Source organism: Enterobacter cloacae complex sp. P29RS, from assembly GCF_014893445.1.
GTDB lineage: Bacteria > Pseudomonadota > Gammaproteobacteria > Enterobacterales > Enterobacteriaceae > Enterobacter > Enterobacter intestinihominis.
Window position 1 is genome coordinate 1 of the sequence record NZ_JADBPZ010000011.1, and the last position, 114,727, is coordinate 114,727.

110 protein-coding genes and 5 tRNA genes (1 of these 115 cut by a window edge) are annotated in these 114,727 nt (G+C 55.4%); 71 read left to right on the forward strand and 44 right to left on the reverse strand.

The window, feature by feature from the left end; all coding sequences use genetic code 11:
• Positions 1–216 precede the first annotated feature (216 nt).
• Complete coding sequence (bcp, locus tag IM282_RS10015; protein WP_022648972.1) at positions 217–687, reverse strand: thioredoxin-dependent thiol peroxidase; 471 nt, start codon at positions 685–687, stop codon at positions 217–219.
• A complete protein-coding gene (locus IM282_RS10020; protein WP_000213743.1) occupies positions 687–1,256 on the reverse strand; it encodes a glycine cleavage system transcriptional repressor in 570 nt (189 codons plus the stop codon). Before IM282_RS10020 ends, bcp begins: the two co-directional genes overlap by 1 nt.
• Before the next feature lie 145 nt (positions 1,257–1,401).
• Here IM282_RS10020 and dapA point away from each other — a divergent pair, with 145 nt between their 5' ends.
• From dapA to ypfH, 6 genes are all read left to right on the forward strand, one after another.
• Positions 1,402–2,280: a 4-hydroxy-tetrahydrodipicolinate synthase gene (dapA, locus tag IM282_RS10025; RefSeq protein ID WP_003860542.1), complete on the forward strand. Its 879-nt coding sequence runs from the start codon at positions 1,402–1,404 to the stop codon at positions 2,278–2,280.
• 16 nt (positions 2,281–2,296) lie between these two features.
• On the forward strand, positions 2,297–3,331 hold the full coding sequence (gene bamC / locus IM282_RS10030) for an outer membrane protein assembly factor BamC (RefSeq protein ID WP_022648971.1): 1,035 nt from the start codon (positions 2,297–2,299) through the stop codon (positions 3,329–3,331).
• A gap of 109 nt (positions 3,332–3,440) precedes the next feature.
• Positions 3,441–4,154 (forward strand): phosphoribosylaminoimidazolesuccinocarboxamide synthase, encoded by a 714-nt coding sequence (gene purC / locus IM282_RS10035; protein ID WP_001171626.1) that lies wholly within the window; start codon positions 3,441–3,443, stop codon positions 4,152–4,154.
• A 120-nt stretch (positions 4,155–4,274) separates the two neighbouring features.
• Positions 4,275–5,144 carry a neutral zinc metallopeptidase gene (locus tag IM282_RS10040; RefSeq protein WP_022648970.1) on the forward strand — a complete coding sequence of 290 codons (870 nt, stop codon included), beginning with the start codon at positions 4,275–4,277 and terminating at the stop codon, positions 5,142–5,144.
• Entirely contained in the window at positions 5,144–7,090 is a 1,947-nt protein-coding gene (locus IM282_RS10045; protein ID WP_192970368.1) for a tRNA(Met) cytidine acetyltransferase TmcA, read from the forward strand. The genes IM282_RS10040 and IM282_RS10045 overlap by 1 nt, the downstream gene beginning before the upstream one ends.
• Positions 7,091–7,163: 73 nt before the next feature.
• Positions 7,164–7,859: an esterase gene (gene ypfH / locus IM282_RS10050; protein ID WP_038416485.1), complete on the forward strand. Its 696-nt coding sequence runs from the start codon at positions 7,164–7,166 to the stop codon at positions 7,857–7,859.
• Positions 7,860–7,897: 38 nt separating this feature from the next.
• Here the strand turns inward: ypfH and IM282_RS10055 are convergent, their stop codons facing one another.
• From IM282_RS10055 to IM282_RS10065, 3 genes are read right to left on the reverse strand one after another with little or no spacing between them, the layout of a single operon-like run.
• Positions 7,898–8,095: a YpfN family protein gene (locus tag IM282_RS10055; RefSeq protein WP_000383991.1), complete on the reverse strand. Its 198-nt coding sequence runs from the start codon at positions 8,093–8,095 to the stop codon at positions 7,898–7,900.
• A 24-nt stretch (positions 8,096–8,119) separates the two neighbouring features.
• Positions 8,120–9,247, reverse strand: a complete 1,128-nt coding sequence (dapE, locus tag IM282_RS10060; RefSeq protein WP_017383496.1) for a succinyl-diaminopimelate desuccinylase — start codon at positions 9,245–9,247, stop codon at positions 8,120–8,122.
• A 3-nt stretch (positions 9,248–9,250) separates the two neighbouring features.
• Entirely contained in the window at positions 9,251–9,607 is a 357-nt protein-coding gene (locus IM282_RS10065) for an ArsC family reductase (RefSeq protein ID WP_045309148.1), read from the reverse strand.
• A gap of 387 nt (positions 9,608–9,994) precedes the next feature.
• Here IM282_RS10065 and ypfM point away from each other — a divergent pair, with 387 nt between their 5' ends.
• Positions 9,995–10,054: a protein YpfM gene (gene ypfM, locus IM282_RS10070; RefSeq protein ID WP_100181659.1), complete on the forward strand. Its 60-nt coding sequence runs from the start codon at positions 9,995–9,997 to the stop codon at positions 10,052–10,054.
• A 110-nt stretch (positions 10,055–10,164) separates the two neighbouring features.
• Here the strand turns inward: ypfM and acrD are convergent, their stop codons facing one another.
• Entirely contained in the window at positions 10,165–13,278 is a 3,114-nt protein-coding gene (acrD, locus tag IM282_RS10075) for a multidrug efflux RND transporter permease AcrD (protein ID WP_045621185.1), read from the reverse strand.
• Between the two features lie 141 nt (positions 13,279–13,419).
• Entirely contained in the window at positions 13,420–15,114 is a 1,695-nt protein-coding gene (gene narQ / locus IM282_RS10080; protein ID WP_192970369.1) for a nitrate/nitrite two-component system sensor histidine kinase NarQ, read from the reverse strand.
• A gap of 152 nt (positions 15,115–15,266) precedes the next feature.
• Between narQ and aegA the strand changes: the two genes are divergently transcribed.
• The 3 genes from aegA (at position 15,267) to IM282_RS10095 (ending at position 19,054) form a co-directional block, all read left to right on the forward strand.
• Positions 15,267–17,243: a formate-dependent uric acid utilization protein AegA gene (gene aegA / locus IM282_RS10085; RefSeq protein ID WP_192970370.1), complete on the forward strand. Its 1,977-nt coding sequence runs from the start codon at positions 15,267–15,269 to the stop codon at positions 17,241–17,243.
• 67 nt (positions 17,244–17,310) lie between these two features.
• Entirely contained in the window at positions 17,311–17,901 is a 591-nt protein-coding gene (gene nudK / locus IM282_RS10090) for a GDP-mannose pyrophosphatase NudK (protein ID WP_048965538.1), read from the forward strand.
• A 109-nt stretch (positions 17,902–18,010) separates the two neighbouring features.
• Positions 18,011–19,054, forward strand: coding sequence for a DUF1176 domain-containing protein (locus tag IM282_RS10095; RefSeq protein ID WP_022648961.1), 1,044 nt, complete (start codon positions 18,011–18,013; stop codon positions 19,052–19,054).
• Positions 19,055–19,135: 81 nt separating this feature from the next.
• Here the strand turns inward: IM282_RS10095 and tkt are convergent, their stop codons facing one another.
• Together tkt and tal are read right to left on the reverse strand one after the other, a co-directional pair.
• Positions 19,136–21,124: a transketolase gene (tkt, locus tag IM282_RS10100; protein WP_022648960.1), complete on the reverse strand. Its 1,989-nt coding sequence runs from the start codon at positions 21,122–21,124 to the stop codon at positions 19,136–19,138.
• A gap of 19 nt (positions 21,125–21,143) precedes the next feature.
• Positions 21,144–22,094 carry a transaldolase gene (tal, locus tag IM282_RS10105; RefSeq protein WP_022648959.1) on the reverse strand — a complete coding sequence of 317 codons (951 nt, stop codon included), beginning with the start codon at positions 22,092–22,094 and terminating at the stop codon, positions 21,144–21,146.
• A gap of 286 nt (positions 22,095–22,380) precedes the next feature.
• Here tal and maeB point away from each other — a divergent pair, with 286 nt between their 5' ends.
• Positions 22,381–24,660 (forward strand): NADP-dependent oxaloacetate-decarboxylating malate dehydrogenase, encoded by a 2,280-nt coding sequence (maeB, locus tag IM282_RS10110; protein WP_022648958.1) that lies wholly within the window; start codon positions 22,381–22,383, stop codon positions 24,658–24,660.
• 64 nt (positions 24,661–24,724) lie between these two features.
• Here the strand turns inward: maeB and hemF are convergent, their stop codons facing one another.
• Positions 24,725–25,624 (reverse strand): oxygen-dependent coproporphyrinogen oxidase, encoded by a 900-nt coding sequence (gene hemF, locus IM282_RS10115; protein WP_045309156.1) that lies wholly within the window; start codon positions 25,622–25,624, stop codon positions 24,725–24,727.
• A complete protein-coding gene (gene amiA / locus IM282_RS10120) occupies positions 25,624–26,499 on the reverse strand; it encodes an N-acetylmuramoyl-L-alanine amidase AmiA (RefSeq protein WP_192970371.1) in 876 nt (291 codons plus the stop codon). Before amiA ends, hemF begins: the two co-directional genes overlap by 1 nt.
• A gap of 212 nt (positions 26,500–26,711) precedes the next feature.
• Between amiA and IM282_RS10125 the strand changes: the two genes are divergently transcribed.
• The 10 genes from IM282_RS10125 to pdxK all read left to right on the forward strand — a co-directional run bounded on the left by IM282_RS10125 (position 26,712) and on the right by pdxK (position 35,007).
• Complete coding sequence (locus IM282_RS10125; protein ID WP_003861292.1) at positions 26,712–27,137, forward strand: GNAT family acetyltransferase; 426 nt, start codon at positions 26,712–26,714, stop codon at positions 27,135–27,137.
• Positions 27,124–27,573, forward strand: coding sequence for a DUF2919 domain-containing protein (locus IM282_RS10130; RefSeq protein WP_192970372.1), 450 nt, complete (start codon positions 27,124–27,126; stop codon positions 27,571–27,573). Before IM282_RS10125 ends, IM282_RS10130 begins: the two co-directional genes overlap by 14 nt.
• Before the next feature lie 63 nt (positions 27,574–27,636).
• Positions 27,637–28,212, forward strand: coding sequence for an RpoE-regulated lipoprotein (locus IM282_RS10135; protein WP_032623819.1), 576 nt, complete (start codon positions 27,637–27,639; stop codon positions 28,210–28,212).
• Positions 28,213–28,304: 92 nt separating this feature from the next.
• The gene (locus IM282_RS10140; protein WP_032676148.1) at positions 28,305–29,204 is read left to right on the forward strand and encodes a Dyp-type peroxidase; all 900 of its coding nucleotides are present in this window, start codon (positions 28,305–28,307) and stop codon (positions 29,202–29,204) included.
• A gap of 176 nt (positions 29,205–29,380) precedes the next feature.
• Positions 29,381–30,394 carry a sulfate ABC transporter substrate-binding protein gene (locus tag IM282_RS10145; RefSeq protein ID WP_192970373.1) on the forward strand — a complete coding sequence of 338 codons (1,014 nt, stop codon included), beginning with the start codon at positions 29,381–29,383 and terminating at the stop codon, positions 30,392–30,394.
• Positions 30,394–31,227, forward strand: coding sequence for a sulfate/thiosulfate ABC transporter permease CysT (gene cysT, locus IM282_RS10150; protein ID WP_022648951.1), 834 nt, complete (start codon positions 30,394–30,396; stop codon positions 31,225–31,227). Before IM282_RS10145 ends, cysT begins: the two co-directional genes overlap by 1 nt.
• Positions 31,227–32,102 (forward strand): sulfate/thiosulfate ABC transporter permease CysW, encoded by an 876-nt coding sequence (gene cysW / locus IM282_RS10155; RefSeq protein WP_003861305.1) that lies wholly within the window; start codon positions 31,227–31,229, stop codon positions 32,100–32,102. Before cysT ends, cysW begins: the two co-directional genes overlap by 1 nt.
• On the forward strand, positions 32,092–33,186 hold the full coding sequence (gene cysA / locus IM282_RS10160) for a sulfate/thiosulfate ABC transporter ATP-binding protein CysA (protein ID WP_022648949.1): 1,095 nt from the start codon (positions 32,092–32,094) through the stop codon (positions 33,184–33,186). Before cysW ends, cysA begins: the two co-directional genes overlap by 11 nt.
• 67 nt (positions 33,187–33,253) lie before the next feature.
• Entirely contained in the window at positions 33,254–34,165 is a 912-nt protein-coding gene (gene cysM / locus IM282_RS10165; protein ID WP_022648948.1) for a cysteine synthase CysM, read from the forward strand.
• A 5-nt stretch (positions 34,166–34,170) separates the two neighbouring features.
• A complete protein-coding gene (gene pdxK, locus IM282_RS10170; RefSeq protein WP_126490288.1) occupies positions 34,171–35,007 on the forward strand; it encodes a pyridoxine/pyridoxal/pyridoxamine kinase in 837 nt (278 codons plus the stop codon).
• A gap of 44 nt (positions 35,008–35,051) precedes the next feature.
• Here the strand turns inward: pdxK and crr are convergent, their stop codons facing one another.
• The 5 genes from crr to cysZ form a co-directional block, all read right to left on the reverse strand.
• Positions 35,052–35,555 carry a PTS glucose transporter subunit IIA gene (gene crr / locus IM282_RS10175; RefSeq protein ID WP_022648946.1) on the reverse strand — a complete coding sequence of 168 codons (504 nt, stop codon included), beginning with the start codon at positions 35,553–35,555 and terminating at the stop codon, positions 35,052–35,054.
• A 43-nt stretch (positions 35,556–35,598) separates the two neighbouring features.
• Complete coding sequence (gene ptsI / locus IM282_RS10180) at positions 35,599–37,326, reverse strand: phosphoenolpyruvate-protein phosphotransferase PtsI (RefSeq protein ID WP_022648945.1); 1,728 nt, start codon at positions 37,324–37,326, stop codon at positions 35,599–35,601.
• A gap of 45 nt (positions 37,327–37,371) precedes the next feature.
• The gene (gene ptsH / locus IM282_RS10185; protein WP_000487600.1) at positions 37,372–37,629 is read right to left on the reverse strand and encodes a phosphocarrier protein Hpr; all 258 of its coding nucleotides are present in this window, start codon (positions 37,627–37,629) and stop codon (positions 37,372–37,374) included.
• A 317-nt stretch (positions 37,630–37,946) separates the two neighbouring features.
• Entirely contained in the window at positions 37,947–38,918 is a 972-nt protein-coding gene (gene cysK / locus IM282_RS10190) for a cysteine synthase A (RefSeq protein WP_006811453.1), read from the reverse strand.
• Between the two features lie 163 nt (positions 38,919–39,081).
• Positions 39,082–39,843 carry a sulfate transporter CysZ gene (gene cysZ, locus IM282_RS10195; RefSeq protein ID WP_022648944.1) on the reverse strand — a complete coding sequence of 254 codons (762 nt, stop codon included), beginning with the start codon at positions 39,841–39,843 and terminating at the stop codon, positions 39,082–39,084.
• A gap of 229 nt (positions 39,844–40,072) precedes the next feature.
• On the opposite strand from cysZ, the gene zipA reads away from it, so the two are divergent.
• The 3 genes from zipA (at position 40,073) to IM282_RS10210 (ending at position 43,369) form a co-directional block, all read left to right on the forward strand.
• Positions 40,073–41,068 (forward strand): cell division protein ZipA, encoded by a 996-nt coding sequence (zipA, locus tag IM282_RS10200; protein WP_022648943.1) that lies wholly within the window; start codon positions 40,073–40,075, stop codon positions 41,066–41,068.
• A 68-nt stretch (positions 41,069–41,136) separates the two neighbouring features.
• Positions 41,137–43,152: an NAD-dependent DNA ligase LigA gene (ligA, locus tag IM282_RS10205; protein ID WP_032623825.1), complete on the forward strand. Its 2,016-nt coding sequence runs from the start codon at positions 41,137–41,139 to the stop codon at positions 43,150–43,152.
• 1 nt (position 43,153) lies between these two features.
• A complete protein-coding gene (locus IM282_RS10210) occupies positions 43,154–43,369 on the forward strand; it encodes a DUF3820 family protein (RefSeq protein ID WP_003861328.1) in 216 nt (71 codons plus the stop codon).
• On the opposite strand, the gene IM282_RS10215 is transcribed toward IM282_RS10210, so the two are convergent.
• Positions 43,366–44,361, reverse strand: a complete 996-nt coding sequence (locus IM282_RS10215) for a bile acid:sodium symporter family protein (RefSeq protein ID WP_022648941.1) — start codon at positions 44,359–44,361, stop codon at positions 43,366–43,368. The genes IM282_RS10210 and IM282_RS10215 overlap by 4 nt on opposite strands.
• Positions 44,362–44,450: 89 nt before the next feature.
• Here IM282_RS10215 and IM282_RS10220 point away from each other — a divergent pair, with 89 nt between their 5' ends.
• On the forward strand, positions 44,451–45,392 hold the full coding sequence (locus IM282_RS10220) for a LysR family transcriptional regulator (protein WP_032676151.1): 942 nt from the start codon (positions 44,451–44,453) through the stop codon (positions 45,390–45,392).
• Here IM282_RS10220 and IM282_RS10225 read toward each other — a convergent pair.
• The 4 genes from IM282_RS10225 to IM282_RS10240 form a co-directional block, all read right to left on the reverse strand.
• Complete coding sequence (locus IM282_RS10225; protein ID WP_022648939.1) at positions 45,383–45,724, reverse strand: FlxA-like family protein; 342 nt, start codon at positions 45,722–45,724, stop codon at positions 45,383–45,385. The two genes, IM282_RS10220 and IM282_RS10225, sit on opposite strands and share 10 nt — an antisense overlap.
• A gap of 137 nt (positions 45,725–45,861) precedes the next feature.
• A tRNA-Lys gene (locus tag IM282_RS10230) sits at positions 45,862–45,937 on the reverse strand.
• A 4-nt stretch (positions 45,938–45,941) separates the two neighbouring features.
• Positions 45,942–46,017: transfer RNA gene (locus IM282_RS10235), tRNA-Val, on the reverse strand.
• Between the two features lie 41 nt (positions 46,018–46,058).
• Positions 46,059–46,134 (reverse strand) — tRNA-Val (locus IM282_RS10240).
• Positions 46,135–46,392: 258 nt separating this feature from the next.
• Here IM282_RS10240 and gltX point away from each other — a divergent pair.
• Positions 46,393–47,808 (forward strand): glutamate--tRNA ligase, encoded by a 1,416-nt coding sequence (gene gltX / locus IM282_RS10245; RefSeq protein WP_022648938.1) that lies wholly within the window; start codon positions 46,393–46,395, stop codon positions 47,806–47,808.
• 51 nt (positions 47,809–47,859) lie between these two features.
• Here the strand turns inward: gltX and IM282_RS10250 are convergent, their stop codons facing one another.
• Entirely contained in the window at positions 47,860–48,246 is a 387-nt protein-coding gene (locus tag IM282_RS10250) for a YfeC-like transcriptional regulator (RefSeq protein WP_032622330.1), read from the reverse strand.
• Between the two features lies 1 nt (position 48,247).
• Complete coding sequence (locus IM282_RS10255; RefSeq protein ID WP_022648936.1) at positions 48,248–48,610, reverse strand: YfeC-like transcriptional regulator; 363 nt, start codon at positions 48,608–48,610, stop codon at positions 48,248–48,250.
• A 217-nt stretch (positions 48,611–48,827) separates the two neighbouring features.
• On the opposite strand from IM282_RS10255, the gene IM282_RS10260 reads away from it, so the two are divergent.
• Together IM282_RS10260 and IM282_RS10265 are read left to right on the forward strand one after the other, a co-directional pair.
• Positions 48,828–48,903 (forward strand) — tRNA-Ala (locus IM282_RS10260).
• Between the two features lie 210 nt (positions 48,904–49,113).
• Positions 49,114–51,303 carry an EAL domain-containing protein gene (locus tag IM282_RS10265; protein WP_063138120.1) on the forward strand — a complete coding sequence of 730 codons (2,190 nt, stop codon included), beginning with the start codon at positions 49,114–49,116 and terminating at the stop codon, positions 51,301–51,303.
• 45 nt (positions 51,304–51,348) lie between these two features.
• Here IM282_RS10265 and nupC read toward each other — a convergent pair whose 3' ends face one another.
• Positions 51,349–52,536: a nucleoside permease NupC gene (gene nupC / locus IM282_RS10270; protein ID WP_022648934.1), complete on the reverse strand. Its 1,188-nt coding sequence runs from the start codon at positions 52,534–52,536 to the stop codon at positions 51,349–51,351.
• A gap of 345 nt (positions 52,537–52,881) precedes the next feature.
• On the opposite strand from nupC, the gene IM282_RS10275 reads away from it, so the two are divergent.
• Positions 52,882–54,120, forward strand: a complete 1,239-nt coding sequence (locus IM282_RS10275; protein ID WP_023300656.1) for an Nramp family divalent metal transporter — start codon at positions 52,882–52,884, stop codon at positions 54,118–54,120.
• A 33-nt stretch (positions 54,121–54,153) separates the two neighbouring features.
• Here the strand turns inward: IM282_RS10275 and ypeC are convergent, their stop codons facing one another.
• Both ypeC and mgrA read right to left on the reverse strand, forming a co-directional pair.
• Positions 54,154–54,501 carry a DUF2502 domain-containing protein YpeC gene (gene ypeC, locus IM282_RS10280; protein ID WP_022648932.1) on the reverse strand — a complete coding sequence of 116 codons (348 nt, stop codon included), beginning with the start codon at positions 54,499–54,501 and terminating at the stop codon, positions 54,154–54,156.
• Positions 54,502–54,628: 127 nt separating this feature from the next.
• Positions 54,629–55,627: an L-glyceraldehyde 3-phosphate reductase gene (mgrA, locus tag IM282_RS10285; protein WP_045308677.1), complete on the reverse strand. Its 999-nt coding sequence runs from the start codon at positions 55,625–55,627 to the stop codon at positions 54,629–54,631.
• Positions 55,628–55,813: 186 nt separating this feature from the next.
• On the opposite strand from mgrA, the gene ipdC reads away from it, so the two are divergent.
• Positions 55,814–57,472 carry an indolepyruvate decarboxylase gene (gene ipdC, locus IM282_RS10290; protein ID WP_038416470.1) on the forward strand — a complete coding sequence of 553 codons (1,659 nt, stop codon included), beginning with the start codon at positions 55,814–55,816 and terminating at the stop codon, positions 57,470–57,472.
• On the opposite strand, the gene IM282_RS10295 is transcribed toward ipdC, so the two are convergent.
• Positions 57,473–58,708: an ion channel protein gene (locus IM282_RS10295; RefSeq protein WP_038416469.1), complete on the reverse strand. Its 1,236-nt coding sequence runs from the start codon at positions 58,706–58,708 to the stop codon at positions 57,473–57,475.
• Between the two features lie 205 nt (positions 58,709–58,913).
• Here IM282_RS10295 and glk point away from each other — a divergent pair, with 205 nt between their 5' ends.
• A complete protein-coding gene (gene glk, locus IM282_RS10300; RefSeq protein WP_022648928.1) occupies positions 58,914–59,879 on the forward strand; it encodes a glucokinase in 966 nt (321 codons plus the stop codon).
• A gap of 35 nt (positions 59,880–59,914) precedes the next feature.
• Here glk and IM282_RS10305 read toward each other — a convergent pair whose 3' ends face one another.
• Positions 59,915–60,646 carry a LytTR family DNA-binding domain-containing protein gene (locus IM282_RS10305; protein WP_032622329.1) on the reverse strand — a complete coding sequence of 244 codons (732 nt, stop codon included), beginning with the start codon at positions 60,644–60,646 and terminating at the stop codon, positions 59,915–59,917.
• A 13-nt stretch (positions 60,647–60,659) separates the two neighbouring features.
• The gene (locus IM282_RS10310; RefSeq protein ID WP_192970374.1) at positions 60,660–62,357 is read right to left on the reverse strand and encodes a sensor histidine kinase; all 1,698 of its coding nucleotides are present in this window, start codon (positions 62,355–62,357) and stop codon (positions 60,660–60,662) included.
• A gap of 386 nt (positions 62,358–62,743) precedes the next feature.
• On the opposite strand from IM282_RS10310, the gene alaC reads away from it, so the two are divergent.
• Entirely contained in the window at positions 62,744–63,979 is a 1,236-nt protein-coding gene (alaC, locus tag IM282_RS10315) for an alanine transaminase (protein ID WP_023300650.1), read from the forward strand.
• A 57-nt stretch (positions 63,980–64,036) separates the two neighbouring features.
• On the opposite strand, the gene ypdK is transcribed toward alaC, so the two are convergent.
• From ypdK to IM282_RS10335, 4 genes are all read right to left on the reverse strand, one after another.
• Positions 64,037–64,108 (reverse strand): membrane protein YpdK, encoded by a 72-nt coding sequence (gene ypdK, locus IM282_RS22015; protein WP_099458937.1) that lies wholly within the window; start codon positions 64,106–64,108, stop codon positions 64,037–64,039.
• Between the two features lie 359 nt (positions 64,109–64,467).
• Positions 64,468–65,388, reverse strand: a complete 921-nt coding sequence (gene lpxP, locus IM282_RS10325; RefSeq protein WP_168713920.1) for a kdo(2)-lipid IV(A) palmitoleoyltransferase — start codon at positions 65,386–65,388, stop codon at positions 64,468–64,470.
• Positions 65,389–65,636: 248 nt separating this feature from the next.
• Positions 65,637–65,708 (reverse strand) — tRNA-Arg (locus IM282_RS10330).
• 75 nt (positions 65,709–65,783) lie between these two features.
• Positions 65,784–66,713: a formate/nitrite transporter family protein gene (locus IM282_RS10335; protein WP_022648872.1), complete on the reverse strand. Its 930-nt coding sequence runs from the start codon at positions 66,711–66,713 to the stop codon at positions 65,784–65,786.
• Positions 66,714–67,027: 314 nt separating this feature from the next.
• Here IM282_RS10335 and mlaA point away from each other — a divergent pair, with 314 nt between their 5' ends.
• Positions 67,028–67,780 (forward strand): phospholipid-binding lipoprotein MlaA, encoded by a 753-nt coding sequence (gene mlaA, locus IM282_RS10340; protein WP_022648871.1) that lies wholly within the window; start codon positions 67,028–67,030, stop codon positions 67,778–67,780.
• A 44-nt stretch (positions 67,781–67,824) separates the two neighbouring features.
• On the opposite strand, the gene fadL is transcribed toward mlaA, so the two are convergent.
• On the reverse strand, positions 67,825–69,108 hold the full coding sequence (gene fadL, locus IM282_RS10345) for a long-chain fatty acid transporter FadL (protein WP_022648870.1): 1,284 nt from the start codon (positions 69,106–69,108) through the stop codon (positions 67,825–67,827).
• A gap of 372 nt (positions 69,109–69,480) precedes the next feature.
• Here fadL and IM282_RS10350 point away from each other — a divergent pair, with 372 nt between their 5' ends.
• The 4 genes from IM282_RS10350 (at position 69,481) to sixA (ending at position 74,155) form a co-directional block, all read left to right on the forward strand.
• A complete protein-coding gene (locus IM282_RS10350; protein ID WP_022648869.1) occupies positions 69,481–69,765 on the forward strand; it encodes a YfcZ/YiiS family protein in 285 nt (94 codons plus the stop codon).
• 237 nt (positions 69,766–70,002) lie between these two features.
• Positions 70,003–71,313: an acetyl-CoA C-acyltransferase FadI gene (fadI, locus tag IM282_RS10355; RefSeq protein WP_022648868.1), complete on the forward strand. Its 1,311-nt coding sequence runs from the start codon at positions 70,003–70,005 to the stop codon at positions 71,311–71,313.
• On the forward strand, positions 71,313–73,460 hold the full coding sequence (gene fadJ, locus IM282_RS10360) for a fatty acid oxidation complex subunit alpha FadJ (RefSeq protein WP_192970375.1): 2,148 nt from the start codon (positions 71,313–71,315) through the stop codon (positions 73,458–73,460). Before fadI ends, fadJ begins: the two co-directional genes overlap by 1 nt.
• 209 nt (positions 73,461–73,669) lie before the next feature.
• Positions 73,670–74,155, forward strand: a complete 486-nt coding sequence (sixA, locus tag IM282_RS10365; protein ID WP_003861375.1) for a phosphohistidine phosphatase SixA — start codon at positions 73,670–73,672, stop codon at positions 74,153–74,155.
• A gap of 46 nt (positions 74,156–74,201) precedes the next feature.
• On the opposite strand, the gene smrB is transcribed toward sixA, so the two are convergent.
• Positions 74,202–74,753, reverse strand: coding sequence for an endonuclease SmrB (gene smrB / locus IM282_RS10370; protein ID WP_022648866.1), 552 nt, complete (start codon positions 74,751–74,753; stop codon positions 74,202–74,204).
• A gap of 145 nt (positions 74,754–74,898) precedes the next feature.
• On the opposite strand from smrB, the gene prmB reads away from it, so the two are divergent.
• From prmB to IM282_RS10400, 6 genes are read left to right on the forward strand one after another with little or no spacing between them, the layout of a single operon-like run.
• Positions 74,899–75,831 (forward strand): 50S ribosomal protein L3 N(5)-glutamine methyltransferase, encoded by a 933-nt coding sequence (gene prmB, locus IM282_RS10375; protein WP_022648865.1) that lies wholly within the window; start codon positions 74,899–74,901, stop codon positions 75,829–75,831.
• 60 nt (positions 75,832–75,891) lie between these two features.
• Positions 75,892–76,977 (forward strand): chorismate synthase, encoded by a 1,086-nt coding sequence (aroC, locus tag IM282_RS10380; RefSeq protein ID WP_022648864.1) that lies wholly within the window; start codon positions 75,892–75,894, stop codon positions 76,975–76,977.
• A gap of 2 nt (positions 76,978–76,979) precedes the next feature.
• Positions 76,980–77,804: a penicillin-insensitive murein endopeptidase gene (gene mepA, locus IM282_RS10385; RefSeq protein WP_063147680.1), complete on the forward strand. Its 825-nt coding sequence runs from the start codon at positions 76,980–76,982 to the stop codon at positions 77,802–77,804.
• Positions 77,804–78,613 (forward strand): sulfite exporter TauE/SafE family protein, encoded by an 810-nt coding sequence (locus IM282_RS10390; protein WP_022648863.1) that lies wholly within the window; start codon positions 77,804–77,806, stop codon positions 78,611–78,613. The genes mepA and IM282_RS10390 overlap by 1 nt, the downstream gene beginning before the upstream one ends.
• Positions 78,613–79,158 carry an elongation factor P hydroxylase gene (locus IM282_RS10395; RefSeq protein WP_023300646.1) on the forward strand — a complete coding sequence of 182 codons (546 nt, stop codon included), beginning with the start codon at positions 78,613–78,615 and terminating at the stop codon, positions 79,156–79,158. The genes IM282_RS10390 and IM282_RS10395 overlap by 1 nt, the downstream gene beginning before the upstream one ends.
• Positions 79,159–79,171: 13 nt before the next feature.
• Positions 79,172–79,447, forward strand: a complete 276-nt coding sequence (locus IM282_RS10400) for a YfcL family protein (RefSeq protein ID WP_022648861.1) — start codon at positions 79,172–79,174, stop codon at positions 79,445–79,447.
• Positions 79,448–79,512: 65 nt separating this feature from the next.
• Here the strand turns inward: IM282_RS10400 and mnmC are convergent, their stop codons facing one another.
• Complete coding sequence (mnmC, locus tag IM282_RS10405; protein ID WP_192970376.1) at positions 79,513–81,510, reverse strand: bifunctional tRNA (5-methylaminomethyl-2-thiouridine)(34)-methyltransferase MnmD/FAD-dependent 5-carboxymethylaminomethyl-2-thiouridine(34) oxidoreductase MnmC; 1,998 nt, start codon at positions 81,508–81,510, stop codon at positions 79,513–79,515.
• Positions 81,511–81,668: 158 nt separating this feature from the next.
• On the opposite strand from mnmC, the gene fabB reads away from it, so the two are divergent.
• Positions 81,669–82,886, forward strand: coding sequence for a beta-ketoacyl-ACP synthase I (gene fabB / locus IM282_RS10410; protein WP_022648859.1), 1,218 nt, complete (start codon positions 81,669–81,671; stop codon positions 82,884–82,886).
• Positions 82,887–82,954: 68 nt separating this feature from the next.
• Positions 82,955–84,133, forward strand: a complete 1,179-nt coding sequence (locus tag IM282_RS10415; protein WP_192970377.1) for an MFS transporter — start codon at positions 82,955–82,957, stop codon at positions 84,131–84,133.
• An 87-nt stretch (positions 84,134–84,220) separates the two neighbouring features.
• Here the strand turns inward: IM282_RS10415 and flk are convergent, their stop codons facing one another.
• A complete protein-coding gene (gene flk, locus IM282_RS10420) occupies positions 84,221–85,225 on the reverse strand; it encodes a flagella biosynthesis regulator Flk (RefSeq protein ID WP_192970378.1) in 1,005 nt (334 codons plus the stop codon).
• Positions 85,226–85,336: 111 nt separating this feature from the next.
• Here flk and pdxB point away from each other — a divergent pair, with 111 nt between their 5' ends.
• The 15 genes from pdxB to hisP all read left to right on the forward strand — a co-directional run bounded on the left by pdxB (position 85,337) and on the right by hisP (position 99,438).
• The gene (gene pdxB, locus IM282_RS10425) at positions 85,337–86,473 is read left to right on the forward strand and encodes a 4-phosphoerythronate dehydrogenase PdxB (RefSeq protein ID WP_023306650.1); all 1,137 of its coding nucleotides are present in this window, start codon (positions 85,337–85,339) and stop codon (positions 86,471–86,473) included.
• Positions 86,474–86,540: 67 nt separating this feature from the next.
• Positions 86,541–87,554: an aspartate-semialdehyde dehydrogenase gene (locus IM282_RS10430; RefSeq protein WP_023306649.1), complete on the forward strand. Its 1,014-nt coding sequence runs from the start codon at positions 86,541–86,543 to the stop codon at positions 87,552–87,554.
• Positions 87,554–88,366 carry a tRNA pseudouridine(38-40) synthase TruA gene (truA, locus tag IM282_RS10435; RefSeq protein ID WP_001286071.1) on the forward strand — a complete coding sequence of 271 codons (813 nt, stop codon included), beginning with the start codon at positions 87,554–87,556 and terminating at the stop codon, positions 88,364–88,366. Before IM282_RS10430 ends, truA begins: the two co-directional genes overlap by 1 nt.
• Before the next feature lie 28 nt (positions 88,367–88,394).
• The gene (locus IM282_RS10440; protein WP_063138124.1) at positions 88,395–89,054 is read left to right on the forward strand and encodes a DedA family protein; all 660 of its coding nucleotides are present in this window, start codon (positions 88,395–88,397) and stop codon (positions 89,052–89,054) included.
• Between the two features lie 154 nt (positions 89,055–89,208).
• Positions 89,209–90,114 carry an acetyl-CoA carboxylase, carboxyltransferase subunit beta gene (gene accD / locus IM282_RS10445; protein ID WP_022648854.1) on the forward strand — a complete coding sequence of 302 codons (906 nt, stop codon included), beginning with the start codon at positions 89,209–89,211 and terminating at the stop codon, positions 90,112–90,114.
• Between the two features lie 70 nt (positions 90,115–90,184).
• Complete coding sequence (folC, locus tag IM282_RS10450) at positions 90,185–91,453, forward strand: bifunctional tetrahydrofolate synthase/dihydrofolate synthase (protein ID WP_192970379.1); 1,269 nt, start codon at positions 90,185–90,187, stop codon at positions 91,451–91,453.
• A complete protein-coding gene (gene dedD / locus IM282_RS10455; RefSeq protein ID WP_017383444.1) occupies positions 91,443–92,138 on the forward strand; it encodes a cell division protein DedD in 696 nt (231 codons plus the stop codon). Before folC ends, dedD begins: the two co-directional genes overlap by 11 nt.
• A gap of 253 nt (positions 92,139–92,391) precedes the next feature.
• The gene (gene cvpA / locus IM282_RS10460) at positions 92,392–92,880 is read left to right on the forward strand and encodes a colicin V production protein (protein ID WP_000262116.1); all 489 of its coding nucleotides are present in this window, start codon (positions 92,392–92,394) and stop codon (positions 92,878–92,880) included.
• A 33-nt stretch (positions 92,881–92,913) separates the two neighbouring features.
• Positions 92,914–94,431, forward strand: coding sequence for an amidophosphoribosyltransferase (gene purF, locus IM282_RS10465; protein WP_008502595.1), 1,518 nt, complete (start codon positions 92,914–92,916; stop codon positions 94,429–94,431).
• A gap of 89 nt (positions 94,432–94,520) precedes the next feature.
• Positions 94,521–95,090, forward strand: a complete 570-nt coding sequence (locus IM282_RS10470) for a UbiX family flavin prenyltransferase (RefSeq protein ID WP_015572254.1) — start codon at positions 94,521–94,523, stop codon at positions 95,088–95,090.
• A gap of 290 nt (positions 95,091–95,380) precedes the next feature.
• On the forward strand, positions 95,381–96,163 hold the full coding sequence (gene argT, locus IM282_RS10475; RefSeq protein WP_015572255.1) for a lysine/arginine/ornithine ABC transporter substrate-binding protein ArgT: 783 nt from the start codon (positions 95,381–95,383) through the stop codon (positions 96,161–96,163).
• Positions 96,164–96,387: 224 nt separating this feature from the next.
• Positions 96,388–97,170: a histidine ABC transporter substrate-binding protein HisJ gene (gene hisJ, locus IM282_RS10480; protein WP_003861421.1), complete on the forward strand. Its 783-nt coding sequence runs from the start codon at positions 96,388–96,390 to the stop codon at positions 97,168–97,170.
• A gap of 88 nt (positions 97,171–97,258) precedes the next feature.
• Positions 97,259–97,945, forward strand: coding sequence for a histidine ABC transporter permease HisQ (locus tag IM282_RS10485; RefSeq protein WP_006811404.1), 687 nt, complete (start codon positions 97,259–97,261; stop codon positions 97,943–97,945).
• Positions 97,942–98,655 (forward strand): ABC transporter permease, encoded by a 714-nt coding sequence (locus IM282_RS10490; protein WP_003861424.1) that lies wholly within the window; start codon positions 97,942–97,944, stop codon positions 98,653–98,655. Before IM282_RS10485 ends, IM282_RS10490 begins: the two co-directional genes overlap by 4 nt.
• A 9-nt stretch (positions 98,656–98,664) precedes the next feature.
• The gene (hisP, locus tag IM282_RS10495; RefSeq protein WP_003861426.1) at positions 98,665–99,438 is read left to right on the forward strand and encodes a histidine ABC transporter ATP-binding protein HisP; all 774 of its coding nucleotides are present in this window, start codon (positions 98,665–98,667) and stop codon (positions 99,436–99,438) included.
• 139 nt (positions 99,439–99,577) lie between these two features.
• On the opposite strand, the gene IM282_RS10500 is transcribed toward hisP, so the two are convergent.
• From IM282_RS10500 to yfcG, 4 genes are all read right to left on the reverse strand, one after another.
• Complete coding sequence (locus IM282_RS10500; protein WP_038416458.1) at positions 99,578–100,087, reverse strand: GNAT family N-acetyltransferase; 510 nt, start codon at positions 100,085–100,087, stop codon at positions 99,578–99,580.
• A gap of 44 nt (positions 100,088–100,131) precedes the next feature.
• Positions 100,132–101,025 (reverse strand): TIGR01777 family oxidoreductase, encoded by an 894-nt coding sequence (locus tag IM282_RS10505; RefSeq protein ID WP_023300635.1) that lies wholly within the window; start codon positions 101,023–101,025, stop codon positions 100,132–100,134.
• Between the two features lie 13 nt (positions 101,026–101,038).
• Positions 101,039–101,407: a dihydroneopterin triphosphate 2'-epimerase gene (folX, locus tag IM282_RS10510; protein ID WP_192970380.1), complete on the reverse strand. Its 369-nt coding sequence runs from the start codon at positions 101,405–101,407 to the stop codon at positions 101,039–101,041.
• A gap of 75 nt (positions 101,408–101,482) precedes the next feature.
• Complete coding sequence (gene yfcG / locus IM282_RS10515; RefSeq protein ID WP_022648841.1) at positions 101,483–102,112, reverse strand: GSH-dependent disulfide bond oxidoreductase; 630 nt, start codon at positions 102,110–102,112, stop codon at positions 101,483–101,485.
• Positions 102,113–102,252: 140 nt separating this feature from the next.
• Between yfcG and yfcF the strand changes: the two genes are divergently transcribed.
• Genes yfcF through yfcD form a run of 3 tightly spaced genes read left to right on the forward strand, consistent with a single transcriptional unit; the run spans position 102,253 to position 104,127 of the window.
• Positions 102,253–102,897 carry a glutathione transferase gene (gene yfcF / locus IM282_RS10520; RefSeq protein WP_038416453.1) on the forward strand — a complete coding sequence of 215 codons (645 nt, stop codon included), beginning with the start codon at positions 102,253–102,255 and terminating at the stop codon, positions 102,895–102,897.
• Between the two features lie 56 nt (positions 102,898–102,953).
• Positions 102,954–103,505, forward strand: coding sequence for a phosphodiesterase (gene yfcE / locus IM282_RS10525; protein WP_023300633.1), 552 nt, complete (start codon positions 102,954–102,956; stop codon positions 103,503–103,505).
• 55 nt (positions 103,506–103,560) lie between these two features.
• Positions 103,561–104,127: an NUDIX hydrolase YfcD gene (yfcD, locus tag IM282_RS10530; protein ID WP_006811396.1), complete on the forward strand. Its 567-nt coding sequence runs from the start codon at positions 103,561–103,563 to the stop codon at positions 104,125–104,127.
• A 3-nt stretch (positions 104,128–104,130) separates the two neighbouring features.
• On the opposite strand, the gene IM282_RS10535 is transcribed toward yfcD, so the two are convergent.
• On the reverse strand, positions 104,131–105,150 hold the full coding sequence (locus tag IM282_RS10535; RefSeq protein WP_003861441.1) for a LacI family DNA-binding transcriptional regulator: 1,020 nt from the start codon (positions 105,148–105,150) through the stop codon (positions 104,131–104,133).
• Between the two features lie 236 nt (positions 105,151–105,386).
• On the opposite strand from IM282_RS10535, the gene IM282_RS10540 reads away from it, so the two are divergent.
• The 5 genes from IM282_RS10540 (at position 105,387) to IM282_RS10560 (ending at position 109,368) form a co-directional block, all read left to right on the forward strand.
• Positions 105,387–105,830, forward strand: a complete 444-nt coding sequence (locus IM282_RS10540) for a PTS sugar transporter subunit IIA (protein ID WP_058677685.1) — start codon at positions 105,387–105,389, stop codon at positions 105,828–105,830.
• Between the two features lie 79 nt (positions 105,831–105,909).
• Entirely contained in the window at positions 105,910–106,182 is a 273-nt protein-coding gene (locus IM282_RS10545) for a PTS sugar transporter subunit IIB (RefSeq protein WP_003861447.1), read from the forward strand.
• Positions 106,183–106,203: 21 nt separating this feature from the next.
• On the forward strand, positions 106,204–107,595 hold the full coding sequence (locus IM282_RS10550; protein ID WP_017383437.1) for a PTS ascorbate transporter subunit IIC: 1,392 nt from the start codon (positions 106,204–106,206) through the stop codon (positions 107,593–107,595).
• Positions 107,592–108,422, forward strand: a complete 831-nt coding sequence (locus IM282_RS10555) for a transketolase (protein WP_192970381.1) — start codon at positions 107,592–107,594, stop codon at positions 108,420–108,422. The genes IM282_RS10550 and IM282_RS10555 overlap by 4 nt, the downstream gene beginning before the upstream one ends.
• Entirely contained in the window at positions 108,415–109,368 is a 954-nt protein-coding gene (locus tag IM282_RS10560) for a transketolase family protein (protein ID WP_023306640.1), read from the forward strand. The genes IM282_RS10555 and IM282_RS10560 overlap by 8 nt, the downstream gene beginning before the upstream one ends.
• A gap of 109 nt (positions 109,369–109,477) precedes the next feature.
• Here IM282_RS10560 and pta read toward each other — a convergent pair whose 3' ends face one another.
• Both pta and ackA read right to left on the reverse strand, forming a co-directional pair.
• The gene (pta, locus tag IM282_RS10565) at positions 109,478–111,619 is read right to left on the reverse strand and encodes a phosphate acetyltransferase (RefSeq protein WP_192970382.1); all 2,142 of its coding nucleotides are present in this window, start codon (positions 111,617–111,619) and stop codon (positions 109,478–109,480) included.
• Between the two features lie 75 nt (positions 111,620–111,694).
• Positions 111,695–112,897, reverse strand: coding sequence for an acetate kinase (gene ackA / locus IM282_RS10570; protein WP_022648835.1), 1,203 nt, complete (start codon positions 112,895–112,897; stop codon positions 111,695–111,697).
• 335 nt (positions 112,898–113,232) lie between these two features.
• On the opposite strand from ackA, the gene yfbV reads away from it, so the two are divergent.
• The 3 genes from yfbV to IM282_RS10585 all read left to right on the forward strand — a co-directional run.
• Entirely contained in the window at positions 113,233–113,688 is a 456-nt protein-coding gene (gene yfbV, locus IM282_RS10575; protein WP_003861459.1) for a terminus macrodomain insulation protein YfbV, read from the forward strand.
• Positions 113,689–113,780: 92 nt separating this feature from the next.
• Complete coding sequence (locus IM282_RS10580) at positions 113,781–114,275, forward strand: YfbU family protein (protein WP_008502874.1); 495 nt, start codon at positions 113,781–113,783, stop codon at positions 114,273–114,275.
• An 11-nt stretch (positions 114,276–114,286) separates the two neighbouring features.
• Positions 114,287–114,727: the 5' portion of a sugar phosphatase gene (locus IM282_RS10585; RefSeq protein WP_022648834.1), read on the forward strand. Its footprint extends 219 nt past the window's final position; the window shows 441 of its 660 coding nt (coding positions 1–441); it begins with the start codon at positions 114,287–114,289; its stop codon lies off the right edge, out of view.

Here is a 114,727-nt window from a genome sequence, read left to right on the forward strand (position 1 = left end):
CCTGGCACGTTCACCGGTCATATCGTTACAGAGTAGCAAGGAACATAAAGTGAACGGAATGACCACCACTGCCGTATGTTCCCCTCACCCTAACCCTCTCCCCGGAGGGGCGAGGGGATTGCTCAGTGCTCGCATTAATTTGTGGGGAACCCTCAGCCCACGGGGAGAGGGGGCAAACACTAAAAACGGCAACCTGGGTTGCCGTTTTGCTGTTTATCAGGCGCTTTGTTTCAGCCAGTTCAACACCACGTCGTGGTGGTTGCTGGTTTTGAAATCATCAAACACGTGCTCAACTTTACCGTCAGCGTCAATCAGGAAGCTGATGCGGTGAATACCGTCGTACGTTTTGCCCATAAAGGACTTCTCACCCCAGACGCCAAACTGCTCGCAAACCTGGTGGTCTTCATCGGAAAGCAGCGTGAAGTTCAGCAGCTCTTTTTCCGCAAAACGTGACAGCTTCTCTGGTTTATCGGTGCTGATGCCCAGCACTTCCACACCGACCTTTTTCAACTCATCCATGTTGTCGCGTAAACCGCAGGCCTGTACGGTACAGCCCGGGGTCATGGCTTTCGGGTAGAAATAGACCAGAACACGCTGTCCCTGGAAGTCGGTCAAATTTACTTGCTCGCCGTCTTGATCCGGTAAGCTAAATTTCGGTGCGATATCACCGGCTTTCAGTGGGTTCATTACTCAACTCCATCCTGTTCGTGCTGCGAATAATCGACGACGCTTATACTGCCTTGCGCGTGTAATTCTGTACAGAGGGCTTTGAACGCTTGCTCGATATTTGACGCATCCTGCGAGGCAGGGCTGTGGGCGGTAATTTGAATAAACAGCGTCGGGATGGCGTTTTCATCGCCAGGCTGCGTGCGGGAAACCAGTTCGGCAATGTTCATCTGATGGCTGTCAAACAGTGCCGTAAAACGTTCAATCAGATGAGGTGAATCAGGCACTTCAACCTGTACCCAGACTGTGGCAGGCAGAGCCGGACGCGGGCGCGCGGTGGTGCGCTTCATCACAATCAGTAAATCCAGCTCTGCGCCTTTCAGCGGCAGGGTAGATTCGATGAGGGTAATGGCATTCCATGTTCCGGAAAGCAGCATGATGAACGTGAACTCTTCGCCAAGCATAGCCAGCCGGCTGTCTTCGATATTGCAGCCGCAGCTGCTCACGTGGCGAGTGATGGTATTCACGATACCCGGCCTGTCAGCACCCAGCGCAGTGATAACCAGGTAATGTTGTGATGAGGTTGTCAAACCTGTTCTTCCTTTGCGTGGTTAAGTCTTCCTAAGGAAAGCATAAAAAAAACATGCATACAACCGCCTGAGAGCCTCAGGTCGCTTGCTTTTATTACAGTTCCAAACGTAACATTGAGGCTCTTGTTCGCACAGAGGATGGCTCATGTTCACGGGAAGTATTGTCGCGCTTGTTACACCGATGGATGAAAAAGGTAATGTCTGCCGGTCAAGCATGAAGAAGCTCATTGATTACCATGTCGCCAATGGAACCTCGGCGATCGTTTCGGTAGGGACTACCGGTGAATCCGCCACGCTGAGCCACGAAGAGCACGGCGATGTTGTGATGCTGACCCTGGAACTGGCGGACGGGCGTATTCCGGTCATCGCGGGTACGGGCGCAAACGCAACGGCAGAGGCCATTAGCCTGACTCAGCGTTTTAACGACAGCGGCATTGTTGGCTGTCTGACGGTGACCCCTTACTACAACCGCCCAACTCAGGAAGGTTTGTTCCAGCATTTCAAAGCCATCGCTGAACATACTGACTTGCCACAAATTCTGTATAATGTGCCGTCCCGTACCGGTTGCGATATGCTGCCGGAAACCGTTGGCCGTCTCTCGAAAGTAAAAAATATTATCGGGATTAAAGAGGCGACAGGGAACTTAAGCCGCGTTCATCAGATCAAAGAGCTGGTTTCAGACGACTTTATCCTGTTGAGCGGTGATGATGCGACCGCACTGGACTTTATGCAGCTCGGTGGTAACGGCGTTATTTCCGTGACGGCGAACGTGGCGGCGCGTGATATGGCTGACATGTGCAAACTGGCCGCAGCCGGTCACTTTGATGAAGCTCGCGTGATTAATCAGCGTCTGATGCCGTTGCATAATAAATTATTTGTCGAACCCAATCCGATCCCAGTGAAATGGGCATGTAAGGAGTTGGGGCTTGTAGCAACCGACACGCTGCGTCTGCCAATGACACCGATTACCGACCATGGTCGTGAAATTGTCGCTGGCGCGCTGAAGCATGCCGGTTTGCTGTAAAGTTTAGGGAGATTTGATGGCTTATTCAGTACAGAAGTCGCGCCTGGCCAAGGTTGCGGGTGTTTCGCTTGTTATGCTCCTCGCTGCCTGTAGTTCAGACTCGCGCTACAAGCGCCAGGTGAGCGGTGATGAATCCTATCTGGATGCGCCGCCGCTTGCTGAACTTCACGCGCCTGCCGGCATGATCCTGCCGATCCAGAACGGTGATTATAATATTCCGGTTACCAACGGCAGCGGCCTGGTGGGTAAAGCGCTCGATATTCGTCCGCCAGCTCAGCCTCTGGCGCTGGTGAGTGGCGCGCGCACGCAGTTCACCGGTGATACAGCTTCTCTGCTGGTGGAAAGCGCACGCGGTACCACGCTGTGGCCGCAGGTTGTGAGCGTCATTCAGTCGAAAAACTATACGATTGATAAACGCGACGACGCCAGCCAGACCTTAACCACCGACTGGATTGAGTGGAACCGTCTCGATGAAGACCAGCAGTATCGTGGTCGTTATCAAGTCTCCGTTAAGCCGCAGGGTTATCAGCAGGCGGTTACCGTTAAGCTGTTGAATCTTGAGCAGGCAGGTAAACCGGTTGCCGATCCGTCCGCCATGCAGCGCTACAGTACCGAAATGCTGAACGTGATTGCAGCGGGTCTGGATAAGAACGCTGCTGATGCCGCAAACGCCGCGCAGAACCGTAACGGCTCAACGTTTGACGTGCAGAGCGGTGCAGACGATACCGGCCTGCCAATGCTGGTGGTGCGTGCGCCGTTTAACCAGACCTGGCAGCGTCTGCCAGCCACGCTGGAAAAAGTGGGCATGAAGGTGACCGACAGCACCCGTTCAACGGGCAGCATCACAGCGACCTATAAGCCGCTGTCTGAAAGTGCCTGGCAGGAGCTGGGGGCAAGCGATCCACAGTTGCCTTCCGGTGACTACAAAATCCAGGTCGGCGACCTCGATAACCGCAGCAGCCTGCAGTTTATCGATCCGAAAGGACACACGCTGACCCAGGCGCAGAACGATGCGCTGGTCGCTGCCTTCCAGGCCGCATTCAGCAAATAATAGTGAGGGCTGGTTAATCCAGCCCTTTTTATTTTCGTGCCACGCAAACGTGTGCGTGGCATAATATAGCCAGTTTTGAATACAAATCATCACACCAGGAGTAATGAAGATGCAGAAGCAAGCTGAGTTGTATCGTGGCAAAGCGAAAACCGTATACAGCACGGAAAACCCGGATCTGTTGGTGCTCGAATTCCGCAATGATACGTCAGCAGGAGACGGCGCACGCATTGAGCAGTTCGATCGTAAGGGCATGGTGAACAACAAGTTCAACCACTTCATTATGACCAAACTGGCCGAAGCCGGTATCCCGACTCAGATGGAAGCGTTGTTGTCCGATACGGAATGTCTGGTAAAAAAACTGGATATGGTGCCGGTTGAGTGCGTGATCCGTAACCGTGCCGCAGGCTCCCTGGTGAAGCGTCTGGGCATTGAAGAGGGTATCGAACTGAATCCACCGCTGTTCGATCTGTTCCTGAAAAACGACGCCATGCATGACCCGATGGTCAACGAATCCTACTGCGAAACCTTCGGCTGGGTCAGCAAAGAGAACCTGGCGCGCATGCAGGAACTGACCTACAAAGCCAACGACGTGCTGAAAAAGCTGTTTGATGACGCGGGCCTGATCCTGGTCGACTTCAAGCTGGAGTTCGGTCTGTACAAAGGCGAAGTGGTGCTGGGCGACGAGTTCTCTCCTGACGGCAGCCGCCTGTGGGACAAAGAGACGCTGGATAAAATGGACAAAGACCGTTTCCGCCAGAGTCTGGGTGGCGTGGTCGAAGCGTACGAAGCGGTTGCTCACCGTTTAGGCGTTAAGCTCGACTAAACTGCGCATTTGCCAAAGGATGTTGGCATCCTTTGGCGTCTTATCCTTGTTTACTATGGTAATCCTTTCATTAACCGCCTACGATCATAGCTATTATAAATGGAATAGTTCGAGGTGTTTATGCGCTGGCAAGGGCGTCGTGAAAGTGACAACGTAGAAGACAGACGCAGCAGTGGTGGCGGTGGTCCGTCTATGGGCGGGCCAGGTTTCCGGTTACCCAGCGGCAAGGGCGGTATTATTCTGCTGGTCGTCGTGCTGGTAGCGGGCTACTACGGTGTCGACCTGACCGGTTTGATGACCGGTGAAACCGGGCAACAGCAGCAGTATTCTCAGCGCTCCATCAGCCCGAATGAAGATGAAGCGGCGAAATTTACTTCCGTTATTCTCGCGACGACCGAAGATACCTGGGGTCAGCAGTTCGAGAAAATGGGGCGGACTTATCAGCCGCCAAAACTGGTGATGTACCGGGGAGCAACCCGCACGGGCTGCGGCACCGGGCAGTCCGTTATGGGGCCGTTCTACTGCCCGGCGGACAGCACCGTCTATATCGATCTCTCCTTCTATGACGACATGAAAAGCAAGCTGGGCGCCGACGGCGATTTTGCCCAGGGCTACGTGATCGCGCATGAAGTCGGCCACCATGTGCAGAAGCTCCTCGGCATTGAACCTAAAGTGCGTCAGATGCAGCAGAATGCGTCTCAGGCGGAGGTGAATCATCTCTCCGTACGCATGGAGCTTCAGGCCGACTGCTTCGCTGGCGTCTGGGGACACAGCATGCAGCAGCAGGGCGTGCTGGAAACAGGCGATCTGGAAGAGGCTCTGAATGCCGCACAGGCGATTGGTGACGATCGCTTGCAGCAGCAAAGCCAGGGGCGCGTTGTGCCGGACAGCTTTACCCATGGCACCTCAGAGCAGCGCTACAGCTGGTTTAAGCGTGGCTTTGACAGCGGCAACCCGTCGCAGTGTAATACCTTCGGCAAAGCTATGTGATGTTGGGGGTTGAACAGCTGGTTAACCAGCTTCAGCGTACCGGGCACCGCCGGCTGGTGGTGCTTAGCGGCGATGAAGCGTGGACGTTGAGCCAGGCGACCATCCTGCGCGATACGTTACCAGGAGACTGGCTGTGGCTGGAGGAAAACCCCTCTAAGGCCATCAGCGGCCTGCTGGGACGTGAATATCTGCACGCCGTTTTTGACGCGCGTCGCGGGTTTGACGTCTCGGCCTTCGCCGCCCTCAGCGGGACCCTGCGCGCCGGAAGCCTTCTGGTGCTGCTGGTGCCGCCGTTCTCCGTCTGGGCTAACAGGCCCGACGCGGATTCTCTACGCTGGAGCGACAGCGCAGAGCCGATCGCCACCCCGCACTTTGTTTACCATTTTTGCCGGAAGCTGGCCGCCGATTCAGATGCTATCGTCTGGCATCAACATCGTCCGCTGTGCCTTCCCGTTGCGCCAGATTTACCCGCCTGGCAGCCCGCCAGCGGTGAACCGCAGCGCGAGCAGGCTGCGATCCTCGATGCGCTTCTGACCATGTCTGCTGGCGTGGCTGCCGTGACGGCCCCGCGCGGACGAGGAAAGTCCGCCCTGGCGGGCATGTTGCTCAACGGCATTCAGGGTAGTGCTGTAGTGACCGCACCGGCAAAAGGGGCGACGGATGTCATCGCGCGTTTCGCTGGGGAACATTTTCACTTTATGGCCCCGGATGCGCTGCTGGCCTCCACAACAGAAGCTGACTGGCTGATTGTCGATGAGGCGGCCGCCATCCCCGGCCCGCTGCTCGAGAAACTGACGATGCGCTTTCCCCGCGTGTTGTTGACCACTACGGTGCAGGGTTATGAAGGCACGGGCAGGGGATTCCTGCTGAAGTTCTGCGCCCGGTTCAGCGGTCTGCGGCGATATACCTTATCAACCCCTGTACGCTGGGCTGCCGGATGTCCTCTTGAGCGAATCGTGGCGAACGCGCTGCTGTTCGACGATGCGCTTATCGATCGCAAACCGGCAGGGGAGGTAAGTTTAACGTCGCTGGAGCCCGGGGTGTGGGAGAGCGATCCGGCGCGCGGGGCAGGCGTGTATGAACTGCTGTGTGCCGCGCACTACCGGACGTCCCCCCTCGATTTACGCCGGATGATGGACGCCCCCGGCCAGCACTTTGCTGTTGCTCATGCGGGCGCGGAGATCGCTGGCGCGCTCTGGCTGGTGGAGGAGGGGGGATTACCCCCTGAACTTAGCCGCGCAGTATGGGCGGGGTTTCGTCGGCCGCGTGGAAATCTGGTGGCACAGTCGCTGGCGGCGCACGGCGGATCGCCTCTCGCGGCGACGCTGAAAGGCCGACGCGTCAGCCGTATTGCGGTTCATCCTCATCGCCAGCGGGAAGGCATCGGCCAGGGGCTGATCCGCAGTGCCAGCGGAGAAGATTATCTCTCGGTCAGCTTTGGCTATACCGACGAGCTGTGGCGTTTCTGGCGGCAGTGCGGGTTTGTGCTGGTGCGAATGGGCAGCCACCGGGAGGCCAGCAGCGGGTGCTATACGGCGATGGCGTTGCTGCCGCTGAGCGAGGCGGGGCATCAGCTCTGCGAAGAGGCGCATCAGCGTTTATGTCGTGATATGCGCGTCCTGTCGGCCTGGAATGGCGAAAAGATCCCGGTGATGGATGCATGGGAAGCTACCCTTAATAGTGACGACTGGCTGGAGCTGGCGGGGTTTGCCTTTGCGCACCGGGCGTTTTCAACCTCGGTTGCGGCGCTAACGCGATTGTTGTTAGCCGTGGATATGCCGCTCCCGGCGCTGCGTGGGAAAATGGAGGGGAATACGCACGATTTCGGGCGCAAAGCGTTGCTGGCGAAGCTACGCGAGGAAACCGCTCACGCTCTTGAAAGGCTTGATTACTCTCGTAGCCAGCGGCTGAAAGCCGACATTTTGCAATGGCAATTTTTTCAATGACTTCTTCAGTAAAGTGGCATGGTCATTACCCCGCAGAGGCGTAAAATCCTGCTTAACAATTAAGGAGATCGCCATGAAACATGACCATTTTGTTGTGCAAAGCCCGGATACACCTGCTAAACAGCTACTGCTTCTGTTTCATGGCGTGGGCGACAATGCCGTCAATATGGGACAGATTGGCAGCTGGTTTGCACCCGTTTTCCCACACGCGCTGATCGTCAGTATCGGCGGCGTGGAGCCCTGCGGTCCGGACGGGCGGCAGTGGTTTTCCGTCGAGGGCGTGACGGAGGAAAATCGTCAGGCACGTATTGATGCCGTTATGCCAGCCTTTATCAATACCGTGCGTTACTGGCAGCAGCAAAGCGGCGTAGGTGCCAATGCAACAGCGCTGATTGGCTTCTCTCAGGGCTCAATCATGTCGCTGGAAAGCGTAAAAGCGCAGCCCGGACTGGTGTCCCGCGTGATTGCCTTCAATGGGCGTTTTGCGACGTTACCGCAAAGCGCGACCACGCAGACCACGATCCATCTCATTCATGGGGGTGAAGACCGGGTAATTGAGCTTTCGCATGCGGTTGCGGCCCAGGACGCGCTGATGCGTGAAGGCGGGGATGTGACGCTGGATATCGTGGACGATCTGGGGCATGCCATTGACGATCGCAGCATGCAGTTCGCGCTCGATCATCTGCGTTATACCGTACCGAAGCACTACTTTGATGAAGCGCTCAGCGGCGGTAAGCCGAATGACGATGATATCGTCGAGTTTATGTGAGGTTTCCCCTCTCCTTAGGGAGAGGGGAAACAGAGCGATTACTTCTTCTGGTCCTTCTTCGGCCAGTCGTCTTCATCGTCCCACTTGTCGTTAAAATCACGGTGCGGCGGAAGATCCGGTTTGTTGGCAAGGAACTTTTTGTGGTCAACGCGCTTGAGATCTTTAATCACGTTAAGCAGCACGCCTACCAGAAACACCAACACCAGAATCCACCAGTACTTTGAAAGCCAGTCCATTCGCTAATCCTCTTTAAGCACCCGTCAGGCGACGAGCTGCTCCATAATACGTTGATACATGCGGGCCAGCAGTTGTAAATCGGCAGCGTTCACGCATTCATTGATTTTGTGAATCGTCGCGTTAACCGGACCCAGTTCGACAACCTGTGCGCCCATGCGGGCGATAAAGCGTCCGTCAGACGTGCCGCCTGTTGTCAGCAGCTGTGGCTTAATCTCATTATAGTGCGCGATGGCGTTCACTACCGCATCCACCAGTTTACCGCGCTGCGTCAGGAACGGCTGGCCAGACAGCCACCAGTCGAGGGTATAGCGCAGCTGGTATTTTTCGAGCAGCGCAATCACGCGCGCTTTGATCATCTCGTCGGTCAGTTCGGTGCTGAAGCGGAAGTTAAACTGGACGAAGAGATCGCCGGGAATGACGTTGTTGCTGCCAGTGCCGGCCTTGATGTTGGCTATCTGCATGCTGGTTGGCGGGAAAAATTCGTTGCCTTTATCCCATTCAATGCCCACCAGTTCGTTCAGCATCGGCGCGGCGCGGTGTACCGGGTTATCCGCCAGGTGCGGATAGGCAACGTGGCCCTGCACGCCATGAATAGTCAAATTGCAGGTCAGGGATCCACGGCGGCCATTTTTCACCACATCGCCCACTACTTCGGTGCTGGACGGTTCGCCCACCAGACAGTAGTCCAGACGTTCATTGCGCGCCATCAGCGCCTCAACGACCTTCACGGTGCCGTTGTGGGCGCTGGCTTCTTCATCGGAGGTAATCAAAAACGCAAGACGGTTTTTATGGTTCGGATGCTGGGCGACGAAACGCTCTGCCGCCACGACCATCGCAGCCAGGGAACCTTTCATATCCGCAGCGCCTCGTCCGAAAAGCATGCCGTCGCGGATGGTTGGCTCAAAAGGCGGGTTGATCCAGCGGTCTGCGTCGCCTGCGGGAACTACGTCGGTATGTCCGGCAAACGCCAGCGTCTCCCCCTGACCGCGCCATGCCCAGAAGTTCTGCGTATCGCCAAAATCCATGTGCTCGACGGTAAAACCGATGGCACGCAGGCGCTCAATCATTAATGCCTGACAACCTGCGTCGTCCGGGCTAAGGGAAGGACGGCGAATAAGCTGCTGAGTCAGCTCAATGACCGGGCATGACATAGACTACACCTCAACGAATAAATCTGAATAAAGGGTTTCACTGAAACCCAGCAGCATAGGCTGACCTGGCTTGCAGAGCAATGGGCGTTTGATGATTGCCGGCATTTCAAGCATCAGTTTGGCTGCGCTGTCGGCGTTGTTGATCGTGGCCCGGAGAGATTCATCCAGTTTTCGCCAGGTGGTCCCGCGGGTGTTCAGCAGCGCTTCCCAGCCCAGTTCATTGATGGCGGAATGGAGAAACGCGGGGTCAAGCCCGTCGGCACGGTAATCATGGAAGCGATAGTCGATGTTGTGTGCTTCCAGCCAGCGGCGGGCTTTTTTAATCGTATCGCAATTCTTAATGCCGTACATCACAACCATAGTGAATCCTTTTGTTCTTGTGTGGGTTAAATGTTCAATATTTTCGAAGATATATCCTTAAGTGGAATATAACATATTCGGAATTTTTCGTGATTTACAATTCTCCATAATTCAACGAACAGCTGTACGCTGAATAGTGTTCCATCTTTTAAGCATAGTTGTCCACTCTGTATAAATTGCCAATAAACTCAGGGGGAAATTAAAAATGCTGTCATTTTTCTGACTATTTCAAAATATTGCTGTGGGTCACATAAAATTTACCCGGCAACGCTCATAGTGATCCTAAACCTACCTGCACAGCGAGGCTCAATCACAGCAATCGGTTAAAGTGGCTTCACAATGATGATACGTTTTCGTAGAATGCACATAATAATAAGAGAGGTTGTTATGATTGAACATGAACTGGGGAACTGGAAAGATTTTATCGAAGGCATGCTTCGTAAATGAATTTCCGGTAAGAAATGCAAGAGCACTTAATTAACTAAAATAACCATAGTGTGAAAGAATCACACAATAAAAAGGCGGCCTGTAAAGCCGCCTTTTTTTATTTCAACGGGTTATTCCGGCTTATCCTTCAGCGGGAAACGACGGCGTATCAGCACAAAGAACAGCGGTACGAAATAGATAGCCAGAATCGTCGCTGAAATCATTCCCCCCATAACGCCCGTTCCCACCGCGTGCTGGCTGCTGGAGCCTGCGCCGGAGCTGGTGGCCATCGGCAGGACGCCAAATACAAACGCCAGAGAAGTCATCAGGATCGGGCGCAGGCGCTGACGACAGGCGTGCAGCGTGGCGGCCATCAGTTCGTGACCTTTGGCATTCATCTCATTGGCAAATTCGACGATCAGAATGGCGTTTTTCGCCGACAATCCGATTACGGTGAGGAGTCCTACCTGGAAATAGACATCGTTTTCCAGGCCACGCATCCAGGTTGCCAGCAGCGCGCCGATGACCCCGAGAGGCACCACCAGCATTACCGAGAACGGTACTGACCAGCTTTCATACAGCGCCGCCAGGCAGAGGAACACCACCAGCAGCGAAAGGGCATACAGGGCAGGCGCCTGCGCGCCGGAAAGCCGTTCCTGGTAGGACATCGCCGTCCACTCCAGGCCAAAGCCGGTCGGTAACTGCTGAACCAGTTTTTCCATAATGTCCATTGCGGTACCGGTACTGACGCCAGGCGCGGCTTCACCGACAATCTCCAGCGCCGAATAGCCGTTGTAACGCTCCAGACGCGGCGAACCGGTCTCCCAGCGTGACGTCGCAAACGCCGAGAACGGCACCATGCCGCCGGTGTTATTGCGCACATACCAGCGGTTGATATCGTCCGGCAGCATGCGGTATTTGGCAGCAGACTGAACGTAGACCTTTTTCACGCGACCGCGATCCATAAAGTCATTCACGTAGCTTGAGCCCCATGCCGTTTGCAGGGTGTCGTTAATGTCGTCGATGGAGACGCCCAGCGCCTGCGCTTTACGCTGGTCGATATCCACCTGTAGCTGAGGGCTGTCATCCAGACCGTTATGACGAACGCGGGTAAGCTGCGGCTCTTTCCCGGCCAGCTCGAGCAGTTTATCGCGAGCTGCCATCAACGCGTCATGCCCGGCACCCGCGTGATCCTGAAGCTCCATATCAAATCCGGCTGAGCTGCCCAGGCCACTGATAGCGGGCGGGCTGCTGGCGAAAACGCGCGCTTCCTTGATTTTGTTGAACGCTTTAGTTGCACGTTCAATGATGGCAAAGGAGGAGCCGCTATCGCTGTCGCGCTGGTCCCAGTCTTTCAGGCGCACAAACATACGCGCCACGTTCTGCCCGTTACCACCAGGGCCAGAGCCGACGGTGGAGAAGACGGAGACCACGTTATCCTTCTCCTGAGTATGGAAGTAGTTCTCAACCTTCTGCACCACTTTCAGGGTCTGCTGCTGGGTCGAGCCGCTCGGTAACTGTACGGAGGTGATAAACATGCCGCGATCTTCCAGCGGCAGGAACGAGGTTGGCAGCCGCAGGAATAAGAAGACCATGCCGCCGAGCAGCAGGACATAAACCACCATCCAGCGCACGCTGCGGTGCAGTACTTTACCCACGCCCGCTTCATAGCGCGCCGCATTTCGGTTAAACATGCGGTTAAACCAGCCGAAGAAGCCTTTTTGACCGTGGTGTTCGCCCTTATGCAGCGGTTTGAGCAGCGTCGAGCACAGAGCAGGGGTAAGGATCATCGCCACCAGTACGGAGAGCACCATCGCAGAGACGATGGTGATCGAGAACTGGCGATAAATCGCGCCCGTAGTGCCGCCAAAAAACGCCATCGGGATAAATACCGCCGACAGCACCATGGCGATACCGACCAGCGCACCCTGAATTTGCCCCATCGATTTACGCGTGGCCTCGCGGGGCGAAAGCCCTTCCTCGCTCATGATGCGCTCGACGTTTTCCACCACCACGATGGCATCATCCACCAGCAGGCCGATGGCCAGCACCATGGCGAACATGGTCAGGGTGTTGATGCTGTAACCGAAGGCATACAGCACCGCAAAGGTTCCCAGCAACACCACCGGCACCGCAATGGTGGGGATCAGCGTGGCGCGGAAGTTTTGCAGGAACAGGTACATCACGAGGAACACCAGCGCGATAGCTTCGAGCAGGGTTTTCACCACATCTTCGATGGAGGCTTTTACGAATGAGGTGGTTTCGTAGGCGACTTTGTACTCCAGTCCGTGCGGGAAGTAATGCGACAGCTCATCCAGACGCTCTAACACCCGCTGCGCGGTCGCCATTTCGTTAGCGCCGGAGGCCAGTTTCACCCCCAGGCCGGACGCAGCATTGCCGTTAAAGCGGCTCAGGTAGTCATATTTTTCCGCCCCCATTTCCACGGTGGCGACATCCCCCAGACGCACTTCCGAACCGTCCTGATTCACGCGCAGAGTGATATTGCGGAACTGTTCAGGCGTCTGGAGCAGCGACTGGGAGTTGATGGTGGCGTTAAGCGCCTGGTTATCCACGGACGGCGTACCACCGAGCTGCCCCACGGCAATCTGAGCGTTCTGCGATTCGATAGCGTCGGTGACATCTTTGGCGGTCATCTGCACGCTGTTCAGCTTGTTGGGATCCAGCCAGATACGCATGGAATACTGCGAGCCGTAGGCGTCGATATCACCCACGCCGTTGATACGGCTGAGCGGGTCCTGAATATTACTGGCGACGTAGTCCGCGATGTCCTGCTTATCCATCGAGCCATCGGTTGAAACAAACGCGATGGTCAAAATATTGGTGTCACCGGTCTTACGCACGGTCACCCCCTGGTTCTGCACCGCCTGAGGCAGTTTACGCAGGGCCGATTGCAGCTGGTTTTGCACCTGCTGCACCGCTTCGTCCGGATCCGTGCCCGCCGTAAAGCTCAGGGTTACCGTCGCCTGGCCCGTGGCGCTGCTCTGCGAGGACATGTACATCAGGTTATCAAGACCCGTCATGTTCTGCTCGATAACCTGCGTGACGGTATTTTCCAGCGTCTGTGCCGAGGCGCCAGGGTAGTTCGCCGTGATACGCACGTTAGGGGGGGCGAGGTCGGGGTATTGCTCAACAGGAAGGGAAGTAATCGCCAGGACACCCGTCAGACACAACAGGATTGCTAGCACCCAGGCAAAAATGGGGCGATCGATGAAAAAATTCGCCATTAAAATGTGACCTCGTTTTGCTGCACGTCATTATTGTTTATTGCCCGCCTAACTTTAGCGGTAAGGCCCAGGTCAAACGTGGAGAAATAAAGGAGATAATGTAAATTATCATGCGCTTTTTTCAGCGCGCCTTCTTTCCCGCTATTTTTCAGCCTGCGCCGCAGGTGTCCGGAACGTCACGCTGACCTGTGTACCGCCCTGTGGCGGCTGAGAAAAGTGTAATGTTCCGCCGAGCCGTCCCGCGCGTTCGCGCATGATATTCAGCCCGTAATGCCCCGGCGGTTCACTGGCGTCGCCGATACCAATACCGTTGTCGCGGATCGTGACCGTGTGAGTACCGTCCGCGGTGGTGACGCAGCTGACCACAATCTCGCTGGCGTCGGCATGTTTAATCGCATTCAGCACTGCCTCACGCACAATCTGTAAGAGGTGCACCTGTTTTTGCGCGTCCAGCGCAAGCGATGAGAGACGGCAGTCAAGCACCAGCTTCGCGCTGGTCTGGCTTTGCAAACCGTCGAGAGACTCCTGTAGCGCGGCAGGAAGATTGGCGTGGTTGAGCGTCAGGCGGAAGGTGGTGAGCAGCTCGCGTAGCTGATGCCAGGCGTTATTCAGCTCGCGGGAGAAGTCCGTAATAATGGTCTGCGCCGGGGCATTGTCGCCCGGCACGGCATGCTTCAGCAGCGTAAGCTGAATACGCAAATAGGAGAGCACCTGCGCCAGCGAATCATGCAACTCGCGCGCGATGGTGGCACGCTCTTCCATCAGCAGCAACTGCTGATAATGTTTCTGCGCCTGATTGAAATAGAGCCCCCGGCCCAGCATCGTCGCCACGCTTTCCATGAGCGGCAGCGGAACATCCCCGGTCGCGCTTTGCCAGCGCAGTTCGCCGTACAGGGTGTCCTGCATTAATACCGGTAAATTGTGCATTTTCTCACCCGGGGACTCCTGTCCTTCGTAAAGCTGCCAGTCGTCACTGGTGCGCAATTGCAGGTAATTCATCTGCGTATAGTCATGCACAATTTGCAAAATATGCCGGAAGCAGTGGCTGTCTATCTGCCCGGTATTCAACGCCTGTGAGCATTTGAACAGCATTTCAAGCTGCTGATGCGCTTCATTCAGGTGGCGGGTTTTTTCGGCAACGGAGTGCTCCAGGGAACGGTACAGGGTGTGTAATTCCGCCGACATATGGTTGAAGGCGCGGGAAAGCTGGCCCAGCTCGTTGGGAAGCATAATATCCGGCGCGGGGGTATCGAACTGCCCCTGTTCGATACGTTCGCTCGCTGCCACCAGATTATTCAGCGGCAGCACAACCTGACGGCGGATGCGCCGCAGGGTCACCACCGCCAGCAGCAGGATGCCCAGGCCGCCCGTCAGCGACATGAAAATCACCAGCTGTATCTTATGTTCGGTGTAGTGCTGTAGCGCCAGCACAAAGGCATCTATCCGGCCCACGAAATCCTCTATGTGGCTCTGATACCACCCGGTATCGCCGCTGGCGATACGCGTGTCCATCTCCTGCCAGCCAAGCTGCAACTGCTGGTAACGCTGTTTGACGTCCTCTGGCACATACCAGCGGTTTAGCTTCTGCAACGCAGGCGCGCTCAGCGTTTTCTGCCAGACCGCGCGGTGCTCTGCCAGTGACGGGCTGGCGCGCTGCATTTCGTAGCCCAGGCGGTAGCTCTGCATGCGCAGCGATCCGGCGATGTTAATCGCCTCGGCGTCGCGCTGGCTGCTGGCGAGTGTAACCAGCGCAATGGCGCTGATCAGAACGGACAAGACAATCATCGAAAAGAAAGCCCGAGCCAGGCTTCCCGATACGGGGCGTTTAACGGTCACTCATCAGCTTCCTGAATTAAATTGATCTGCCACAGGTTCACTGGAAATAGTTCGCCTTCCTGGGCATTTGAACATTGCGTCGCCATGCCACTGTGGGTAAATACGATAACAATATAAAGAATAAGGTTATTGAACCAAAAACAGGTGTTGTTATGAATCGTTTTATTATGGCCAACGCTCAACAGTGTATCGGTTGTCGCGCCTGCGAAGTTGCCTGTGTGATGGCGCACAACGGGGAGCAGCACGCGCTGAGCGAGCGCCATTTTCATCCCCGCATTACGGTCCTTACCTCTGGCTTGCGAAAAAGCCCAGTGACCTGCCACCACTGTGAAAATGCGCCCTGCGCGCAAAGCTGCCCGAACGGAGCCATCACGCAACACAGCGACAGCGTACAGGTCAATCAACAAAAATGCATCGGCTGTAAAGCCTGCGTGGTGGCCTGCCCGTTTGGCACGATGGACATGCTGATCACCCCGCTTGAAAATGACAGCGTAAAGGCCTCGGCGCACAAATGCGACCTCTGCCTGGAAAGGCCGCAAGGCCCGGCCTGCGTTGAAAACTGCCCGGCGGAGGTGCTTACGCTCGCCACCCCAGCCGTGCTGGATAAGCTGGTTAAACAGCGCCGACAGCGCAGCGCAAGGCTGGACGCGCTGCCGTGGCACAGCGAGGCGGTTCAATCAGCCCCTCCGCAAACCAAACGGCAACAGATGCAAAACACCCCGGCGCGCGGTGAGCCGGATAAGCTCAGCCCCGACGCGCGCGCCGGCCATTTTAACGAGATCTACTTGCCGTTTCGCCCGGAACAGGCGCAGCGCGAAGCATCCCGGTGCCTGAAATGTGGCGACCACAGCATTTGCGAGTGGACCTGCCCGCTGCATAACCATATTCCGCAGTGGATTGAGCGGATCAGGGCGGGGGATATCATCGGTGCGGCTGAGCTTTCTCACCAGACTAACTGTTTACCGGAAATTACCGGCCGCGTCTGTCCACAGGATCGATTATGTGAAGGCGCCTGCACCCTGCGGGATGCGTCAGGGGCGGTAACCATCGGTAATATCGAACGATATATCTCGGATCGGGCGCTGGCGATGGGCTGGACGCCGGACGTCAGCCACGTTACACCGGTCGGTAAGCGCGTCGCCATCATTGGTGCCGGTCCGGCAGGGCTGGCCTGTGCCGACGTACTGGTGCGCAGCGGCATCGGTGTGACGGTCTACGATCGCCATCCAGAAATCGGCGGATTGCTGACCTTTGGTATTCCGGCCTTCAAGCTGGATAAATCCCTGTTAGCGCGGCGCAGAGAGATATTCAGCGCGATGGGTATCCGCTTCGAGCTGAACTGCGAGGTGGGAAAAGACGTGTCGATGGTCCAACTGCAAAACGACTACGATGCCCTGTTCATCGGCGTAGGGACCTATCGTTCCATGAAAGCAGGTATCCCTCATGAAGACGCGCCGGGCGTGTACGACGCGCTGCCGTTTTTAGTGGCAAACACGCGGAACGTGATGGGTCTTGACCCTACCGCAGACGAGCCGTTTATCGACACGCAGGGGTTAAACGTGGTGGTGCTGGGCGGGGGCGATACGGCGATGGACTGCGTGCGCACCGCGCTGCGACATGGCGCGGCGAAAGTAACCTGCGCCTATCGGCGGGACGAGGCCAACATGCCGGGCTCAAAGAAAGAGGTTAAAAACGCGAAAGAAGAGGGCGCGGCGTTTGAATTTAATGTCCAGCCGGTTGAGCTCACGCTGGATACCGACGGGAAGGTCAACGGTATCCGGATGCTGCGCACCCGTCTGGGCGAGCCGGATGCGCAGGGGCGGCGTCGTCCTGTCCCGGTGGCGGGCAGTGAGTTTGTCATGCCAGCGGATGCGGTGATCATGGCGTTTGGGTTTAATCCGCACGCCATGCCGTGGCTTCAGGCGCAGGGCGTCGAAACCGACGACTGGGGGCGCATCAGGGCCTCCGTGGAGAGCCGTTATCGTTACCAGACCTCGAATCCGCAGATTTTTGCTGGCGGTGATGCGGTACGTGGTGCGGATCTGGTGGTCACCGCGATGCCGGAAGGGCGCCATGCCGCGCAGGGGATCATGGACTGGCTTGGCGTGCCGCCGCGCAACATGCATTAACGCAGACGGGCGACAAAGCGGGCATCACGGCGTAGTATAAACAGACTCATTTTGCCGTGGAGCCCGTATGTCCCTGAACATTACCGTTATTAAAGACAAAATCCTTTCTGAAAATTACTTTGTCCTGCGTAACATCACTTACGATCTCACCCGTAAGAGCGGGGATGTCATTCGCCATAAACGCGAAGTCTACGACCGGGGCAATGGTGCAACCATTCTGCTGTATAACCGTGAAAAGCAAAGCGTGGTGCTGATCCGCCAGTTTCGCATCGCGACATGGGTCAATGGCAACGCGGACGGACGTCTGATTGAAACCTGTGCAGGTCTGCTGGACGACGATGAGCCGGAAGTGTGTATCCGCAAAGAAGCCATTGAAGAGACGGGTTTTGAGGTGGGGGCGGTGCAGAAAGTCTTTGAGCTGTTTATGTCCCCTGGCGGGGTTACCGAGCTGGTTCACTTCTTCATTGCGGAGTACACCGATGCCCAGCGCACGCACCGGGGCGGTGGCGTGGACGATGAAGACATTGAAGTGCTGGAAATGCCTTTCGCTCAGGCTGTCGACATGGTGAAAAGCGGCGAGATCCGCGACGGTAAAGCGGTGATCCTGTTGCAGTATCTGCAAACCAGCGGTTTGATGAATGCTGCGGCGGTAGCGTGATAAGTTGTATTTCAGATAAATCTATCCGATAAATCCGATTGAGCCAGCCCGCCCAGGGCACGAAGATACGCCCCAGATTGACCTATTCGTTTCCGGGGCTGTGCCGTTCATGCGCTACTGCGTTTTTCTTCTCTTCTTCATTTGCGTGCTTCCCGCGCCTTTGGTGTGGGCTGCGCCTGCGCAGCAGTCTTTTTCAGACTGGCAGGTGACCTGCAATAACCAGAATTTCTGCGTAGCGCGCAACACCGGCGAGCATCGCGGTCTGGTCATGACGCTGAGCCGCAGTGCGGGGGCAAAAACGGACGCCAGCCTGCGCATCGATCTCGGCGGTCTTTCGACGCCTCCGGTGAAAGAGCCTGACATTGCCCCGCGCCTGCTGCTCGACAATGTGCCGCTTCAGCTCACGTCGCAACACTGGCAGTTAACCCCCTGGCATCTTAAAACAGACGATACGGGCACCATCACCACGTTTCTGAAAACCATTCAGGAGGGGCAGGCGCTGACCCTGCGCGAGGGGAAGCAGACGATCTCTCTGGCCGGTCTGAAAGCGGCGCTGCTGTTTATTGATGCCCAGCAAAAACGCGTCGGAAGTGAAACGGCATGGATTAAAAAAGGGGATAGTCCACCGCTGAGCGTGCCGCCTGCGCCGGCATTAAAAAAGGTGGCAGTGGTGAACCCCACGCCAACGCCGCTGACGCATAACGAACTTAACGATCTGCTGGATTACGGTACCTGGCGCATGAACCACAGCCAGTGCTCCCTCGATCCGAACCGGCGTGAAGTGCGCGTGACCGCGTTGACCGATGACAAAGCGCTGATGATCATCAGCTGTGAGGCGGGGGCGTACAACACCGTCGATCTGGCGTGGCTGGTGTCGCGTAAAAAACCGTTTGCTGCCAGAAGCGTGAGATTGCGCCTGCCGTTTACCCCTTCCAGCCAGAGTAGCGACATGGAGCTGATGAATGCCAGCTTCGATGAAAAAACGCGCGAGCTGACCACGCTGGCACTGGGACGCGGGATTGGCGACTGTGGGATCCAGACCCGCTGGCGTTTTAACGGCCAGCGTTTCCGCCTGGTGCGCTACGCGGAAGAGCCAAGCTGCGATAACTGGAATGGGCCAGATGCCTGGCCCACGCTGTGGATCACCAGGTAGGGCGCTGTCGCTTACCGGGCCTACGTTTTAGCGATTTGTAGGCCCGGTAAGGCGTAGCCGCCACCGGGCACGAAGACGGCACTACAGCACGCTCAGCGCCTTCTCCACCACGTTCTCAACGGTAAAGCCGAAGTACGGGAACAGCTTATCGGCCGGGGCGGATTCACCGTAACCCTTCATGCCGACAATCGCCCCTTTCAGACCCACATATTTGTACCAGTAGTCGGCAATGCCAGCTTCAACCGCCACGCGCGCCGCGACGTTTGAAGGCAGCACCGATTCGCGGTACGCCTCATCCTGGGCATCAAAGATATCCGTTGAAGGCAGGGAAACCACGCGCACCGCGTGACCCTCGGCGGTCAGTTTCTCGGCCGCTTTTACCGTGATTTCCACCTCTGAACCGGTGGCAATCAGGATCACGTCCGGTTTACCGCCGCTGTCTTTCAGGATGTACCCGCCGCGGGCGATATTTTTCACCTGCTCCGGCGTGCGCTCGATCTGCGCCAGGTTCTGGCGCGACAGGATCAGCGCTGTGGGTCCGTTATGGCGCTCTACGGCCAGCTTCCAGCCCACAGCCGCTTCAACCTGATCGCACGGACGCCAGGTACTGAAGTTTGGCGTCAGGCGCAGGCTCGCCAGCTGCTCTACCGCCTGGTGCGTCGGCCCATCTTCACCCAGTCCGATGGAGTCGTGGGTATACACCATGATTTGCCGCGCCTTCATCAGGGCCGCCATACGCGCCGCGTTACGGGCATATTCGACAAACATCAGGAAGGTGGCGGTGTACGGCACGAAGCCGCCGTGGTGGGCGATACCGTTGGCAATGGCGGTCATCCCGAACTCGCGCACGCCGTAGTGGATATAGTTCCCGGCAATGTCTTCCTTCAGGGATTTAGAGCCAGACCAGATGGTGAGGTTACTTGGCGCCAGATCCGCCGAGCCGCCCAGCAGTTCGGGCAGGACAGGGCCAATCGCGTTCAGGGTGTTTTGTGACGCCTTACGGGTGGCAATTTTCGCCGGGTTAGATTGCAGGTTTTCAATCAGCGCCTGAGTTTTCTCTTCCCAGTCTTCCGGCAGGCCACCGCTCATGCGGCGGTTAAATTCGGCCGCCAGCTCTGGATACGCTTTTTTGTAGGCAGCAAACTTCTCGTTCCAGGCCTGCTGCGCTTTTTCACCTGTTTCGCGAGCATCCCAGGCCCTGTAGATCTCTTTTGGGATCTCAAAGGCCGGGTGTTTCCAGCCCAGTTTCTGGCGGGTCAGCGCCACTTCCTCTTCACCCAGCGCCGCGCCGTGCGCCTCTTCTTTACCCGCTTTGTTCGGCGAGCCGAAGCCGATGGTGGTGCGGCAGACGATCAGGGACGGTTTGTCCTTTACGCTCTGCGCTTCCTGAATCGCTTTTTTCACCGCCTCAGGATCGTGACCGTCGATCTCGTGAACCACGTGCCAGTGATAGGCTTCAAAGCGTTTCGCCGTGTCGTCGGTAAACCAGCCCTCGGTTTCCCCGTCAATGGAGATACCGTTGTGATCGTAGAAGCCAATCAGCTTGCCCAGCCCCAGGGTGCCCGCCAGCGAGCAGACCTCGTGGGAGATCCCCTCCATCAGGCAGCCATCACCCATAAAGACATAGGTGTAGTGATCGACAATCTCGTGGTCGGGCTGGTTGAACTGCGCGGCCAGCGTACGCTCTGCAATCGCCAGGCCGACGGCATTCGCCAGCCCCTGGCCCAGCGGGCCGGTAGTAGTTTCAACACCCGGCGTATAGCCGATCTCCGGGTGGCCCGGCGTTTTGGAGTGCAGCTGGCGGAAGTTTTTTAACTCCTCAAGCGGCAGGTCGTAGCCGGAGAGGTGCAGCAGGCTGTAGAGCAGCATCGAGGCGTGACCGTTGGAGAGAATAAAACGGTCGCGATCGTACCAGGTCGGATCGGTCGGGTTGTGCTTCAGGAAGTCGTTCCACAGCACTTCGGCAATATCAGCCATACCCATGGGGGCGCCAGGGTGGCCGGAATTGGCTTTTTGTACGGCATCCATGCTGAGGGCGCGAATGGCGTTGGCGAGCTCTTTACGGGACATAGTTCACTCCGTGGCAAGGTTAAAGTTTGGCGGCGAGAAGATCTTCGAGTTTGCGCTGGTCGACGGCAAACTGGCGGATGCCATCTGCCAGTTTTTCCACGGCCATTGGATCCTGATTGTGCTCCCAGCGGAATTCCGCTTCGGTCATGGGTTTCGGTTTTGGCAGAACGGTAGAGGTCGGTACCAGCTTGCGGATCACCGTCTCTTCACTCTCCTGAAGCTTTTTCAGCAGGTCAGGAGAGATGGTCAGACGGTCACAGCCCGCGAGCGCCAGGATCTGCTCGGTGCGGCGGAAGCTGGCCCCCATCACGATGGTCTCGTAGCGATGCTGCTTGTAATAATCGTAGATATTACGCACCGATTTTACGCCAGGATCTTCTTCCACCACGTACGGATCCATTGGCTGTTTCGCCTGATACCAGTCGTAGATACGCCCGACAAACGGTGAAATCAGGAACACGCCCGCTTCGGCGCAGGCACGCGCCTGGGCGAAGGAGAACAGTAGCGTCAGGTTGCAGTGGATCCCCTCTTTCTCCAGCACTTCCGCCGCGCGGATGCCTTCCCAGGTAGACGCAAGCTTGATCAGAATGCGTGACTTATCGATTCCCTGCTCCTGGTAGAGTTCCACTATGCGGCGGGCCTTGTTGATGCTCTTTTCCTGGTCAAACGAGAGGCGGGCGTCCACTTCGGTAGAGACGCGTCCCGGTATGCTTTTAAGAATTTCCGCACCGATATTGACCGCCAGCTTGTCGCTGGCTTCGGCGACCTGCTGTTCCTGCGTTTTCCCGCGCTGTTTGCCGTAGGCAAGGGCGTCATCAATCAGATGACTAAAGTGCGCAAGACCGGCCGCCTTGAGCAGCAGAGAGGGATTGGTGGTCGCGTCTTCCGGCTGGTAGTGACGAATCGACTCGATGTCGCCGCTGTCTGCAACCACGGTGGTAAATTGTTTGATGCCGTCTAGCTGGTTCATAATTACTCCTTGGAAATAAAAGAGTTAGTCGAGTGCGTTAGTTCACACTTCTGAGAAAATCATGATGGACTTAACAAAAAAGCATAGCAGACGGGGGAGGCATTGCTTTCTGAGACGGGTAACATGGCTGTTATAAATTGATAACAATTTTTATTCTGCAATGGTGAGAGTTTGGCAGCCTTCAAAGTTTAGGAGCCTGCCTGCGGCGATACTATGCGGCACACCAGGGTGTGCATAGGAACGTCGACATCACCCTTTTTGACCGAAACGTGAAAGGAATAACAAGATGGATGATCAGTTAAAACAAAGCGCTCTCGATTTTCACGAGTTTCCTGTTCCGGGTAAAATCCAGGTATCCCCGACCAAACCGCTGGCGACCCAGCGCGATCTGGCGCTGGCCTACTCGCCGGGCGTGGCTGCTCCGTGCCTGGAAATCGAAAAAGATCCGCTGGCAGCGTACAAATACACCGCGCGCGGCAACCTGGTGGCCGTTATCTCTAACGGTACGGCGGTGCTGGGGTTAGGGAACATCGGTGCGCTGGCTGGTAAGCCGGTGATGGAAGGGAAAGGCGTTCTGTTTAAGAAATTTGCCGGTATCGACGTCTTCGATATCGAAGTGGACGAACTGGATCCGGATAAATTCATCAACGTGGTGGCGGCGCTGGAGCCGACCTTCGGCGGCATCAACCTGGAAGACATCAAAGCGCCGGAATGTTTCTATATCGAGCAGAAGCTGCGCGAGCGTATGAACATTCCCGTGTTCCATGACGACCAGCACGGCACGGCGATTATCAGTACCGCCGCCATTCTGAACGGCCTGCGCGTGGTGGAGAAAAATCTCTCCGACGTGCGCATGGTGGTCTCCGGCGCAGGCGCCGCGGCCATCGCCTGTATGAACCTGCTGGTGGCGCTGGGCATGCAGAAGCACAATATTGTGGTCTGCGACTCCAAGGGCGTGATCTACAAAGACCGCGAGCCAAACATGGCGGAAACCAAGGCGGCCTATGCGGTGGAAGACGACGGCAAGCGCACGCTTGAAGACGTGATTGACGGTGCTGACATTTTCCTCGGCTGTTCAGGCCCGAAAGTGCTGACCCAGGAGATGGTGCAGAAGATGGCGCGCGCGCCAATGATCCTGGCCCTGGCGAACCCGGAGCCGGAAATTCTGCCGCCGCTGGCGAAGGCGGTGCGTGAAGACGCTATCATCTGCACCGGACGTTCGGACTACCCGAACCAGGTGAACAACGTGCTCTGCTTCCCGTTCATCTTCCGCGGGGCGCTGGACGTCGGCGCCACGGCGATCAACGAAGAGATGAAGCTGGCTGCCGTTCATGCTATCGCAGAGCTGGCGCACGCCGAGCAGAGCGAAGTGGTGGCCTCCGCCTACGGCGATCAGGATCTGAGCTTCGGCCCCGACTACATCATCCCTAAACCATTTGACCCGCGTCTGATCGTGAAGATCGCGCCAGCGGTGGCCAAAGCGGCGATGGACTCCGGCGTGGCGACGCGGCCGATTGAAGATTTCGATGCCTACGTCGATAAACTCACCGAGTTCGTTTACAAAACCAACCTGTTTATGAAGCCGATCTTCTCCCAGGCGCGCGCCGACGCGAAGCGCGTGGTGCTGGCGGAAGGGGAAGAGGCGCGCGTGCTGCATGCCACGCAGGAGCTGATCACCTTAGGGCTGGCGAAACCGATCCTGATTGGTCGTCCGAGCGTGATCGAGATGCGTATTCAGAAGCTCGGCCTGCAAATAAAGCCGGGCGTGGACTTTGAGATCGTTAACAACGAATCCGATCCGCGCTTCAAAGAGTACTGGAACGAATACTATTCGATCATGAAGCGTCGCGGGATCACCCAGGAGCAGGCGCAGCGGGCGGTGATCAGCAACACCACGGTGATCGGCGCGATCATGGTTCATCGCGGTGAGGCGGATGCGCTGATCTGCGGCACCATCGGCGAGTACCATGAGCATTTCAGCGTGGTACAGGAGATCTTCGGCTATCGCGAGGGCGTCCATACTGCCGGCGCAATGAACGCGCTGCTGCTGCCAAGCGGTAACACCTTTATCGCCGATACCTACGTCAACGACGATCCCTCCCCGGACGAACTGGCGGAAATCACCGTGATGGCGGCGGAAACCGTGCGCCGCTTTGGTATCGAGCCGAAAGTGGCGCTGCTGTCGCACTCAAACTTCGGGTCATCCAAATCCGCGGCGGCGTGCAAAATGCGCCAGACGCTGGACCTGGTGCGAGCGCGCGCGCCGGAGCTGATGATCGACGGCGAGATGCACGGCGACGCCGCGCTGGTGGAGAGTATTCGTAATGAACGTATGCCGGACAGCCCGCTGAAAGGCTCGGCGAACGTGCTGATTATGCCGAACGTGGAAGCGGCGCGTATTAGCTATAACCTGCTGCGCGTGTCGAGTTCTGAAGGTGTGACCGTCGGGCCGGTACTGATGGGGGTGTCAAAACCGGTACATGTGTTAACGCCGATTGCCTCCGTGCGTCGTATCGTCAACATGGTGGCGCTGGCGGTGGTTGAGGCGCAGACGCAGCCGCTGTAAGGGCGCGTTTGCTTACCCGACCTACGGATTGAGTAGGCCGGATAAGCGCAGCGCCATCCGGCAGTTAAATCCAGTCGCGTACTTTAAGGAACTCACTCAAGGCAGCCTCCGGGCTGCCTTCTTTTGGCGCGTAGCTGTATTCCCAGCGCACCAGCGGCGGCATCGACATCAGAATGGACTCCGTGCGCCCGCCGGTTTGCAGGCCAAACAGCGTCCCGCGATCCCACACCAGATTAAACTCCACATAGCGCCCGCGACGGTAGAGCTGGAACTCACGCTCGCGCACGCCGTAGTCGGTGTCTTTGCGGCGTTCGACAATCGGAAGATAGGCGTCGGTAAAGCCTTCACCCACCGCGCGCATAAAGCTGAACGCGGTATCAAAATCCGGGGTATTGAGATCGTCAAAGAACAGCCCGCCGATGCCGCGCTGCTCGTCGCGATGCTTCAGATAGAAATAATCATCGCACCACTTTTTGTATTTCGGGTAAACGTCTTCGCCAAACGGCAGGCAGAGATCGCGCGCGGTGGTGTGCCAGTGCACGGCATCCTCTTCAAAGCCATAGTAAGGCGTTAAGTCGAAACCGCCGCCAAACCACCAGACCGGATCGGCCCCCGGTTTTTCCGCGATGAAAAAGCGCACGTTGGCGTGGCTGGTTGGCACAAACGGGTTATGCGGATGCACCACCAGCGATACGCCCATCGCCTCGAAGCTGCGGCCCGCCAGTTCAGGCCGATGCGCCGTGGCGGACGCTGGCATTGCATCACCGTGGACGTGGGAGAAGTTGACCCCGGCCTGTTCAAAAATACCGCCGTTACGCAGCACGCGGCTGCGCCCGCCGCCGCCCGCTTCGCGCTGCCAGGTGTCTTCCTGGAATTCACCGCCGTCTGCGGCGGTCAGTTTCTGGCAAATCGCGTCCTGGAGCTGCATCAGGAAAGTTTTGACCAGCTGTGCATTCGGTTTCATCAACGTTTCCTGGAGTGCGCTTTTTGATTATCGAACCAGTTGAAATAACTGATGACCCCGGAGGCGATGGCGTTCGCGATCTTCTGACGAAACGCCTTATTGCCGAGTAAACGCTCTTCTTCCGGGTTGGTAATGAACGAGGTTTCCACCAGCACGGACGGAATAGACGGTGACTTCAGCACCACAAACGCGGCCTGCTCGGTGCTTTTACTGTGCAGACGGTGCACGGGCTTAATCCGTTTGAGGATATGCGAGCCGAGCGTCAGGCTGTTTTTGATGGTATCGGTCTGCACGAGATCGAACAGAACCTGCTGCAACAGATGGTCTTTGTCGGTGGCTTTTTTCCCGGCCACTTCATCCGCCCGGTTTTCGCGATCGGAGAGGTATTTCGCCATGGCGCTACTGGCGCCACGGTTGGAGAGCGCAAATACCGAGGCGCCTGCGGCGGAAGGGTTTGTGAAGCCATCCGCGTGAATGGACATAAACAGGTCTGCGCCGTGCTTGTGGGCAATCTCCACGCGATCGTACAGCGGGATAAACGTGTCGCCTGTGCGCGTCAGGCGGGCGTCAATACCGTTGCTGCGTAAAATTGCGCGTACATTTTTTGCAATTGCCAGCACGACGTGTTTTTCTTTCGACCCGTTTCGGCCAATGGCGCCGGTGTCGATCCCGCCGTGGCCCGGATCGAGCATGACCAGACGCTTTGCGCCAGCTTTTTTGGTTTTCGGCTTGCTGTGTCCGTTACTGGTTTTAAGCGTGCTCTCTTCTTTTGCCTGAGCCTGCTTTGCGATACCCGATAACGTTAAGGCCGCCAGCCCCGCTTTGAGAACCTGACGACGCGATGTGAGTGCTTTTAATGGTTTGAATGTGCTCATGCGGCCTGAATTGTAAAAATTGGGGTCCTGGTGTTATATCGTATCGTGTTTCCCGTTACGACAGTCCTTATTGAGAATTGTTTTACTTTTCATTTCAATACGTGACAAAGTGACATTATGCCAAATTTTGGCGAGTTTTTCCCCGGTTATTGGCTAAACGCCCTGTTCACGCCATAATCACTGTTTTTAAACCCGAAAAGGCGGTTAATACCATGGAGATACGCGTTTTTCGCCAGGAAGATTTCGAAGAGGTGATCACCCTTTGGGAGCGCTGCGATCTGCTGCGTCCGTGGAACGATCCGGAAATGGACATCGAACGGAAGGTGAATCACGACGTCAGTCTTTTTCTGGTCGCTGAGGTCAACGGCGAAGTGGTCGGGACGGTGATGGGTGGGTACGACGGCCACCGCGGCTCGGCCTACTATCTGGGCGTGCACCCGGAATATCGCGCGCGCGGCATCGCCAACGCGTTGCTTAACCGTCTGGAAAAGAAACTGATCGCCCGTGGCTGCCCGAAAATCCAGATTATGGTCCGGGAAGATAACGACGTGGTGCTGGGCATGTATGAACGTCTGGGCTACGAGCACGCGGATGTACTGACGCTGGGTAAGCGCCTGATCGAAGATGAAGAGTACTGAGTTCCACCCTGGCGACTACGACGTTCACGGTCGTCTGCGTCTGCCTTTTTTGTTCTGGTGCGTTCTGCTGTTGCAGGCCCGCACCTGGGTGCTGTTCGTGATGGCTGGCGCGTCGCGCGGGCAGGGCGATACGTTACTGAATCTCTTTTATCCCGATCACGATGCGTTCTGGCTGGGGTTACTGCCGGGCGTACCGGCGGTCCTGGCGTTTCTGTGCAGCGGACGGCGGCAAGCCATTCCGCGCTTCTGGCGCGCGCTTCGCTGGCTGTTAATCCTGGCGCAGTTTGTGCTTCTGGTCTGGCAACCCTTGCTCTGGCTGTACGGCGAGCCGCTTTCGGGTATCGGGACTGCACTGGTGGTGGCGGATATCGTCGCGCTGCTGTGGCTGGTCACGAATCACCGTTTACGCGCCTGTTTTACGCAAGAGCCAGATTAAAACGGCACTTTTTGCCGATACTGCACTCCAACAAGCGTTGATTTACTACGTAAGGACGTCTCAATGAAATCGCTGCGTTTACTTTTATGCGCTCTCCCGCTGGCGTTAACCGGCTGTTCCACGCTCTCATCCATCAACTGGTCTGCGGCCTATCCGTGGAACTGGTTTGGCTCCTCAATGGAAGTGACCGAGCAGGGCGTGGGCAAAATCACCGCCTCGACGGCGCTGGATCAGGATGCCATTCAGGATGCCATCGGCAGTGATTATCGCCTGCGCAGCGGCATGAAAACCGAGAACGGCAACATCGTGCGCTATTTCGAAGCGTTGAAAGATGACAAGGTGGCAATGGTCATCAACGGCGATAAAGGTACGGTCAACCGCATTGCGGTGATGGATGAAGAGATCCCGACCTCAGGTGGCGTGAAGGTGGGAACGCCGTTTGGCGAACTCTATCAGAAAGCGTTTGGCCACTGCGCCAGTGTGCCATCGGAGGAGAGCGTGGCGGTCGAGTGTAAGGCCGACGGCAGCCAGCATATTAGCTATGTGTTCAGCGGCACCTGGAACGGTCCGGAAGGGTTAATGCCGTCTGACGACACCCTGAAAAAGTGGAAAGTGAGCAAAATTATCTGGAAGCAGTAATTTGCGCCTGAGCAAGCCGCCTCGCTGAAATCCAGGTATAATAGCCGCCATCAATGCCACGCTGTCGTGGCATCTTTATTTCAGGAGGAGCGATGTCTCAGGTTCAGAGTGGCATTTTGCCAGAACATTGCCGGGCGGCGATTTGGATTGAAGCCAACGTCAAAGGGGACGTGGATGCCCTGCGCGCGGCCAGCAAAGTTTTCGTTGATAAACTGGCCACCTTCCAGGCCAAATTCCCCGAAGCCCATCTGGGCGCGGTGGTTGCCTTTGGCAGCACCGTCTGGCGTCATCTGAGCGGCGGCGAAGGCGCAGAAGAGCTGAAAGACTTTATTCCTTATGGCAAAGGTCTTGCGCCCGCCACCCAGTATGACGTTCTGATCCATATCCTCTCCCTGCGTCACGACGTGAACTTTTCTGTCGCTCAGGCTGCGATTGAGGCCTTTGGTGACAGTATCGACGTGCAGGAAGAGATCCACGGTTTCCGCTGGGTGGAAGAGCGCGATTTGAGCGGCTTCGTCGACGGCACCGAAAACCCGGCCGGGGAAGAGACGCGTCGCGAGGTGGCTGTAATCCAGGATGGCGTGGACGCGGGCGGCAGCTATGTGTTCGTCCAGCGCTGGGAGCATAACCTCAGGCAGCTTAACCGCATGAGCGTGCATGACCAGGAGATGATGATTGGCCGTACCAAAGATGCCAATGAAGAGATTGACGGCGATGCGCGTCCGGTCACTTCCCACCTGTCCCGCGTTGACCTTAAAGAAGACGGTAAGGGGCTGAAGATTGTTCGCCAGAGCCTGCCGTACGGCACCGCGAGCGGTACGCACGGCCTGTACTTCTGCGCTTACTGCGCACGCCTCTACAACATCGAACAGCAGCTGCTGAGCATGTTTGGCGATACCGACGGTAAGCGTGACGCGATGCTGCGCTTCACCCGCCCGGTGACCGGCGGCTACTACTTTGCGCCGTCCGTTGAGCGCCTGCTGGCGTTGTAAATCGCTCTCCATTCGTAGGCCGGGTAAGCGTGAGCGCCACCCGGCAATTTCTCCCGCACCTCTTATTCCCTTTTCTGCTTCTAAATCACCAAACGGTATATAAAACCGTTACTCCTTTAGACTCCGTTATAAATATTATGACTATAAGATAGTCATCACATTTATAAGGGTGCGCAATGGCCGTTACTGTACTGAAAAAAGGATCGCTGGCACTGGCAGGTTTACTGCTGGTGGCGCAGGCGCAGGCAACCGAGTTGCTGAACAGTTCTTATGATGTTTCGCGCGAGCTGTTTGCCGCCCTTAATCCCGCATTTGAACAGCAGTGGGCGAAAGAGAACAACGGCGACAAGCTGACCATCAAGCAGTCGCACGCTGGCTCATCTAAGCAGGCGCTGGCCATTTTGCAGGGGCTGAAAGCGGACGTGGTGACCTACAACCAGGTCACGGACGTGCAGATCCTGCACGACAAAGGCAAACTGATCCCGGCGAACTGGCAAAGCCGCCTGCCGAACAACAGTTCGCCATTTTACTCCACCATGGGCTTCCTGGTGCGCAAGGGCAACCCGAAGAACATCCACGACTGGAACGACCTGGTGCGTTCAGACGTAAAGCTGATCTTCCCGAATCCGAAAACCTCCGGCAACGCACGTTACACCTACCTGGCGGCGTGGGGCGCGGCGGACAAAGCTGACGGTAACGATAAAGCGAAAACCGAACAGTTTATGACCCAGTTCCTGAAAAACGTCGAGGTGTTTGATACCGGCGGTCGTGGCGCAACCACCACCTTCGCCGAGCGCGGGCTGGGCGACGTACTGATCAGCTTTGAATCCGAAGTGAACAATATTCGTAAACAGTACGAAGCGCAGGGCTTCGAAGTGGTTATCCCGAAAACGAACATTCTGGCCGAGTTCCCGGTGGCGTGGGTGGATAAAAACGTTAAGGCTAACGGCACAGAAAAGGCGGCGAAAGCCTACCTGAACTATCTGTACAGCCCGCAGGCGCAGACCGTTATCACCGACTACTACTACCGTGTCAACAACCCGGACGTGATGAGCAAGCTGAAAGACAAATTCCCGCAGGCCGAGCTGTTCCGCGTGGAAGATCATTTCGGCGCCTGGCCTGAGGTCATGAAAACGCATTTTGTCAGCGGCGGTGAGTTGGACAAACTGCTGGCAGCGGGGCGTAAGTAATGTTTGCAGTGTCCTCCAGACGTGTGCTGCCGGGCTTTACCTTAAGCCTCGGGACCAGCCTGCTGTTCGTCTGTCTGATTTTGTTATTACCGCTCAGCGCGCTGGTGATGCAGCTCGCTGAGATGAGCTGGTCCCAGTACTGGGAAGTGATTACTAACCCGCAGGTGGTGGCGGCCTACAAGGTCACCCTGCTGTCTGCGTTCGTGGCCTCGATTTTTAACGGCGTGTTTGGCCTGCTGATGGCGTGGATCTTAACTCGCTATCGCTTCCCGGGCCGCACCCTGCTCGACGCGCTGATGGATCTGCCGTTTGCCCTGCCGACGGCGGTTGCCGGTTTGACGCTGGCGTCGCTCTTCTCCGTGAACGGGTTTTACGGTGAGTGGCTGGCGAAGTTTGATATCAAAGTGACCTATACCTGGCTCGGTATCGCGGTGGCCATGGCCTTTACCAGCATCCCGTTTGTGGTACGTACCGTGCAGCCGGTGCTGGAAGAGTTAGGACCCGAATACGAAGAGGCCGCAGAAACGCTCGGCGCCACGCGCTGGCAGAGTTTTCGCAAGGTCGTGCTGCCGGAACTCTCTCCGGCGTTGCTGGCGGGTATCGCGCTCTCCTTTACCCGCAGCCTCGGTGAATTTGGCGCGGTCATTTTTATCGCCGGGAACATCGCGTGGAAAACCGAAGTGACCTCGCTGATGATTTTTGTCCGTTTGCAGGAGTTTGATTATCCGGCCGCGAGTGCGATTGCCTCGGTGATCCTTGCCGCGTCGCTGCTACTGCTGTTCTCGATTAACACTCTGCAAAGTCGCTTTGGTCGACGTGTGGTAGGTCACTGATGGCGGAAGTTACGCAATTGAAGCGCTATGACGCGCCCCGCATCAACTGGGGCAAATGGTTTCTGATTGGTACCGGCGTGCTGGTCTCCGCATTCATTCTCGTCGTGCCGATGGTGTACATCTTCGTTCAGGCCTTCAGCAAAGGGATTATGCCCGCGCTGCAAAACCTGGCCGATCCGGACATGCTCCACGCCATCTGGCTGACGGTCATGATTGCCCTGATCACCGTCCCGGTGAATCTGGTGTTTGGCGTATTGCTGGCATGGCTGGTAACGCGCTTTAACTTCCCGGGGCGTCAGCTGCTGCTGACCCTGCTGGATATCCCGTTTGCGGTGTCACCGGTGGTGGCGGGTCTGGTTTATCTGCTCTTCTACGGTTCCAATGGCCCGCTGGGCGGCTGGCTGGATGAACACGACCTGCAGATCATGTTCGCCTGGCCGGGGATGGTGCTGGTGACCGTCTTTGTCACCTGTCCGTTCGTGGTACGCGAGCTGGTGCCGGTGATGCTCAGCCAGGGCAGCCATGAAGATGAAGCCGCGGTGCTGCTCGGCGCTTCCGGCTGGCAGATGTTCCGCCGCGTCACGCTGCCGAATATCCGCTGGGCACTGCTTTACGGCGTGGTGCTGACCAACGCCCGTGCGATCGGTGAGTTTGGCGCGGTGTCGGTGGTATCCGGCTCGATTCGCGGCGAAACCCTGTCGCTGCCGTTACAGATTGAATTACTGGAACAGGACTACAACACCGTCGGTTCCTTTACTGCCGCAGCGTTGCTGACGCTGATGGCGATTTTGACCCTGTTTTTGAAGAGTGTGGTGCAGTGGCGTTTAGAGAATCAGGAAAAACGTCAGCATCAGGAGGGAAATCATGAGCATTGAGATTGCCAATATTAAGAAGTCTTTTGGTCGCACCCAGGTGCTGAATGATATCTCGCTGGATATCCCTTCCGGACAAATGGTGGCGCTGCTGGGGCCGTCTGGCTCCGGTAAAACCACGCTGCTGCGTATTATCGCCGGGCTTGAGCACCAGACCAGCGGACATATCCGCTTCCACGGTACGGACGTAAGCCGTTTGCATGCCCGCGACCGTAAAGTGGGTTTTGTATTCCAGCACTACGCCCTGTTCCGCCACATGACGGTATTCGACAACATCGCGTTTGGTTTGACCGTACTGCCGCGTCGTGAGCGTCCGAATGCGGCCGCCATCAAAGCGAAAGTGACCAAACTGCTGGAGATGGTGCAGCTGGCTCATCTGGCGGACCGCTTCCCGGCACAGCTTTCTGGCGGGCAGAAACAGCGCGTGGCGCTGGCGCGTGCGTTAGCCGTGGAACCGCAAATCCTGCTGCTGGACGAACCGTTTGGCGCGCTGGATGCGCAGGTGCGTAAAGAGCTCCGCCGCTGGCTGCGTCAGCTTCATGAGGAACTCCAGTTCACCAGCGTTTTCGTGACCCACGATCAGGAAGAGGCGATGGAAGTAGCCGACCGCGTGGTGGTGATGAGTCAGGGCAACATTGAGCAGGTTGACGAGCCAGAGCAACTCTGGCGTGAACCGGCGACCCGCTTTGTGCTGGAGTTTATGGGGGAAGTAAACCGCCTTCAGGGTACTATTCGCGGCGGTCAGTTCCACGTTGGCGCGCACCGCTGGCCGCTGGGGTATACCTCCGCGCACCAGGGGCCGGTGGATCTGTTCCTGCGCCCGTGGGAAGTGGACGTCAGCCGCCGTACCAGCCTGGACTCACCGCTTCCGGTGCAGGTGCTGGAAGCTAGCCCTAAAGGTCACTACACCCAATTAGTGGTACAGCCCCTGGGCTGGTACACCGAGCCGCTGACCGTGGTTATGCGTGACGACGAGCCGCCGCACCGGGGGGAACGCCTGTTTGTGGGGCTGCAACACGCGCGCATTTATCACGGGAACGAGCGCATCGAGACGCGCGAGGATATTGCTCTGGCGGAGTCAGCCTGATAGGTTATTGAGTATGTTTTTCGCCCGGTGGCGTGATGCTTACCGGGCTTTTTATTGAGTAAAAAACGTGAATACACTCGAACACACCATCGGCAACACCCCTCTGGTCAAACTTCAGCGCATGGGGTGTGACAACGGCAGCGAAATCTGGGTCAAACTTGAAGGCAATAACCCGGCGGGGTCGGTGAAAGACCGGGCGGCGCTGTCGATGATTGTTCAGGCCGAAAAGCGCGGCGAAATAAAGCCCGGCGACGTGCTGATCGAAGCCACCAGCGGTAACACCGGTATCGCACTGGCGATGATAGCCGCCCTGAAAGGCTATCGTATGAAGCTGCTGATGCCGGATAACATGAGCCAGGAGCGCCGTGCCGCCATGCGTGCCTACGGGGCCGAGCTGATTCTGGTGAGCAAAGAGCAGGGGATGGAAGGGGCGCGAGATTTAGCGTTAGCGATGGCGGAGCGCGGGGAAGGCAAGCTGCTCGACCAGTTTAATAACCCGGACAACCCGTACGCGCACTACACCACCACCGGCCCGGAAATCTGGCAGCAAACCGGCGGGCGCATCACCCACTTTGTCTCCAGCATGGGGACCACGGGCACGATCACCGGTGTGTCACGTTTTCTGCGCGAGCAGGAGCAGCCGGTGACGATTGTCGGCCTCCAGCCGGAAGAGGGAAGCAGTATTCCGGGCATTCGCCGCTGGCCCGCGGAGTATATGCCGGGCATCTTTAATGCGCAGCTTGTGGACCAGGTGCTGGATATTCATCAGCGCGAGGCGGAAAATACCATGCGTGAGCTGGCCGTGCGTGAAGGCATCTTCTGCGGCGTCAGTTCGGGTGGCGCGGTAGCGGGGGCGATTCGGGTGGCTAAGGCAAACCCGGGTGCAGTAGTGGTAGCGATTATTTGCGATCGCGGCGATCGCTACCTGTCGACCGGCGTCTTTGGTGAAGAGAGTTATTCGCAGGGGGCGGGGATTTAAGCGTCATGGAGATGATTTTATTCCGGGATAACACCCGGGCGCAGCAAACCGATATTGTCGCCGTTCAGTCGCAGGTGGTGTACGGCAGTGTGGGAAACAGCATCGCGGTGCCAAATATTCGCACCCATCGACTGAACGTTACCGCCGTGCCGACGGTGCTGTTCAGCAATACGCCTCACTACGACACCTTCTACGGCGGAGTGATCCCGGACGAGTGGTTCAGCGGCTACCTGAAGGCGCTGGAAGAGCGCGAGATCCTGCGCGAGCTTAAAGCAGTCACTACCGGCTATATGGGCAGCGCCAGCCAGATCGTGCTGCTGGCGCAGTGGCTGAAGGCGATCAAAGTTCAACATCCCGATCTGCTGGTGCTGGTCGACCCGGTAATCGGAGACATCGACAGCGGGATGTACGTGAAGCCGGATATTCCTGAAGCCTACCGTGAGCACCTGCTCCCGCTGGCCCAGGGCATTACGCCCAACGTGTTTGAGCTGGAAGTGCTGAGCGGCAAACCGTGCCGTACGCCGGAGAGCGCCATTGCCGCCGCGCAGGGGCTGCTGTCTGACACGCTTAAATGGGTGGCAGTCACCAGCGCGCCAGTGGCTGACGATCCGCAAAATATCCACGTCGTGCTGGTGAGCGGGGAGGGCGTTACCGTAAGCGCACACCCGCGCGTTGAGACGGACCTGAAAGGGACGGGGGATCTGTTCTGTTCGGAGCTGGTGAGCGGTATCGTCGGCGGTAAAACCGTGGCCGACGCCATTCGCATGGCGGGCGACAGGGTGACTGACGTGATGATCTATACGCAGTCGAAAGGCTACGACGAGCTTATTCTGCCTGCATAAACAAAAATGGCGCCCGAAGGCGCCATTTTACCGTGCGGCAAGAATTACTTCTTGATGCGGATAACCGGGGTTTCACCCACGGTAACGCTGCCAGACAGTTTGATCAGCTCTTTGATTTCGTCCATGTTGGAGATAACAACCGGAGTCAGGGTAGACTTCGCTTTTTCTTCCAGCAGTGGCAGATCGAATTCAATTACAGGGTCGCCAACTTTAACACGCTGGCCTTCTTCCGCGATACGTTTGAAGCCTTCGCCTTTCAGTTCAACGGTGTCGATACCGAAGTGAACGAACAGTTCGATACCGCTATCTGATTCGATAGAGAACGCATGGTTGGTTTCAAAAATCTTACCAATGGTACCGTCAACTGGAGCAACCATTTTGTTGCCAGTTGGTTTGATAGCAATGCCATCACCAACGATTTTCTCAGCAAACACTACATCCGGCACGTCTTCGATATTGACGATCTCGCCGGAGAGCGGAGCAACAATCTCAATAGTTCCGGAGTCGCTATTGCTTTTGTCACCGAACAGTTTACTAAATAAACCCATTAGACTTATCTCCTAAGCAGTAATTTGGGCCGCATCTCGTGGATTAGCAGATTGTTTTTTCTTCAATGAACTTGTTAACCAGCGTCATTAACTCGTCCGTTGTCGGTTGAGCAAGAGCCTGCTCTGCTAATACCTTCGCATCTTCGAAGTTCGTGTTACGGATAATCTTCTTGATGCGCGGGATGGAAATGGCGCTCATAGAGAATTCGTCCAGACCCATACCCAGCAACAGAAGTGTAGCACGTTCGTCGCCTGCAAGCTCACCACACATGCCAGTCCATTTACCTTCTGCATGAGAAGCATCAATAACTTGCTTGATCAAATTCAGTACAGACGGCGACATTGGCTGGTAGAGATGTGAAATCATATCATTACCACGGTCAACTGCCAGGGTGTACTGCGTTAAATCATTGGTACCGATACTAAAGAAATCAACTTCTTTGGCTAAATGACGTGCAATGGTCGCGGCTGCCGGTGTTTCCACCATCACGCCGATCTCGATTGACTCGTCAAATGCTTTACCTTCGTCACGCAGTTCCTGCTTGTAGATTTCAATCTCTTTCTTCAGTGCACGCACTTCTTCAACAGAGATGATCATCGGGAACATGATGCGCAGCTTACCGAAAGCGGATGCACGCAGGATAGCGCGAACCTGGTCACGCAGGATCTCTTTGCGATCCATGGCGATACGTACGGCACGCCAGCCCAGGAACGGGTTCTCTTCTTTCGGGAAGTTCATGTACGGCAGCTCTTTGTCGCCACCGATATCCATGGTGCGGACGATAACGGCCTGCGAGCCGCACGCTTCCGCAACCGCTTTGTACGCTGCAAACTGCTCTTCTTCCGTTGGCAGGGCGTCGCGGTCCATGAACAGGAATTCAGTACGATACAGACCTACACCTTCCGCACCGTTGCGCTCAGCGCCGTCAACGTCACGTACGGTACCAATGTTAGCGCACACTTCAACCTGATGGCCGTCCAGCGTGATGGCTGGCAGATCTTTCAGTTTAGCGAGTTCCGCTTTCTCGGTAGCAACCTGCTCCTGAACGGAACGCAGCTGCTCGATCACATCGTTAGTTGGGTTGACGTAAACCACGTTGTTTACGGCATCCAGAATCAGATAGTCGTCGTTTTTCACCTGCGAGGTGACGCTACCGGTACCCACGATGGCTGGTAGCTCCAGAGAACGCGCCATGATAGAGGTGTGGGAGGTACGTCCACCTGCATCAGTAATGAAACCCAGCACCTTGTTCAGGTTCAGTTGTGCGGTTTCAGACGGGGTCAGGTCAGCGGCAACCAGGATGACTTCGTCCTGAATCGCGCTCAGATCGATAATGGCCAGACCCAGGATGTTGCGCAGCAGGCGCTTACCGATGTCACGTACGTCAGCCGCACGCTCTTTCAGGTATTCATCGTCCAGTTCTTCCAGGGCAGTTGCCTGACCTTCGATAACTTCATGCGCAGCCGCGTCGGCCGTCATGCCTTTATCTTTAATCAGGGCTATGATTTCCTGCTCCAGCTCCTCATCTTCGAGCAGCATAATGTGCCCTTCGAAGATGGCTTCTTTTTCTTCACCGAAAGTTTCGCCAGCTTTAGTTTTAATCGCTTCCAGTTGCGCAGATGCCTTGGCACGACCGCTCAGAAAACGTTCAACTTCCTGATCAACCTTGTCGGCAGAAATTTTTTTCCGGTCAATGACGATTTCGTCTTCTTTCAGCAGCAATGCTTTGCCGAAAGCGATACCCGGGGATGCTAAAATGCCTGAAATCATAACCCTACCTTACTTGTGACTGATATTGAAAAGAACCCGGTAAACTTACTCGAGTTCAGCCATCAGCTTAACCAGATGCTCAACTGCTTTCTGCTCGTCTTCACCTTCAGCGGAGATGGTAACAACGGTACCCTGAGTCAGACCCAGAGTTTGCAGCTTGAACAGGCTTTTTGCGCTAGCGCTTTTGCCGTTGGAAGTCACAGTGATTTCAGAAGTGAAGCCTTTCGCTTCTTTAACAAACTGAGCAGCAGGGCGGGTGTGCAGACCGTTCGGAGCGGTAATGGTAACTTCTTGCTGGAACATTGTATTTCCCCAACTTATAGGTTTAGTGTTGTGGAACTAAAGTCTAGCCTGGCGACTTAACTTTAGCCTGTATAGTTAGCGCTGACGTTTCAATCGTCATTAAACATTATGCAGTGAAAGCAAGACTTGAACCAAATCATAAAATCGATTCAGCAGCGCTATTTCGTTCACCGATTAATTTCGCGCATCAAAATAATTGCTGGTTTAAATACCAGACCCAACGGGGTGAAGCAATGCCAGGAGGGGTAAAACTTTGAAGCAGGCCACAAAAAAGCACCTGAAAAGGTGCTTTTTTACGCGTTTTTAACATACTGGCATCACTGTTGCAGTTCTTTCTCTGTGAACAGATCGGCAAACAGTGCTGTGCTTAAGTAACGCTCACCCGAAGACGGTAGGATAACCACAATATTCTTGTTGGTAAAGGTTTCGTCTTCCAGCAGTTTGAGAGCTGCAGCAACCGCCGCACCGGAAGAGATACCCGCCAGAATGCCCTCCTCGTCCATCAGGCGACGCGCCGTGGAGATGGCTTCTTCATTGGTGATGGCGACCACTTTATCGATCAGCTTCAGATCGAGGTTGCCTGGAATAAAGCCAGCGCCGATACCCTGGATTTTGTGCGGACCTGGTTTGATCTCTTCGCCTGCCAGCGCCTGAGCGATAACCGGAGAGTCGGTTGGCTCAACGGCAACGGTAATCAGATCTTTTTTACCTTTCGTGCCTTTAATATAGCGAGACACCCCGGTCAGCGTACCGCCGGTGCCTACGCCGGAGATAAACACATCAACCTGACCGTCGGTATCTTCCCAGATTTCCGGGCCGGTGGTTTTCTCATGAATTTCCGGGTTGGCCGGGTTGCTGAACTGCTGGAGCAGCAGATACTTTGCAGGATCGCTGGCGACGATTTCTTCGGCCTTCTGAATCGCGCCCTTCATGCCTTTCGCGCCTTCCGTGAGGACCAGATTCGCACCCAACGCTTTCAGCAGCTTACGGCGCTCAATACTCATGGTTTCAGGCATAGTCAGCGTCAGCTTATAGCCGCGCGCCGCCGCAACATAGGCCAGGGCGATACCGGTATTGCCGCTGGTGGGTTCAACCAGCTCAACGCCAGGTTTCAGCACGCCACGCTTTTCAGCATCCCAAATCATATTCGCACCGATACGGCATTTAACGCTGAAGCTTGGGTTACGAGATTCGACCTTCGCCAGAATGCGTCCATTACCGATACGGTTCAGTCGAACCAGGGGCGTATGACCGATAGTCAGCGAGTTGTCTTCATAAATCTTACTCATGGCCTGTCCTTAACTGTATGAAATTGGGATACCGACCCAGCATACCTGTTGAACAGGTATGGGGAAGTAAGGAAATCGCATATCTATATGCTGCAAGGAAATAATGGGGATCAGTATGGAATAAGGGGCGGCATAAGCCACCCCTCTTTTACACATTTTTGCATTACTTCCATAACGCGTGCTTAGCACGGTAGCAGTCCACCCACATCGCCGTCGCGCCGCAAACGGCAACGGGCATGATGAACAGATTCAGGAAAGGGATCATGGTGAACAGGCTGGTAAGGGCACCAAACTGCATATTGGCAACCTTCTGAGTGCGCAGGGCAGTGCGCATCTCTTTAAACGGCACTTTGTGGTTATCGAACGGATAATCACAGTACTGGATAGCAAGCATCCAGGCGCTGAACAGGAACCACAGCACGGGTGCGACCGTCTGGCCGATCCCGGGTACAAAATAAAGGATGAGCAGCACAATCGCCCGCGGCAGGTACCACGCAAACTTCTGCCATTCGCGCTTCATGATGCGGGGGACATCTTTCACGATCCCCAGTACGCCCGTGTCAGGCGGCGCCGCACCGGTCAGGCGCGCTTCCAGCTGTTCGGCCAGCAGACCGTTGAACGGCGCGGCTATCCAGTTAGCTATCGTCGAAAAGAAATAGCCGAAAACCAGCAGCACGGAGATAACCGCAATCGGCCAGAGCAGGTAGTCCAACCACTGTAACCAGTCCGGCACATAGCTCATCAGGGAAGGGATCCAGCTTTCCAGTCTGGTGAACAGCCACCAGAACGCGCCCCCCATCAGAATAATGTTGATCAGTAACGGCAAAACAACGAAGCGTCGAATGCCCGGCAGGGAGACCAGTTTCCAGCCCTGAGAAAAGTACCAGACCCCGCTACGTGGGGCAGAAGAAGATGTTGAAACCATACCAGGCTGTACTCCTTTTTACACAACCAGTGGAATTGCCCGCCTATATTATCCAGTTACGGGCCAATGACCAGTTCGGAAATGTTCGAAAAACCAGCAAAAAGCACGATTTAGTTCATCTTTATGCTGTGAATGCTCTGCATACACTTGCACTTGACGTAAACGGCAAATACTCTTAGTGAGTAAATGTTTGCCGTGGTGGCAAGGTGTTAGAACAACAGAGAATATAATGATGCAGGATTTGCGTCTGATATTAATCATTGTTGGCGCGATCGCCATAATCGCTTTACTGGTACATGGTTTCTGGACCAGCCGTAAAGAGCGTTCCTCTATGTTTCGCGATCGTCCACTGAAGCGCATGAAGTCCAGTCGCGAAGACGATGACGTTGAAGACGACATCGACGGTCTTGACGACGACGGCGTGGGTGAAGTTCGTGTTCATCGGGTCAATACTGCGCCCGGCGCAGCGCATGGAGAGCATGAAGCTCCCCGCGCTCCGCAGCACCAGTATCAACCACCGTATGCCTCTGCCCAGCCGCGCCAGCCAGCGCCGCCGCCAGTGGAAGAACCTGTTCGTCATCCGTCGCAGCAGCCTGTGCAACAGCAGCCCGTTGCGCCACAGCCTGTACAGCAGCAACCTGTGCAACAGCCTGCACAGCCAGTGCATCAGCCACAGCCAGTGCAACAGCCGCAGCCGGTAGAACAACCGCAGCCTGAATCTGCACCGCCTGCGCCACAGCCCGCTCCGCGCGTTGAGCCAGAGCCTGTTGTTGAGCCAGAACCGGTTGTTGAAAAGCCGCAGCGTAAAGAAGCGGTAATCATCATGAATGTGGCTGCTCATCATGGCACCCATCTGAACGGTGACGTGCTGCTCAACAGCATCCAACAGGCAGGCTTCAAGTTCGGCGACATGAATATTTTCCATCGCCACCTGAGTCCTGACGGCAGCGGTCCGGCGCTGTTCAGCCTGGCCAATATGGTCAATCCAGGCACGTTTGACCCGGAAATGACCGGTGATTTCGTCACGCCTGGGGTTACGATCTTTATGCAGGTGCCGTCCTACGGTGACGAGCTGCAAAACTTTAAGCTGATGCTACAGTCCGCTCAGCACATCGCCGACGAAGTGGGCGGTGTTGTGCTCGACGATCAGCGTCGTATGATGACGCCGCAGAAACTGCGCGAATATCAGGACCGCATCCGCGAAGTTAAGGAAGCTAACGCGTAATCGTCGCGTTTACTTCAACTCCTCCTCAACCCCCGCCTGTCGGGGGTTTTTCTCATTGATGGTGCGATATGGACTCAATCGAACAACAACTTACTGAACTGCGAACCACGCTTCGCCATCATGAATATCTCTATCATGTTATGGACGCACCGGAAGTGCCGGATGCGGAATATGACCGCCTGATGCGTGAACTGCGCGAGCTGGAAGCGCAGCACCCCGAACTGATTACGCCCGATTCCCCAACGCAGCGCGTCGGCGCGGAACCGCTGGGTGCTTTCAGCCAGGTGCGCCACGAAGTGCCGATGCTGTCGCTGGATAACGTGTTTGATGAAGAGAGTTTTCTGGCTTTCAACAAGCGCGTGCAGGATCGCCTGAAGAGCGTCGACAATCTGAGCTGGTGCTGCGAGCTAAAACTGGATGGTCTGGCCGTCAGCATTCTTTATGAGAACGGCGTGATGGTACGTGCCGCAACGCGCGGTGACGGCACTACCGGGGAAGACATCACCACCAATGTGCGCACCATTCGTGCGATCCCGCTGAAGCTGCGTGGCGATAATATTCCTGCGCGGCTGGAAGTGCGCGGGGAAGTTTTCCTTCCGCAGGCGGGCTTTGAGAAGATCAATGAAGAAGCGCGTCGTACCGGGGGTAAAGTGTTTGCAAACCCGCGTAACGCGGCGGCAGGTTCGCTGCGCCAGCTCGATCCGCGTATCACCGCGAAGCGACCGCTTACTTTCTTCTGCTACGGCGTCGGGATCCTGGAAGGCGGTGACCTGCCGGATACCCACCTGGGTCGTTTAATGCAGTTCAAAGAGTGGGGTTTGCCGGTAAGCAACCGCGTGCAGCTTTGCGACTCTCCAGAGGCGGTGCTGGCGTTCTATCACAAGGTTGAAGAAGATCGTCCCACGCTTGGGTTTGATATTGATGGCGTAGTGATCAAGGTTAACTCCCTGGCATTGCAGGAACAGTTGGGTTTTGTTGCCCGGGCGCCACGCTGGGCAGTGGCCTTTAAGTTCCCGGCGCAGGAGCAGATGACCTTCGTTCGCGACGTGGAATTTCAGGTAGGACGTACGGGGGCGATTACGCCTGTGGCGCGTCTGGAGCCTGTGCAGGTGGCTGGCGTGCTGGTCAGTAACGCTACGCTGCATAACGCCGATGAAATTGCCCGTCTGGGGCTGCGCATTGGTGACAAAGTGGTGATTCGCCGCGCGGGCGATGTGATCCCGCAGGTGGTTAACGTAGTGGAATCAGAACGTCCTGCCGATACCCGTGCCATCGAGTTTCCTGCCCATTGTCCGGTATGTGGTTCGGACGTTGAGCGCGTGGAAGGTGAAGCGGTAACGCGCTGTACGGGCGGGTTAATCTGCGGCGCGCAGCGTAAAGAGTCCCTGAAGCACTTTGTCTCCCGCCGGGCGATGGACGTCGACGGAATGGGTGACAAGATCATCGACCAGTTAGTTGAGAAAGAGTATGTCCATACGCCAGCGGACCTCTTTACCCTGACGGCAGGTAAGCTGACCGGTCTTGATCGTATGGGGCCGAAATCTGCCCAGAACGTGGTCAATGCGCTTGAGGCGGCCAAAAATACTACCTTTGCCCGTTTCCTTTACGCGCTCGGCATTCGTGAAGTCGGAGAGGCGACGGCGGCAGGGCTGGCGGCGTATTTCGGCACGCTGGAGGCTCTTGAGAAAGCCACCATCGACGAACTACAGAAAGTCCCTGACGTTGGTATAGTGGTCGCTACCCACGTCTTCAACTTCTTCGCCGAAGAGAGCAACCGTGAAGTGATCGGTAAATTACTGGAACAGGGCATTCACTGGCCCGCACCGGTAGTGGTTAATGCAGAAGAGATCGACAGCCCGTTTGCCGGTAAAACGGTGGTGCTGACCGGCAGTCTGAGCCAGCTCTCGCGTGATGACGCGAAAGCACGCCTGGTGGCGCTTGGGGCAAAAGTGGCGGGAAGCGTGTCAAAGAAAACCGACCTGGTGATTGCCGGGGAAGCGGCCGGTTCGAAGCTGGCAAAAGCGCAGGAGCTTGGCATCGAGGTGATCGATGAAGCGGAAATGATGCGCCTTTTAGGAGAGTGATGTGGAAAAAGAGCAGCTCGTTGAGATCGCCAATACGGAGATGCCGTTCGGTAAATATAAGGGCCGCAGGCTGATTGATTTACCGGAAGAATATCTGCTGTGGTTTGCCCGTAAGGATGAGTTTCCTGCCGGGCGTCTTGGCGAGCTGATGGCTATCACATTACTGATCAAAACAGAGGGGCTGACCCAGCTGGTGCAGCCCCTGAAACGTCCTTAAACTTTCGCGGCGCGGGTCTCTTCCTGCGCCAGCTTTTCAGTCTGTGCCTTGTAACGCCGCGCCAGTACCGCACACACCATCAGCTGGATCTGATGGAAAATCATCAGCGGCAGTACCATCATCCCAATGACCGACGTCGGGAACAGAATATTGGCCATCGGGATCCCGTTGGCAAGGCTCTTTTTCGATCCACAGAATACGATGGTGATTTCATCGGCCTTATTGAAGCCGCATTTGCGGGCCACAAAGACGTTAACCGCGATCACAATGGTCAGCAGAACAATGCTTACCACCACAATAAACAGCAGCGATCCTGCGCCCACCCTGTGCCAGATGCCGTTCACCACGGCTTCGCTGAAGGCCGTGTAAACCACCAGCAGAATGGAGCTTTGGTCCGTTTTCCCGATCCATTTTTTGTGTTTCGCCACAAACGCCCCAATCCAGGGGCGGGATAAGTGTCCGAGCACAAACGGCAGTAGCAGTTGCAGACAAATTTTACCCACCTGCTCCAGATTACCTTCTGCACCATGCATGTTCATCAGCAGACCGACCAGCAGCGGTGAAACAAAGATCCCGAGCAGGCTGGAAGCCGAAGCAGAACAGACCGCCGCCGCGACGTTGCCGCCCGCCAGCGAGGTAAAGGCAATAGCAGACTGCACGGTGGCCGGCAAAATGCACAGATAAAGGAAACCGGTATAGAGTGCCGGATCGACATTCACCGGCGCCCACCAGGCAAACAGCACGCCCAGAACAGGGAAGAGGATAAAGGTGCTGCACATTACCCAGAGGTGCAGTCGCCAGTGGCTACCGCCTGCAATAATGGCTTCCCGGGAGAGTTTGGCGCCATGCATAAAGAACAACAGGGCAATGGCTGCCGTGGTCAGCCCTTCAATGACCGGAACGAAACCGCCCCGCGCCGGGAAGAACGAGGCCAGCAAGACGACACCAATCAGGGTCAGCGTAAACGGATCAAGGATACGAAAAAGTTTCATAATCACTCCTGAAAACAGATGCCGCTATTGTGCTTTCTTCCCTTTGAGAAATAAAATTGATTTATTGCATCCATTCATGAATTAAACAGATGAATTATTCACTACGTCAGCTTCGTGTTTTTGTCACCGTCGCGCAGGCCCACAGCTTCAGTCGGGCAGGGGAGATGATTGGCCTCAGCCAGTCGGCGGTGAGCCATAGCGTGAAAGAGCTGGAAACTCAAACCGGCGTGAAACTGCTCGACCGCACGACGCGCGAAGTGGTGCTCACCGAAGCGGGACATCAGCTGGCAACGCGTCTGGAAAGGCTGCTGGATGAACTGAACAGTACGCTGAGAGACGTCGGACGGCTTGGACAACAGCTTTCCGGTACCGTGAGAGTGGCGGCGAGCCAGACGATTTCGGCGCATCTTATTCCCCAGTGCATCGCTGAAAGTAATCACCGCTATCCGGATATCGATTTTGTTTTGCACGACAGGCCGCAGCAGTGGGTACTGGAGAGTATTCGTCAGGGGGATGTGGATTTCGGGATTGTTATTGATCCCGGAGCGGTAAGCGACCTGGAATGTGAAGTGGTACTCTCGGAACCCTTTTTATTGCTCTGCCGCGATGATGATCCTCTGGCATCGCTGTCGCAGGTGGCCTGGCAAGCCTTACAGGGGGCAAACCTGGTGTTACAGGATTATGCATCAGGTAGCCGCCCGCTGATAGATGCCGCACTGGCCGCACAGGGCGTAAAGGCAACCATTGTGCAGGAGATTGGGCATCCTGCCACGCTCTTCCCCATGGTCGAAGCGGGGATTGGGATCAGCGTTCTGCCTGCGCTGGCGCTGCCACTGCCGCAGGGAAGTCGTTTAACGGTGAAGCGTTTCCTGCCCTGTATTGAACGCCAGCTGATGCTGGTACGCCGTAAAAACAGGTCTCTTTCCGGAGCGGCTCATGCCTGCTGGGATGTGGTGCGTATGCAGGCCAGGCGTCTGATGGAGGCCCGCACGCGCGATCCACTTTTTAACGAAACCAATGATCAGATATAGATATCAATCTGATGTTCTGCGGAGGGTTTATTGACGCCTTCCGCCACGGCCTGACCGCTTTCCTGTTTTGGCATCGCCTCTTCTGCCTGCTGACGCTGCAATTGCGCCAGCTGTGCCTGCAACATAGCCAGCTGAGATTCGAGCAATTCTTGCTGCTTTTGCTTTTCTTCCGCTGTGGCATCACCCATGGCGACTTCTTTAAGTTGCTGAGTGACTTTCGTTATCTGTTTGGTCAGACGGGTGATCTGGGAAGCAATGTCGTTTCCGCCGGAGCTGTTATCTACGCTGCCGATTTCCATCGCCGACAGAGAAACGGGCTTAAGAGTTGTCATATTGAGATCCTTTTCGCCATAAAATAGAGGTATCGGCAAAGAAGGCGTGAGCTTGAGTAAAACAAGCGGTTTGGCTGTAATGGGGATGTGCTATATCGCAGATAGCAAAAAAGCGCCTTTAGGGCGCTTTTTTACATTGGTGGGTCGTGCAGGATTCGAACCTGCGACCAATTGATTAAAAGTCAACTGCTCTACCAACTGAGCTAACGACCCGAAATGGTGGGCGATGACGGGCTCGAACCGCCGACCCCCTCCGTGTAAAGGAGATGCTCTACCAACTGAGCTAATCGCCCAATCTCAATTCTTATCTACACTGCGAGTCTACCGAAGTAGATGGTGGGTGATGACGGGCTCGAACCGCCGACCCCCTCCGTGTAAAGGAGATGCTCTACCAACTGAGCTAATCACCCCCGCTGTGTGGAGTCGCATTATAGGGAGAGTTGAAAATGAGTCAACGCATTTTCTAAAGTTTTTATTCGTTCGTCGTAAAATTAGTCAAAACGATCGCAAAACGGACTGTGGTGCATGATTTCTAAACAAAAACAGCAATCTCGAACCGGATAAAGTGATCGACATTGAGGAATCGGCCCACAGTGATAGAATATTGCCCATTGTTTTCTTCCCAGGATTTGCCGATTACCGGCATCTTTATAACGTAAGGCCATTTCATGAAAATCAAAACTCGCTTCGCGCCGAGCCCGACAGGCTATCTGCATGTCGGTGGTGCACGTACCGCTCTCTACTCCTGGCTTTTCGCACGCCACAACAAAGGTGAGTTTGTGCTGCGTATTGAAGACACCGATCTGGAGCGCTCAACGCCGGAAGCAATTGAAGCCATTATGGATGGGATGAACTGGCTGAATCTGGAGTGGGACGAAGGCCCATACTTCCAGACCAAACGTTTTGACCGCTATAACGCCGTAATTGACGAGATGCTGGTCGCAGGCACGGCCTATAAGTGCTACTGCTCAAGGGAGCGTCTGGATGCGCTGCGTGAAGAGCAAATGGCAAAAGGCGAAAAACCGCGTTATGACGGTCGTTGCCGTCATGACCACAGCGAGCATGCTGCTGATGAGCCTTGCGTAGTGCGTTTTGCTAACCCGCAGGATGGCTCTGTTATCTTTGATGACCAGATCCGTGGCCCGATCGAATTCAGCAACCAGGAGCTGGATGACCTCATCATTCGTCGTACTGACGGCTCGCCAACCTATAACTTCTGCGTGGTTGTGGACGACTGGGATATGGAAATCACTCACGTGATCCGTGGTGAAGACCATATCAATAACACCCCGCGTCAGATCAACATTCTTAAAGCGCTGAACGCGCCTGTACCGGTGTATGCGCACGTATCGATGATCAACGGTGACGACGGTAAAAAGCTGTCCAAACGTCATGGCGCGGTGAGCGTGATGCAGTACCGTGATGACGGCTATCTGCCGGAAGCGCTACTGAACTATCTGGTGCGTCTGGGCTGGGCTCATGGTGACCAGGAGATCTTCAGCCGCGAAGAGATGATCGAGCTTTTCTCTCTGAACTCGGTAAGCAAATCAGCCAGCGCGTTCAACACTGACAAACTGCTGTGGCTGAACCATCACTACATCAATACCATGCAGCCAGAGTATGTGGCGACTTATCTGCAATGGCACATTGAGCAGGCAAACATCGATACCCGTACGGGCCCTGAGCTGGCGGATCTGGTGAAGCTGCTTGGCGAGCGTTGCAAAACGCTGAAAGAGATCGCCGAGAGCTGCCGCTACTTTTATGAAGAGTTTGACGCGTTCGACGCCGACGCGGCCAAGAAACACCTGCGTCCGGTTGCGCGTCAGCCGCTGGAAGTGGTGCGAGATAAACTCGAAGCCATTACCGAATGGACTGCAGAAAATGTTCACCACGCGATTCAGGCAACCGCTGATGAGTTGGAAATTGGCATGGGTAAAGTCGGTATGCCGCTGCGCGTTGCGGTGACGGGGGCAGGCCAGTCTCCGGCGCTGGACGTGACCGTTCATGCCATTGGCAAATCACGTAGCGTTGCGCGTATCAACAAGGCGCTGGGCTTTATTGCTGAGCGCGAAAGCCAGCAGTAATGCTCGTGAAATACAAATAACGGCAGGGTAACCTGCCGTTTTTTATGTCTGTTATTCAGCAATACCAAGACGCGTGAGAAAACCCTGCAAACCTTCGCGAGCGAGCAGCTTGTGCAAACGTTCCTGTTCGACAGTTGTCATGTTTTCCAGCGAGTCGATAATTTGTGGAAGCAGGCTGGATGAGGTCGCCACGCCATAGAGTGAAGGGCTTTCTGCCACATGGTAAACAGCCCGACTGTTACGAATGGCGGGAAGGCTAATGATGTGCTCCTTAACGTGCGCATCAATACATATCACCCTCGCTCTTCCGCCTTTTACACCGTTGATACCCTCCGTTTTCCATCCTTTCTGTCGTATCCAGCGATTAACGGTTTGTCGGGCGACGCCCAGACTGTCCGCCAGCTCTTCCGTGGTCATTTTGCTGCGTAATCTTTTCATATTAGCGTTGGTCGCGAATCCCTAAGCGTTGTAACAATCCGGTAATCCCTTCCCGCAGTAACAGAGATGTCATCTGCTTTTGCTCATCCGGCGTCATTTCATTCGCCAGCGTCAGGAGCAGGGCGTGAAGCGAGCCTTCGTGGTACGCCTTTTCTGGCATTTCCGGCGACTCTGTTACCCTGCGTGCGCTGCGAATAAAGTCGCGCACTTTTTCATTGACGTGTACCAGACGCGCCTTGCCGCCCTGAACGCCTGGTTTTGGCGATGTAATCCAACCCTCTTTGCGTACCCATTTATTGATGGTCTGTCGGCTATAGCCAGTCAGCAGGGCTAACTCTTCTGGCGTCATTCGTTCCTTGATCATACAATTTCCTGAATATCTGTGGGGTTAATTAGTGGTTCATTTTATAGCACCGTTTTACGTGAAAACGTGACAAGCTTAACTCCTGGCTGCGAGCAGACTCGCAAAGTGATTCATTTGCATGATTTTTCGGCGGTTGAAAGGCTGAGGTTGAATTTGCCGTTGACACTGTGCGGCGGAATTCATATTATGCCGCCCGTCAACATGACAGCTTTACGATGGGGCTATAGCTCAGCTGGGAGAGCGCCTGCATGGCATGCAGGAGGTCAGCGGTTCGATCCCGCTTAGCTCCACCAAAATTTAAACCCTCGTCGTCAGACGGGGGTTTTTTATATCTTGTAAAATATTTAGACTGTTTTTGTTGCAATTAACGTCGTTTTCTATACCTCACCTCAATCCAAATCAATAATTAAGTCCATAAATAGACCTAAACTTGATTCGTCCAATTAATAAACCTATTATCGATCCGGTCAATAAGACGATGGTTAAATAGATTACCCGGATTAATGAATAGAAAAATTTACAATAATGTAAAAATATTTATGATTGCCCTGGCGCTAAGCCTGATTGCGATCCCCTTTTCCCGTTATATCTCTCCGCGCGCTATCGTTAACGAAAATGATGTTTATTTAGCGTGGCTGCCCTTAAGCGCCATGCTCGCCATCGTGTTGTTATTTGGACGACGGGCAATCATTCCTTTGTTGCTAAGTTTTAGTGTTACTAATGCTTATTACTTTGATTTAGCCCCGCTACAATCTATCGTTTTATTATGTTGTCAGACGTTTTCCGTCTTCGCCGCCTGTGGCGTTATCCGTTTGATGCTGGGCAAGCGCTGGCGCCACAGCATGCCGAATAAGTACATTGGTATACGTATTTTATGGCTCGGATTTATGGTGCCTGTGGGCATCAAATTATCGATGTATCTGGCGGGGTATTTATTTGATTTCCCGGTAACAATCTCCTCCTATTTCGGCGAAGGCTCTGCAATTTATAACGTTATCGATATTCAGAGTCTGATTTGCGCCGCCCTGATTTTCACCATGATGTTCTATTATCCATTAAGAATGATTATTAATCCTCGCTATGCCCGAACATTCTGGCGGCGAAGCGTGAAGCCCCTCTTTTGCAACAAAAAAGCGTTATTTATCGTTGTGTGGCTGATGCTGTTGGTCTCAATGATCGCTATTTTATGCGCGCCTTTTGAGTCGCAGTTTATTGCGGGTTATTTGATGCCGACCGTTTTCATTCTTTTTACCCTGGGTATTGGTCGTTTGAGCTATGCGCTCATCTCTTTATTCTGGGCAGCCTCAGCGCTCATGTTGTTGACCTATAATTATAATTTTCTCAATGGCGTTGAATCGGGCCACTCGCTCTCCTTTATTCTGTCGGTACTCATCTCTTTCGCTATCTGCCTGCTTTACATGTCGCAGATCTATCAGAAAAGTGAATGGCTGAAACAGGGGTGGCAGGATAGGGCGCTTACCGATCCGCTCACCGGTCTGCCTAACATTCGTGCGCTGGAAGTTTTTCTACAGCATCATCCTGAGGCCAAAGTCTGCTGCTTGCGTCTGGATAATCTGGAATTCCTGAGCCGTCACTACGGCATCCTCATGCGCGTGCACTGTAAAAAGATGATCACCGCGTCGCTGCAGCCGTTATTGCAAAAAGACGAGAAGCTCTTCCAGTTACCAGGCAGTGAACTGATGTTGGTCTTGCTGGGACCGGGCACGGCTGAACGTCTGCAATTTATGGTTGACCATCTGAACAGCCGTAAAATTATCTGGAACAAGACTGAGCTCGACATTGAGTTTGGTGCCTCCTGGGGGGAAGTGCCAAATGGAGAAAGCGTGCATCACACGCTGGGTCAGTTGAGCTGGCTGTCCGAGCAGTCCTGTTCCGGGCATAACGTCCTTGCGTTAACCAACAGTCTGGATGATGTTTCTGGTCATACGACGGACAGGGTGCTAATGCTGGCCCGTATAAAACGCGCCCTTGATATCGGTGGTCTCCATCTTTACGCGCAGCCAATTCACAACGCGCGCGGAGAAGGGTACTTTGAAATCCTTTCGCGTCTTGAAAGTGATGGTGAGATCATCACCCCTGACCGCTTTATTCCGCTGATTGCTCAGTTCAACCTGAGCCACCGATTCGACCTGAACGTGGTGGAAAAATTGCTGATGTGGATGCGCAGTCATCCATCCGGACGGGCCGGAACGCGGTTCTCCGTTAATCTGATGCCGCTGACGCTGATGCAGAACGAGATTGCAACTGAGATCATCGCGCTTTTTGAACGCTACGCCGTTGCACCGCAAGATATCGTCATTGAGATCACCGAGGAACAGGCTTTCTCTGACTCGGGAAGCAGCATCAACAATATCCAGCAGCTGCGGGATTATGGCTTCCGCATTGCTATCGATGACTTTGGTACCGGCTATGCCAACTTTGAGCGCCTGAAGCGACTGGAGGCCGATATCATTAAGATCGATGGCTGCTTCGTGAAAGATATCTGCACCGACAGCATGGATGCGATGATCGTGCAGTCCATTTGCAACATGGCAAAAACGAAATCGCTTTGTGTGGTGGCTGAATATGTGGAATCGGCTGAACAACGCGAGATGTTGCTGCGATACGGCGTTGATTATTTGCAGGGCTATTTGATTGGTAAACCACTGCCCCTGACGGCGCTGGAGACATAAAAAAACCGGGAGCGATGGCTCCCGGTTTTCATTGAGCGGTATGGATTACAGCACCAATGCTGCGATAGAGGCAGACAGGACGCTCACCAGCGTTGAACCGTAAACCAGCTTCAGGCCAAAGCGAGAAACGACGTTACCTTGCTCTTCGTTCAGGCCTTTAATCGCACCAGCGATAATACCGATGGAAGAGAAGTTCGCGAAGGAGACCAGGAAGACGGACAGGATCCCTTCCGCACGCGGGGAGAGCGTGCTGGCAATCTTCTGAAGATCCATCATCGCCACGAATTCATTGGATACCAGTTTCGTTGCCATGATACTGCCCACCTGCAACGCTTCGTGAGCGGGCACACCCATTACCCAGGCGACCGGGTAGAAGATATAGCCCAGAATACCCTGGAACGAAATACCAAGTACGGCCGCAAACAGGGCGTTCAGCGCAGCGATCAGTGCGATAAAGCCAATCAGCATCGCGGCAACGATAATCGCAACCTTGAAACCCGCCAGAATGTATTCACCCAGCATTTCGAAGAAGCTCTGTCCCTCGTGCAGGTTTGACATCTGAATGTTCTCTTCGCTGGCATCCACGCGGTACGGGTTAATCAGCGAAAGAACGATAAAGGTGCTGAACATATTCAGAACCAGCGCTGCAACCACGTATTTAGGTTCCAGCATAGTCATATACGCGCCCACGATAGACATGGAAACGGTAGACATTGCTGTCGCCGCCATGGTGTACATGCGGTTACGGGACATCTTGCCGAGGATATCTTTATACGCAATGAAGTTCTCAGACTGACCCAGGATCAGCGAGCTGACTGCGTTAAAGGATTCCAGCTTGCCCATGCCATTAACTTTCGATAACAGGAAGCCGATTGCACGGATAACCACCGGCAGAACACGAATGTGCTGGAGGATCCCGATCAGGGCAGAGATGAAGACGATAGGGCAGAGCACTTTCAGGAAGAAGAAGGCCAAACCCTGATCGTTCATGTTGCCAAAGACAAAGTTAGTCCCGTCGTTGGCAAATCCGAGCAGTTTTTCGAACATTTCGGAGAAGCCTTTCACGAAGCCGAGGCCTACGTTGGAGTTCAGGAAGAACCACGCAAGTAAAACTTCAATGACCAGCAGCTGGACAACATAGCGAATACGAATATTTTTGCGGTCAGTGCTGACCAGCAATGCGAGTGCAGTAACGACAACGAGTGCCAGGACAAAATGAAGGACGCGGTCCATATTTGCTCCAAATATGAGGCAGGTTTAATTTCCGTGCACATTCTATGTAACAAGCACAAAGAAAACGAGATCAAGCCCACACTATAGTTACATCCTGTGACGAGTCTCAAAAATAGTGATCAACAATACATTTTTGTTATGTTAGGTAAATGAGTGAAAAGTTAAGTTTGTGTGCTACGCTTCACAAATGTCTGCGCATTTTCACATTCTGTGACCTTGCTCCACCTGCCTGTCCATTGTCCCTGGCTATCAGAGTAATCATGTTAACCATTACAAATGAACTTGATAATCATTCTCATTTTGATAGCATAAAACATAGCACAGGCTATATTTCCAGAGGCAGAAATGACGAATAGTCGCGTAGAGAGTAGCAGCGGCAGGGCGGCACGCAAGCTGCGGTTCGCATTAATGGGACCTGCATTCATTGCCGCGATTGGCTACATCGATCCGGGTAATTTTGCGACCAATATTCAGGCCGGGGCCAGTTTCGGCTATAAGCTGCTGTGGGTTGTGGTGTGGGCCAACCTGATGGCGATGCTGATTCAGATGCTTTCCGCGAAGCTGGGTATTGCCACCGGGAAAAACCTGGCGGAGCAAATCCGCGATCACTATCCGCGTCCGGCGGTATGGTTTTACTGGGTCCAGGCGGAAATTATCGCCATGGCCACCGATCTCGCCGAGTTTATCGGGGCGGCGATCGGCTTTAAGCTTATTCTGGGCGTCTCCCTGCTACAGGGCGCCGTGCTGACCGGTATCGCCACGTTCCTTATTTTGATGCTCCAGAGGCGGGGACAAAAACCGCTGGAGAAAGTCATCGGCGGCCTGCTGCTGTTCGTCGCTGCCGCCTATATTGTTGAGCTGATTTTCTCCCAGCCGAATCTGGTGCAGTTGACGAAAGGGATGGTGATCCCGTCGTTACCCACCTCTGAAGCCGTATTTCTGGCCGCCGGGGTCCTGGGGGCGACCATTATGCCGCACGTAATTTATCTTCACTCTTCTTTAACCCAAAATCTGCACGGCGGGACGAGTAAAGAGCGCTACTCCGCCTCGAAATGGGATGTGGCAATTGCGATGACCATTGCCGGATTTGTGAATCTGGCGATGATGGCGACTGCCGCCGCCGCGTTTCACTTTAACGGGCATACCGGGGTTGCCGATCTCGACCAGGCGTACCTGACGCTGGAGCCGTTGCTGAGCCATGCCGCAGCCACTATTTTTGGTTTAAGCCTGGTTGCTGCGGGACTTTCCTCTACGGTTGTGGGGACACTGGCCGGGCAGGTGGTGATGCAAGGGTTCGTACGTTTCCATATTCCACTGTGGGTTCGCCGTTCGGTAACGATGCTGCCTTCCTTTATTGTAATTCTGATGGGGCTGGATCCGACCCGCATTCTGGTGATGAGTCAGGTGCTGCTGAGTTTCGGTATTGCGCTGGCGCTGGTGCCGCTACTGATATTCACCAGCAACAAATCGCTGATGGGCGATCTGGTGAATTCGACGTGGGTGAAACGCGCCGGGTGGGCCATTGTGGTCGTGGTGGTGGCGTTAAACATGTGGTTGCTGATAGGCACAGCCGCAGGCCTGTAAAAGAAAAAGGAGCCGTGAGGCTCCTTTTTGCTGTTAATGGTGATGGCCGTGACCGTGACCTCTGCCTTTTCCGTGACCCCTGCCGCCACGGCGGTCGTCACGATCGTTCCAGCCTTCGCGGTAGCCGCGCTCGTAGGCCTTACGCTTATCCCAGCCACGGTGATAGCCGTTATCGTGTTTCCACCAGCGGTTTTTACGCCACTCATAATGTCGGTGCCAGTAGTCACGGTCGCGCCAGTAGCCACCGTCCCAGTATCTGCCGTAGTCATCACGATCGCCAATTTGTAATTTAATCGATGGCAACAGGGTGATTTCGCCCGCATTGGCGACCAGCGGTGCCGAAGCCAGTAGTACCGCTGCAAGAATCAGTGACCTGAACATACTCTTTCTCCTTCACGATCGGGGCCGCTGTGCGACCTGTTAACGCAATTTTACGAGTTGGTAAACATTCGTTTCATCGCCTCAACTCCTAAATCATGAACGAGAGCACTTTTTGCTAAAAGTGTTTTTAATCTGAACTGGACAGGATCGCTTCTATCGTCTTCAGCTCTTCTGCGGAGAAATGACGATTTTCAAGCATGCCTGCAGCATCTTCAATTTGTCCGGTCTTGCTTGCGCCGATGAGCACGGATGTCACCGCATCGTGGCGCAGGATCCAGGCCAGTGCCATTTGCGAAAGCTTTTGCCCCCGTTTTTCCGCCAGCGCATTCAGCTTGCGTACCTTTTCCAGCTTTTTGTCGGTGACCTGTTCCGGATTAAGGAACTTACTGCCGCTTGCTGCGCGAGAATCTGCCGGGATGCCGTTCAGATAGCGATCGGTCAACTGTCCGCCCGCCAGGGGAGAGAAGGGGATACATCCCACCCCATTTTGCTGCAACACGTCCAGCAACCCCTCTTCAGGCGCACGTTCAAACATGGAGTACTTCGGCTGGTGGATTAGACAGGGCGTGCCCAGATCCTCCAGTATTTCAATCGCCTGCCGCGCCAGTTCCGCCGGGTAGTTGGACAGGCCGATGTACAGTGCTTTGCCCTGGCGCACCACATGGTCAAGCGCTTTCATCGTTTCACGCAGCGGCGTTTGTGGATCGGGGCGGTGATGATAGAAGATATCAACGTACTCCAGCCCCATACGCCTGAGGCTCTGGTCCAGGCTGGAAATCAGATATTTACGCGAGCCCCAGTCGCCGTAAGGCCCGTCCCACATGGTGTAGCCCGCTTTGGTGGAGATGATTAGCTCATCGCGCCAGGGCAGGAAATCCTCCTGCAGGATGCGCCCGAAGTTGCGTTCGGCTGAACCAGGAGGTGGGCCGTAATTATTAGCAAGGTCAAAATGTGTAATACCCAAATCGAAGGCGCGCTGTAAAAGTTGACGGCTGTTTTCGAGCAGCGTCGCGTCGCCAAAATTATGCCAAAGCCCCAGCGAGATGGCGGGAAGCTTGAGGCCGCTTTGTCCACAGCGGCGATATTGCATTGTCTGGTAACGATTTTTGTCAGGTTGATAACCCATGAGCGAGACCTCTGGCGCTGGAAAGAAAAATCAGTGTATGCGTTTACACTAACCTGAAGAAAATGAGCATAGCTCAGCTTTTTTCGTAAAGCATTCTTTCCAGCCCCTGATTGTCGCCAATTCTGGACACCCTTCACGCTTATTTAATACTCAGAGTGAGGTCAACGTCAGAAGGACACCTATAATATGCGTACCCCCTATTGCGTCGCCGATTACCTGCTGGACCGACTAACAGATTGCGGTGCCGATCATCTGTTTGGCGTGCCGGGCGACTATAACCTGCAGTTTCTCGACCATGTGATAGACAGCCCGGACATCTGCTGGGTGGGCTGTGCCAACGAGCTGAACGCGTCTTACGCCGCAGACGGCTATGCCCGCTGTAAGGGATTTGCCGCACTCCTGACGACTTTCGGCGTTGGGGAGTTAAGCGCCATGAACGGTGTGGCGGGCAGCTTTGCCGAACATGTCCCCGTGCTCCATATTGTGGGGGCTCCGGGTATGGCGGCGCAGCAGCGAGGAGAGTTACTGCACCACACCTTAGGCGACGGCGAGTTCCGCCATTTCTACCACATGAGCGAACCCATCACCGTTGCACAGGCGGTGCTTACCGAACAAAACGCCTGCTATGAAATTGACAGAGTCCTGACCACCATGCTGCGGGAGCGCCGTCCGGGCTACCTGATGCTGCCCGCCGATGTGGCGAAAAAAGCCGCTACGCCCCCTGTAAGCGCTCTCACTCTTAACTCCGCACCGGCCGATTCAGCCTGCATGCAAGCGTTCCGTGAGGCTGCCGAAAAGCGTTTGTCAACGAGCAAACGCACCGCGCTGTTAGCGGACTTCCTGGTGCTGCGCCACGGTTTGCGCGCGGCCCTTCAGACGTGGGTGAAAGAGGTGCCGATGGCACACGCCACCATGCTGATGGGCAAGGGCATTTTTGACGAACGACAGAGCGGTTTTTATGGCACCTACAGCGGATCGGCGAGCGCCGCGGCGGTCAAAGAGGCAATCGAGGGGGCTGATACGGTGCTGTGCATTGGCACGCGCTTTACCGATACGCTCACAGCCGGGTTTACCCACCAGCTGACGCCAGATCAGACGATAGAGGTTCAGCCCCACGCGTCCCGCGTCGGCGACGTCTGGTTTACGGGTATCCCGATGAGGGAGGCCATTGAAACGCTGACAGCGCTGTGTAAAACGCATGTGTGTGATACGCGAGCGCCATCTGATCACAGCAGCTCTTCTTTCCCCACTATCGAAGGGGCGCTGACTCAGGAGAGCTTCTGGCGTACCCTGCAAACGTTTATTCGCCCCGGAGACATTATTCTGGCTGACCAGGGGACGTCTGCTTTCGGCGCTATCGATTTGCGTTTACCGGCAGACGTGAACTTTATCGTCCAGCCGCTTTGGGGATCGATCGGCTACACGCTCGCGGCGGCGTTTGGCGCGCAAACAGCGTGTCCGAACCGACGTGTGATTGTCCTGACGGGTGACGGTGCCGCGCAGTTGACCATTCAGGAGCTGGGATCGATGCTGCGCGACAAGCAGCGCCCGATTATTCTGGTGCTTAACAACGAGGGATACACGGTTGAGAGAGCCATCCACGGGCCGGAGCAGCGCTATAACGATATTGCCCTCTGGAACTGGACGCAGATCCCGCAGGCGCTGAGCCTGGCGCCAGAGGCAGAATGCTGGCGCGTCAGCGAAGCGGAAACACTGGCGGAGGTGCTGGATAAAGTAGCACACCACGAGCGACTATCGCTGATCGAGGTGATGCTGCCGAAAGCCGATATTCCGCCGCTGCTGAGCGCGCTGACCAAAGCGCTGGAGGCGCGCAATAACGCCTGATTACCTGTCGTTTCGCCATGCCATCAACATCGGTTTGCCCGCCAGCAGGAGCCAGGCGGGCAACATCACGATACAAAGGAGCGGCAGAAGCGTGGTATCCGGCACCACAACGGCCGCCATAAACAGACTCAGCCATGCATCGCGCGTTACCACCAGTACCAGCCCCAGAATGGAGCAGGAGACGGTAATCGCCGCAGGGACAGCGTCGACGTGCTCATGCAGCATCAGCCCCAGCGCGACGCCAACAAATACCGCCGGGAAGATCCGTCCTCCCCGGAAACCACAGGCTGCAGCGATCACCAGCGCCGCCAGTTTTACCAGCGCGAACAGCAGATAATCGGAGACGCTAAAGACCTGGCTGAAGGCCAGTTGCTGCATCTCGTCCAGACCCTTAAACAGCGTAACCGTCCCGCCGATAGCGCCTAAAACGCCCAGAATAAAACCGCCCATACCCAGAATCAGCACCGGATGCTTCAGCCTGTGCATCAGACGATGCAGGCGCGGAAGACACCACACTGCGATCATTCCCAGCGCAATGGCTATCGCGACGACGACGGCACCGCTGACAATATCGGTGAGTTGCATCTGGCCATAGTGGGGGATGGGGAGTGAAAAATGAGGATGGAAAAACAGGCTGGTCGTGAGGGCCCCTGCTGCGGCGGCCATCAATGGCGCAAAGAGTTTATCCCACAGCGGCACATCATTGTCGCTGCTGAGCGTTTGCGAAAAGATGAGCGCAGCCGCTATTGGGGTACCAAACAGTGCCCCGATGGTACCGGCGGAAGCCAGAATCGTCCAGTCCAGCGCGCCAACGCGCGGGAAAAGACGCGCTCCCAGAAAGACCGCCAGCGCGATATTAACCGCCATAATGGGATGTTCAGGCCCGAGGCTTACGCCGCCCGCAAGACCGATAATCAGCGCGATAACAAGCCCCGGCAGAGCAGAGGGAGATACTGGCGCACCAATCAAGGGTTCCAGTGCCGGGTCCGGCCCGGCATGGCCCGGGCTATAGCGGATCACCAGACCTACGGCAATTCCGGTCAGGGTCAGCATCATCATGATCCACCCTGGCGAGTCAGTGCTGATGCCAAGTTTAACCGGCAGCGCGGTCCATAAAATCGTTTGCAGCACTGCCGCTACTTTCATGACGACGATGAGCACCAGGCTCGACGCTACGCCAATAATTAGCGCCGGGACAGCCAATAACAGCATGGTTCTGGCTCGCGGATGGAGCATGATGATTTCCTTGTACAAAACGGCTTAACGTTACTTTGCACAATCAGCATTGTGGCAATAGTGCAAAAGGTGCTGAAACGGTAAAGTTATTATGTGACGAAGATCGATAATCCATGGGCAGTCACCTTCTGGTCGTTGTTGTTATCACGCCTTGAATTTACAGTGTCCCAAAGATTTATTCTGACTTTAGCGGAGCAGTAGAAGAATGACAAAGTATGCTTTGGTAGGTGATGTAGGCGGCACCAACGCGCGCCTTGCCCTGTGCGATGTAAACAGCGGTGAAATTTCTCAGGCGAAAACCTATTCAGGGCTGGATTACCCAAGCCTGGAAGCGGTAGTTCGCGTCTATCTTGAAGAGCATAAAGTGAGCGTTGAAGACGGTTGTATCGCCATCGCCTGTCCGATCACCGGCGATTGGGTGGCGATGACCAACCACACGTGGGCCTTTTCAATTGCCGAAATGCGGAAAAACCTCGGCTTCTCGCACCTTGAAATTATCAACGATTTCACTGCGGTTTCCATGGCTATCCCAATGCTTAAACCTGAGCATCTGATTCAGTTCGGCGGTACGGCCCCGGTTGAAGGCAAACCCATTGCTGTTTACGGCGCCGGAACCGGTCTGGGGGTGGCGCACCTGGTCCACGTCGACAAACGCTGGGTGAGCCTGCCGGGTGAGGGCGGTCACGTGGATTTTGCGCCGAACAGCGAAGAAGAGGGCATTATTCTTGAGGAGCTACGCGCCGAGATTGGTCACGTGTCGGCCGAGCGCGTGCTTTCTGGCCCGGGTCTGGTGAACCTGTATCGGGCGATTGTAAAATCAGACGGACGTCTGCCGGAAAATCTGCAGCCTAAAGATGTGACCGAACGCGCGCTGGCCGACAGCTGTATTGACTGCCGTCGTGCTTTGTCGTTGTTCTGCGTCATTATGGGGCGTTTCGGCGGCAACCTGGCCCTGAATCTCGGCACCTTTGGCGGGGTCTATATTGCGGGCGGGATCGTGCCGCGCTTCCTCGATTTCTTTACCGCCTCCGGTTTCCGTGGTGGCTTTGAAGACAAAGGCCGCTTCAAAAGTTACGTGCAGGACATTCCGGTTTACCTGATTGTCCACGACAATCCGGGCTTGCTTGGCTCCGGGGCGCATCTGCGTCAGGTACTTGGCCAGATCCTCTGACATCCGTCTCCCTCTCCTGCGGGAGAGGGAACGCACTACAGGTGCATGAGCTGGCGGAACGCTTTCACTCTGCTGCGGCTTACCGGCACCTGAAAATCCAGATCCTTCAGACGCAAAATATAGGTGTTATTAAACCAGGGTTCGATCTCGCGGATCTTGTTCAGGTTGACGCAGAACGAGCGGTGGCAGCGGAAGAAGTGCGCTGCCGGGAGTTTGTTGCAAAATTCGGTGATGTTCATCGCCATTACGTAGGCCTCACGCCGCGTATAGACAAACGTCATTTTTTCGTGCGCTTCAGCATAGTAAATATCGTCGACAGGCGTGACGATGATCCGTTCGTCCTTGACCAGATTAATGGTGTCGTTTTCCCGCGCTACCGGACTGGCACTGGCGGGCAGCGACTGCTGCTGCCATGCGGCTTCCAGCTTATGCAGCATGCTGATAATACGTGACTCCTGATACGGCTTGAGAATATAGTCAAACGCCTCCAGCTCGAAGGCTTCCACGGCATGCTCTTTCCACGCGGTGACAAACACAATAAACGGCTTGTGGGCGAACTGATTGATATTTTGCGCCAGCAGAACGCCGTCCAGAGACGGAATATTAATATCGAGAAAAATCGCGTCGACCCGGTTATGCTGCAAAAATTTCAGCACGTCCAGACCATCCTCAAAACAGCCAACAATCTCCATCTGGCTGTGGGTTTTAATAAGCCAGCTCAACTCCTGCTGAGCCAGAATTTCATCTTCTACGATGATGACTTTCATCTGTTACTCCGGCCTACGGCAACAAGGATATGGGGGCATTAACGGGCGTTCGTTCGTTCGGGACATAAAAAGCAATCTCGGTGCCCGGCTCAAGGCGGTGAATGTGCAGCCCGTCACCGTACAGCAGCTTGACCCGGTGGTGCACGTTCAGCAGCCCGATTTTATTTCCCGGCATTTCGTTTGATTCGACGCGCTCGATAACTTTCGGATCGATGCCGTGTCCGGTATCGCGCACGGCGATTCGCACGCGGTTACCGCTTTCCGTCACGCTAATCGTGACCACGCCTTTTCCTTTACACGGCTGAATGCCGTGAACAATGGCGTTTTCCACCAGCGGCTGGATCAGCAGGCTTGGGATCACGCAGTTGACCTCTTCATCAATATCGTAAATGACCGTCAGCTTATCGCCAAAGCGTGCCTGCTCAATCGCGATGTAATCCTTGATTTGATACAGCTCTTTTTTGATGTCGATCTGCTCGTCGTCTTTTAACTCAATGTTGTAGCGCAGATAGCGCGACAGATTAAAAATCAGCTGCCGCGCGGTATCCGGATTAAGACGAATGGAAGAGGATATAGCGTTCAGCGCGTTAAACAGGAAATGGGGATTGATCTTGCTTTGCAGGGCACGCAGCTCTGCCTTATTTGCCATCTCTCGCAACTGCTCCGCACGCGAAACTTCGAGTTGGGTGGAGATGATCTGCGACAGGCCAATCGCCATCTCCTGGAGCGAGGAGGTGATTTGGTGCGCATGGCAGTAGTAAATTTTCAGCGTCCCCGTGACCACGCCTTTTTCCCACAGCGGGATCACCAGCATTGAGTGGATCTCTGGCGTCCGGTGGGCTTCATCATTGTTTTTAATGATGATTTTTCCGTAGTTAATCGCCTGTCTGGTGGTCGGGCTGATGGTATCGTCGCTGTCGCGATAATTGTGCTCACCGACGCCAACATAGGCCAGCACGTGGTCAATATTGGTGATGGCAACCGCATCGGCGTGAATATCCCGGCGGATGATATCGCAAACCTGACGTAAAGATTCGGTGTTAACGTGTCGGAAAAGCGGCAGCGTTTTGTTGGCAATATCCAGTGCCAGCTTCGCCTGACGCGCGGCGCTGGCCTCTTTTTCGCCTTCCACGCTTTGCACCAGCAGCACGATAAAGCCTATACAGACGCTCCCGAGGATCATCGGAATACCGATCTTCGAGACGATATCCAGCCCCAGCGCAGTGGTCGGTGCCCAGACGACGACCAGAATCATGGTCAGCGTTTCGCAGACCATCCCCGCGATAATCCCCGCACGCCAGTGCTGTTTTTTCGGGATTTTGCGGTTAATCCAGCTGGAGAGTACCCCGGCAATAATGCTGGTGATAAAGCAGGGGACTGCCGTCACGCCGCCAATATCAATCAGGTATCGATGGGTGCCGGCGATAATGCCTGTGATAATCCCGACCCAGGGACCAAAGAGGATCCCGCCCGACATGACGGCGATGATGCGCACGTTCACCAGCGAGCCTTCTACCGGCACGCCGGACCAGGTGCTGAACAGGGCAAACATCGAAAAGATAAACGTAACGGCCAGCAGCTCTTTTGGCGAGTGGGCAGATTTATGCAACAGTTCGCGAAACAAGCGGATGCGGATAAGGAAAAAGAGACAGATCAGCATTAATGCCGCGCGGTCGAACACCGCCAGGAGCATATTGAAGATTTCGTGCACGGTCAGGCCTGGGAAAACGGGAAAAATCTATGATAGAAAACATAGGGCCAGATGACCAGCTATCCATCAGATTTATCAAATGGGGAAAAACCATAATTCTCAAAGGGGATTGCTGGCTTTTGACTGAAAGTCGCTGCTTTTTCGTTTGGGGAGAAGCGTCAGGTAACGATACTGAAAATATTGTGTTAAATCGCAGCGCTTAAAACTGCCTGATCACGATAAGAGTTCCGCTTTTCACTGCAATCGCATTCCCGTTTTAGCGCAATATATTGTTTTGCCGTTATCCCCTCGACAGCGTCTTTTTCTTCAGGTTATTTTCTAAGCATGCCACACGGGTGGCAGCGTCGCTCGGACGGTCCGGGCGCTAACGTGACTCTGAGGAATCTATGGCTGAATTCAGTCCTGAACGCCGTTTTACGCGTATCGATCGTCTCCCCCCTTATGTTTTCAATATCACTGCTGAACTGAAAATGGCTGCGCGTCGGCGCGGTGAAGACATTATCGATTTCAGTATGGGTAACCCTGACGGCCCAACGCCGCCGCATATCGTTGAGAAACTCTGCACAGTTGCCCAGCGTCCCGATACCCATGGGTATTCAACCTCACGCGGCATTCCACGCTTGCGTCGGGCGATCTCCCGCTGGTATCAGGACCGTTATCAGGTGGATATCGATCCTGAAAGCGAAGCGATTGTGACCATTGGCTCCAAAGAGGGGCTGGCCCACCTGATGCTGGCGACGCTCGATCACGGCGATACCGTCCTGGTGCCGAATCCGAGCTACCCAATTCATATTTATGGGGCGGTGATTGCTGGCGCGCAGGTGCGTTCTGTTCCACTGGTGGAAGGCGTCGACTTCTTCAACGAGCTGGAACGGGCGATTCGTGAAAGCTATCCGAAGCCGAAAATGATGATCCTCGGTTTCCCGTCCAACCCAACGGCACAATGCGTCGAACTCGAATTCTTTGAGAAAGTGGTCGCGCTGGCTAAGCGTTACGACGTGCTGGTGGTACACGATCTCGCCTATGCTGATATCGTTTATGATGGCTGGAAAGCGCCGTCAATTATGCAGGTACCGGGTGCCCGTGATGTGGCGGTTGAGTTTTTCACCCTGTCGAAAAGCTACAACATGGCGGGCTGGCGAATTGGATTTATGGTGGGAAACAAAACGCTGGTGAGCGCCCTGGCGCGTATTAAAAGTTACCATGACTATGGTACCTTTACGCCATTGCAGGTCGCGGCCATCGCGGCGCTGGAAGGGGATCAGCAGTGCGTGCTTGATATTGCCGCCCAGTACAAGCGCCGCCGTGATGTGCTGGTAAAAGGGCTTCACGAAGCGGGCTGGATGGTTGAAATGCCTAAAGCTTCCATGTACGTCTGGGCGAAAATCCCCGAGCCGTATGCGGCGATGGGATCTCTGGAATTTGCCAAAAAACTGCTTCAGGACGCGAAGGTTTGCGTTTCTCCAGGCATTGGCTTTGGTGACTACGGTGACACGCATGTGCGTTTCGCGCTGATCGAAAACAGCGACCGTATCCGTCAGGCTGTGCGGGGGATTAAAAGCATGTTCCGCGCGGATGGCCTGCTTGCAGTTAAGAGCGTCGTGGAACAACCCGAGTCGTAACGGACACCAAAAAAACAGGCGCCAACGGCGCCTGTTTTTTTGACTGCATTTTCTTAACTAGATCATCAGAGCAAACGTTCCGGCCCAAACTAAAACAATAACCGAAATGCCCATAAAGAAATATTTCACGTTTCATCGCTCCGCGTATCTTTCGGTACGCATTAAAAAAACAGAGTCCAACTGAGTATAGAGAGTTGAAATCATGCGAAAGGGGAAATCGGAATTATCCCGTTACGTCGCTAACTTCAGCTCTGAATTCTGTGCTTTCCTGTCGCCAGACGGCGCTAATGTACGCCTAAATTTCAGGAGTGACAAGAGGCATTTTTTTAAATAATTTCCGATACTTACGAGTGTCGTGGAACGGCGACAGTTTGATTTCGGTACGCAATAAATGCCTGTTGAGCGACGGTCGAAAAAAGCCGTTACGCACTGCGATTACAGGTGCTTGAAAAGGTTAGTTTCTTAGCGAAACTAACCTTCGAAAGGGGTTAGATATAAAGTGAGGCTTCGCCCAGAGGGCGGGTTTTAAAGCGGCGGTGCATCCACAGATACTGCTCAGGTGCTCGCATAATCTCAAACTCAATCACCTTATTGATAAAGGTCGCGGCTTCACTCTCATCCTCAGGATAGTTCGCCATCTCCGGTGAGATATGCAGACGATAGCCTGACTTATCCGCTTTTCTGACCATGGTCACCGTTAACATCGAGGCGCCAGAGAGACGTGAAATCACAAAGGTACCGTTCGTCGTAGCGACATCTTTAACCGCAAAGAAAGGGGCAAAGCTGCTGCCTTTAGGGCCGTAGTCCTGGTCCGGGGCAAACCAGACGGCTTCACCTTTTTTCAGGGCGCCAACCATACCGCGCAGATTGTTACGGCTGATCATCGCCTTATTTGAACGCATGCGGCCCCGCGTTTGTACCCATTCCATCAGTGCGCTGTTATGCGGGCGATAGGTTGCCATCATCGGCTGACAAAGACCCATAACGCGGCCGCCCAGCTCAAGCGACATAAAATGCACACCCACAACCATCACGCCGCGTTTTTGCATCTGGGCATGTTTGAGGTTATCCAGACCTTCAACGTCAAACCATTTACGGACACGCTCGTCTGGCCAGAACCAGGCCATACCGGTTTCAAGCAGCGCCATACCGATAGATTTAAAGTTTTCAGCGATCAGCGTTTCACGCTGCTGCGCGTTGTAATGCGGAAAGCAAAGTTCAAGATTTTTTCGGGCAATGGACTCGCGACGCTTAAGAAAGTGACGCGATGCGCTGCCGAGCTTCGAACCCAGGAAGCGAATCACGGGATAAGGAAGCTGGACCAGCAGCCAAAGTACGCCAAGGCCGAACCATGTAAACCAGTAGCGCGGGTGCAGAAACGCCCGCTGAAATTTGGATTGAGACAAAATAGTGGAACCTTTGTAAAGCCTGTGAAGGTAGCGCAGACTTCGCGATACCACGTGCCATTGAGACCGTAGGACGAGGTCATGGTTGCAGGCTTTACCGTTCTTTACGACGTTGCCTGGCCATTGCTGACTTGGGTGGGCGGCTTAATGTAGCACCGTTATACATTATGAGCTATTACTCGTTTTTGCTTAAAAAAGCGGCAATTGCAAAGCGGATTGATAAATCAGGCATTATAGGGGGAAATTAAAAGTGTCCCCTGCAGGAATCGAACCTGCAACTAGCCCTTAGGAGGGGCTCGTTATATCCATTTAACTAAGGGGACGAAGCGGCAAGAGTATAGCGTTATTTACACTTCTCGTTAAGCGCATTGCCGCCTGACTGGTCAAAGAGTCACCGTTCACGCCGATTTTTCGGCAGTTTTATCCTTTTTTTCCTGAGCCTTAAGTTCGGCCTTACGCTTGTTGGACATGTCGTTACGGATTTGCGCATGGCTCAGCAGTGCAAAGATAAAGGTTCCGCCACAAATGTTGCCTGCGAGAGTAGGCAGGGCGAACGGCCAGAAAAAGTCGCTCCAGTGGAGTGTGCCGTTAAATACCAGATAAAGGATTTCAACGGTCCCGACAACAATGTGCGTGGTATCGGCGAGTGCGATAAGCCAGGTCATCAGGATAATCACCACGATTTTCGCGCTGCCCGCTGACGGGAACATCCAGACCATAGTGGCGATGATCCAGCCGGAGATAATGGCATTAGAGAACATTTCAACCGGCGTATTTTTCATTACATCCATGCCAATCTTCACGAATGCGTCGCGGGTCGGTTCATCAAAGATTGGCATATACTCGAAGGCCCAGGCTGCAACGCCCGTACCGATCAGGTTCCCCAGCAGCACGACGCTCCAGAGGCGCATCAGTAAACCAAAATTACCAAGGGTCGGATTTTGCATGACGGGCAGTACGGCAGTGACGGTGTTCTCCGTGAAAAGCTGCTGTCGCGCCATAATGACGATAATAAAGCCGAACGTGTAGCCTAAATTCTCCAGCAAAAAACCGCCCGGCACGCCTTCCAGCTGAACGTGAAATATACCTTTGGCGAGCAGAGAGGCACCCATCGACAGACCGGCTGCGATGGCCGACCACAGCAGGGCCATTGCATCACGCTCCATCTCCTTTTCGCCATCCTGGCGAATATGCTCATGAATGGCCATGGCGCGCGACGGCAGGCGATCCTCATCGACTTCTATCTCTTCTCCCCGGTCTTTCTCCTCACTTTCAATCTCATGTTCCTCATTGTTCTCGCCAATTTTTTCTTCGTTAATATCTTTCATAACTGCTCCTTCGGGGTAATCGCTCATTTAAGCGTAGCGGCTTTTGGCGCCTTGCCCGTGGGGAAGCTCTTAAATTGCTGAAAATGGCAATAAAGGTGAGACATCTCTTTCAAAGCCAATATAAAATTGCCAGCGAAACGAATTCTTAAAGACAGGCTATGCTGAAATTAGCGTGATGACGCGAGCGGGTCGTCATTGTCCTCGTAGACATCGGTAAGCGTGCTGTTACAATCACTTGCACGTTTCAGGCGGAGCCTCACAGGCTCCGTCACAGATGGCATTCAACGATAGCCATATTGAACAGGGAGAAATATATGAAGCTTCGGCTGTCGGCGCTTGCGCTGGGCGTAACGATGCTTGTGGGCTGCGCCAGCTCTGGCGAGCAAACGGGACGCTCCGATCCTCTCGAAGGATTTAACCGTTCAATGTACAACTTTAACTATAATGTGCTGGATCCATATCTGGTTCGTCCGGTTGCCGTGGCATGGCGTGACTACGTTCCGCAGCCAGCGCGTAACGGGCTGAGCAACTTTACCAGTAACCTGGAAGAGCCAGCGGTGATGGTGAACTACTTCCTCCAGGGCGACCCGTATCAGGGGATGGTGCATTTCACCCGTTTCTTCCTGAACTCTCTGCTGGGTATGGGCGGCTTAATAGATGTCGCAGGCATGGCGAACCCGAAATTACAGCGTGAACAGCCGCATCGTTTCGGCAGCACACTGGGGCATTATGGCGTAGGTTATGGGCCGTATGTGCACCTGCCATTCTACGGCAGCTTTACCGTGCGTGATGATGGCGGCGATATGGTGGATACGCTGTATCCGGTGCTGTCATGGCTCACCTGGCCGCTGTCGATTGGTAAATGGACCGTGGAAGGGATTGAGACGCGTGCGCAACTGCTGGACTCTGACGGTCTGCTGCGTCAGTCTTCCGATCCGTACATCATGGTCCGCGAGGCCTATTTCCAGAACCATGACTTTATTGCCAACGGCGGTAAGCTGAAGCCGGAAGATAATCCGAACGCGAAAGCCATCGAGAACGAATTAAAAGATATCGATTCGGAATAAATAAAAAAGGTGAGCGATGCTCACCTTTTTTAATCGTGTTGGGATTAGAACGCGTAGTTGAAGTTGGTACCAAACAGCCAGGCTTTACCTTCAGAGGTAAACTCGTAAGGGCCTTCCTGGAAGGTCACTTTCTGTCCATGCATGTACGACACGCCCGCGTCGATAGAGGCATTCTCGTTGAACGCGTAGGTTGCCCCCGCACTTACCCAGAAACGGTCCTGATCCGGAATGGAGATAGAACGCTTATCTGCCGGTACCGGACTGTCATCAAATGCCACGCCGGTACGGAACGTCCAGTTGTCATCCATATAATAGGTCGTACCAAGTGCGATACGGTAAGCATCGTGGAAGCTTTCGTCTTTATAGAACAGCGTCTGGCCGTTGCTGCCGGTGGCTTTCAGCTCCTGGAACTGGCTCCAGCTGGTATACGCGAGGCTGTAGTGAATAGCCCACTGCGGCGCAACGCGGTTATAACCTGACACTTCCCACATTTCTGGCAGATGCAGTGACAGTGAACCCGGTACGGTTTGATTCGAGGTACCCCATGGAATGGTGGTGCCTGCGCCCGGTACCATACCGTTGACCGGGCTCAGGATGCCGCTTTTGTAATCGCCATCGAAGTCAATCTTCACTTCTGAGCGGTAGGTCAGACCCCAGCGGTTGTTTTTATCCAGTTCATACAGGATACCGGCGTTCCAGCCGTAACCCCACTCGTCACCTTTCAGGCTGGCAATTTTATTGCTGTTTTTCGGCAGCGCAGCAGTTTGCTCCCCGGAATAACGCTCGATTTTTGCATCAGCGTAGACAGCATCAAAGCCCAGACCAAAGCTCCAGTTATCGTTCAGACGGTATGCGCCGCTCAGGTTAAGGTTCAGGGTCGTCAGGTCGGTTTTACCGCCGTATTCCCCGGCCGGGTAGTTGTTATTGAACTCCGTTGCCAGGCCATAGTTTGAGGTGACAGAGGCACCCCAACCAAACTGTTCATTGATTGGCGCAACAAAGTGCAGGTTAGGCACCCACGCCGTTGGTGCAATGTTATCCGCCTTCAGATCTGCGCCGGTATACTGAGATTTGCCAGAAATGTTGACATCAGGATCGATGTAAACCGCACCGGCAGAGAAGGTAGGGCGATCAAACATCATGATAAGCGCCGGGTTACGGCTTGCGTTGCCTGCGTCATCGGCAATCGCACCTTCCCCGGAATACGCACGGCCAAGGCCAGAGGAAGAAAATTCGTTTAACTGGAAGCCCGCTGACCAGGCGGACGTTGAGACGATTGCCACTGCAACTGCTAAAGCAGTTTGTTTGAACAGGGTTTTCTGGCTCATGACCATAACCTCATTGAGTTATTTTTATTCAATAATTGTTACATACCGTAACAGGAGCGCGAAGTGTAGGGTCTGAGGTATGACATACAAATCAGACCAGTGGCGAGAGTATAGGTCTGACCAGCTGGGATGTTGCAAGTTTGTTTATTAATATTTTCAAACATGTTTCATGAAACGAGATCTGGTTGGCAAAATTGTGACCAGTACGATTCATCCGAAAAGGTGAATTTTGTTTTAGATCATTTTTTAGTGTGATATTGCTCACTTATCCGGTTTTGCGCCATTAACGGCTGGAGGGGGCTCGTCCGGGGGCGTAAAATAGTCGCATCGTGTTTATCTCGCGCGCTGCGCGAATACAGAGGAAATTGAGCTATGAGTAAATGCAGTGCTGATGAAACCCCGGTTTGCTGCTGTATGGATGTTGGCACCATTATGGACAACACCGATTGCACCGCCTCTTACAGCCGCGTATTCCCTAACCGCGCTGAAGCGGAAGAGACGCTGGCCGCGCTGAGCAAGCGTGCGCGTGAAGTCGAATCCGATCCATGTGAAATCAAATCTACCTTCACGGAAGTGGAAGGCGGCGTACAGCTGGATATCGACTTTGTGTTCGCCTGCGAGGCAGAAACGCTGATCTTCCAGCTGGGCCTGCGTTAATTCCTGCGGTCTGGTGCCCTCACCCCAACCCTCTCCCACGGGAGAGGGCGCAAACACTAAAAACGGTAACCCACGGGTTACCGTTTTGCTTTTACCCTGGGCATTTTCTTTTTCTTCTCTGTGCCTTAGCTCGCAATTTTTCGCTTCCCCGATTGGCTCAATGTAAAAAAATAGTTAAGACTATTATCAGGTCAGACCACTTAACGTGCGCGCAAAATTTTTTTACAGGGGAGTGTTATGAGTCAGGCATTACCGCTTATCACCCGACACGGTGACCGCATTGCCATTGTCAGCGGGTTACGTACGCCGTTTGCACGTCAGGCAACCGCGTTTCACGGTATACCGGCTGTCGATCTGGGAAAAATGGTGGTGGGGGAGATGCTGGCTCGCAGCGAGATCCCGCCAGAGGTTATTGAGCAACTGGTTTTCGGCCAGGTGGTACAGATGCCGGAAGCACCCAATATCGCGCGTGAAATCGTGCTGGGTACCGGCATGAATGTTCATACCGACGCCTACAGCGTCAGCCGCGCCTGCGCTACCAGTTTCCAGGCGGTGGCGAACGTGGCGGAAAGCCTGATGGCGGGGACCATTCGCGCGGGAATTGCCGGCGGCGCTGATTCCTCCTCCGTGCTGCCCATCGGCGTCAGCAAACAGCTGGCCCGCATTCTGGTGGATGCCAACAAAGCTCGCACTACCGGTGCAAAGCTTAAACTCTTCTCGCGTTTACGCCTGCGCGACCTCATGCCCGTGCCACCTGCTGTTGCTGAATACTCCACCGGCCTGCGCATGGGCGATACAGCCGAGCAGATGGCAAAAACCTATGGTATTACCCGCGAACAGCAGGATGCGCTGGCGCATCGCTCGCATCAGCTGGCAGCGAAAGCCTGGTCGGAGGGCAAACTGACCAACGAAGTGATGACCGCCTATGTACCGCCTTACCGGGAACCGCTCGCGGAAGATAACAACGTTCGCGGCACCTCAACCCTGGCAGATTACGCAAAACTGCGCCCGGCCTTTGACCGTAAACATGGCACCGTTACGGCGGCCAACAGTACGCCGCTGACGGACGGTGCCGCCGCCGTGATCCTGATGACGGAATCCCGGGCGAAAGAGCTGGGCATCACACCGCTGGGCTATTTGCGCAGCTATGCCTTTACCGCCATCGATGTCTGGCAGGACATGCTGCTCGGACCGGCCTGGTCCACGCCGCTGGCGCTGGAGCGCGCGGGGCTAACGCTCTCCGATCTCACGCTAATTGATATGCACGAAGCCTTTGCCGCACAAACGCTGGCAAACGTGCAGCTTATGGCGAGCGAACGTTTTGCCCGCGACGTGCTGGGCCGCGCGCATGCCACAGGCGAAGTGGATCAAAGTAAATTCAATGTGCTGGGCGGCTCTATTGCCTACGGTCATCCGTTTGCAGCGACCGGGGCGAGAATGATCACCCAGACGTTGCACGAACTGCGTCGCCGTGGCGGCGGCTTTGGTCTCGTCACCGCCTGTGCGGCGGGCGGCCTGGGCGCAGCAATGGTTCTGGAGGCTGAATAATGGAAACGACATCTGCATTTAACCTTGTTGTTCGCCTTGATAACATGGCCGTTATCACCATTGATGTGCCCGACGAAAAAATGAATACCCTGAAGGCGGAGTTCGGCGTTCAGGTGCGTGCGATGCTCAGACAGATCCGCGAAAACAAAGCGATACGTGGCCTGGTATTTATCTCGGCAAAGCCGGATAACTTTATTGCCGGGGCCGATATCAACATGATTGCCCGGGCGACAAGCGCTCAGGAAGCAGAAGATCTGGCGCGTCAGGGGCAGCAGGTGATGGCGGAGATCCATGCGCTGTCGATACCCGTTGTCGCTGCGATCCACGGGGCTTGCCTGGGCGGCGGGCTTGAGCTGGCGCTGGCCTGCCACAGTCGCATCTGTACCGACGATGCGAAAACCGTACTCGGACTGCCTGAAGTACAGCTTGGATTGCTGCCCGGTTCAGGTGGCACGCAGCGCTTGCCGCGGCTGGTGGGCGTCAGTACGGCGCTGGAGATGATTTTAACCGGTAAACAGCTGCGCGCCCGTCAGGCGTTAAAGGCGGGTCTGGTTGATGAGGTCGTTCCGCACGCAATCTTGCTTGAAGCTGCCGTTGAGCGGGCGCTGAAAGGTCGTCAGGCGAAACGCCCCCTGCCGGTGCGTGAGCGTATCCTCGCCGGGCCGCTGGGGCGCACGCTGCTGTTTAATATGGTGGGTAAAAAAACCGAGCAAAAAACCAGAGGGAATTATCCGGCAGCGACGCGCATTCTGAAGGTGATTGAAACCGGTTTATCCCAGGGCAGCAGCAGCGGTTATGTCGCGGAAGCGAAAGCGTTTGGCGAGCTGGCGATGACGCCGCAGTCGCAGGCGCTGCGCGGCATTTTCTTTGCCAGCACGGAGGTTAAAAAAGATCCGGGCAGTGAAGCTGAACCGGCTCCGCTGCGCGCCGTTGGGGTTCTGGGTGGTGGGCTGATGGGCGGCGGCATCGCGTTTGTCACCGCCAGCAAAGGCAAATTGCCCGTACGTATCAAAGATATCAATCCTCAGGGCATCAACCACGCGTTGCAGTACAGCTGGCAGAACCTTGATCGCAAAGTGAAACGCCGCCATATCAAGGCCAGCGATCGCGATAAAACCCTCGCGATGATCACTGGCGCCACCGACTACAGTGGGTTTGCACACCGCGATCTGGTGATTGAAGCCGTGTTCGAAGATCTGGCCCTTAAGCAGCAGATGGTAGCGGACGTTGAACAGCATTGCGCGCCGCACACCATTTTCGCGTCAAACACCTCGTCTTTGCCGATCGGCGACATCGCGGCGAAAGCCATGCGCCCGGAGCAGGTGATAGGGCTGCACTATTTCAGTCCTGTCGAAAAAATGCCGCTGGTGGAGGTTATCCCTCATGCCACAACCAGCCCGCAAACTATTGCCACCGTGGTGAAGCTGGCGAAAAAACAGGGCAAAACTCCTGTTGTGGTCGCGGACAAAGCCGGCTTCTACGTCAACCGCATTCTGGCGCCGTATATTAACGAAGCGATGCGGTTGCTGACGGAAGGGGAGAAAATTGAGCACGTCGATGACGCCCTGGTGAAGTTTGGTTTCCCCGTCGGCCCAATCCAACTTTTGGATGAGGTAGGAATTGATACGGGGACTAAAATTATCCCTGTGCTGGAAGCGGCTTATGGCGATCGTTTTGCGCCGCCTGCAAACTTTGTTTCCGCAATTTTGAAGGACGATCGCAAAGGCAGAAAAAATGAACGCGGTTTCTATCTTTACGCCGCGAAAGGGCGTAAAAGCAAGAAACAGGTCGACCCTTCGGTTTATGCGCTTATTCCTGTCACGGGTCAGGGAAAACTGTCGGCGGTTCAGTGTGCTGAGCGCTGCGTGATGATGATGCTCAATGAAGCGGCGCGCTGCTTTGGTGAGCAGGTGATCAAAAGCGCGCGCGACGGCGACATCGGTGCCGTGTTTGGTATCGGTTTTCCGCCATTCCTTGGCGGCCCGTTCCGGTATATGGATACCCTCGGGGCGGGTGAAGTGGTTGCGATCCTGCAACGTCTGGCCTCGCAATACGGTCCACGGTTTACACCTTGTGACGAATTATTGCAGATGGCGGAACGGGGTCAGACATTCTGGCCCGCAAGGGAAACTGATTGCGTAAACTGAAGTCAAAGAAGGGTAAATCCTGAGGTGATGGAACCTGTTCTGGCGAAATTGTAAACAGAGATTGACTATACTTACGCCATTGAGGTAAAAAACAGCGTTTCATTCACCGAATGGATCAGGCACAATGCCCGGCCATCGGGTTTTCTACCTCAGAGCATTAATCGCGGGTAGTTAACGCCGGTGATTCTGGTTAACAAAAGCGGTGCAATATGCAAGTTTTTATCATGCGTCACGGCGACGCGGCACTCGATGCCGCCAGTGACTCAGTACGTCCTTTAACCGTCTGTGGCTGCGACGAATCCCGTCAGATGGCGACATGGCTTAAAGGTCAAAAAGTGGACATTGAACGCGTTCTGGTGAGTCCGTTCCTGCGGGCAGAACAGACGCTGGATGTGGTAGGGGAGTGTATGAACCTGCCATCCAGTGTGGATGTTCTCCCTGAACTCACGCCGTGTGGCGATGTTGGCCTTGTCAGTGCTTACCTTCAGGCGCTGTGCAACGAAGGTGTCGCTTCCGCACTGGTCATTTCCCACCTGCCGCTGGTCGGCTATCTGGTATCTGAGCTGTGCCCGGGCGAAACGCCGCCGATGTTCACAACGTCCGCCATTGCCAACGTCACCCTCGACGAAACCGGCAAAGGGGTCTTTAACTGGCAAATGAGTCCGTGCAACCTGAAGATGGCTAAAGCCATCTGACGTGACGTGCGATATGGCGGGGTGCCGCGTGCCTCCCGCCATCCTGTCAGGGCAACTCTGGCGGCTGCCACTCCTCCACCTCAATCAATACCAGCAATGCGGCATCTCCGCCGTACTCTTTTGGTGCCTGATGAAAAGCCATTACGTGCGGATGCTGAGCCAGCCACAGCGGCGTCTGTTGTTTGAGAATATGTTTACCGTGACCGTGCATCACGCAGGCGCAAAAAACATGCTCGCGTCGGCACGCCGCGATCAACGCCCCCAGCTCCTGCTTCGCCTGCATCTGGGTCAACCCATGCAGATCGAGGAACAGCTCCGGCGAGTAATCTCCCCGGCGTAATTTTTTCAGTTCAAAATGGCTGACGTCTTCGCGCACGTATTTCACCGCGCCCTGCGTATTTAGCAGCGGCTGAAACTCATCTGAAAAATAGTGGCTGTTATCGGCCTGCTCCTGGAGCAGACGTTTGACCGGAACCTCGCTGATTTTTTTACGCTGCGGGCGATGGACAATGGTGTCGTGCGTGATTTTACGCGTCCCGGTCATCAGCTGGCGGAAGAGAGCCTGATCCTCCTCGCTGAGCGATGTTTTCTTTTTCATTCGTCATTCTCATCTCGTATTTCCGATAGTGTACCCGACTAAACGCATTTTTTAACCTCAAGCGACACGCGTCATTGCTGATTTATCGCCGTCTTCATGGCAAACTAGCCGCCGAAAATTATGCGAGCATGCCCTGGAGGAAAGAGTGGATAAAATTTTTGTCGATGAAGCAGTAAACGAGCTGCATACCATACAGGACATGTTGCGCTGGTCGGTTAGCCGCTTCAGCGCCGCCAATATCTGGTACGGACACGGCACCGATAACCCGTGGGATGAGGCCGTCCAGCTGGTGCTGCCGTCACTCTACCTGCCGCTGGATATTCCGGAAGACATGCGCACCGCGCGCCTGACCTCCAGTGAAAAACACCGCATCGTTGAGCGCGTGATCCGTCGCGTGAACGAGCGTATTCCGGTGGCTTACCTGACCAACAAAGCCTGGTTCTGCGGCCATGAGTTCTATGTTGATGAGCGTGTGCTGGTGCCGCGTTCGCCGATTGGCGAGCTGATCAACAACCACTTTGACGGCCTGATTAACCATCAGCCGCAGCACATACTTGATATGTGCACCGGCAGCGGCTGCATCGCGATTGCCTGCGCGTACGCCTTCCCGGAAGCGGAAGTGGACGCCGTCGATATCTCCACCGACGCGCTGGCCGTCACCGAACATAACATTGAAGAGCACGGCTTGATCCATCACGTCACGCCTATCCGCTCTGACCTGTTCCGCGACCTGCCGACGCTGCAATACGACCTGATCGTCACCAATCCACCGTACGTGGATGCCGAAGACATGTCCGATCTGCCGAACGAGTACCGTCACGAGCCGGAGCTGGGCCTGGCGTCAGGCTCTGACGGGCTGAAGCTGACCCGCCGCATCCTGGCCTGCGCGCCGGATTATCTGACCGACGATGGCGTTCTGATTTGTGAAGTGGGTAACAGCATGGTACATCTGATAGAGCAGTACCCGGATGTGCCGTTCACCTGGCTTGAGTTCGACAACGGCGGTGACGGCGTCTTTATGCTGACCAAAACGCAACTGCTTGATGCACGCGAATACTTCAGCATTTACAAAGATTAATCCAGCGGGCTTCGGCCCGTTTCACAACGCTCAAACACAAACAACAACATCGGAGCCGTGATGGCAGGAAACAGTATTGGACAGGTATTCCGTGTGACCACCTTTGGCGAGTCGCACGGTCTGGCATTGGGTTGTATCGTTGATGGCGTCCCGCCAGGCATCGAACTGACCGAAGCCGATTTACAGCATGACCTTGACCGCCGTCGTCCGGGTACCTCTCGCTACACCACGCAGCGTCGCGAGCCGGACCAGGTCAAAATTCTCTCCGGCGTTTTTGAAGGCCGTACCACCGGGACCAGCATTGGTCTGCTGATTGAAAACACCGATCAGCGCTCCCAGGACTACGGCGCGATTAAAGACGTCTTCCGTCCGGGCCACGCCGACTATACCTACGAACAAAAATATGGCTTTCGCGACTATCGCGGCGGCGGACGTTCTTCCGCGCGTGAAACCGCGATGCGCGTGGCGGCAGGTGCGATTGCCAAAAAATATCTCCAGCAGAAATTCGGCATCGTTATCCGCGGCTGTCTGACCCAGATGGGCGACATTCCGCTGGCAATCAAAGACTGGGATCAGGTAGAACTTAACCCGTTCTTCTGCGCAGATGCCGACAAGCTGGACGCGCTGGACGAGCTGATGCGTGGCCTGAAAAAAGAGGGCGACTCCATTGGTGCGAAAGTCACCGTGGTGGCCGACGGTGTGCCGGCTGGCTGGGGCGAGCCGGTATTTGACCGCCTCGACGCTGACATCGCCCACGCGCTGATGAGCATCAACGCGGTGAAAGGCGTTGAAATCGGCGACGGTTTTGACGTGGTTAAGCTTCGCGGCAGCCAGAACCGCGACGAAATCACGAAGGCGGGTTTCCAGAGCAACCATGCGGGCGGCATTCTGGGCGGCATCAGCAGCGGGCAGCAAATTATTGCCAATATCGCGCTGAAGCCAACGTCCAGCATTACCGTGCCGGGCCACACGATTAACCGTTCAGGCGATGAAGTAGAGATGATCACCAAAGGACGGCACGATCCATGCGTGGGGATCCGCGCGGTACCGATCGCAGAAGCGATGCTGGCGATCGTGCTGATGGATCACTTCCTGCGCCAGCGCGCGCAGAATGCGGATGTGTCGACCACCATTCCACGCTGGTAACTATGAAAAAAACCGCAATCGCTCTGCTGGCGCTGCTGGCCAGTGGAGCAAGCCTGGCCGCCACGCCGTGGCAGAAAATCACCCACCCGGTAGCGGGAAGCGCGCAGTCCATTGGCGCTTTCTCCAACGGGTGTATCGTCGGCGCGCAGGAACTTCCGCTGCTGTCGGACACCTATCAGGTGATGCGCACCGACCAGCGCCGTTACTTCGGCCATCCTGACCTGGTGCTGTTTATTCAGCGTCTTGGCAACCAGGTGCATAACCTGGGGCTGGGGACGATGCTGATTGGCGATATGGGGATGCCTGCAGGTGGTCGCTTCAACGGCGGTCACGCCAGCCACCAGACCGGACTGGATGTGGACATCTTCCTGCAACTGCCGAAAACGCGCTGGAGCTCAGCGCAGCTGCTGAAACCGCAGGCGCTGGATCTGGTCTCGGCCGACGGTAAACGGGTCGTGGCCTCGCGCTGGTCGCCGGAAATTTCCAGCATGATTAAGCTGGCGGCAGAGGATAACGACGTCACACGGATCTTTGTTAACCCGGCCATCAAGCAGCAGCTTTGCCTGGATGCGGGAACGGATCGCGACTGGCTGCGTAAAGTGCGCCCGTGGTTCCAGCACCGGGCGCATATGCATGTTCGCCTGCGCTGCCCGGCGAACAGCCTGGAATGTGAAGATCAGCCGCTGCCACCGCCTGGCGATGGTTGTGGTTACGAACTGCAAAGCTGGTTTGAACCGGCCAAGCCTGGAACCTCTAAGCCTGAGAAGAAGACACCGCCTCCGTTGCCGCCTTCCTGCCAGGCGCTACTGGATGAGCATGTACTTTAATGGATAATTTCGTCGATCTGTTTATGGTGTCACCGCTGCTGCTGGCGGTGCTCTTTTTTGTTGCGATGTTAGCCGGATTTATCGATGCCCTGGCGGGCGGTGGCGGGTTGCTCACCGTTCCGGCGCTGCTGGCGGCAGGCATGAGCCCTGCCCAGGCGCTTGCCACCAACAAACTCCAGGCATGCGGCGGTTCGCTCTCCTCATCGCTCTACTTTGTTCGGCGCAAAGTGGTGAATCTCGCCGATCAGAAGCTCAATATCCTGATGACGTTTATTGGCTCGACGGCGGGCGCGCTGCTGGTCCAGCACGTACAGTCCGACATTCTGCGCCAGATCCTGCCGATTCTGGTTATCTGTATTGGCCTCTATTTCTTACTGATGCCAAAGCTCGGCGAGGAAGACCGGGCGCGGCGACTGCACGGCCTGCCGTTTGCGCTGATTGCCGGTGGCTGCGTCGGTTTTTACGACGGCTTCTTTGGTCCGGGAGCAGGCTCGTTTTACGCGCTGGCATTCGTGACGCTGGCCGGGTTCAACCTCGCCAAATCCACCGCCCACGCCAAAGTCCTCAACGCAACCTCCAACGTTGGCGGTCTGCTGCTGTTTATCATTGGCGGCAAGGTTATCTGGGCTACCGGATTTGTGATGATGGCGGGGCAGTTTTTGGGCGCGCGCGCAGGCTCGCGTCTGGTATTAAGCAAAGGGCAAAAGCTGATCCGCCCGATGATTGTTGTCGTCTCGGCGGTGATGAGCGCCAAACTTCTTTATGACAGCCATGGACAGGAGATCCTCACCTGGTTGGGGATGAACTAATGAACAGTACGCATAAATACGAACAGCTGATTGAGATCTTCGACAGCTGTTTTGCTGATGATTTTAATACCCGTCTGATTAAAGGCGACGACGAACCGATCTATCTTCCTGCTGATGACCAGGTTTCATACAACCGCATCGTCTTTGCCCACGGCTTTTACGCCAGCGGTTTGCACGAGATTTCGCACTGGTGCATCGCGGGGAAAGCGCGTCGCGAGCTGGTGGACTTTGGTTACTGGTACTGCCCGGACGGGCGCGACGCCGCCACCCAGGGGCAGTTCGAAGATGTGGAGGTGAAACCGCAGGCGCTGGAGTGGCTGTTCTGCGTGGCGGCGGGTTTCCCGTTCAACGTCAGCTGTGACAACCTTGAAGGCGACTTCGAGCCAGACCGTATCGTCTTCCAGCGCCGCGTGCATGCGCAGGTGATGGAATATCTTGAGAAAGGCATCCCGGAACGTCCGGCACGCCTGATCGAGGCTTTACAAAATTATTACCATACGCCGGAGATCACGGCGGAATGCTTCCCGTGGCCGGAAGATTTATAACAGAGGAAAGAAGATGATCGCAGAATTTGAATCACGCATTCTGGCGTTAATTGATGACATGGTGGAACACGCCAGCGATGATGAGCTGTTCGCCAGCGGTTATCTGCGTGGTCACCTGACGCTGGCGGTAGCCGCGCTGGAAGCAGGGGACGATCACTCTGCCGACGCCGTTCACGCGGAAGTTACTCGCAGCCTTGAAAAAGCCATTCTGGCCGGGGAACTGTCTCCACGCGACCAGTCTTTAGTGCTGGGCATGTGGGACAATTTGTTCCAGCAGGCTAAACGCTAAGTTGCCGCCTTCTCTTCCCTCTCCCTTTTGGGGAGAGGGCCAGGGTGAGGACACCAGACCGCACCCTACTTAACCCTTTTCCCCTTCAGCAATTTCCGCACCCACAGTCGGTTCGGATTAAGCCCCGCGAGCGTAACCCTGTCCAGCGGAACCGGCTCATCGCTCATTTGCGCGGCTAGCACTTCAGCCAGCAATGGCGCGGAGCATAATCCCCGCGAGCCTAAGCCACCCAACATAAACAGTTCCGGATAAACGGGCGCACTTACCGCCGTTTCTTTGTTGTCTGCAAGATCCTGATAGACTTCAAGCGTGGCGTCATAGTCCGGCACGTTTCCCGCCATCGGCAGGTGATCGCGGGTCGCGCAGCGTACGCCGCAGCGCGCCTGACCCTCACTGACATCAACCTCTTTCGCCCACGACGCATTCGGGAAACAGTCGAGCAGGCGCTGGCGGTTTTGCTGCTGATCCGCTTCGCTGTACTGCATATCTGTTTCACCGCGATGATAGCTGGCACCGATGCAGTGATGGCCGTTGGACGGATTTTGCGGCGTCGCGTAGCCGTCGTAACACAGCACCTGACGCAGTTTGCTCAGTTCGGGCGCGGTCGGGATATGGCTCACCTGGCCGCCGACTGGATAAACCGGCAATGACGCTGTCTGGGTAAACTGAGTGATGTGATGTCCGTTGGCCAGCACAACGCTGACATGCTGCGACGCTTTGCCGTCAGCGAAACGCAGTTCCCAGTGGGCTGTGCGACTAAGCGATTCAACCTTGTGGGCATAATGCACTGTCAACCCACGCGACTGCCCGAGGGCTATCGCCGCAGAAGTCAGTTCAGCCGGACACAGCCAGCCGCCGAGTGGATACTGAATTCCGCCGCAGCCGGTGTCGACACCAGCGGTCTCAGCAACCTGCTGAGCCGTCACGGCATGGGCGATGGTTTCCGGCAGCCCCAGCGACAGCATTTGGGTGATTTTCTGTTGGCTCTTCTCATCCCAGCCCAACTGCGTCACACCGCACCAGTCGTGGTCGAACGCAACCGGCAGGCTATCGTAAAGGCGACGAGCAAACGTAAACGCAGCCGGGAAGAACTGGAACAGTGCGGGATCGTGTGAACTTAATAAGGGATAAAGCGCGCCCTGACGGTTGCCTGATGCACCCATCGCCGGTGCCTCGTCAGCGCAGTAGAGCGTCACCTGCCAGCCACGGTGCAGCAGCGCCAGTGAGAGCAGGGCGCTGGCAATACCTCCGCCCACAATGGCGACCTCACGCGACGCACTGGGGCGGCGAGCAAACCAGGGTGCCTGTGCCGGGATCGCCAGATCCTGCTCCATCACCCCCACCAGCATGTCGCGTTTGCGGCCAAAGCCTTTGGTTTTCCGCATGGTAAACCCCGCCTCCTGCAACCCACGGCGGACAAAGCCCGCCGAGGTGAAGGTGGCAAGCGTCGCGCCCGGGCGTGCCAGACGTGCCATTGCGCTGAACAGGTGCGGACTCCACATGTCAGGGTTTTTGGCGGGCGCAAAACCGTCCAGGAACCAGGCGTCCACTTTCTGATGCATTGAGTCATCGAGCTTATCGGTCAGGTCGTTAATGTCGCCAAGCCACAGGTCGAGCGTGACGCGTCCGTCGTCCAGAATCAGACGATGACAGCCGCCGATAGCTGGTGGCCACTGGGCCTGAAGCTGTTCCGCCCAGTGGGCAAGCTCCGGCCAGCGCTGATGGGCAAGCCGCAGATCGTGCGCGGTAAGCGGAAATTTTTCAAAACTGATGAAATGTAATCTTTGTAAGGTAGCTTCGGGGTGTGCAGCGCGAAACTGGTCGAAGGCCTGCCAGAGGGTCAAAAAATTCAGCCCGGTGCCGAAACCGCTCTCCGCGACGACAAACAGGCTGCGCGGATGCTCAGGGAAGCGGGTGCTGAGATGATTTCCTTCGAGGAAGACATAGCGCGTCTCTTCCAGTCCGTTATCATTAGAAAAGTAGACGTCATCAAAATCTCGGGAAACAGGTGTACCCTCAGCGTTGAATTCGAGGTTGGCAGGTTGTATGGCGTTTTGTTTCACGTAAGTTACTCGTCCGACAGGCAGTGGCACGATCTTAGCGATGTGAGCCCATCGGTGCAAATTTCCACAGAAAATCGCTGATCGGACTTGTTCGGCGTACAAGTGTACGCTATTGTGCGACTCGAAACTTTTTATAGTGCGACTTACAGAGGTATTGAATGAAACGTGCAGTGATTACTGGCCTGGGCATCGTTTCCAGCATCGGTAATAACCAGCAGGAAGTCCTGGCATCTCTGCGTGAAGGACGCTCCGGGATCACTTTCTCTGAAGAGTTTAAAGATTCTGGAATGCGTAGCCACGTATGGGGTAACGTTAAACTGGATACCACCGGTTTAATTGACCGTAAAGTGGTTCGTTTCATGAACGATGCCTCTATCTACGCCTATCTTTCCATGCAGGAAGCGATCAAGGATTCTGGTCTGAGCGAAGACGCTTACCAGAACAACCCACGCGTGGGCCTGATTGCAGGCTCCGGCGGTTCCTCTAAAGCTCAGGTGTTCGGTGCTGACGCCATGCGCAGCCCGCGCGGCCTGAAAGCGGTCGGTCCATATGTTGTGACCAAAGCCATGGGTTCAGCGGTTTCCGCGTGCCTGGCAACGCCGTTCAAAATCCACGGTGTGAACTACTCCATCAGCTCCGCATGTGCGACCTCCGCACACTGTATCGGTAATGCGGTTGAGCAGATCCAGCTGGGCAAACAGGACATCGTATTTGCTGGCGGCGGCGAAGAGCTGGGCTGGGAAATGGCCTGTGAGTTCGACGCGATGGGCGCACTGTCCACCAAATACAACGAAACGCCAGACAAAGCATCCCGTACCTATGATGCACACCGCGACGGTTTTGTTATCGCTGGCGGCGGCGGTATGGTTGTGGTTGAAGAGCTGGAACACGCGCTGGCGCGTGGCGCGCACATCTACGCTGAGATCGTGGGCTACGGCGCAACGTCTGACGGCGCTGACATGGTTGCTCCATCCGGCGAAGGCGCGGTGCGCTGCATGAAGATGGCGATGCACGGCGTTGATACCCCAATCGACTACCTGAACTCCCACGGCACCTCAACGCCGGTAGGTGACGTGAAAGAGCTGGGTGCGATCCGTGAAGTGTTCGGCGACAACAGTCCGGCTATCTCTGCAACCAAAGCCATGACCGGTCACTCTCTGGGTGCGGCGGGCGTGCAGGAAGCGATCTACTCTCTGCTGATGCTGGAAAACGGCTTTATCGCGCCAAGCATCAACATCGACGAGATGGACGAGCAGGCGGCAGGCCTGAACATCGTGACCGAAACCACCGAACGTGAGCTGACGACCGTTATGTCCAACAGCTTCGGTTTCGGCGGCACCAACGCCACGCTGGTGATGCGTAAGCTGAAAGCGTAAGCGTTTGAAGATATAGTAGAAGGGAGCCACGCGGCTCCCTTTTTTTATGCCTGAACACGGAGTTATGCATGACGGCTGTTACCCCTGAGAAGAGCGCTCCTTCCGGGAACCTTTCCCTTTTCCGCATCGCCTTTGCGGTGTTTCTGACCTACATGACCGTTGGTCTGCCGCTGCCGGTGATCCCCTTGTTCGTTCACCAGGAGCTGGGCTATGGCAACACCATGGTCGGTATTGCGGTGGGCATTCAGTTTTTAGCGACGGTTTTAACCCGGGGCTACGCCGGTCGCCTGGCGGATCAGCACGGCGCAAAACGCTCGGCGTTGCAGGGCATGTTTGCCTGCGGGCTGGCGGGGGGAGCCTGGCTGCTGGCGGCGCTGTTGCCGATAGATGCAGCGTATAAATTCGCGCTGCTGGTGGCAGGGCGCCTGATCCTCGGCTTTGGCGAAAGCCAGCTGCTGACCGGCACCCTGACATGGGGAATGGGGCTGGTGGGACCTGCGCGTTCCGGAAAAGTGATGTCCTGGAACGGGATGGCGATTTACGGCGCGCTGGCGGCAGGCGCACCACTGGGGCTGCTGATCCACAGCCAGTTTGGTTTTGCGGCGCTGGCAGGCACCACCATGGTATTACCGCTGCTGGCGTGGGCGTTTAACGGTTCGGTGCGCAAGGTGCCCGCCCATAAAGGCGAGCGTCCTTCGCTGTGGAGCGTGGTGGGGCAAATCTGGCAACCGGGGCTTGGGCTGGCGCTTCAGGGAGTGGGCTTTGCGGTTATCGGTACCTTCGTCTCCCTCTATTTCATGAGCCGCGGCTGGGCGATGGCGGGCTTTACGCTGACGGCTTTTGGCGGCGCGTTTGTATTGATGCGCGTGCTGTTTGGCTGGATGCCGGATCGCTTTGGCGGCGTGAAGGTGGCGGTGGCGTCACTGGTCATTGAGACCGCGGGTCTGGTACTGCTCTGGCAGGCGCCGTCCGCATCCGTTGCGCTGCTGGGTGCGGCGTTAACCGGCTGCGGCTGCTCACTGATCTTCCCGGCGCTTGGCGTTGAAGTGGTGAAGCGCGTGGCTCCGCAGGTGCGCGGCACGGCGCTGGGCGGCTATGCGGCGTTTCAGGATATCTCTTACGGCATCACCGGGCCGCTGGCCGGGGTGTTAGCCACCTCGTTTGGCTACCCGTCCGTCTTCCTGGCCGGTGCGGTGTCAGCGGTGGTGGGGATTGTGGTGACGCTGGTGGCGTTTCGCAGGTCGTAGTTTTTTGCCGGGTGGCGGCTTCGCCTTACCCGGCCTACTATTCGAGCCGTTGTAGGCCCGGTAAGCGAAGCGCCACCGGGCAAATCCTCACGCAACCAGCCAGAAAATCGCCAGCGCAATCACCAACGCGATAAACATCAATCCCGGACGGGCAGAAAGCGTTTTGAATGTATCAACTACGGGGGCAAACAGCGGGTTGTAGATCGGCTGAATGTTTCTTACCTCCGGCACACCGCCTTCCCGCTCGGTGCGGCGAACGAAGATCTGATTCAGTAAATCCTGTACCTGCGCGGTGGTCAGCACCGTTTGCGGTGTCGCCTGCCAGCTCTGCTGGGCGTAATCCCGGATCCTATCGAACTCGTGCGGTTCCAGCGGTTGTTTCAGTGCCGCCTGTACGCTGTGCAGGGTCGGAGCGCTCTGGGTGCTGAGCGTCTGACGCGCCTGGAGCCAGGTGACCAGATGGGTAAACTGTTTTGCCGGGATCATCTCGCCCGCTTTCACACCGGAAAGTTCCAGCATGGATTGCCAGATAAGCTTTGTCGGTTCGCCGGTGGCGGCAGCCAGCTTAGTGACCATCTGCTTGAGCGTATTATGCTCCGCAGGCTGTAATGGCCGCTCTGTAGACGGGCGCTGTTGCGGCTGCGGGATAGAAAGCTGATTGCTTTGCAGCAGGGTCAACACGGTTTTCAGCTGTTCCGGCGAAAGCTGGCTCAGGGCGGTATGACCGTATTGCTGACGGATAAAATCACTCACCGCCTGACGATTATTCCCCTGGCCCAACAGCTCGGTCAGCTGCGAGATAATCTGGCGGGTAGTATGTTGCTGCTGTGCGCTGGTAAGACGCTGGTTCAGGTTTTGTTCGGCGGCAGGGAAATGGCGCGACTGTAGCGGCGCATCGTTTCTGACGCCCAAATCGTGCTTAACGCCGGCCCATACCTCTGCGTTTTGCTGTGAGGTCAACGCAATAAGACGCGTGATAAGACGCTCCAGTACGGTGCGTTGCTGCGTGGAGAGCGGTTGTTCGCCTGGCGTGTTGGGCGTTACGGGGCCTTCACCCGGAGGGCGCGGAGGCGTACCTGAAATGGGCTGCATCGTCAAAAATCCTTAAAGTCAAACTCTGCGTAACCGGGCGGAGATATATGCCCGGCGGCGAGATTATGGCACACTTGGCAGGTTTACTTCCTCTCAAACAGGTACTCAGACGTGAAAATCCTCGTTGATGAAAATATGCCTTACGCCCGTGAGCTGTTCAGCCGCCTGGGTGAGGTTAAGGCTGTCCCTGGTCGCCCGATTCCGGTCAGCGAACTGGACGATGCAGACGCCCTGATGGTGCGCTCGGTGACCAAAGTAAATGAGGCGCTGCTCACCGGCAAAGGGGTTAAATTTGTCGGGACGGCAACGGCCGGGACCGATCATGTGGATGACCAGTGGCTTAAGCAGGCGGGGATTGGTTTTTCCGCGGCACCAGGCTGTAACGCCATTGCCGTCGTGGAATATGTATTCTCCTCGCTATTGATGCTGGCCGAGCGCGATGGTTTTGCGCTGAAAGACCGCACCGTCGGGATTGTGGGTGTGGGCAACGTGGGCGGACGTCTGCAAAAGCGTCTGGAAGCCTGGGGCATCCGCACTCTGCTGTGCGATCCGCCGCGTAAGGATAACGGCGATGAGGGCGATTTCCGCACGCTGGATGAGCTGGTCGACGAGTGCGATGTCATCACCTTCCATACGCCGCTCTTTAAAGAAGGGCCGTACAAGACTCTGCACCTGGCCGACGAAAAGCTGATCCGCCGTCTGAAGGCTGGCACTATTCTGATAAATGCCTGCCGGGGACCGGTGGTGGATAACGCGGCGCTGCTGACATGTCTCGACGAGGGACAAGATCTTAGCGTCGTACTGGACGTCTGGGAGCCAGAGCCGGATCTCAACGTCGCATTGCTGAATAAGGTGGACGTGGGTACCGCGCATATCGCGGGTTATACCCTTGAAGGCAAAGCGCGTGGCACAACCCAGGTGTTTGAGGCTTACAGCGCCTTTATCGGCCATCCGCAGCAGGTCGCGCTGGATACGCTGCTGCCCGCCCCGGAATTTGGTCGCATTACCCTTCATGGACCGCTGGATGAGGCAACGCTGAAAAGACTGGTGCATTTGGTGTATGATGTGCGCCGCGATGACGCGCTGCTGCGTAAAGTGGCGGGTATTCCGGGTGAGTTTGACAAGCTGCGCAAAAATTACCTTGAGCGCCGCGAGTGGTCCTCCCTGTATGTGATGTGCGATGACGCCCCCGCGGCGGCGCTGCTGCATCAGCTGGGATTTAACGCCGTTCACCACCCGGCACGTTAATGTCTTCTTAATGCTCCCTGTCGGATATTCCGGCAGGGACGCTTTTTTATTTCTGGAGTAAACCACCATGTCTGAAGGCTGGAACATTGCCATTTTGGGTGCCACTGGTGCCGTGGGCGAAGCCCTGCTTGAAACCCTTGCTGAGCGTCAGTTCCCGGTGGGCGACATTTACGCGCTGGCGCGTACCGACAGCGCAGGAGAACATCTGCGTTTCGGCGGGAAATCCGTGATGGTGCAGGATGCCGCCGCGTTTGACTGGACACAGGCTCAGCTGGCGTTTTTTGCCGCAGGTGCGGAAGCCACGGCATCCTACATTGAAGAAGCGACCAATTCAGGCTGTCTGGTGATCGACCTGAGCGGCCTGTTCTCCCTGGAGCCGGATGTGCCGCTGGTGGTGCCGGACGTCAACCCGTTTGTGCTGGCTGACTACCGCAACCGCAATATCATTGCAGTACCGAACAGCCTCACCAGCCAGCTGCTGACCGCGCTGAAGCCGCTGATCGACGACGGTGGCCTGTCGCGTATTTCCGTGACCAGCCTGCTGTCAGCCTCCGCTAACGGCAAAAAAGCCGTAGACGCACTGGCAGGGCAGAGCGCGAAGCTGCTGAACGGTATCCCGATCGACGAAGATGATTTCTTTGGCCGCCAGCTGGCGTTCAACATGCTGCCGCTGCTGCCGGATCGTGAAGGTTCGGTGCGGGAAGAGCGTCGTATCGTCGATGAAGCACGCAAAATTCTGCAGGATGACGGTCTGATGATCTCCGCGAACGTCGTGCAGTCTCCGGTCTTTTACGGCCACGCGCAGATGGTCGGGTTTGAAGCCCTGCGTCCGCTGGCGGCTGAAGAAGCCCGCGACGCGTTTGGCCGCGGAGAGGACCTTGTCCTGTCCGAAGAGAGTGAATTCCCGACGCAGGTGGGCGACGCTACCGGCAGCGCGCATCTCTCTGTGGGCTGCGTGCGTAACGATTACGGTATGCCTGAGCAGGTGCAGTTCTGGTCCGTTGCCGACAACGTGCGTTTTGGCGGCGCGCTGATGGCGGTCAAAATCGCGGAAAAACTGGTGCAGGAGTATCTGTATTGATGTCAGATGTGGAACAAAAGCCGGTCCACAGAATTGCCCTCGGCATTGAATACGATGGCAGTAAATACTATGGCTGGCAGCGGCAGAATGAGGTGCGCAGCGTCCAGGAGAAGCTGGAGAAAGCGCTCTCTCAGGTGGCGAATGAACCGATAAGCGTCTTCTGTGCGGGCCGCACCGATGCCGGCGTTCACGGCACGGGGCAGGTGGTGCATTTTGACACCACCGCCGTACGCAAAGACGCGGCCTGGACGCTGGGTGTAAATGCGAATTTGCCTGGTGACATTGCCGTGCGTTGGGTGAAAGCTGTGCCGGATGATTTTCACGCGCGTTTCAGCGCGACGGCGCGGCGCTACCGTTATGTCATCTATAACCAGCGCCTGCGCCCGGCGGTGTTAAGCCAGGGCGTGACGCATTTTTATGAACCGCTGGATGCAGAACGTATGCAGCGTGCGGCGCAGTGTCTGATTGGAGAGAATGATTTTACGTCGTTTCGTGCGGTGCAGTGTCAGTCCCGTACGCCGTGGCGTAACGTCATGCACATTAACGTCAGTCGTTATGGCGCGTATGTGGTGGTGGATATCAAAGCCAATGCCTTTGTACATCATATGGTGCGGAATATTGTAGGCAGCCTGATGGAAGTGGGCGCCGGACACCAGCCGGAGAGCTGGATTGCAGAACTGCTGGCAGCGAAGGACAGAACGCTTGCGGCAGCAACGGCGAAAGCGGAAGGTCTGTATCTGGTTTCGGTGGATTATCCGGACCGGTTCGACCTGCCAAAACCGCCAATGGGCCCGCTGTTTTTAGCGGACTAAACAAAGGCGCAATTAGGGCTTAGACAATATGGACGTAATACGTTTTCTGATTGATTTCATCCTGCACATTGATGTTCACCTGGCGGAGCTGGTCGCGCAGTACGGCGTCTGGGTGTACGCCATTCTGTTCCTCATTCTGTTCTGTGAAACCGGCCTTGTGGTTACGCCGTTCCTGCCGGGAGATTCACTGCTGTTCGTGGCGGGCGCGTTATCCGCACTGCCAACGAATGACCTGAATGTCCACCTGATGGTCGTCCTGATGATCATCGCCGCGATTATTGGTGATGCGGTCAACTACACTATCGGGCGGGTGTTTGGCGAGCGGTTGTTCAGTAATCCGGAGTCGAAGATTTTCCGCCGCAGTTATTTAGATAAGACCCATGCGTTCTATGAGCGCCATGGCGGTAAAACCATTATCCTTGCCCGTTTTGTGCCTATTGTGCGCACATTTGCACCGTTTGTGGCGGGAATGGGTCACATGTCCTATCGTCATTTTGCCATGTACAACGTGGTGGGCGCCCTGCTGTGGGTACTGCTGTTTACCTATGCGGGCTACCTGTTTGGCGATCTGCCGGTGGTTCAGGAAAACCTTAAGTTACTGATTGTAGCGATTATTGTGCTTTCCGTTCTGCCGGGTGTGATCGAAATTATTCGTCACAAACGCGCGGCGGCAAAACAAGCGAAGTAAATGCACGCTGGCGGTTCGACCACTTTTTTATCCAAAGTTTCGGGCTGTTATGTTTTAATGTGCAACATTCATGGTCTGTTGGAGGCAAAAATGGCATTATTCGCCTCTTACAGCAAAACTGGCATACGACCAGGTTCAGGCAGAAAGGTTATCAATGAGCTGGATTGAACGAATTAAAAGCAACATTACCCCAACGCGTAAAGCGAGCATTCCTGAAGGGGTATGGACGAAGTGTGATAGCTGCGGCCAGGTTCTGTATCGCGCAGAGCTGGAACGCAATCTTGAGGTGTGTCCGAAGTGTGACCACCATATGCGTATGTCGGCGCGCAACCGCCTGCATAGCCTGCTGGACGAAGGTTCTCTGGTAGAACTGGGCAGCGAACTGGAGCCAAAAGATGTGCTTAAGTTCCGCGACTCCAAAAAATACAAAGATCGTCTGGCCTCTGCACAGAAAGAGACCGGCGAGAAAGACGCGCTGATCGTCATGAAAGGCACCCTGCATGAGATGCCGGTGGTTGCCGCCGCGTTTGAGTTCGCCTTTATGGGCGGCTCAATGGGCTCTGTGGTTGGTGCGCGTTTCGTGCGTGCCGTTGAGCAGGCGCTGGAAGACAACTGCCCGCTGATCTGCTTCTCCGCCTCCGGTGGCGCACGAATGCAGGAAGCGCTGATGTCCCTGATGCAGATGGCGAAAACCTCTGCCGCGCTGGCGAAAATGCAGGAGCGCGGTCTGCCGTACATCTCGGTACTGACCGACCCAACCATGGGCGGCGTTTCTGCAAGCTTCGCGATGCTGGGCGACCTGAACATCGCTGAGCCAAAAGCGCTGATCGGCTTTGCCGGTCCTCGCGTTATCGAGCAGACCGTACGTGAGAAACTGCCGCCGGGCTTCCAGCGCAGTGAGTTCCTCATTGAGAAGGGTGCTATCGACATGATCGTCCGCCGCCCGGAGATGCGCCTCAAACTGGCAAGCGTCCTGGCGAAGCTGATGAATCTGCCGTCGCCGAGCCCGGACGAGCCGCGCGAAGGCGTGGTGGTACCGGATCAGGAACCCGAGGCCTGATAACTGAAAAGGGCAGGGCCAAATGGCGCTGCCCTTTTGCTTTCTAAACCGTTAATGACAACCGGGCATCATGGAAAATAAAAGCATTCCTCAAGCCACGTCGCCCCTGGCCGCGTGGCTTTCTTATCTGGAAAACCTGCACAGTAAAACTATCGACATGGGCCTTGAGCGCGTAAGCCAGGTTGCCGCGCGCCTTGACGTGCTGAAACCTGCGCCTTTCGTGTTTACCGTGGCCGGCACTAACGGTAAAGGCACCACCTGCCGCACGCTGGAATCTGTCCTGATGGCAGCCGGTTATAAGGTAGGCGTTTACAGCTCGCCGCATCTGGTGCGCTACACCGAGCGGGTGCGGGTGCAAAACACCGAGCTGGCCGAATCGGCCCATACGGCGTCGTTTGCCGCTATCGAAGCCGCGCGCGGCGATACCTCATTAACCTATTTCGAATACGGCACCCTGTCGGCGCTGTGGCTGTTTAAGCAGGCGCAGCTGGACGTGGTGATCCTGGAAGTGGGTCTGGGTGGACGTCTGGATGCCACAAATATGGTAGATGCGGATGTCGCCGTCGTCACCAGCATCGCGCTGGATCACACCGACTGGCTGGGGCCCGACCGCGAAAGCATTGGCCGTGAGAAGGCCGGTATTTTCCGGGCCAATAAGCCTGCCGTGGTTGGCGAACCGGACATGCCGCATACCATCGCTGAAGTGGCGAAAGAGAAGGGTGCTCGACTGCTGCGTCGCGGCGTGGACTGGCAGTATGAGGTGCAGGACAACGGCTGGCGCTTTAGCGACGCGCAGGGCGTGCTGGAGAATCTGCCGCTGCCGCAGGTGCCACAGCCTAACGCGGCGACTGCGCTGGCAGCCCTGCGCGCCAGCGGGTTAACGGTGAGCGAGCAGGCAATCCGCGATGGCATTCAGAACGCACTGTTACCGGGACGTTTTCAGATTGTGAGTGAGTCACCGCGTCTGATTCTGGATGTTGCACATAACCCGCATGCGGCGGCGTACCTCACAGGACGTCTCAAATCGTTACCAAAAACCGGGCGCGTGCTGGCGGTTATCGGTATGCTTCATGATAAAGATATCGGCGGCACGCTGGCCTGCATGGAGAGTGTGGTCGATAGCTGGTATTGTGCTCCTCTGGAAGGGCCGCGCGGCGCGACTGCTGAGCAGTTGATGGAACATCTCGGCAAAGGCGAAATCTACAGCAGTGTGGTTTCGGCCTGGCGTGCCGCGATGGCGGAGGCTAAACCAGAAGATACCGTGCTGGTGTGTGGGTCATTCCACACGGTGGCACATGTCATGGAAGTGATGGACGCGGGGAGAACCGGTGGCGAGTAAGTTTCAGAACCGTTTAACAGGAACCATTGTGCTGGTCGCGCTCGGGGTGATTATTCTCCCGGGATTGCTCGACGGGCAGAAAAAGCATTACCAGGATGAATTTGCGGCCATTCCGCTGGTACCCAAACCGGGCGATCGCGACGAGCCCGATATGCTGCCAGCGGCAACGCAGGCGCTGCCAGCCCAGCCGCCTGAAGGCGCAGCGGAAGAGGTGCGCGCAGGTGATGCAGCCGCGCCGTCTCTTGATCCGTCGCGTCTGGCCGCGAATAACAACGTTGAAATCGATCCTGTACCGGTAGAGCAACCCAAACCGGTTGAAAAACCGAAGCCGGTAGAGAAAACGCAGCCTAAACCGCAGCGTGACAAAGCCGACGAGCAGCTGGCTGCGGCAACGGAAACGCCGCCACCGGCCAAACAGACCCAGCAGGAGGCCGCCCCTACGGGTAAAGCCTATGTCGTTCAGCTTGGTGCATTGAAAAATGCAGATAAGGTCAATGAGATTGTGAGTAAACTGCGCGGCGCGGGATACCGTGTTTATACTTCACCCACCACGCCGGTACAGGGTAAAATTACCCGTATCCTCGTGGGGCCGGATGCGTCTAAAGATAAGCTCAAAGGTTCGCTTGGCGAACTGAAGCAGATCTCCGGGCTGAGCGGTGTGGTGATGAACTACAGCGCAAACTGATAAGGCTCCCCTCACCCCGGCCCTCTCCCCAAAGGGGAGAGGGTGCAAATAATTCCCTCTCCCCTTTGGGGAGAGGGTTAGGGTGAGGGGGAGAAAGCAGACGTCCACAGAGACGTCAGGCGGAGGGGCGTTGAGCATTTTTTCAGCGCCTTTTTTATTTACGCGTGGGAAGGAAATCCCTACGCAAACGTTTTCTTTTTCTGTTAGAATTCGCCCCGAACTGGATGACAGGGCGTTTAATCGTGGGACACATATGGTCTGGATTGATTACGCCATCATTGCGGTGATTGGTTTTTCCTGTCTGGTTAGCCTGATCCGTGGCTTTGTTCGTGAAGCGTTATCGCTGGTAACCTGGGGTTGTGCTTTCTTTGTTGCCAGTCATTACTACACTTACCTGTCTGTCTGGTTCACGGGCTTTGAAGATGAACTGGTCCGAAACGGAATCGCCATCGCGGTGCTGTTTATCGCGACGCTGATTGTCGGCGCTATCGTCAATTACGTGATAGGTCAGTTGGTCGAGAAAACCGGTCTGTCAGGAACGGACAGGGTGCTCGGCATCTGTTTCGGCGCGTTGCGAGGCGTGCTCATTGTGGCCGCGATCCTGTTCTTCCTGGATACCTTTACCGGGTTCTCCAAAAGTGAAGACTGGCAAAAATCGCAGCTCATTCCGGAGTTCAGCTTCATCATCAGATGGTTCTTTGACTATCTGCAAAGCTCGTCGAGTTTCTTGCCCAGGGCATAAACCCTGAGATGTGGCTTAACGAGGAAAAGACGAATGTGCGGTATTGTCGGTATCGCCGGTTTCATGCCGGTAAACCAGTCGATTTATGACGCGTTAACGGTGCTTCAGCACCGTGGGCAGGATGCTGCGGGTATCATCACCATTGATGCAAACAACTGCTTCCGTTTACGCAAGGCGAACGGCCTGGTAAACGATGTGTTTGAAGCCCGCCATATGCAGCGTCTGCAAGGTAATATGGGGATCGGTCACGTTCGTTATCCTACTGCTGGTAGTTCCAGCGCCTCTGAGGCTCAGCCTTTTTACGTTAACTCCCCGTATGGCATCACGCTTGCCCACAATGGCAATCTGACCAATGCCCACGAGCTGCGTAAAAAGCTGTTTGAAGAGAAACGTCGCCACATTAATACCACCTCTGATTCTGAAATCCTGCTCAATATCTTTGCCAGCGAGCTGGATAACTTCCGCCATTATCCGTTGGAAGCAGACAACATTTTTGCCGCCGTAGCCGCGACTAATCGCCAGATCCGTGGCGCGTACGCTTGCGTGGCGATGATTATCGGTCACGGCATGGTGGCCTTCCGCGATCCAAATGGCATTCGCCCGCTGGTGCTCGGCAAACGTGACCTCGGCGATGGCCGTTCCGAGTACATGGTTGCCTCCGAAAGCGTGGCGCTGGACACGCTGGGCTTCGAATTCCTGCGTGATGTCGCGCCAGGCGAAGCGGTCTACATCACCGAGAAGGGCCAGCTGTTTACCCGCCAGTGCGCCGACAATCCGGTGAGCAACCCGTGCCTGTTCGAATACGTTTACTTCGCGCGTCCGGACTCGTTCATCGACAAAATTTCCGTTTACAGCGCGCGCGTCAACATGGGGACGAAGCTGGGCGAGAAGATTGCCCGCGAGTGGGACGATCTCGACATCGACGTCGTGATCCCAATCCCTGAAACCTCTTGTGATATCGCGCTGGAAATTGCCCGTATTCTGGACAAGCCGTACCGTCAGGGCTTCGTGAAAAACCGCTACGTTGGCCGCACCTTTATCATGCCGGGCCAGCAGCTGCGTCGTAAGTCCGTACGTCGTAAGCTAAACGCTAACCGTGCCGAGTTCCGCGACAAGAATGTGCTGCTGGTGGACGACTCCATTGTGCGCGGCACGACGTCTGAGCAGATCATCGAGATGGCGCGTGAGGCCGGGGCGAAGAAAGTATATCTCGCCTCCGCAGCGCCGGAAATTCGCTTCCCGAACGTGTATGGCATTGATATGCCAACCGCTAATGAGCTGATTGCGCATGGCCGAGAAGTGGATGAGATTCGCCAGATCATCGGGGCCGACGGCCTGATTTTCCAGGATCTGAACGATCTGATCGATGCGGTGCGCGCCGAGAACCCGGATATTCAGCAGTTCGAATGCTCGGTATTCAATGGGATCTACGTGACAAAAGACGTAGACCAGCAGTATCTCGACTACCTTGATTCGCTGCGTAACGACGATGCGAAAGCCGTCCAGCTGCAAAACGATCTCGAAAGCTTAGAGATGCACAACGAAGGTTAATGCTCCGGCAAGTGAGGGGGCTCGCCCTCACTTGCAACTCCCCGTAAAATCCTGCACAGTCAGCCCTGAAATCAGCAAGGGCAAAAATCATGAAACGACTCATTGTAGGGATCAGCGGTGCCAGCGGCGCGATTTATGGCGTCCGGCTGTTACAGGTGCTGCGTGACGTTGCAGGCGTAGAAACCCATCTGGTGATGAGCCAGGCGGCGCGTCAGACCCTCTCTCTTGAAACCGATCTCTCTCTGCGCGACGTTCAGGCGCTGGCTGATGTTGTCCACGATGCCCGCGATATCGCCGCCAGCATCTCTTCGGGCTCGTTTAAAACGGCCGGCATGGTTATTTTGCCCTGTTCGATTAAAACCCTCTCCGGCATTGTAAACAGCTATACCGACACGCTGGTGACGCGTGCGGCGGACGTGGTGCTGAAAGAGCGTCGTCCTCTGGTGCTCTGCGTGCGGGAAACGCCGCTGCACCTGGGACATCTGCGTTTAATGACGCAGGCAGCCGAACTGGGAGCTGTGATAATGCCGCCGGTCCCCGCGTTCTATCATCGTCCGCAAACGCTGGACGATGTCATCAACCAGACCGTTAACCGCGTGCTGGATCAGTTCGATATAGACCTGCCGGAAGATCTCTTTACCCGCTGGCAGGGGGCGTGAGGCTGTGCACAAACAAGGTGCATGAAATGACTGTTTGCCCTGTTTCAGGGCAAAACTGCAACCGCGATCATATCCTCGACATTTAATTCGCTTTTTCCCTTTTTCTCTTTCCGGTTCGTTCGGCAGACCTGCTATCTTTCACCATTAAGGCAGTATCGCAACGTTTTATTAACATATTTAACGTCGTAGTTTTAACCCGACGACAATGTGGCATAAGACCTGCAAGAGCAGCCTGCAACACAACACACAACATAAACCATAATAAAATCACGGTTCTTGAGGGTAAATGTATGAAGAAGACGGTTCTGGCTCTGTCTTTGCTCGTGGGCTTGAGTGCAGCAGCAAGTAGCTATGCAGCGCTACCACAGACAGTTCGTATCGGTACAGACGCAACCTACGCGCCATTCTCCTCCAAGGATGCGAAAGGCGATTTCGTGGGGTTTGATATCGATCTGGGAAATGAGATGTGCAAACGCATGGAAGTGAAATGCACATGGGTGGGCAGTGACTTTGACGCGCTGATCCCGTCGCTGAAAGCCAAGAAAATCGACGCTATTATCTCTTCTCTCTCCATCACGGAAAAACGTCAGCAGGAGATCGCCTTCTCTGAGAAGCTCTACGCTGCCGATTCACGTCTGATTGCCGCGAAAGGTTCCCCAATCCAGCCGACCATCGACTCGCTGAAAGGTAAGCATGTTGGCGTGCTTCAGGGCTCAACCCAGGAAGGCTACGCGAACGCCAACTGGCGCGAGAAGGGCGTCGATGTGGTCGCCTACCAGAACCAGGATCTGATCTACTCTGACCTGGCGGCAGGCCGTCTGGATGCCGCGTTTCAGGATGAAGTCGCCGCGAGCGAAGGCTTCCTGAAACAGCCTGCGGGTAAAGAGTACGCCTTTGCCGGCCCGTCGGTAAAAGACAAAAAATACTTTGGCGACGGTACCGGTATTGGCCTGCGTAAGGATGATACCGAGCTGAAAGCCGCCTTCGACAAAGCGTTTAATGAGCTGCGTAAAGACGGTACCTACGACAAACTGGCGAAGAAATACTTCGATTTCAACGTCTACGGTGATTAATACCTGAATGAGATGCACTGATGTGGTGCATCTTTAGGGGGAGTGTTCCAGTATGGTGCAAACAATGCACCATATTGGACCGCCGTGTGCATAGTTAAGCATTTTAAATGCAAAAATTCCCGTTCAGAGGCATTAATCTTTGCCTGAGTGAGGGGATTAATGGCACATTAACGGCACCCCGTAGTCGTAAAATCTCGTATTTAGACAGTTTGTTGAGGACAGATATGAAAAAACTGGTGTTGTCACTTTCTCTGGTACTGGCCTTTTCCAGCGCCACCGCAGCATTCGCAGCCATTCCGCAGAAAATTCGTATTGGGACTGACCCAACCTACGCGCCTTTCGAATCGAAAAATGCGAAGGGGGAACTGGTCGGTTTTGACATCGATCTGGCTAACGAGCTGTGCAAACGCATTAAAGCGCAATGTACCTACGTTGAAAACCCGCTGGACGCGCTAATCCCGTCCCTGAAAGCGAAAAAAATTGACGTGATCATGTCCTCCCTGTCTATCACCGAAAAACGTCAGCAGGAGATTGCCTTCACGGACAAACTCTACGCGGCTGACTCACGTCTGGTGGTGGCGAAATCCTCTGACATTCAGCCAACCCTTGAATCTCTGAAGGGCAAACGCGTGGGCGTGTTGCAGGGTACGACGCAGGAAACCTACGGTAACGAGCACTGGGCGCCAAAGGGGATTGAAATTGTCTCTTACCAGGGTCAGGAAAACATCTACGCAGACCTGACGGCAGGCCGTATTGACGCGGCATTCCAGGATGAAGTGGCGGCAAGCGAAGGCTTCCTGAAACAGCCTGTGGGTAAAGATTACAAGTTTGGCGGTCCGTCCATTAAGGACGAAAAACTCTTTGGCGTTGGCACCGGTATGGGCCTGCGGAAAGAAGACAACGAACTGCGTGAAGCCCTGAACAAAGCGTTCGCCGAGATGCGCGCGGACGGCACTTACGACAAGCTGGCGAAAAAGTACTTCGATTTTAATGTTTACGGCGGCTAATCGCCCCGTCTGATAACGTGCGGCCCCTCCCGTTGCGGGAGGGGAAAAGACACGGTTCTACCACTCACGAGACGACAGGGCACGCGGTATGCTGTACGGATTTTCTGGCGTTATTTTACAGGGCGCGCTTGTCACCCTTGAGCTGGCTATCAGCTCCGTGGTGCTGGCGGTGCTGATAGGCCTGGCGGGCGCGGGGGCAAAGTTATCCGCCAACAGACCGCTGGCGCTGATATTTGAAGGCTATACCACGCTGATTCGCGGCGTGCCTGACCTGGTGCTGATGCTGCTGATCTTTTATGGCCTGCAAATCGCACTTAACGGCGTCACGGATGCCATCGGCATGGATCAGATCGATATCGACCCGATGGTGGCCGGTATTATTACCCTTGGTTTTATCTACGGTGCTTATTTTACTGAGACCTTTCGCGGCGCTTACATGGCCGTGCCGAAAGGGCACATTGAAGCGGCGACCGCCTACGGTTTTACCTCCTCACAAACGTTTCGCCGGATCATGTTCCCGGCCATGATGCGCTACGCGCTGCCGGGCATCGGTAACAACTGGCAGGTTATTCTCAAGGCAACGGCGCTGGTCTCCCTGCTGGGTCTGGAAGATGTGGTGAAGGCCACGCAGCTGGCGGGTAAAAGCACCTGGGAACCGTTCTATTTTGCGGTAGTCTGCGGCGTAATCTATCTGGTCTTTACGACCGTCTCCAATGGTGTGCTGCTTCTGCTCGAACGTCGCTACTCCGTGGGTGTGAAGAGGGCTGACCTGTGATTGAGATTATTCAGGAGTACTGGAAATCCCTGCTGTGGACGGATGGCTACCGCTTTACTGGCGTGGCGATCACGCTGTGGCTGCTGATCTCCTCGGTGGTCATGGGCGGCATTCTGGCGGTGTTTCTCGCCATTGGCCGCGTGTCGAACAATAAATTTATCCAGTTTCCGATCTGGCTGTTCACCTACGTGTTTCGCGGTACGCCGCTGTACGTGCAGCTGCTGGTGTTCTATTCCGGAATGTACACGCTGGAGATCGTGAAAGGCACCGAGATGCTGAACGCGTTCTTCCGCAGCGGTCTGAACTGTACGGTGCTGGCGCTGACCCTTAATACCTGCGCCTATACCACCGAAATCTTCGCCGGGGCCATTCGTTCCGTGCCGCACGGTGAGATTGAGGCGGCGCGCGCGTATGGCTTTTCCTCCGTGAAGCTCTACCGCTGTATTATTCTGCCTTCAGCGCTGCGCATTGCGCTGCCGGCGTACAGCAACGAAGTGATTTTAATGCTGCATTCGACGGCACTGGCGTTTACCGCCACGGTACCTGATCTGTTAAAGATTGCCCGCGATATTAACTCTGCCACCTACCAGCCGTTTACGGCGTTTGGCATTGCGGCAGTGCTCTATTTGATCATTTCTTACGTCCTGATCAGCCTGTTCCGTAAGGCTGAAAAACGCTGGTTGCAGCATATAAAACCGTCGACGCACTGAGAATTTATGATGGCTGAGAACAAATTAAACGTAATTGATTTGCACAAGCGCTACGGCGAACATGAAGTGCTGAAAGGGGTGTCGCTGGAGGCTAACGCGGGCGACGTGATCAGTATTATCGGCTCATCAGGTTCGGGTAAAAGTACCTTCCTGCGCTGCATCAACTTCCTCGAAAAGCCGAGCGAAGGATCGATTGTGGTGAGCGGACAGAACATCAACATGGTCCGTGATAAAGACGGTCAGCTTAAAGTGGCGGATAAAAATCAGCTGCGCCTGCTGCGTACGCGTCTGACAATGGTATTCCAGCACTTCAATCTCTGGAGCCACATGACGGTGCTGGAGAACGTGATGGAAGCGCCGGTTCAGGTGCTCGGCTTAAGCAAGCAGGAAGCCCGCGAGCGTGCGGTCAAATACCTGGCGAAAGTGGGTATCGACGAGCGGCAGCAGATCAAATATCCGGTGCACCTGTCAGGGGGACAGCAGCAGCGTGTTTCCATCGCCCGCGCGCTGGCGATGGAGCCGGAAGTATTGCTGTTTGACGAACCGACTTCCGCGCTGGACCCGGAACTCGTTGGCGAAGTGCTGCGCATCATGCAGAAGCTGGCGGAAGAGGGCAAAACGATGGTGGTTGTGACGCACGAGATGGGCTTCGCCCGTAACGTTTCTAACCACGTTATCTTCCTGCATCAGGGCAAGATTGAGGAGCAGGGTCATCCGGACGAGGTGCTGGCGAACCCGCAAAGCCCGCGTTTGCAGCAGTTCCTGAAAGGCTCGTTGAAGTAGGTTTGGCCTTTCTCCCTCTCCCTGTGGGAGAGGGCCGGGGTGAGGGCATCAGCCCCAGAGCCGCCCAATTGCCCGGTGGCGCTTCGCTTTCCGGGCCTACAAAAACCGTAGGCCGGGCAAACGCAGTGCCGCCCGGCATTCAGACCGCACCACACTCCAGCCGATACACCCAGTCGTCATACCGTACGCCGTTAATCTCGTACGCCTTCTCCAGTACCTGCGTGCGCACAAAACCTGCTTTCTCAAGAACCCGCACCGACCCAACGTTATCCGCCAGCACGTACGCGTTTATCGCCTTCACGCCCGTCTGGTTAAATGCATACTCACACACCGCCCGCAGCGCCTCGCTGGCAATGCCTTTTCCCTGCGCGTCAGGCACAACCGTGTAGCCAATATCCGCCTCTTCACGGTTCGCCGCACTGATTTGCAGGCCGATATCCCCGAGCGGCGTAACGTCGTTATGCAGACGGATCACAAAGACATGCTCCGCCATCAGGCGCGCGGCAAATACGCGGCGCGTCTCTTTTTCAGGCATGATAGCGGCCATATAGCGCATGATGTTGGGGTCTTCGCGCAGAGAGCGAAAGAACGCCCAGTCAGAAGGTTCGAAAGGGGTGAGGTGAAGCCGGGTTGTGGTGATGGTTGCCATAGTTACGCCATATCATCCAGAGATGGCGTATGACTCTAACATATTCACTGCACCACATCCCCCAGCGCCTCTTCCAGGTCATACCAGCGGAACGTAAATCCGGCCGCTTCCAGCCGTTTTGGCAGCGCGCGCTGGCCGCCCAGCACCAGCACCGAAGATTCGCCCATCAACAGCCGAATCGCCGTCGCAGGCACGCGCAGTACCGCCGGGCGATGCAGGGCATGACCCAGGGCGTGAGCAAACTGTTCATTACGTACGGGGTAGGGAGATACCATGTTAAACGGCCCGCGCAGGTCGTTATCCAGCAGCCAGAGAATACCGTTGACCATATCGTCGATATGGATCCACGCCAGATACTGACGACCGTTGCCGATGGGCCCGCCAAGCCCCATTTTAAACGGCGGCAACATTTTACCGAGAATACCGCCTTTCGGAGCAAGCACCACGCCGGTGCGCAGCAGGCAGACGCGGGTGTTATCGCTCTGCGCCCCGCAGGCGATACGCTCCCACTGGGCGCAGAGTTTATGGGTAAACTCGTTGTGCGGCGGCTCTTCTTCGGTCACCACCACTTCACCAAGATCGCCATAGTAGCCTGTTGCAGAGCCGGAAATCAGCACCGAGGGCGGCATCTCGCTGTTACGAATCAGCTCAACCAGCCTTTCGGTCATGTTCCAGCGGCTGCTGCATAAACGCTGTTTTTGCTCTTCGGTCCAGCGTTTATCAGCGATAGGCTCGCCTGCGAGGTTGATGACGGCGTCAAAGCCGTTCAGATCCTGCCGTTCCGCCAGGCCTTTCCAGATCTCAACGCCGGTGCCCAGCACCTGGCGCGCTTTCTCCGGGCTGCGCGTGACCACGGTAATGTCGTGATGCAACGCCTGCAAACGTGGAATGAGATGGCGACCAATCAGCCCCGTACCGCCGGTGAGCAGGATCTTCATACAACCTCCAGGTTTACGCCTGGCGCTGCCAGCTTAACGTCATGGAGACGGAGTCGGCGTAGCGCAGGGCGTGAAGTTTATCGATCTCCACTTCAGCATAAGTGACCCAGTGGTGTTCGCGTGCGATGTCGAGCACATCCTGAGTTAATTTTTCCAGTAGCGCAAAACGGTTGTTCTCAACGTACTGGATGATGCTTTTGGTGATCGTGCGATAGTTCAGCGCGTCATTGATGTCTTCGCTGGCGCGCGCCTTGTCTGCCGGGTAATTGATCACGACATTCACCACGATATCCTGGCGATTCGCGATCTCCTCCTCTTTGATACCAATGAATGTGCGTAAGCGAAGGTTTTTTATACGAATAATAGCGTCATGCTGGGACATTGCAGGTCTTCTCCGTGTCAGTATTTTTACCTCATCATACATGAGGAGAACACCTGCACCCAACGGGGCACAGGCTCAAATCTGATGGATTTTTTGCATGGCGCGTTCGGTTGCCGGGCGGGTCCGGATGCGCTCAAACCAGTTGTTCACCGCCGGATAAGTGGCCAGGTCGATCCGGTGGCGTTCATGGGTGTTGATCCACGGCCAGCAGGCGATATCTGCGATGCTGTAATGCTCACCTCCCAGCCATGGTGATTTTTCCAGCCGACGGTTCAGTACCCCGTACAGGCGCTGGGTTTCGACCTGATATCGCTCAATGGCGTAAGGGATCGTCTGCGGCGCATAGGCGGTAAAGTGATGATTCTGCCCCAGCATCGGCCCCAGGCCGCTCGACTGCCAGAATAACCATTGCAGCGTGTGATGACGCTCGCGCAACTCCCCGCTCAGAAGCTTGCCGGTTTTCTCCGCCAGATAAAGCAGTATCTCCCCGGATTCAAACAGGCTTAGCGGTTTTCCGCCGTCTGAAGGCAGGTTATCAATGATGGCCGGAATTTTATTGTTGGGCGAGATGGCCAGAAAAACGGGGCGGAACTGATCGCCTTTGCTGATATCCACGCGAATGATCCGGTAGTCCAGTTCGGCTTCTTCAAGAAAGAGGGTGATCTTATGGCCATTAGGGGTGGGGGCATAATAGAGATCTATCATTCTCAACTCCTGTCAGTGCGAATAGTGTTGCCATGAAAAATCAGTATAGGTGCTTGTTGTAAATCGTGAGTTTTCATCAAGTGACAGCGAGGCAAAGAGATTATATGTTGAGTGAAAACCGATCAGCCGATGAGGATGTTATGAGCCAGCCTGTAATAACGTTGTGGTCCGATGCGAACTTTTTTTCTCCTTATGTCATGAGCGTTTATGTGGCGCTGGCAGAAAAGGGGCTAACTTTTAGTCTGAAAACCGTTGACCTGGACAGCGGCGAACATCTGCAACCTCAGTGGCAGGGCTACGCGCTCACCCGCCGTGTCCCTGTGCTGGAGATTGACGGTTTTGAGTTGAGTGAATCCTCAGCGATTGACGAGTACCTTGAAGACCGCTTTGCCCCACCAGAGTGGGAACGCATCTATCCTCACGATCTGCAAAAGCGCGCCCGCGCCCGCCAGATCCAGGCGTGGCTGCGTAGCGACCTGGTGCCGATTCGCACAGAACGCTCCACGGACGTGGTGTTCGCTGGCGTCAAAAAGCCCGCCCTCAGCGAGGAAGGCTTATCCAGCGCCCGGAAGCTGATTGATACCGCGTCATCGCTGCTGTCACAGGGTAACCCAAACCTGTTTGGCGAGTGGTGTATTGCCGACACCGATCTGGCGCTGATGCTCAATCGCCTTATCCTCAACGGCGATGACGTCCCACAGCTACTGGTGGATTACGCCACATTCCAGTGGCAACGCGCGTCGGTACAGCGCTATCTGGCACTCTCTGCTAAGCGCGCGGGCTGATAAGACGGGGCGCTTGAGGTATGATAGGGGCAGTCTGAATTCCCGAGGAGTAACTGATGAAACTGATGTTTGCGTCGGATATTCATGGATCGCTGCCCGCGACCGAACGCGTGTTATCTCTGTTTGCCCAAAGCGGGGCGCAATGGCTGGTGATCCTGGGCGATGTGTTAAACCACGGCCCACGCAATGCGTTGCCGGAAGGGTATGCTCCCGCGCAGGTGGCGGAAAAACTTAATCATTTTGCCTCGCGCATTATCGCCGTTCGCGGCAACTGCGACAGCGAAGTTGACCAGATGCTGCTGCAATTTCCCATCACCGCTCCCTGGCAACAGGTGTTGATGGAAAACAGCCGTTTGTTCCTGACCCACGGGCACCTGTTCGGCCCGGATAACCTGCCGTCACTCGCCGCTGGCGATGTCCTGGTTTATGGTCATACTCATATTCCGGTGGCGGAAAAACGCGGGGCGTTTTACCACTTTAACCCCGGGTCTGTCAGCATTCCTAAAGGCGGTAACCCGGCAAGCTACGGCATGTATGAAGACGGGACATTAAGCGTTATCGCACTTAATGATCAGCAAGTTATTGCGCAGATAGCGATTAATCCGTAAGTTACACCACAACTGCAAACGCGCCGAAAGAGCGCTTAGACGAGAAGGTTTCCCGATGGTGGAGCAGAATCATTTGGCAAGTACTGAGTGGGTTGACATTGTCAGCGAAGAGAATGAAGTGATCGCGCAGGCCAGCCGCGAACAAATGCGTGCGGAGCGTCTGCGTCACCGCGCGACTTACATCGTTGTTCATGACGGCATGGGCAAGATTCTGGTCCAGCGTCGCACTGACACCAAAGATTTTCTTCCTGGTATGCTGGATGCCACAGCGGGTGGCGTCGTGCAGGCCGATGAAGTATTGCTGGATTCCGCGCGTCGTGAAGCGGAAGAAGAGTTAGGTATCGCTGGCGTGCCGTTTGCCGAGCACGGACAGTTTTATTTCGAAGATGAGCATTGTCGCGTCTGGGGCGGGCTGTTTAGCTGCGTTTCCCACGGACCTTTCGCCTTGCAGGAAGAGGAAGTGAGCGAAGTGTGCTGGATGACGCCGGAAGAGATCACCGCGCGTTGCGACGAATTCACGCCGGATTCCCTTAAAGCACTGGCGCTGTGGATGACCCGCAACGCCAAAAACGAATCCGCTAAACCGGAAAATAAGGCGGAAAAAGAGGAAGAGGCTGAGTAAGCCTTAACAGCTTTCCCGCAGACACAGGCTGGACGCGATGGGTTTATGGTCGCGCCAGTCTCCGTCATTCAGACGTTCCAGTAACGCTTTCCCGGCTTCAATCCCAATCTTGCGATGCGGTACTGCCATCGTCGTCAGCGGCGGCTGACAGACGCGGCTGACGTCGCTGTCGCCAAAGCCCACGACCGCTAAATCGTCCGGCACCTTGATGCGCCGACGCTGGCACTCATACAGCGCGCCGCAGGCCAGTTCATCTGACACGCACACCAGCGCATCCAGCTCCGGCCACGCCAGCAGGAACTCTGGCAATTGTGCCGCACCGGTGGAGAAGTTCGGCGGCATGGCGGCATTAATCACTCTATTTGGCGCCAGGTGGTGGCGCAGCATCGCCTTGTACCAGCCCTGCAAATGTTGCTGAAAAATCCACTGCTCCTGGTTAGCGCACAGCAGGCCAATATTCTGGTAGCCGCGCTGAATCACCATTTCGGTAAGTTCATACATGGCGGCGACGTTATCAATCCCGATATTCATATCAATAGGATCGGCACGCATTGCACCCATTTCCATCACCGGGATAGAGGCGTTTTTTAGCCAGTGTCGCACGGTATCGGAGTGCTCGACGCTGAGCAGTATCGCCGCGGCGATGTTCGAAGCCAGCAGCGTTTCAAGCAATTTTTCTTCCTGTTCAAGACGATGCTGAGATTCCGCCAGCATGATCTGATATCCGGCTGGCTGGAGCACCTGCTGTAGCCCGGCGAACATCTCGGAACAGCCAGCTTCGGAAAGATTGGGTACAACCATCGCAATCGTCCATGACGATGCCGATGCCAGTGCGCTGGCGGCAAGATTGGGCATGTAACCCAGCTCCTGCACCGCGGCTTCAATTTTTTCACGCAGTTTATCGGAAACCTGTTCGGGCGTGCGGAGGGCACGGGAAACAGTCATCGTGCCTACGCCGGCAAGCTGCGCGACATCCGCGAGCGTTACTTTTCCGGTACTGCGCCGTTTTCGGGTTAAAGACATACATCTTCCTGCTGACAGGACGCGATTTAGTTTCATCCTTCATTTTACGTGACAGGCAGTATACGCCTTAAATCCCTTTTTTTGCTGTGATTTCGCACCAGGATAGCAATTTGATAGCGCTATCACAGTTCTGCATGTTAGTCGTTGGTAGCGCTATCTTTGTGATCGCGATCGCAGTCATTAATTGATGGGTTGAATAGAGTTTGCCCATGTCTGGTCTTTAGCGGGAGTGAAAAATGCTCAAAAAGTGGATATATGATACAACCATCATCCTGCAGGATAGCGTTGAAAGCTGGCCCCAGGCGCTGGAACTGTGCGCGAAACCGCTGCTGAATTTGCAGGTCATTGCGCCGGAATATGTCACGGCTATCATTGAGCAGCATCACAGGTTAGGTCCCTACTATGTGCTGGCTCCTGGGCTGGCAATGCCACATGCGCGACCGGAAGAAGGGGCGAAAGGACTTGGCCTGTCATTATTAAAACTGAAACAGGGCGTCTCATTTGGTGCTGGTGAGTTTGACCCCGTCGATGTGATTGTGATGCTGGCGGCGCCGGACAAACATAGCCATATCGAAATGATCTCCGCCTTAGCAGAATTATTTTCCAGCGACGAAGATATGGCTGAATTACATCGGGCGAATACGCTGGAGGAGATAAAAACCGTTATCAATCGCTTCTGATTTAATTATTTAATCCGATTCATCTCAACATTACGCGTCAGCGTGATGGGGCGTACTCTACTCAAAAAAGGGGATAACAATGAAAATCATGGCTATTTGCGGCTCCGGCCTGGGCAGCAGTTTTATGGTCGAAATGAATATTAAAAAGGTGCTCAAAAAACTGGAAATTGAGGCAGAGGTTGAACACTCCGATCTCTCCTCGGCCACGCCGGGCGCGGCGGACCTGTTTGTAATGGCGAAAGACATTGCCGCCAGCGCCAGCGTGCCGGAAAGCCAGCTGGTGGTGATCAACAATATTATCGATATCAATGAACTCGAAGCGCAGCTGCGCGCCTGGTTCGAAAGACAATAATCCTGAAAAGGCGAGGTGGATATGTTTATCCTTGAAACGCTGAATTTCGTTGTTGATATTTTAAAAGTCCCTTCAGTCCTGGTCGGGTTAATTGCCCTGATTGGTCTGGTGGCGCAGAAAAAAGCCTTTTCAGATGTGGTAAAAGGCACAATTAAAACCATTCTCGGCTTTATTGTACTGGGCGGCGGCGCAACCGTGCTGGTGGGCTCTTTAAATCCGCTCGGCGGTATGTTTGAGCACGCCTTTAATATTCAGGGCATTATTCCCAACAATGAAGCTATTGTGTCGATTGCCCTGGAAAAATATGGTGCCTCCACCGCGCTCATTATGGCTTTCGGGATGGTGGCGAATATTATTGTCGCGCGCTTTACCCGCCTGAAGTACATCTTCCTGACTGGGCATCACACCTTCTACATGGCGTGCATGATTGGCGTGATCCTGACGGTCGCAGGCTTCGAAGGGGTAGGGCTGGTCTTTACCGGTTCGTTGATCCTCGGCCTGATTATGGCCTTCTTCCCGGCGATTGCGCAGCGCTATATGAAGCGTATTACCGGCAACGATGAGATTGCCTTCGGTCATTTCGGCACGCTGGGCTACGTGCTGTCCGGCTGGATTGGCAGCAAGGTCGGTAAAGGCTCGCGCTCCACCGAAGAGATGAACCTGCCGAAGAACCTCAGCTTCCTGCGCGACAGTTCGATCTCCATCTCACTGACCATGATGATTATCTACCTGATTATGGCGGTGAGCGCCGGGCGTGAGTACGTGGAGGCCACCTTCAGCGGCGGCCAGAACTACCTGGTGTACGCCATCATTATGGCCATCACCTTCGCGGCAGGCGTGTTTATCATCTTGCAGGGTGTGCGCCTGATTCTGGCGGAAATTGTCCCGGCCTTTACCGGCTTCTCGGAAAAACTGGTGCCCAATGCGCGACCTGCGCTGGACTGCCCGGTGGTCTACCCGTATGCGCCAAACGCGGTGCTGATTGGCTTCCTGTTCAGCTTCCTCGGCGGGATTGTAGGCTTGTTCATCTGCGGTCAGTTTAGCTGGGTGCTGATCCTGCCGGGCGTCGTGCCGCATTTCTTCACCGGTGCAACGGCGGGCGTGTTTGGGAACGCCACCGGCGGACGTCGCGGGGCGATGATTGGCGCCTTTGCTAACGGCCTGCTGATCACCTTCCTGCCGGTCCTGCTGCTGCCTGTTCTGGGCGCGATTGGCTTTGCGAATACGACCTTCTCGGACGCCGACTTTGGCGCCGTCGGGATTGTGCTCGGCAACCTGGCGCGCTTCCTGTCGCCGCTTGCCATCACCGGACTGGTTGTTGTGTTGTTTGCGCTGCTGGTGGCCTACAACGTCTTCGCTAAAAACAAACCTGCCAGCGGTAACGCGCAGGAAAACCCCGGAGCCAAATCATGAATGAGAATGAAATAACCGAACTGGCGCGTCAGATCCGCCTTGAGACGCTGAAATCCCTGACGCAGCTGGGTTTTGGTCACTACGGCGGCAGCATGTCAGTCGTTGAAACGCTGGCCATTCTGTACGGCGCGGTGATGAAAATAGACCCGGCCGATCCGGACTGGCCAGAGCGCGATTACTTTGTGCTGTCGAAGGGACATGCGGGCCCGGCGCTGTACAGCACGCTGGCGATTAAGGGCTACTTCCCGATTGAAGAGCTGAGCACGCTAAACCAGAACGGAACGCGTCTGCCAAGCCACCCGGATCGCCTGAAAACACGCGGCGTGGATGCCACCACCGGATCGCTGGGGCAGGGGATCTCCATTGCAGGCGGCATGGCGCTGTCGCACAAGCTGGCAGAAAGGCCAAACCGGGTGTTTTGCATCGTTGGCGACGGGGAGCTGAACGAAGGGCAGTGCTGGGAAGCCTTCCAGTTTATTGCTCACCATCGACTGAACAATCTGACGGTGTTCGTGGACTGGAACAAACAGCAGCTCGACGGCGAGCTGGACGAAATCATCAGCGCCTTCGATCTGGAAGGCAAATTCCGGGCCTTTGGTTTTGACGTGGTGACGGTGAAGGGGGATGACATTCCGGCGCTGCTGGAGGTGACCGCACCGATCCCTGCGGCCGATGCGCGTCCGCGGGTGGTGATCCTCGACAGCATCAAAGGGCAAGGGGTGCCATACCTGGAACAGCTCAGCAACTCGCATCACCTGCGATTAACTGAGGAGAGCAAAGCAGCGCTCAACGAGACGATTCGCCAACTGGAGGCTTCACATGATTAAGGTTGCACCGACAGGACAGAAAGATTCGGTTGAGATGCGTAAGGTCTATGCGGGTTTTGTGGCAAAACAGATTGAGGCCGGGAGCGAGATTATTGCGCTCGAAGCGGATCTGATGAGCTCGATGGCGATGGACGGCGTAGCGCGTGATTATCCACAGCACGTCATCAACTGCGGCATTATGGAGGCCAACGTGATTGGGACGGCCGCCGGGCTGTCGCTCACCGGACGTAAGCCGTTCGTCCATACCTTTACCGCCTTTGCCAGCCGTCGCTGCTTCGACCAGCTGTTTATGTCCCTGGACTACCAGCGCAATAATGTGAAGGTGATTGCCTCGGATGCGGGCGTGACGGCCTGCCACAACGGCGGGACGCATATGTCGTTTGAGGATATGGGCATCGTGCGCGGTCTGGCGCATTCAGTAGTGCTGGAGGTGACCGATGCGGTGATGTTCGAAGATGTGCTGCGTCAGCTTATCGACCTGGAAGGCTTCTACTGGGTGCGGACCATCCGTAAACAGGCGCCGAGCGTCTATGCCCCGGGGTCAACCTTCACCATCGGCAAGGGCAACGTGCTGCGCGAGGGAACCGATATTACCCTGATTGCTAACGGCATTATGGTGGCGGAAGCGCTGGAGGCGGCGCGCCAGCTGGAGCAGGAGGGGGTAAGCGCAGCGGTCATCGACATGTTTACCCTGAAGCCCATCGATCGGATGCTGGTGAAAAATTATGCCGAGAAAACCAGGCGTATTGTGACCTGCGAAAACCACAGCATTCACAACGGGCTGGGGTCGGCGGTGGCGGAAGTGCTGGTGGAAACCTGTCCGGTGCCGATGCGGCGGGTTGGGGTGAAGGAGCGTTACGGTCAGGTAGGCACGCAGGACTTCCTGCAGAAGGAGTATGGCCTGACGGCACATGACATTGTGTCGGCGGCACGAGAGTTGCTGTAATAAAAAAGGCGACCGTTGAATGGTCGCCTTTTTTGCCGGATGGCGCTTCGCTTATCCGGCCTACAAAACCCTGGGCCCGGTAAGCGCTAGCGCCACCGGGCTTTTTAGCTTACTGCTGCTGCGAAGACTGGATCGCCGTCAGCGCGATGGTGTAGACGATATCGTCAACCAGCGCACCACGAGACAGGTCGTTCACAGGCTTGCGCATACCTTGCAGCATTGGCCCGATGGAGATCAGGTCTGCTGAACGCTGTACCGCTTTATAGGTGGTGTTACCGGTGTTCAGATCCGGGAAGATGAACACGGTAGCGCGACCTGCAACCGGCGAGTTAGGCGCTTTAGATTTCGCAACGTCAGCCATTACCGCGGCATCGTACTGGAGCGGGCCGTCGATCATCAGATCCGGACGTTTTTCCTGCGCAATGCGGGTTGCTTCACGGACTTTCTCTACGTCGCTGCCTGCACCAGAAGTACCGGTGGAGTAGGAGAGCATCGCGACGCGCGGTTCGATACCGAAGGCAGTCGCGGAGTCCGCAGACTGGATAGCGATTTCTGCCAGCTGCTCTGCGGTTGGGTCCGGGTTGATCGCGCAGTCGCCATAAACGTAAACCTGTTCAGGCAGCAGCATGAAGAACACGGAGGAGACCAGAGAGCTGCCCGGTGCGGTTTTGATCAGCTGCAACGGTGGACGGATGGTGTTCGCGGTGGTGTGAACCGCACCGGAAACCAGGCCGTCAACTTCGTCCTGCTCCAGCATCAGCGTACCCAGCACGACGTTGTCTTCCAGCTGCTCGCGCGCAACGGCTTCGGTCATGCCCTTGTTCTTACGCAGCTCAACCAGGCGGGCAACGTAGCTTTCGCGAACCACTTCCGGGTCAACGATCTCAATGCCAGCGCCCAGCTCAACGCCCTGAGACGCCGCAACGCGGTTGATCTCATCCGGGTTACCCAGCAGCACACAGGTCGCGATACCGCGCTCTGCACAGATGGCCGCCGCTTTAACGGTACGTGGTTCGTCACCTTCTGGCAGAACCACGCGTTTGCCCGCTTTACGCGCCAGCTCGGTCAGCTGGTAACGGAAGGCTGGAGGAGACAGACGACGGCTGCGCTCGGACGTCGCCGTCAGGGATTCGATCCAGTCTGCGTTGATGTAGCCCGCAACGTATTCCTGAACTTTCTCGATACGCTCGTGGTCATCAACCGGCACTTCGAGGTTGAAGCTTTGCAGGCTCAGGGAGGTCTGCCAGGTGTTGGTGTTCACCATGAAGACTGGCAGGCCAGTGGCGAACGCACGTTCGCACAGCTTGCTGATACGCGCGTCCATTTCATAGCCGCCGGTCAGCAGAATTGCACCGATTTCCACGCCGTTCATTGCAGCCAGGCACGCTGCAACCAGCACGTCTGGACGGTCAGCAGAGGTCACCAGCAGTGAACCTGCGCGGAAGTGTTCCAGCATGTGTGGAATGCTACGTGCGCAGAAGGTTACGGACTTCACGCGGCGGGTGTTGATATCGCCTTCGTTGATCACGGTGGCGTTCAGGTGACGCGCCATATCGATTGCACGGGTGGCAATCAGATCGAAGCTCCATGGCACCGCGCCCAGAACAGGCAGCGGGCTGGAATCCTGCAACTTAGCCGGGTCAACTTTAATGACTTTCGCTTTGGAGGAGTCGTCAAAAATTTCGGACAGGTCAGGACGCGTACGGCCCTGCTCATCTACTGGCGCGTTCAGCTTGTTAACAATCACGCCGGTGATGCTGGTGTTTTTCGCACCGCCGAAGCTGCTGCGCGTCAGTTCGATACGCTCTTTCAGCTGCTCTGGGGTATCCGTGCCCTGAGACATCACAAAAACGATCTCTGCGTTCAGGGTTTTCGCGATTTCAAAGTTCAGAGATTGGGCAAACTGGTGTTTACGGGTCGGGACCAGGCCTTCAACCAGCACCACTTCCGCGTCCTGCGCGTTTGCGTGGTAGTTGGCAATGATCTCTTCCATCAGCACGTCTTTCTGGTTGCTGGAGAGCAGAGATTCAACGTGGCTCATCTTTAGCGGTTCAGCCGCTGGCAGATTGGAGTTCTTACGAACGATGGAGGTGGTCTGGTCTGGCGCATCGCCACCGGCACGTGGCTGGGCGATAGGCTTAAAGACGCTCAGACGAACGCCTTTGCGTTCCATAGCGCGGATCACGCCGAGGCTGACGCTGGTCAGGCCGACGCTGGTTCCGGTAGGGATCAGCATAATAGTACGGGACACGGTTTATCCTCTTTCGTTACCGCCGCGTTGGGCGGGCTACAAAACAGCACCGCCAGCATTGCTGGCGGTGTGGAATCAGGCAGTCAGGCGGCACGCGTCTTGCGCGATGACCAGCTCTTCGTTAGTTGGGATAACGATAGCCGGGCGGGTGCCTTCTTTGTTGATGAAGCCAGACTTGCCGAAGCGGGCAGCCAGGTTACGCTCGTGATCGACTTCGAAGCCCAGAACGCCCAGTTTGCCCAGGGACAGCTCACGTACCATTGCCGCGTTCTCACCGATGCCGCCGGTGAAGATAACCGCGTCCAGACGACCGTCCATCAGCGCGGTGTAAGAACCGATGTACTTCGCCAGACGGTGGCAATAAACGTCCATTGCACGTTTAGCGTCAGCTTTTTCTGCGTAGTTGTCTTCAACGTAACGGCAGTCGCTGGTGACTTCGGTCAGACCCAGCAGGCCAGACTCTTTGGTCAGCATTTTGTTGATGTCGTCAACGCTCATGCCCAGGGTGTCGTGCAGGTGGAAGATGATCGCCGGGTCGATATCACCGGAACGGGTACCCATCACCAGACCTTCCAGCGGGGTCAGACCCATAGAGGTATCAACACACTTACCGTTGCGGATAGCAGAAACAGAACCACCGTTGCCCAGGTGGCAGGTGATGATGTTGACTTCTTCAACCGGCTTGTTCAGTACTTTTGCGGCTTCCTGAGTCACATAGAAGTGGCTGGTGCCGTGTGCGCCGTAGCGACGTACGCCGTGCTCTTTGTACAGGCTGTATGGCAGGGCATAGAGGTAAGACTCTTCCGGCATGGTCTGATGGAACGCGGTGTCAAACACGGCCACGTTTTTATCTTTCAGATTCGGGAAGGATTTCAGTGCTTCAGCGATACCGATCAGGTGAGCCGGGTTATGCAGCGGTGCGAAAGACGCAGAGTCTTTGATGCCCTGAATCACAGAGTCGTCGATTACCACGGAGCTGGTGTATTTTTCGCCGCCGTGGACGATACGGTGACCAATCGCAGTCAGCTGAGCAGACAGTTCTGGTTTTTGTGCCAGAATAGTGTTAACGATAAAGTTCAGCGCTTCACTGTGAGCGGCGCCTGCACCTAAAGCCGCTTCTTGTTTGCTGCCGTCCATCTTCCACTTGATACGTGCTTCAGGCAGATGGAAACATTCGGCCAAACCAGAGAGGTACTCATCACCGTTGAGCGCATCGATGATGGCGAATTTCAGTGAAGAGCTACCGCAGTTCAGAACCAGTACTAACTTACTCGACATGGAAGTACCTATAATTGATACGTGGCTAAAAAAACGTCAATGAGTCTAAAGCGTAACGCATGCTGACTCAGACATTTATGATTAACATCATGCCAAACGAACATTCTGGCAGGATGGAAGAAATACCTATGATTTTAAGCCATTTTGAACATTTTTCAGACAATGGCATAATATGCGATAATTTGACGAGTTAACGCTTCTCGTCTACGGCCTATCAGGCTGGCACAGGATACCCGATACGGGGTAGCGATGACAAAATATTTTGAACGTTGTCATAGCCTGTTGTGGTTTTGCACGAAAATTTTAATTTTTATATGTGAAGTTGAGGTACAGCCATGTCAACACCTGAAATCCCGTCCGTAAACTTTTTTAGTCTGTTTCGTCGGGGACAGCATTACGCAAAGACATGGCCGATGGAAAAGCGCCTCGCGCCCATGTTTATTGAAAATCGCACTATTCGCGCCACGCGCTATGCGATTCGCTTTATGCCCCCGATCGCCGTCTTTACTCTTTGCTGGCAAATTGCGCTGGGTGGACAGCTTGGACCTGCCGTCGCGACGGCGCTCTTTGCGTTAAGCCTGCCGATGCAGGGATTGTGGTGGTTAGGTAAACGTTCCGTCACGCCACTTCCGCCTTCTATTTTACACTGGTTTTATGAAGTGCGTGGAAAACTGGAGGAGGCCGGCCAGGCGCTCGCCCCGGTTGAAGGCAAGCCGGATTATCAGGCGCTGGCGGACACCCTCAAGCGCGCGTTTAAACAGCTTGATAAAACATTCCTCGATGACTTGTGATTGATCATCGAAACGACGACCAAAAGAAGGCACAGTAACAATCAGTTACCGTGTCTTTTTTTTACAGTGCAATGCGCTACAGGAGTCGAAAGATGGAAATGACCCATGCTCAACGTCTGATTTTGTCTAACCAGTACAAGATGATGACTATGCTTGATCCCGATAACGCTGCGCGCTACAGCCGCCTGCAAACCATTGTTGAACGTGGTTTTGGCTTGCAGATGCGCGAACTGGATCGCGAATTTGGCGAACTGAAAGAGGAAACCTGCCGTATCGTTATCGACATCATGGAGATGTACCATGCGCTGCATGTGTCCTGGACCAATCTGAAAGACCAGCAGTCCATTGATGAGCGCCGCGTGACGTTCCTGGGCTTTGATGCCGCGACGGAAGCGCGCTATCTGAGCTATGTGCGCTTTATGGTGAACACCGAAGGGCGCTACACTCATTTTGATGCGGGTACGCACGGCTTCAACGCCCAGACCCCAATGTGGGATAAGTATCAACGTATGCTGAGCGCGTGGCACGCCTGTCCGCGTCAGTACCATTTAAGCAGCAACGAAATTCAACAAATCATTAATGCCTGACGGAGGTGCGTGTGCAGTGTAAAGGTTTTCTGTTTGATCTGGACGGTACGCTGGTGGATTCGCTGCCGGTAGTGGAGCGTTCCTGGTGTCATTGGGCCGACAGGCACGGCATTGACCATCAGGATGTACTGAATTTCATCCATGGCAAACAGGCCATTACCTCATTGCGGCACTTCCTGGCGGGACGTCCTGAGGAAGAGATTCAGGCGGAGTTCAAATATCTGGAGCAGATTGAAGCTACCGACACTGAGGGCATCACCGCGCTGCCCGGTGCGCGCGAATTGCTTGAGCATCTGAATGAAGCGCAGATCCCGTGGGCTATCGTCACCTCCGGCTCGGTTCCTGTCGCGCATGCCCGCCATAAGGCGGCCGGTTTACCGACGCCGGACGTCTTCATTACCGCTGAGCGCGTAAAGCGCGGCAAGCCCGAACCGGATGCGTTTCTGCTCGGC

Bases quoted from the DNA above. Each gene is read 5' to 3' on its own strand.
- IM282_RS10400 (WP_022648861.1), top strand. From the start codon at position 79,172: ATGATCGCAGAATTTGAATCACGCATTCTGGCGTTAATTGATGACATG.
- IM282_RS10505 (WP_023300635.1), bottom strand. From the start codon at position 101,025: ATGAAGATCCTGCTCACCGGCGGTACGGGGCTGATTGGTCGCCATCTC.
- IM282_RS10040 (WP_022648970.1), top strand. From the start codon at position 4,275: ATGCGCTGGCAAGGGCGTCGTGAAAGTGACAACGTAGAAGACAGACGC.
- IM282_RS10095 (WP_022648961.1), top strand. From the start codon at position 18,011: ATGCGCTACTGCGTTTTTCTTCTCTTCTTCATTTGCGTGCTTCCCGCG.
- ypeC (WP_022648932.1), bottom strand. From the start codon at position 54,501: ATGTTCAGGTCACTGATTCTTGCAGCGGTACTACTGGCTTCGGCACCG.
- mlaA (WP_022648871.1), top strand. From the start codon at position 67,028: ATGAAGCTTCGGCTGTCGGCGCTTGCGCTGGGCGTAACGATGCTTGTG.
- IM282_RS10470 (WP_015572254.1), top strand. From the start codon at position 94,521: ATGAAACGACTCATTGTAGGGATCAGCGGTGCCAGCGGCGCGATTTAT.
- hisJ (WP_003861421.1), top strand. From the start codon at position 96,388: ATGAAAAAACTGGTGTTGTCACTTTCTCTGGTACTGGCCTTTTCCAGC.
- aegA (WP_192970370.1), top strand. From the start codon at position 15,267: ATGAATCGTTTTATTATGGCCAACGCTCAACAGTGTATCGGTTGTCGC.
- hemF (WP_045309156.1), bottom strand. From the start codon at position 25,624: ATGAAACCGAATGCACAGCTGGTCAAAACTTTCCTGATGCAGCTCCAG.
- IM282_RS10130 (WP_192970372.1), top strand. From the start codon at position 27,124: ATGAAGAGTACTGAGTTCCACCCTGGCGACTACGACGTTCACGGTCGT.
- ptsH (WP_000487600.1), bottom strand. From the start codon at position 37,629: ATGTTCCAGCAAGAAGTTACCATTACCGCTCCGAACGGTCTGCACACC.
- folC (WP_192970379.1), top strand. From the start codon at position 90,185: ATGGAAAATAAAAGCATTCCTCAAGCCACGTCGCCCCTGGCCGCGTGG.
- purF (WP_008502595.1), top strand. From the start codon at position 92,914: ATGTGCGGTATTGTCGGTATCGCCGGTTTCATGCCGGTAAACCAGTCG.
- IM282_RS10550 (WP_017383437.1), top strand. From the start codon at position 106,204: ATGTTTATCCTTGAAACGCTGAATTTCGTTGTTGATATTTTAAAAGTC.
- ligA (WP_032623825.1), top strand. From the start codon at position 41,137: ATGGACTCAATCGAACAACAACTTACTGAACTGCGAACCACGCTTCGC.
- IM282_RS10135 (WP_032623819.1), top strand. From the start codon at position 27,637: ATGAAATCGCTGCGTTTACTTTTATGCGCTCTCCCGCTGGCGTTAACC.
- fadI (WP_022648868.1), top strand. From the start codon at position 70,003: ATGAGTCAGGCATTACCGCTTATCACCCGACACGGTGACCGCATTGCC.
- IM282_RS10440 (WP_063138124.1), top strand. From the start codon at position 88,395: ATGGACGTAATACGTTTTCTGATTGATTTCATCCTGCACATTGATGTT.
- yfcG (WP_022648841.1), bottom strand. From the start codon at position 102,112: ATGATAGATCTCTATTATGCCCCCACCCCTAATGGCCATAAGATCACC.
- IM282_RS10390 (WP_022648863.1), top strand. From the start codon at position 77,804: ATGGATAATTTCGTCGATCTGTTTATGGTGTCACCGCTGCTGCTGGCG.
- IM282_RS10225 (WP_022648939.1), bottom strand. From the start codon at position 45,724: ATGACAACTCTTAAGCCCGTTTCTCTGTCGGCGATGGAAATCGGCAGC.
- argT (WP_015572255.1), top strand. From the start codon at position 95,381: ATGAAGAAGACGGTTCTGGCTCTGTCTTTGCTCGTGGGCTTGAGTGCA.
- IM282_RS10580 (WP_008502874.1), top strand. From the start codon at position 113,781: ATGGAAATGACCCATGCTCAACGTCTGATTTTGTCTAACCAGTACAAG.
- truA (WP_001286071.1), top strand. From the start codon at position 87,554: ATGTCAGATGTGGAACAAAAGCCGGTCCACAGAATTGCCCTCGGCATT.
- smrB (WP_022648866.1), bottom strand. From the start codon at position 74,753: ATGAAAAAGAAAACATCGCTCAGCGAGGAGGATCAGGCTCTCTTCCGC.
- fadJ (WP_192970375.1), top strand. From the start codon at position 71,313: ATGGAAACGACATCTGCATTTAACCTTGTTGTTCGCCTTGATAACATG.
- aroC (WP_022648864.1), top strand. From the start codon at position 75,892: ATGGCAGGAAACAGTATTGGACAGGTATTCCGTGTGACCACCTTTGGC.
- tkt (WP_022648960.1), bottom strand. From the start codon at position 21,124: ATGTCCCGTAAAGAGCTCGCCAACGCCATTCGCGCCCTCAGCATGGAT.
- purC (WP_001171626.1), top strand. From the start codon at position 3,441: ATGCAGAAGCAAGCTGAGTTGTATCGTGGCAAAGCGAAAACCGTATAC.
- amiA (WP_192970371.1), bottom strand. From the start codon at position 26,499: ATGAGCACATTCAAACCATTAAAAGCACTCACATCGCGTCGTCAGGTT.
- sixA (WP_003861375.1), top strand. From the start codon at position 73,670: ATGCAAGTTTTTATCATGCGTCACGGCGACGCGGCACTCGATGCCGCC.
- yfcE (WP_023300633.1), top strand. From the start codon at position 102,954: ATGAAACTGATGTTTGCGTCGGATATTCATGGATCGCTGCCCGCGACC.
- IM282_RS10430 (WP_023306649.1), top strand. From the start codon at position 86,541: ATGTCTGAAGGCTGGAACATTGCCATTTTGGGTGCCACTGGTGCCGTG.
- IM282_RS10305 (WP_032622329.1), bottom strand. From the start codon at position 60,646: ATGAAAGTCATCATCGTAGAAGATGAAATTCTGGCTCAGCAGGAGTTG.
- bamC (WP_022648971.1), top strand. From the start codon at position 2,297: ATGGCTTATTCAGTACAGAAGTCGCGCCTGGCCAAGGTTGCGGGTGTT.
- IM282_RS10485 (WP_006811404.1), top strand. From the start codon at position 97,259: ATGCTGTACGGATTTTCTGGCGTTATTTTACAGGGCGCGCTTGTCACC.
- accD (WP_022648854.1), top strand. From the start codon at position 89,209: ATGAGCTGGATTGAACGAATTAAAAGCAACATTACCCCAACGCGTAAA.
- yfcD (WP_006811396.1), top strand. From the start codon at position 103,561: ATGGTGGAGCAGAATCATTTGGCAAGTACTGAGTGGGTTGACATTGTC.
- IM282_RS10045 (WP_192970368.1), top strand. From the start codon at position 5,144: ATGTTGGGGGTTGAACAGCTGGTTAACCAGCTTCAGCGTACCGGGCAC.
- mgrA (WP_045308677.1), bottom strand. From the start codon at position 55,627: ATGGGTTATCAACCTGACAAAAATCGTTACCAGACAATGCAATATCGC.
- fabB (WP_022648859.1), top strand. From the start codon at position 81,669: ATGAAACGTGCAGTGATTACTGGCCTGGGCATCGTTTCCAGCATCGGT.
- nudK (WP_048965538.1), top strand. From the start codon at position 17,311: ATGTCCCTGAACATTACCGTTATTAAAGACAAAATCCTTTCTGAAAAT.
- alaC (WP_023300650.1), top strand. From the start codon at position 62,744: ATGGCTGAATTCAGTCCTGAACGCCGTTTTACGCGTATCGATCGTCTC.
- cvpA (WP_000262116.1), top strand. From the start codon at position 92,392: ATGGTCTGGATTGATTACGCCATCATTGCGGTGATTGGTTTTTCCTGT.
- IM282_RS10555 (WP_192970381.1), top strand. From the start codon at position 107,592: ATGAATGAGAATGAAATAACCGAACTGGCGCGTCAGATCCGCCTTGAG.
- IM282_RS10540 (WP_058677685.1), top strand. From the start codon at position 105,387: ATGCTCAAAAAGTGGATATATGATACAACCATCATCCTGCAGGATAGC.
- nupC (WP_022648934.1), bottom strand. From the start codon at position 52,536: ATGGACCGCGTCCTTCATTTTGTCCTGGCACTCGTTGTCGTTACTGCA.
- IM282_RS10250 (WP_032622330.1), bottom strand. From the start codon at position 48,246: ATGAAAAGATTACGCAGCAAAATGACCACGGAAGAGCTGGCGGACAGT.
- IM282_RS10395 (WP_023300646.1), top strand. From the start codon at position 78,613: ATGAACAGTACGCATAAATACGAACAGCTGATTGAGATCTTCGACAGC.
- IM282_RS10335 (WP_022648872.1), bottom strand. From the start codon at position 66,713: ATGAAAGATATTAACGAAGAAAAAATTGGCGAGAACAATGAGGAACAT.
- IM282_RS10560 (WP_023306640.1), top strand. From the start codon at position 108,415: ATGATTAAGGTTGCACCGACAGGACAGAAAGATTCGGTTGAGATGCGT.
- gltX (WP_022648938.1), top strand. From the start codon at position 46,393: ATGAAAATCAAAACTCGCTTCGCGCCGAGCCCGACAGGCTATCTGCAT.
- IM282_RS10065 (WP_045309148.1), bottom strand. From the start codon at position 9,607: ATGGTTGTGATGTACGGCATTAAGAATTGCGATACGATTAAAAAAGCC.
- zipA (WP_022648943.1), top strand. From the start codon at position 40,073: ATGATGCAGGATTTGCGTCTGATATTAATCATTGTTGGCGCGATCGCC.
- IM282_RS10145 (WP_192970373.1), top strand. From the start codon at position 29,381: ATGGCCGTTACTGTACTGAAAAAAGGATCGCTGGCACTGGCAGGTTTA.
- glk (WP_022648928.1), top strand. From the start codon at position 58,914: ATGACAAAGTATGCTTTGGTAGGTGATGTAGGCGGCACCAACGCGCGC.
- pdxK (WP_126490288.1), top strand. From the start codon at position 34,171: ATGGAGATGATTTTATTCCGGGATAACACCCGGGCGCAGCAAACCGAT.
- cysK (WP_006811453.1), bottom strand. From the start codon at position 38,918: ATGAGTAAGATTTATGAAGACAACTCGCTGACTATCGGTCATACGCCC.
- maeB (WP_022648958.1), top strand. From the start codon at position 22,381: ATGGATGATCAGTTAAAACAAAGCGCTCTCGATTTTCACGAGTTTCCT.
- IM282_RS10500 (WP_038416458.1), bottom strand. From the start codon at position 100,087: ATGGCAACCATCACCACAACCCGGCTTCACCTCACCCCTTTCGAACCT.
- ptsI (WP_022648945.1), bottom strand. From the start codon at position 37,326: ATGATTTCAGGCATTTTAGCATCCCCGGGTATCGCTTTCGGCAAAGCA.
- IM282_RS10140 (WP_032676148.1), top strand. From the start codon at position 28,305: ATGTCTCAGGTTCAGAGTGGCATTTTGCCAGAACATTGCCGGGCGGCG.
- IM282_RS10055 (WP_000383991.1), bottom strand. From the start codon at position 8,095: ATGGACTGGCTTTCAAAGTACTGGTGGATTCTGGTGTTGGTGTTTCTG.
- cysW (WP_003861305.1), top strand. From the start codon at position 31,227: ATGGCGGAAGTTACGCAATTGAAGCGCTATGACGCGCCCCGCATCAAC.
- dapE (WP_017383496.1), bottom strand. From the start codon at position 9,247: ATGTCATGCCCGGTCATTGAGCTGACTCAGCAGCTTATTCGCCGTCCT.
- fadL (WP_022648870.1), bottom strand. From the start codon at position 69,108: ATGAGCCAGAAAACCCTGTTCAAACAAACTGCTTTAGCAGTTGCAGTG.
- IM282_RS10545 (WP_003861447.1), top strand. From the start codon at position 105,910: ATGAAAATCATGGCTATTTGCGGCTCCGGCCTGGGCAGCAGTTTTATG.
- crr (WP_022648946.1), bottom strand. From the start codon at position 35,555: ATGGGTTTATTTAGTAAACTGTTCGGTGACAAAAGCAATAGCGACTCC.
- bcp (WP_022648972.1), bottom strand. From the start codon at position 687: ATGAACCCACTGAAAGCCGGTGATATCGCACCGAAATTTAGCTTACCG.
- IM282_RS10535 (WP_003861441.1), bottom strand. From the start codon at position 105,150: ATGTCTTTAACCCGAAAACGGCGCAGTACCGGAAAAGTAACGCTCGCG.
- IM282_RS10350 (WP_022648869.1), top strand. From the start codon at position 69,481: ATGAGTAAATGCAGTGCTGATGAAACCCCGGTTTGCTGCTGTATGGAT.
- cysA (WP_022648949.1), top strand. From the start codon at position 32,092: ATGAGCATTGAGATTGCCAATATTAAGAAGTCTTTTGGTCGCACCCAG.
- IM282_RS10265 (WP_063138120.1), top strand. From the start codon at position 49,114: ATGAATAGAAAAATTTACAATAATGTAAAAATATTTATGATTGCCCTG.
- flk (WP_192970378.1), bottom strand. From the start codon at position 85,225: ATGCAGCCCATTTCAGGTACGCCTCCGCGCCCTCCGGGTGAAGGCCCC.
- ipdC (WP_038416470.1), top strand. From the start codon at position 55,814: ATGCGTACCCCCTATTGCGTCGCCGATTACCTGCTGGACCGACTAACA.
- hisP (WP_003861426.1), top strand. From the start codon at position 98,665: ATGGCTGAGAACAAATTAAACGTAATTGATTTGCACAAGCGCTACGGC.
- tal (WP_022648959.1), bottom strand. From the start codon at position 22,094: ATGAACCAGCTAGACGGCATCAAACAATTTACCACCGTGGTTGCAGAC.
- cysT (WP_022648951.1), top strand. From the start codon at position 30,394: ATGTTTGCAGTGTCCTCCAGACGTGTGCTGCCGGGCTTTACCTTAAGC.
- IM282_RS10125 (WP_003861292.1), top strand. From the start codon at position 26,712: ATGGAGATACGCGTTTTTCGCCAGGAAGATTTCGAAGAGGTGATCACC.
- yfbV (WP_003861459.1), top strand. From the start codon at position 113,233: ATGTCAACACCTGAAATCCCGTCCGTAAACTTTTTTAGTCTGTTTCGT.
- IM282_RS10255 (WP_022648936.1), bottom strand. From the start codon at position 48,610: ATGATCAAGGAACGAATGACGCCAGAAGAGTTAGCCCTGCTGACTGGC.
- acrD (WP_045621185.1), bottom strand. From the start codon at position 13,278: ATGGCGAATTTTTTCATCGATCGCCCCATTTTTGCCTGGGTGCTAGCA.
- folX (WP_192970380.1), bottom strand. From the start codon at position 101,407: ATGTCCCAGCATGACGCTATTATTCGTATAAAAAACCTTCGCTTACGC.
- yfcF (WP_038416453.1), top strand. From the start codon at position 102,253: ATGAGCCAGCCTGTAATAACGTTGTGGTCCGATGCGAACTTTTTTTCT.
- ackA (WP_022648835.1), bottom strand. From the start codon at position 112,897: ATGTCGAGTAAGTTAGTACTGGTTCTGAACTGCGGTAGCTCTTCACTG.
- IM282_RS10415 (WP_192970377.1), top strand. From the start codon at position 82,955: ATGACGGCTGTTACCCCTGAGAAGAGCGCTCCTTCCGGGAACCTTTCC.
- ypfH (WP_038416485.1), top strand. From the start codon at position 7,164: ATGAAACATGACCATTTTGTTGTGCAAAGCCCGGATACACCTGCTAAA.
- IM282_RS10215 (WP_022648941.1), bottom strand. From the start codon at position 44,361: ATGAAACTTTTTCGTATCCTTGATCCGTTTACGCTGACCCTGATTGGT.
- dapA (WP_003860542.1), top strand. From the start codon at position 1,402: ATGTTCACGGGAAGTATTGTCGCGCTTGTTACACCGATGGATGAAAAA.
- mepA (WP_063147680.1), top strand. From the start codon at position 76,980: ATGAAAAAAACCGCAATCGCTCTGCTGGCGCTGCTGGCCAGTGGAGCA.
- IM282_RS10295 (WP_038416469.1), bottom strand. From the start codon at position 58,708: ATGCTCCATCCGCGAGCCAGAACCATGCTGTTATTGGCTGTCCCGGCG.
- IM282_RS10220 (WP_032676151.1), top strand. From the start codon at position 44,451: ATGAATTATTCACTACGTCAGCTTCGTGTTTTTGTCACCGTCGCGCAG.
- cysZ (WP_022648944.1), bottom strand. From the start codon at position 39,843: ATGGTTTCAACATCTTCTTCTGCCCCACGTAGCGGGGTCTGGTACTTT.
- IM282_RS10275 (WP_023300656.1), top strand. From the start codon at position 52,882: ATGACGAATAGTCGCGTAGAGAGTAGCAGCGGCAGGGCGGCACGCAAG.